Origin of the sequence: Pseudocitrobacter sp. 73 (assembly GCF_008369545.1) — a bacterium.
GTDB lineage: Bacteria > Pseudomonadota > Gammaproteobacteria > Enterobacterales > Enterobacteriaceae > Pseudocitrobacter > Pseudocitrobacter vendiensis.
In genome coordinates this window covers 1-90,117 of sequence record NZ_VTZO01000002.1, presented here as the reverse complement: position 1 = coordinate 90,117, position 90,117 = coordinate 1, and the positions used below count along the sequence as shown (strand labels likewise).

78 protein-coding genes, 2 tRNA genes, 1 rRNA gene, 1 other RNA gene and 1 other annotated feature are annotated in these 90,117 nt (G+C 53.5%); of the genes, 39 read left to right on the top strand and 43 right to left on the bottom strand.

What is annotated here, in order from left to right; all coding sequences use genetic code 11:
• The 4 genes from F0Q32_RS01945 to rluD all read right to left on the bottom strand — a co-directional run.
• Positions 1 to 75: ribosomal RNA gene (locus F0Q32_RS01945) — 16S ribosomal RNA — on the bottom strand; the annotation flags it as partial.
• Between the two features lie 409 nt (positions 76 to 484).
• Positions 485 to 3,058 (bottom strand): ATP-dependent chaperone ClpB, encoded by a 2,574-nt coding sequence (clpB, locus tag F0Q32_RS01940; RefSeq protein ID WP_149461738.1) that lies wholly within the window; start codon positions 3,056 to 3,058, stop codon positions 485 to 487.
• A gap of 128 nt (positions 3,059 to 3,186) precedes the next feature.
• A complete protein-coding gene (yfiH, locus tag F0Q32_RS01935) occupies positions 3,187 to 3,918 on the bottom strand; it encodes a purine nucleoside phosphorylase YfiH (protein WP_149461737.1) in 732 nt (243 codons plus the stop codon).
• Entirely contained in the window at positions 3,915 to 4,895 is a 981-nt protein-coding gene (rluD, locus tag F0Q32_RS01930; RefSeq protein ID WP_149461736.1) for a 23S rRNA pseudouridine(1911/1915/1917) synthase RluD, read from the bottom strand. Before rluD ends, yfiH begins: the two co-directional genes overlap by 4 nt.
• A 131-nt stretch (positions 4,896 to 5,026) precedes the next feature.
• Here rluD and bamD point away from each other — a divergent pair, with 131 nt between their 5' ends.
• The 4 genes from bamD (at position 5,027) to pheA (ending at position 7,802) form a co-directional block, all read left to right on the top strand.
• On the top strand, positions 5,027 to 5,770 hold the full coding sequence (gene bamD / locus F0Q32_RS01925) for an outer membrane protein assembly factor BamD (protein ID WP_149461735.1): 744 nt from the start codon (positions 5,027 to 5,029) through the stop codon (positions 5,768 to 5,770).
• 268 nt (positions 5,771 to 6,038) lie between these two features.
• Positions 6,039 to 6,377 (top strand): ribosome-associated translation inhibitor RaiA, encoded by a 339-nt coding sequence (raiA, locus tag F0Q32_RS01920; RefSeq protein ID WP_015963370.1) that lies wholly within the window; start codon positions 6,039 to 6,041, stop codon positions 6,375 to 6,377.
• Positions 6,378 to 6,484: 107 nt separating this feature from the next.
• Positions 6,485 to 6,610: a sequence feature (Phe leader region), on the top strand.
• The gene (gene pheL, locus F0Q32_RS26305; protein WP_199538682.1) at positions 6,486 to 6,533 is read left to right on the top strand and encodes a pheA operon leader peptide PheL; all 48 of its coding nucleotides are present in this window, start codon (positions 6,486 to 6,488) and stop codon (positions 6,531 to 6,533) included. Its footprint overlaps the feature before it by 48 nt.
• Before the next feature lie 31 nt (positions 6,611 to 6,641).
• Positions 6,642 to 7,802, top strand: coding sequence for a bifunctional chorismate mutase/prephenate dehydratase (gene pheA / locus F0Q32_RS01915; protein ID WP_015963369.1), 1,161 nt, complete (start codon positions 6,642 to 6,644; stop codon positions 7,800 to 7,802).
• Here pheA and F0Q32_RS01910 read toward each other — a convergent pair.
• The 3 genes from F0Q32_RS01910 to aroF all read right to left on the bottom strand — a co-directional run bounded on the left by F0Q32_RS01910 (position 7,799) and on the right by aroF (position 10,963).
• Positions 7,799 to 8,671: an SMP-30/gluconolactonase/LRE family protein gene (locus F0Q32_RS01910; RefSeq protein ID WP_149461734.1), complete on the bottom strand. Its 873-nt coding sequence runs from the start codon at positions 8,669 to 8,671 to the stop codon at positions 7,799 to 7,801. The two genes, pheA and F0Q32_RS01910, sit on opposite strands and share 4 nt — an antisense overlap.
• Positions 8,672 to 8,761: 90 nt before the next feature.
• Positions 8,762 to 9,883, bottom strand: coding sequence for a bifunctional chorismate mutase/prephenate dehydrogenase (tyrA, locus tag F0Q32_RS01905; RefSeq protein WP_149461733.1), 1,122 nt, complete (start codon positions 9,881 to 9,883; stop codon positions 8,762 to 8,764).
• 9 nt (positions 9,884 to 9,892) lie between these two features.
• Positions 9,893 to 10,963 carry a 3-deoxy-7-phosphoheptulonate synthase AroF gene (aroF, locus tag F0Q32_RS01900; protein WP_149461732.1) on the bottom strand — a complete coding sequence of 357 codons (1,071 nt, stop codon included), beginning with the start codon at positions 10,961 to 10,963 and terminating at the stop codon, positions 9,893 to 9,895.
• Positions 10,964 to 11,399: 436 nt separating this feature from the next.
• Between aroF and F0Q32_RS01895 the strand changes: the two genes are divergently transcribed.
• From F0Q32_RS01895 to F0Q32_RS01885, 3 genes are read left to right on the top strand one after another with little or no spacing between them, the layout of a single operon-like run.
• Positions 11,400 to 11,969: a YfiR family protein gene (locus F0Q32_RS01895; protein WP_149461731.1), complete on the top strand. Its 570-nt coding sequence runs from the start codon at positions 11,400 to 11,402 to the stop codon at positions 11,967 to 11,969.
• Positions 11,962 to 13,182 (top strand): diguanylate cyclase DgcN, encoded by a 1,221-nt coding sequence (gene dgcN, locus F0Q32_RS01890; protein WP_015963364.1) that lies wholly within the window; start codon positions 11,962 to 11,964, stop codon positions 13,180 to 13,182. The genes F0Q32_RS01895 and dgcN overlap by 8 nt, the downstream gene beginning before the upstream one ends.
• 16 nt (positions 13,183 to 13,198) lie before the next feature.
• Entirely contained in the window at positions 13,199 to 13,681 is a 483-nt protein-coding gene (locus F0Q32_RS01885) for an OmpA family protein (RefSeq protein ID WP_149461730.1), read from the top strand.
• Positions 13,682 to 13,684: 3 nt separating this feature from the next.
• Here F0Q32_RS01885 and F0Q32_RS01880 read toward each other — a convergent pair whose 3' ends face one another.
• From F0Q32_RS01880 to ffh, 7 genes are all read right to left on the bottom strand, one after another.
• The gene (locus F0Q32_RS01880) at positions 13,685 to 15,055 is read right to left on the bottom strand and encodes a PepSY domain-containing protein (RefSeq protein ID WP_149461729.1); all 1,371 of its coding nucleotides are present in this window, start codon (positions 15,053 to 15,055) and stop codon (positions 13,685 to 13,687) included.
• 57 nt (positions 15,056 to 15,112) lie between these two features.
• Positions 15,113 to 15,511, bottom strand: coding sequence for a DUF2946 domain-containing protein (locus F0Q32_RS01875; protein WP_149461728.1), 399 nt, complete (start codon positions 15,509 to 15,511; stop codon positions 15,113 to 15,115).
• A 132-nt stretch (positions 15,512 to 15,643) separates the two neighbouring features.
• Positions 15,644 to 15,991 carry a 50S ribosomal protein L19 gene (gene rplS / locus F0Q32_RS01870; protein WP_002914145.1) on the bottom strand — a complete coding sequence of 116 codons (348 nt, stop codon included), beginning with the start codon at positions 15,989 to 15,991 and terminating at the stop codon, positions 15,644 to 15,646.
• A gap of 44 nt (positions 15,992 to 16,035) precedes the next feature.
• The gene (gene trmD / locus F0Q32_RS01865; protein WP_015963360.1) at positions 16,036 to 16,803 is read right to left on the bottom strand and encodes a tRNA (guanosine(37)-N1)-methyltransferase TrmD; all 768 of its coding nucleotides are present in this window, start codon (positions 16,801 to 16,803) and stop codon (positions 16,036 to 16,038) included.
• 30 nt (positions 16,804 to 16,833) lie between these two features.
• Positions 16,834 to 17,382, bottom strand: a complete 549-nt coding sequence (gene rimM / locus F0Q32_RS01860) for a ribosome maturation factor RimM (RefSeq protein WP_015963359.1) — start codon at positions 17,380 to 17,382, stop codon at positions 16,834 to 16,836.
• Positions 17,383 to 17,400: 18 nt separating this feature from the next.
• Positions 17,401 to 17,649, bottom strand: coding sequence for a 30S ribosomal protein S16 (gene rpsP, locus F0Q32_RS01855; RefSeq protein WP_041686193.1), 249 nt, complete (start codon positions 17,647 to 17,649; stop codon positions 17,401 to 17,403).
• Positions 17,650 to 17,888: 239 nt separating this feature from the next.
• On the bottom strand, positions 17,889 to 19,250 hold the full coding sequence (gene ffh, locus F0Q32_RS01850) for a signal recognition particle protein (RefSeq protein ID WP_149461727.1): 1,362 nt from the start codon (positions 19,248 to 19,250) through the stop codon (positions 17,889 to 17,891).
• A 213-nt stretch (positions 19,251 to 19,463) separates the two neighbouring features.
• Between ffh and F0Q32_RS01845 the strand changes: the two genes are divergently transcribed.
• Together F0Q32_RS01845 and F0Q32_RS01840 are read left to right on the top strand one after the other, a co-directional pair.
• Complete coding sequence (locus F0Q32_RS01845; RefSeq protein ID WP_149461726.1) at positions 19,464 to 20,255, top strand: inner membrane protein YpjD; 792 nt, start codon at positions 19,464 to 19,466, stop codon at positions 20,253 to 20,255.
• A gap of 20 nt (positions 20,256 to 20,275) precedes the next feature.
• Entirely contained in the window at positions 20,276 to 21,562 is a 1,287-nt protein-coding gene (locus F0Q32_RS01840; RefSeq protein WP_149461725.1) for an HlyC/CorC family transporter, read from the top strand.
• Positions 21,563 to 21,592: 30 nt separating this feature from the next.
• Here F0Q32_RS01840 and F0Q32_RS01835 read toward each other — a convergent pair whose 3' ends face one another.
• Both F0Q32_RS01835 and grpE read right to left on the bottom strand, forming a co-directional pair.
• On the bottom strand, positions 21,593 to 23,362 hold the full coding sequence (locus F0Q32_RS01835) for an EAL domain-containing protein (RefSeq protein WP_149461724.1): 1,770 nt from the start codon (positions 23,360 to 23,362) through the stop codon (positions 21,593 to 21,595).
• Positions 23,363 to 23,668: 306 nt separating this feature from the next.
• Positions 23,669 to 24,262 (bottom strand): nucleotide exchange factor GrpE, encoded by a 594-nt coding sequence (gene grpE, locus F0Q32_RS01830; protein ID WP_149461723.1) that lies wholly within the window; start codon positions 24,260 to 24,262, stop codon positions 23,669 to 23,671.
• 123 nt (positions 24,263 to 24,385) lie between these two features.
• On the opposite strand from grpE, the gene nadK reads away from it, so the two are divergent.
• The 3 genes from nadK (at position 24,386) to bamE (ending at position 27,502) form a co-directional block, all read left to right on the top strand.
• Positions 24,386 to 25,264 (top strand): NAD(+) kinase, encoded by an 879-nt coding sequence (gene nadK / locus F0Q32_RS01825; protein WP_015963352.1) that lies wholly within the window; start codon positions 24,386 to 24,388, stop codon positions 25,262 to 25,264.
• Positions 25,265 to 25,349: 85 nt separating this feature from the next.
• Positions 25,350 to 27,011, top strand: a complete 1,662-nt coding sequence (gene recN / locus F0Q32_RS01820) for a DNA repair protein RecN (protein ID WP_149461722.1) — start codon at positions 25,350 to 25,352, stop codon at positions 27,009 to 27,011.
• Between the two features lie 149 nt (positions 27,012 to 27,160).
• The gene (bamE, locus tag F0Q32_RS01815; protein WP_015963350.1) at positions 27,161 to 27,502 is read left to right on the top strand and encodes an outer membrane protein assembly factor BamE; all 342 of its coding nucleotides are present in this window, start codon (positions 27,161 to 27,163) and stop codon (positions 27,500 to 27,502) included.
• A 63-nt stretch (positions 27,503 to 27,565) separates the two neighbouring features.
• On the opposite strand, the gene F0Q32_RS01810 is transcribed toward bamE, so the two are convergent.
• Together F0Q32_RS01810 and F0Q32_RS01805 are read right to left on the bottom strand one after the other, a co-directional pair.
• Entirely contained in the window at positions 27,566 to 27,859 is a 294-nt protein-coding gene (locus F0Q32_RS01810) for an RnfH family protein (RefSeq protein WP_149461721.1), read from the bottom strand.
• A complete protein-coding gene (locus tag F0Q32_RS01805; protein WP_015963348.1) occupies positions 27,849 to 28,286 on the bottom strand; it encodes a type II toxin-antitoxin system RatA family toxin in 438 nt (145 codons plus the stop codon). Before F0Q32_RS01805 ends, F0Q32_RS01810 begins: the two co-directional genes overlap by 11 nt.
• Positions 28,287 to 28,435: 149 nt before the next feature.
• On the opposite strand from F0Q32_RS01805, the gene smpB reads away from it, so the two are divergent.
• The 6 genes from smpB to ssrA all read left to right on the top strand — a co-directional run bounded on the left by smpB (position 28,436) and on the right by ssrA (position 46,755).
• Positions 28,436 to 28,918 (top strand): SsrA-binding protein SmpB, encoded by a 483-nt coding sequence (gene smpB / locus F0Q32_RS01800; protein WP_015963347.1) that lies wholly within the window; start codon positions 28,436 to 28,438, stop codon positions 28,916 to 28,918.
• Positions 28,919 to 29,746: 828 nt separating this feature from the next.
• Complete coding sequence (locus F0Q32_RS01795) at positions 29,747 to 41,440, top strand: BapA/Bap/LapF family large adhesin (protein ID WP_149461720.1); 11,694 nt, start codon at positions 29,747 to 29,749, stop codon at positions 41,438 to 41,440.
• A 77-nt stretch (positions 41,441 to 41,517) separates the two neighbouring features.
• A complete protein-coding gene (locus F0Q32_RS01790) occupies positions 41,518 to 42,924 on the top strand; it encodes a TolC family outer membrane protein (RefSeq protein WP_149461719.1) in 1,407 nt (468 codons plus the stop codon).
• Positions 42,921 to 45,104: a type I secretion system permease/ATPase gene (locus F0Q32_RS01785; protein WP_149461718.1), complete on the top strand. Its 2,184-nt coding sequence runs from the start codon at positions 42,921 to 42,923 to the stop codon at positions 45,102 to 45,104. Before F0Q32_RS01790 ends, F0Q32_RS01785 begins: the two co-directional genes overlap by 4 nt.
• 7 nt (positions 45,105 to 45,111) lie before the next feature.
• A complete protein-coding gene (locus F0Q32_RS01780) occupies positions 45,112 to 46,275 on the top strand; it encodes an HlyD family type I secretion periplasmic adaptor subunit (RefSeq protein WP_149461742.1) in 1,164 nt (387 codons plus the stop codon).
• 117 nt (positions 46,276 to 46,392) lie between these two features.
• Positions 46,393 to 46,755, top strand: a transfer-messenger RNA (tmRNA) gene (gene ssrA / locus F0Q32_RS01775).
• A gap of 114 nt (positions 46,756 to 46,869) precedes the next feature.
• On the opposite strand, the gene F0Q32_RS01770 is transcribed toward ssrA, so the two are convergent.
• The 5 genes from F0Q32_RS01770 to F0Q32_RS01750 form a co-directional block, all read right to left on the bottom strand.
• Complete coding sequence (locus F0Q32_RS01770; protein WP_188016813.1) at positions 46,870 to 47,559, bottom strand: GNAT family N-acetyltransferase; 690 nt, start codon at positions 47,557 to 47,559, stop codon at positions 46,870 to 46,872.
• A gap of 252 nt (positions 47,560 to 47,811) precedes the next feature.
• Positions 47,812 to 48,804 (bottom strand): DUF4435 domain-containing protein, encoded by a 993-nt coding sequence (locus F0Q32_RS01765; RefSeq protein ID WP_149461717.1) that lies wholly within the window; start codon positions 48,802 to 48,804, stop codon positions 47,812 to 47,814.
• Positions 48,797 to 49,840: an AAA family ATPase gene (locus F0Q32_RS01760; RefSeq protein WP_149461716.1), complete on the bottom strand. Its 1,044-nt coding sequence runs from the start codon at positions 49,838 to 49,840 to the stop codon at positions 48,797 to 48,799. The genes F0Q32_RS01765 and F0Q32_RS01760 overlap by 8 nt, the downstream gene beginning before the upstream one ends.
• Before the next feature lie 369 nt (positions 49,841 to 50,209).
• Positions 50,210 to 50,554, bottom strand: a complete 345-nt coding sequence (locus F0Q32_RS01755) for a DUF1294 domain-containing protein (RefSeq protein WP_188016812.1) — start codon at positions 50,552 to 50,554, stop codon at positions 50,210 to 50,212.
• A gap of 3 nt (positions 50,555 to 50,557) precedes the next feature.
• Positions 50,558 to 50,797, bottom strand: coding sequence for a helix-turn-helix domain-containing protein (locus tag F0Q32_RS01750; protein ID WP_149461715.1), 240 nt, complete (start codon positions 50,795 to 50,797; stop codon positions 50,558 to 50,560).
• Between the two features lie 100 nt (positions 50,798 to 50,897).
• Between F0Q32_RS01750 and F0Q32_RS01745 the strand changes: the two genes are divergently transcribed.
• The 4 genes from F0Q32_RS01745 to F0Q32_RS01730 all read left to right on the top strand — a co-directional run bounded on the left by F0Q32_RS01745 (position 50,898) and on the right by F0Q32_RS01730 (position 54,685).
• On the top strand, positions 50,898 to 51,158 hold the full coding sequence (locus tag F0Q32_RS01745; protein WP_149461714.1) for a helix-turn-helix transcriptional regulator: 261 nt from the start codon (positions 50,898 to 50,900) through the stop codon (positions 51,156 to 51,158).
• 302 nt (positions 51,159 to 51,460) lie between these two features.
• Complete coding sequence (locus F0Q32_RS01740) at positions 51,461 to 52,678, top strand: PLP-dependent aspartate aminotransferase family protein (protein WP_149461713.1); 1,218 nt, start codon at positions 51,461 to 51,463, stop codon at positions 52,676 to 52,678.
• Between the two features lie 4 nt (positions 52,679 to 52,682).
• Complete coding sequence (nhaC, locus tag F0Q32_RS01735; RefSeq protein ID WP_149461712.1) at positions 52,683 to 54,119, top strand: Na+/H+ antiporter NhaC; 1,437 nt, start codon at positions 52,683 to 52,685, stop codon at positions 54,117 to 54,119.
• A gap of 209 nt (positions 54,120 to 54,328) precedes the next feature.
• Complete coding sequence (locus F0Q32_RS01730) at positions 54,329 to 54,685, top strand: hypothetical protein (RefSeq protein WP_149461711.1); 357 nt, start codon at positions 54,329 to 54,331, stop codon at positions 54,683 to 54,685.
• 130 nt (positions 54,686 to 54,815) lie between these two features.
• Here the strand turns inward: F0Q32_RS01730 and F0Q32_RS01725 are convergent, their stop codons facing one another.
• The 4 genes from F0Q32_RS01725 to F0Q32_RS01710 all read right to left on the bottom strand — a co-directional run bounded on the left by F0Q32_RS01725 (position 54,816) and on the right by F0Q32_RS01710 (position 59,770).
• Complete coding sequence (locus F0Q32_RS01725) at positions 54,816 to 55,919, bottom strand: fimbrial protein (RefSeq protein ID WP_149461710.1); 1,104 nt, start codon at positions 55,917 to 55,919, stop codon at positions 54,816 to 54,818.
• Positions 55,920 to 55,930: 11 nt separating this feature from the next.
• Positions 55,931 to 58,450, bottom strand: coding sequence for a fimbria/pilus outer membrane usher protein (locus F0Q32_RS01720; protein WP_149461709.1), 2,520 nt, complete (start codon positions 58,448 to 58,450; stop codon positions 55,931 to 55,933).
• On the bottom strand, positions 58,450 to 59,112 hold the full coding sequence (locus F0Q32_RS01715) for a molecular chaperone (RefSeq protein WP_149461708.1): 663 nt from the start codon (positions 59,110 to 59,112) through the stop codon (positions 58,450 to 58,452). The genes F0Q32_RS01720 and F0Q32_RS01715 overlap by 1 nt, the downstream gene beginning before the upstream one ends.
• 73 nt (positions 59,113 to 59,185) lie before the next feature.
• Positions 59,186 to 59,770: a fimbrial protein gene (locus tag F0Q32_RS01710; protein ID WP_149461707.1), complete on the bottom strand. Its 585-nt coding sequence runs from the start codon at positions 59,768 to 59,770 to the stop codon at positions 59,186 to 59,188.
• A gap of 654 nt (positions 59,771 to 60,424) precedes the next feature.
• On the opposite strand from F0Q32_RS01710, the gene F0Q32_RS01705 reads away from it, so the two are divergent.
• The gene (locus tag F0Q32_RS01705) at positions 60,425 to 60,946 is read left to right on the top strand and encodes a rhodanese family protein (protein ID WP_149461706.1); all 522 of its coding nucleotides are present in this window, start codon (positions 60,425 to 60,427) and stop codon (positions 60,944 to 60,946) included.
• A gap of 74 nt (positions 60,947 to 61,020) precedes the next feature.
• Entirely contained in the window at positions 61,021 to 61,200 is a 180-nt protein-coding gene (locus F0Q32_RS01700; RefSeq protein ID WP_149461705.1) for a hypothetical protein, read from the top strand.
• A 43-nt stretch (positions 61,201 to 61,243) separates the two neighbouring features.
• Here F0Q32_RS01700 and stpA read toward each other — a convergent pair whose 3' ends face one another.
• A complete protein-coding gene (gene stpA / locus F0Q32_RS01695) occupies positions 61,244 to 61,645 on the bottom strand; it encodes a DNA-binding protein StpA (RefSeq protein ID WP_149461704.1) in 402 nt (133 codons plus the stop codon).
• Between the two features lie 637 nt (positions 61,646 to 62,282).
• On the opposite strand from stpA, the gene alaE reads away from it, so the two are divergent.
• On the top strand, positions 62,283 to 62,732 hold the full coding sequence (gene alaE, locus F0Q32_RS01690) for an L-alanine exporter AlaE (RefSeq protein ID WP_149461703.1): 450 nt from the start codon (positions 62,283 to 62,285) through the stop codon (positions 62,730 to 62,732).
• Between the two features lie 32 nt (positions 62,733 to 62,764).
• On the opposite strand, the gene F0Q32_RS01685 is transcribed toward alaE, so the two are convergent.
• The gene (locus F0Q32_RS01685; RefSeq protein WP_149461702.1) at positions 62,765 to 63,109 is read right to left on the bottom strand and encodes a DUF2002 family protein; all 345 of its coding nucleotides are present in this window, start codon (positions 63,107 to 63,109) and stop codon (positions 62,765 to 62,767) included.
• 163 nt (positions 63,110 to 63,272) lie between these two features.
• Here F0Q32_RS01685 and F0Q32_RS01680 point away from each other — a divergent pair, with 163 nt between their 5' ends.
• The gene (locus tag F0Q32_RS01680; RefSeq protein WP_149461701.1) at positions 63,273 to 63,599 is read left to right on the top strand and encodes a DUF883 family protein; all 327 of its coding nucleotides are present in this window, start codon (positions 63,273 to 63,275) and stop codon (positions 63,597 to 63,599) included.
• 103 nt (positions 63,600 to 63,702) lie between these two features.
• Here F0Q32_RS01680 and F0Q32_RS01675 read toward each other — a convergent pair whose 3' ends face one another.
• Positions 63,703 to 65,049, bottom strand: a complete 1,347-nt coding sequence (locus F0Q32_RS01675) for a PLP-dependent aminotransferase family protein (protein WP_149461739.1) — start codon at positions 65,047 to 65,049, stop codon at positions 63,703 to 63,705.
• A 90-nt stretch (positions 65,050 to 65,139) separates the two neighbouring features.
• Between F0Q32_RS01675 and F0Q32_RS01670 the strand changes: the two genes are divergently transcribed.
• From F0Q32_RS01670 to emrB, 12 genes are all read left to right on the top strand, one after another.
• Positions 65,140 to 65,571: a carboxymuconolactone decarboxylase family protein gene (locus F0Q32_RS01670; protein WP_149461700.1), complete on the top strand. Its 432-nt coding sequence runs from the start codon at positions 65,140 to 65,142 to the stop codon at positions 65,569 to 65,571.
• A 182-nt stretch (positions 65,572 to 65,753) separates the two neighbouring features.
• The gene (gene nrdH / locus F0Q32_RS01665) at positions 65,754 to 65,999 is read left to right on the top strand and encodes a glutaredoxin-like protein NrdH (RefSeq protein ID WP_149461699.1); all 246 of its coding nucleotides are present in this window, start codon (positions 65,754 to 65,756) and stop codon (positions 65,997 to 65,999) included.
• Positions 65,996 to 66,406, top strand: coding sequence for a class Ib ribonucleoside-diphosphate reductase assembly flavoprotein NrdI (nrdI, locus tag F0Q32_RS01660; RefSeq protein ID WP_149461698.1), 411 nt, complete (start codon positions 65,996 to 65,998; stop codon positions 66,404 to 66,406). Before nrdH ends, nrdI begins: the two co-directional genes overlap by 4 nt.
• Positions 66,379 to 68,523 carry a class 1b ribonucleoside-diphosphate reductase subunit alpha gene (nrdE, locus tag F0Q32_RS01655; RefSeq protein ID WP_149461697.1) on the top strand — a complete coding sequence of 715 codons (2,145 nt, stop codon included), beginning with the start codon at positions 66,379 to 66,381 and terminating at the stop codon, positions 68,521 to 68,523. The genes nrdI and nrdE overlap by 28 nt, the downstream gene beginning before the upstream one ends.
• A gap of 10 nt (positions 68,524 to 68,533) precedes the next feature.
• The gene (gene nrdF / locus F0Q32_RS01650; RefSeq protein WP_149461696.1) at positions 68,534 to 69,496 is read left to right on the top strand and encodes a class 1b ribonucleoside-diphosphate reductase subunit beta; all 963 of its coding nucleotides are present in this window, start codon (positions 68,534 to 68,536) and stop codon (positions 69,494 to 69,496) included.
• A gap of 354 nt (positions 69,497 to 69,850) precedes the next feature.
• Complete coding sequence (gene proV / locus F0Q32_RS01645) at positions 69,851 to 71,053, top strand: glycine betaine/L-proline ABC transporter ATP-binding protein ProV (RefSeq protein ID WP_149461695.1); 1,203 nt, start codon at positions 69,851 to 69,853, stop codon at positions 71,051 to 71,053.
• The gene (gene proW, locus F0Q32_RS01640; protein ID WP_149461694.1) at positions 71,046 to 72,104 is read left to right on the top strand and encodes a glycine betaine/L-proline ABC transporter permease ProW; all 1,059 of its coding nucleotides are present in this window, start codon (positions 71,046 to 71,048) and stop codon (positions 72,102 to 72,104) included. Before proV ends, proW begins: the two co-directional genes overlap by 8 nt.
• A 69-nt stretch (positions 72,105 to 72,173) precedes the next feature.
• The gene (proX, locus tag F0Q32_RS01635; RefSeq protein ID WP_149461693.1) at positions 72,174 to 73,169 is read left to right on the top strand and encodes a glycine betaine/L-proline ABC transporter substrate-binding protein ProX; all 996 of its coding nucleotides are present in this window, start codon (positions 72,174 to 72,176) and stop codon (positions 73,167 to 73,169) included.
• A gap of 221 nt (positions 73,170 to 73,390) precedes the next feature.
• Entirely contained in the window at positions 73,391 to 74,572 is a 1,182-nt protein-coding gene (locus F0Q32_RS01630; RefSeq protein ID WP_149461692.1) for an MFS transporter, read from the top strand.
• 144 nt (positions 74,573 to 74,716) lie between these two features.
• Positions 74,717 to 75,247 carry a transcriptional repressor MprA gene (mprA, locus tag F0Q32_RS01625; protein ID WP_015963311.1) on the top strand — a complete coding sequence of 177 codons (531 nt, stop codon included), beginning with the start codon at positions 74,717 to 74,719 and terminating at the stop codon, positions 75,245 to 75,247.
• A gap of 129 nt (positions 75,248 to 75,376) precedes the next feature.
• The gene (emrA, locus tag F0Q32_RS01615; RefSeq protein WP_149461690.1) at positions 75,377 to 76,549 is read left to right on the top strand and encodes a multidrug efflux MFS transporter periplasmic adaptor subunit EmrA; all 1,173 of its coding nucleotides are present in this window, start codon (positions 75,377 to 75,379) and stop codon (positions 76,547 to 76,549) included.
• A 16-nt stretch (positions 76,550 to 76,565) separates the two neighbouring features.
• On the top strand, positions 76,566 to 78,104 hold the full coding sequence (emrB, locus tag F0Q32_RS01610) for a multidrug efflux MFS transporter permease subunit EmrB (protein WP_149461689.1): 1,539 nt from the start codon (positions 76,566 to 76,568) through the stop codon (positions 78,102 to 78,104).
• Positions 78,105 to 78,219: 115 nt separating this feature from the next.
• Here the strand turns inward: emrB and luxS are convergent, their stop codons facing one another.
• The 11 genes from luxS to pncC all read right to left on the bottom strand — a co-directional run bounded on the left by luxS (position 78,220) and on the right by pncC (position 87,859).
• A complete protein-coding gene (gene luxS, locus F0Q32_RS01605; protein ID WP_015963308.1) occupies positions 78,220 to 78,735 on the bottom strand; it encodes an S-ribosylhomocysteine lyase in 516 nt (171 codons plus the stop codon).
• A gap of 243 nt (positions 78,736 to 78,978) precedes the next feature.
• Positions 78,979 to 80,535: a glutamate--cysteine ligase gene (gene gshA, locus F0Q32_RS01595; protein ID WP_149461687.1), complete on the bottom strand. Its 1,557-nt coding sequence runs from the start codon at positions 80,533 to 80,535 to the stop codon at positions 78,979 to 78,981.
• Between the two features lie 78 nt (positions 80,536 to 80,613).
• Positions 80,614 to 81,042, bottom strand: a complete 429-nt coding sequence (locus tag F0Q32_RS01590) for a YqaA family protein (RefSeq protein ID WP_108476423.1) — start codon at positions 81,040 to 81,042, stop codon at positions 80,614 to 80,616.
• A complete protein-coding gene (yqaB, locus tag F0Q32_RS01585; protein WP_149461686.1) occupies positions 81,039 to 81,605 on the bottom strand; it encodes a fructose-1-phosphate/6-phosphogluconate phosphatase in 567 nt (188 codons plus the stop codon). Before yqaB ends, F0Q32_RS01590 begins: the two co-directional genes overlap by 4 nt.
• Before the next feature lie 301 nt (positions 81,606 to 81,906).
• Positions 81,907 to 81,983 (bottom strand) — tRNA-Arg (locus F0Q32_RS01580).
• Positions 81,984 to 81,987: 4 nt separating this feature from the next.
• A tRNA-Ser gene (locus F0Q32_RS01575) sits at positions 81,988 to 82,080 on the bottom strand.
• Positions 82,081 to 82,417: 337 nt separating this feature from the next.
• On the bottom strand, positions 82,418 to 82,603 hold the full coding sequence (csrA, locus tag F0Q32_RS01570) for a carbon storage regulator CsrA (RefSeq protein ID WP_000906486.1): 186 nt from the start codon (positions 82,601 to 82,603) through the stop codon (positions 82,418 to 82,420).
• A 286-nt stretch (positions 82,604 to 82,889) separates the two neighbouring features.
• Positions 82,890 to 85,517, bottom strand: coding sequence for an alanine--tRNA ligase (gene alaS / locus F0Q32_RS01565; protein WP_149461685.1), 2,628 nt, complete (start codon positions 85,515 to 85,517; stop codon positions 82,890 to 82,892).
• 130 nt (positions 85,518 to 85,647) lie between these two features.
• Entirely contained in the window at positions 85,648 to 86,148 is a 501-nt protein-coding gene (gene recX / locus F0Q32_RS01560; RefSeq protein WP_149461684.1) for a recombination regulator RecX, read from the bottom strand.
• A gap of 68 nt (positions 86,149 to 86,216) precedes the next feature.
• Positions 86,217 to 87,281: a recombinase RecA gene (gene recA / locus F0Q32_RS01555; protein WP_015963302.1), complete on the bottom strand. Its 1,065-nt coding sequence runs from the start codon at positions 87,279 to 87,281 to the stop codon at positions 86,217 to 86,219.
• 80 nt (positions 87,282 to 87,361) lie between these two features.
• On the bottom strand, positions 87,362 to 87,859 hold the full coding sequence (gene pncC, locus F0Q32_RS01550) for a nicotinamide-nucleotide amidase (protein WP_149461683.1): 498 nt from the start codon (positions 87,857 to 87,859) through the stop codon (positions 87,362 to 87,364).
• 199 nt (positions 87,860 to 88,058) lie between these two features.
• Here pncC and F0Q32_RS01545 point away from each other — a divergent pair, with 199 nt between their 5' ends.
• Entirely contained in the window at positions 88,059 to 88,298 is a 240-nt protein-coding gene (locus tag F0Q32_RS01545; RefSeq protein ID WP_149461682.1) for a hypothetical protein, read from the top strand.
• A 27-nt stretch (positions 88,299 to 88,325) separates the two neighbouring features.
• Here F0Q32_RS01545 and F0Q32_RS01540 read toward each other — a convergent pair whose 3' ends face one another.
• Together F0Q32_RS01540 and F0Q32_RS01535 are read right to left on the bottom strand one after the other, a co-directional pair.
• Positions 88,326 to 89,204, bottom strand: a complete 879-nt coding sequence (locus F0Q32_RS01540) for a metal ABC transporter substrate-binding protein (RefSeq protein ID WP_149461681.1) — start codon at positions 89,202 to 89,204, stop codon at positions 88,326 to 88,328.
• Positions 89,201 to 90,076: a metal ABC transporter permease gene (locus F0Q32_RS01535; RefSeq protein WP_149461680.1), complete on the bottom strand. Its 876-nt coding sequence runs from the start codon at positions 90,074 to 90,076 to the stop codon at positions 89,201 to 89,203. Before F0Q32_RS01535 ends, F0Q32_RS01540 begins: the two co-directional genes overlap by 4 nt.
• Positions 90,077 to 90,117: the final 41 nt, after the last annotated feature.

Sequence of the window (90,117 nt, the reverse complement as noted above, 5' to 3'; positions counted from 1 at the left end):
CTGTTACCGTTCGACTTGCATGTGTTAGGCCTGCCGCCAGCGTTCAATCTGAGCCATGATCAAACTCTTCAATTTAAGTTTGATGCTCGTGAATTAAACTTCGTAATGAATTACGTGTTCACTCAGAGACTTGGTATTCATTTATCGTCTTGCGACGTTAAGAATCCGTATCATTGAGTGCCCACACAGATTGTCTGATAAATTGTTAAAGAGCAGTGCCGCTTCGCTTTTTCTCAGCGGCGCGGGGTGTGCATAATACGCCATCCCGCTACAGAGTCAAGGATTATTTTCACTCTGTTGACCCGGCGGCATGTTGGCCGTTGTTCCGTGTCAGTGGGGGCGCATTATAGGGAGTAATTGAGATCTCGCAAGCATAAAATACAAAAAACTTTTCATTCGCTCACTTTTCATTCAATTCACTTATTCTTGCCTGGTTTATAAACAAAAACGAGCCCCTGAGGGCCCGTTTTTACATTTTTGTGACTTACTGCACTGCCACAATATGATCGTCTTTAACGTCCAGACGTATCGTTTTTCCTGGAACCAGCTCACCGGATAAGATTTGCTGCGCCAGCGGGTTTTCAATTTGCTGCTGAATAGCGCGTTTCAACGGACGCGCGCCATATACCGGGTCATAACCGTTTTTACTCAACAGATGCAGCGCCTCATCGGAGATCTGCGTTTCATAACCGCGCTCTTCCAGACGTTTGTACAGACGTTGCAGCTGAATCTGTGCAATTGAGGCTATGTGTGCTTCACCCAGCGGATGGAACACAACCACTTCATCAATACGGTTGATGAATTCCGGACGGAAGCTCTGACTGACCACGCCCAGCACCAGATCTTTCATATGACCGTAATCCAGCTCACCAAAGCGTTCCTGAATCAGATCGGAACCCAGGTTAGAGGTCATAATCACTACCGTATTACGGAAGTCGACCGTCCTCCCCTGCCCGTCGGTCAGACGGCCATCGTCCAGCACCTGCAGCAGAATGTTAAACACATCCGGGTGCGCTTTCTCTACTTCATCCAGCAGGATGACTGAGTATGGGCGACGGCGTACGGCTTCGGTCAGATAGCCGCCTTCTTCATAACCGACATATCCCGGAGGCGCACCAACCAGACGAGACACGGAGTGTTTCTCCATAAACTCGGACATATCGATACGCACCATCGCGTCATCGCTATCGAACATAAAGTTCGCCAGCGCCTTACACAACTCCGTTTTACCAACACCGGTTGGCCCCAGGAACAGGAACGAACCGATTGGACGGTTAGGATCGGAGAGCCCGGCACGGCTACGGCGAATCGCGTTCGATACCGCTTCCACCGCTTCGTTCTGACCAATCACCCGGCTATGCAGGTCTTGCTCCATCCGCAGCAGTTTTTCGCGCTCGCCTTCCAGCATGCGCGCAACCGGGATCCCGGTCCAGCGTGCCAACACTTCGGCGATTTCCGCATCCGTTACACGGTTACGCAGCAGACGCATAGTTTTACCTTCGGACTGGGTCGCCGCCGCCAGCTGTTTTTCCAGTTCCGGAATTTTACCGTACTGCAGTTCAGACATCCGCCCCAGGTCACCCACGCGGCGCGCCTGCTCGATGGCGATTTTCGCCTGCTCAAGCTCTGCTTTAATCGTCTGCGTACCGGAAAGTGAAGCTTTCTCTGCCTTCCACTCTTCTTCTAATACCGAATACTGGCGTTCTTTGTCTTCCAGCTCTTCATTCAGCATATCGAGACGTTTCAGGCTGGCTTCGTCAGACTCTTTCTTCAGCGCCTGCTGTTCCAGTTTCAACTGAATGATACGGCGATCGAGGCGGTCGAGTTCTTCCGGCTTCGAGTCAATCTGCATACGAATGCTGGACGCCGCTTCATCAATCAGGTCAATCGCTTTATCCGGCAACTGACGGTCGGCAATATAACGATGCGAAAGCGTTGCCGCCGCGACAATAGCCGGGTCGGTGATTTGCACGTGGTGATGCAGCTCATAACGTTCTTTCAGGCCACGCAGGATCGCGATGGTATCTTCAACGGACGGTTCTGCCACAAACACTTTCTGGAAACGACGTTCCAGCGCCGCATCTTTTTCAATGTACTGGCGATATTCATCAAGGGTGGTCGCGCCCACGCAGTGCAGTTCACCACGGGCAAGCGCCGGTTTCAGCATGTTCCCGGCGTCCATTGCGCCATCGGCTTTACCTGCACCCACCATGGTGTGCAGCTCATCGATAAACAGAATGACGTTGCCTTCCTGTTTCGACAGATCGTTCAGCACGCCTTTCAGACGTTCTTCAAACTCACCGCGATATTTCGCCCCGGCCACCAGCGCGCCCATATCCAGCGCCAGTACGCGGCGGCCCTTCAGCCCTTCCGGTACTTCACCGTTCACGATACGCTGCGCCAGCCCTTCGACGATGGCTGTTTTACCAACGCCAGGTTCACCAATCAGCACCGGGTTATTTTTAGTACGACGTTGCAGCACCTGAATGGTGCGGCGAATTTCTTCATCACGACCGATGACCGGGTCAAGCTTGCCCTGCTCGGCACGCTCGGTCAGGTCGACGGTATATTTTTTCAATGCCTGACGTTGGTCTTCGGCATTTTGATCGTTCACGCTCTCCCCTCCGCGCATCTGTTGAATCGCCTGAGTAATGTTGGCGGTCGTCGCCCCTGCAGATTTCAGCAGGTCGGCCAGTGAGCCGCGAGACTCAAGCGCGGCCAGAACAAACAGTTCTGACGAAATAAAGTTGTCGCCCTGTTTTTGCGCCAGTTTGTCGCAAAGATTCAGCACACGCACCAGATCCTGCGAAGGCTGGACGTCGCCGCCGGTGCCTTCCACCTGCGGTAATCGGCTTAATGCTTGATCGATAGCCGTGCGAAGCTGGCCCGCATTAATGCCGGCCGTGGTTAACAAAGGACGAATCGAACCCCCTTCCTGATTCAGTAAGGCGCTCATTAAATGAAGTGGTTCGATAAATTGGTTGTCGTGCCCCAGTGCGAGAGACTGGGCATCGGCGAGAGCAAGCTGGAATTTGTTAGTAAGACGATCCAGACGCATAATTCCTCCCATAACAGGTCAATTTTGCTACTGGAGATTAAATGAGGTCATCCCTCAATTATTCAAGGTTAATGACCTGTTTAATGCGAAAAATAAGTCAGCCTTCTGGATCGTCTTGATTCTTTAGGTTATATCAGCCAAATGAAACTTGCCATACGACCTGTAGTACGGTCACGACGATATGAGAAAAAATCATCGTTTTGGCTGAAGGTACAGCGGTCACCGCCGTAGATGCGCTGCACACCGACATTACCCAGACGCTGACGCGCCAGTAGATAAATATCAGCATAGTACTTTTCGCCCGCCGCGCGAAACGCGGCAGTTGCCTGAAGGTCTTTCACCATAAAGGCGTCACGCACTTCCGGCCCTACTTCAAAGGCCGTTGGGCCAATCGCCGGGCCAAGCCACGCCATGATATTTTCTGGGCGATCGTTAAAGCAGGCAACGGTTTCTTCCAGCACGCCTTCACACAGCCCGCGCCAGCCTGCATGCGCCGCAGCCACTTCTGTTCCGTCGAGATTACAGAACAGTACCGGAAGACAATCGGCGGTCATCACCGCACAAACGGTACCCGGTGTATTACTGTATGACGCATCGGCGCGTTTTGATTCATACGGCCCGCCGCTTAAGCGCAGTACATCTTTACCGTGAACCTGTTCAAGCCAGACGGGATTAGCTGGTAAGCCGCCCGCCGCAAACAAGCGGCGGCGATTCTCTTCTACATCGTCCGGATTATCACCGCAATGCGCGCCCAGATTCAGAGAATCGTAAGGCGCTTGACTCACACCGCCTTTACGGGTGGAACTACAGGATGCCACGCCCTTCGGCTGCGGCCACTGCGGGATAATCAATGACGTCATAACCAGTCCACATCGTCCTTATGTTCTTCAAAATCGGCGCGCATCGCGTCGATAAGATCGACCATATCCTGCGGAATTGGCGCATGCCATTCCATTTCAATACCGGTGATTGGATGATAAAGGCGCAGCATGGTGGCATGCAGTGCCTGACGATCAAATTTACGCAGCGCGGAGATGAACTCATCCGACGCGCCTTTTGGTGGACGCGGACGCCCGCCGTAAACCTGATCGCCCACCAGCGGGTGCGTGATATGGGCCATGTGCACGCGGATCTGGTGCGTACGTCCTGTTTCAAGACGCAGCCGCAGACGCGTGTGCACACGGAAGTGTTCCATGATGCGATAGTGCGTGACCGCGGGTTTACCCATCGGATGCACCGCCATATGCGTACGTTTGGTTGGGTGACGGCTAATCGGCTCTTCAACCGTACCGCCCGCCGTCATGTGACCAATTGCTACGGCTTCATATTCACGGGTGATTTCACGCAGTTGCAGCGATTCCACCAGACGCGTTTGCGCCGGAACGGTTTTCGCCACAACCATCAGGCCCGTGGTGTCTTTATCCAGACGATGGACAATACCCGCACGCGGCACATCGGCAATCGGCGGATAATAATGCAGCAGCGCGTTAAGCACTGTGCCATCCGGATTACCGGCACCAGGGTGCACCACCAGGTCACGCGGTTTGTTGATGACAATAATGTCATCGTCTTCATAGACGATGTTCAGCGGAATATCCTGAGGTTCAAAACGGATATCTTCGTCAATCTCCGCGTTGATGGCGACGGACTCGCCCCCCAACACTTTTTCTTTCGGTTTGTCGCAAATTTGACCATTAACCTGCACGCGCTGGTCAAGAATCCATTCTTTTATGCGAGATCGCGAATAATCAGGGAACAATTCGGCCAAAGCTTGATCTAAGCGTTGACCAAGTTGGTTTTCGGAGACCGTTGCGGTGAGTTCTACTCGTTGTGCCATATACAGCTTCTTCGTTAACGTTGGGTTTTTACGGCTTTGCCGTTTAATATAGTGTGCTATTGTAGCTGGTCTTAACCGGGAGCAGGAACAGAGAATCTCCCGTAAAACATTTTGAGGAAAGTCAAAACGTCATGACGCGCATGAAATATCTGGTGGCAGCCGCCACGTTGAGCCTGTTTTTGGCGGGTTGCTCGGGTTCAAAGGAAGAAGTACCTGATAATCCGCCAAATGAGATTTACGCGACCGCTCAACAAAAGTTGCAGGACGGTAACTGGAAACAAGCGATAACGCAACTGGAAGCGTTGGATAACCGTTATCCGTTTGGTCCGTACTCTCAGCAGGTACAGCTGGATCTGATCTACGCGTACTATAAAAATGCCGATCTTCCACTGGCTCAGGCGGCCATCGACCGTTTTATTCGTCTTAACCCGACGCACCCAAACATTGATTATGTCATGTATATGCGTGGCCTGACCAACATGGCGCTGGATGACAGTGCACTGCAAGGCTTCTTCGGGGTTGACCGGTCTGACCGCGATCCGCAGCACGCGCGTGACGCCTTCAATGACTTCTCTAAACTGGTTCGCGGCTATCCGAACAGCCAGTACGTCACGGATGCGAACAAACGTCTGGTGTTCCTGAAAGATCGCCTGGCCAAGTACGAGCTGTCGGTCGTTGATTACTACACTGACCGTGGCGCATGGGTTGCCGTGGTAAACCGCGTTGAAAACATGCTGCGCGATTTCCCGGATACACAGGCAACTCGCGATGCGCTACCGAAGATGGAAAACGCGTACCGTCAGATGCAAATGACGGCGCAGGCTGACAAAGTCGCGAAAATCATTGCGGCAAACAGCAGCAGCACGCAATCCTGATTTCGAACGCAAGCAAAACGGCAGCCCTCGGGCTGCCGTTTTTTTATCCGTTTAACCTGCACGCTGAACCGCTTTAGCGGCAAGTCATCTCATCAAATATGACCGCCTTTTTCCCTTTCGACAAGGAAAAGATCGCCTGTTCCTGCCCTGCCTCACAAAACAGTTTCCTTGACAAAAAGTGACAAAAAAACGTGATTTAAATCACACATTTTGACATTAGGAAAGGTATGCTGGAATCACCAAGACGGAAAGACAAGAGGTAAAATTTATGACAATGAACATTACCAGCAAACAAATGGAAATTACTCCGGCCATCCGCCAACATGTCGCAGACCGTCTAGCCAAATTAGAAAAATGGCAAACTCATATTATTAACCCGCACATCATCCTGTCCAAGGAGCCGCAGGGTTTTATCGCTGACGCCACCATGAACACGCCGAACGGGCTTCTGGTTGCCAGCGCCAAGCATGAAGATATGTATGCTGCAATCAACGAATTGATCAACAAGCTGGAACGGCAGCTCAATAAGGTGCAACACAAAGGGGAAGCCCGTCGCGCCACAACATCGGTGAAAGACGCAAGCTTCGAAGAAGTTGAAGAAGAGTAAAACTGAACTTTGAGTGTATCGCCAACGCGCCTTCGGGCGCGTTTTTTATTGACAGAAGGAAAACGGAGCAGGTACTGTTACCTGACACACTGTAAGGAATCATCATTCGTGAAATCTGTTCTGTTTTTCTTCGCATTCTTTTTTACCTTCCCCTGAACGGGAGGCGTTTCGTCGTAAGATAAAGAATGCGAAGACGAACAATAAGGCCTCCCACTCCGGGGGGCCTTTTTTATTGGCAAGATTGATAACAATAAAGGCACAACTATGACAGCGGAAAACCCGTTACTGGCTCTGCGCGACAAGATAAGCGCGCTGGATGAAAAATTACTGACGCTGCTGGCCGAGCGTCGTGGTCTGGCAGTGGAAGTCGGCAAAGCGAAGCTGGCCTCCCATCGCCCGGTTCGCGATATTGACCGCGAGCGTGACCTGCTGGAACGTCTGATTGCGCTGGGTAAAACGCACCATCTTGACGCTCACTACATCACCCGCCTGTTCCAGCTTATCATCGAAGATTCCGTCCTCACGCAGCAGGCGTTGCTTCAGCAGCATCTTAATAAAATCAATCCGCACTCTGCGCGTATCGCCTTCCTGGGGCCAAAGGGCTCTTATTCACACCTTGCAGCGCGCCAGTATGCCGCACGCCATTTCGAGCAATTTATTGAAAGCGGCTGCGCGAAATTTGCCGATATCTTTAATCATGTGGAAACGGGCCAGGCTGATTACGCCGTGGTGCCGATTGAAAACACCAGCTCAGGTGCCATTAACGACGTCTACGATCTGCTGCAACACACCAGCCTCTCAATCGTGGGTGAAATGACGATCGTTATCGATCACTGCGTACTGGTATCCGGATCGACGGATCTCGACACTATCGACACGGTCTACAGCCATCCGCAGCCGTTCCAGCAGTGCAGCAAATTCCTTGCCCGCTACCCGCACTGGAAAATTGAGTACACCGAAAGTACCTCGGCAGCGATGGAGAAAGTGGCGCAGGCCAATTCACCGCGCGTGGCTGCGCTGGGCAGCGAAGCCGGCGGCGCACTGCACGGCTTGCAGGTTCTGGAACGTATTGAAGCCAATCAGACGCAAAACATTACCCGCTTCATCGTGCTGGCGCGTAAAGCCATTGATGTCTCAGATCAGGTTCCGGCAAAAACCACATTGCTGATGGCGACTGGTCAACAGGCGGGCGCACTGGTAGAAGCACTGCTGGTGCTGCGTAACCATCACCTGATCATGACCAAACTGGAATCCCGTCCCATTCATGGCAACCCGTGGGAAGAGATGTTTTATCTCGATATTCAGGCCAACCTGGAATCGGAATCGATGCAAAAAGCGCTCAAGGAGCTGGGCAAAATTACCCGCTCCATGAAAGTGCTGGGCTGTTATCCGAGCGAGAACGTCGTTCCGGTTGATCCAGCTTAACGCTCAATAAACGGTAACTTCTTCATTCCTGCCACGCTGACGGGCAGGGTGAAGATGGCACCGGAAAGGGGATACTGCGCCACTTCTTCCGCCGACATGTTTTCCCGCGTGGTGGTAATAAAAAGCGTGCGCATATCTGGCCCGCCAAAACAGACCATGGTTGGGCAGCGCACCGGCATCCGGTACTCCTCCAGCTGTTCACCCTGCGGGGAAAAACGCGCAATACGCCAGCCATCAAACAGCGCACTCCAGTAACAGCCTTCTTCATCGACCGCCGCGCCGTCCGGAATCCCCTCCCCGTCCGCAAACAGATGAAAGATTTCACGCCTACCCGGTTCGCCGTCGTCATCAAGCGGCGTCCGATATATCACCGCGTTCGGCGTATCCGAGGTGTACATCCAGCGTTTATCGGCGCTGAACGCCAGGCCATTGGCACCGTGGATATCACACTGCACCACTTTTGGCGTCAAATCATTTGCGATTCGTACCAGCAACGCGCCGTTGTAATCGCCCGGCCCCCAGAATGTCCCGGCGTAGAAACGGCCATCCCGGTCCGTACCGCCGTCATTGAAGCGGGCCAGCGCCGGGTTGCTGGGGTTATCGCAAATTTTGCGCACCAGCAGACCATGTTTATCCGCCAGCCAGATGGCGCTGCGTAGCGCCACAATGAACCCACCCTTTTCGCGCAATGCGAAACAGCCGACCTCTTCAGGAAACTGCAAAACCTGATGCTCGCCGCTTTGCGGATGATAGCGATGGATTTCGTATTCCAGGATATCGGCCCAGTACAGCGCCTGTTCCGACTCACTCCAGGTGGGGCATTCCGGCAGGTGTCCGGCATAATCAAATAACGGTTGTGGCTCAGTCATGCGTCTCATCCCTATAAAAAAAGCCAGCGGGTTCCCCCTCTGGCTTTTAAGTATATACAGAATTTATTGCCGCTATGTGTGACGACGCTCTTAGGCGCGACTGTCGTTGGCCTGGCGCAGCAGGGTGCGACTTTCACTCTGGAAGCGCTGTGCGTAATCACCAAACCAGTGCTCCACTTTGCGGAAGCTGTCGATAAATGCCTGTTTATCACCCTGCTCCAGCAGGCTGATGGCCTCACCAAAACGTTGGTAGTAACGCTTAATCAGCGCCAGATTATTGCCGGAAGACATAATAATGTCGGCGTAAAGCTGCGGATCCTGGGCAAACAGTCGGCCAACCATCGCCAGTTCCAGGCGATAGATAGGCGAAGAGAGTGCCAGCAACTGTTCCAGTTGCACATTCTCTTCCGCCAGATGCAGGCCGTAAGCAAAGGTCGCGAAGTGGCGCAGCGCCTGAATAAAGGCCATGTTCTGATCATGCTCGACAGCGCTGATGCGATGCAGACGCGCCCCCCAAACCTGAATTTGCTCAAGGAACCACTGGTACGCTTCCGGCTGACGCCCGTCACAGTACACCACAACCTGTTTCGCCAGGCTGCCGCTGTCTGGCCCGAACATCGGGTGTAGACCGACAACCGGTCCCGGATGCGCTTCCAGCATCGCCTGTAACGGCCCGGCTTTCACCGACGCCAGGTCAACCAGAATGCAGTCGGCAGGCAACGGCGGCAGCTTCGCGATGATCTGCTCGGTGACATGAATCGGCACGCTGACGATCACCATGCCCGCACCGGCAACAATCTCCTGCGCGCGCGACCAGTCGTCGCGTTCGAGAATGCGAACCTGGTAGCCGGACAGATTAAGCATTTTTTCGAACAACCGCCCCATCTGCCCGCCACCGCCGACGATAACGACAGGGCGCAGCTCAGGATGCAGCGTTTTGAAGCCTTTGTCGTTTTCGCTGGAGTACGACTCACGCATCACGCGACGCAGGACATCTTCAATCAAATCGGGCGGAACGCCAATCGATGCGGCCTCTTCCCGACGCGAGGCAAGCATCGTCGCTTCACGCTCGGGAACATAAATCGGCAGGCCATATTTGCTTTTGACCTCGCCAACTTCAGCCACCAGTTCAAGGCGACGTGCCAGTAAACCCAGCAACGCCTTATCCACTTCATCAATTTGATCGCGCAGCGCGGTCAGTTCAGCAACCATACAATCCTCTTACGCCAGTCGTGCTGCCAGATGGCCACGTAAATCCTTGTCTAACTCACGCAGCAGCGCATCGGTGGTTTCCCAACTGATGCAGGCATCGGTCACCGAAACGCCGTACTTCATATCACCGCGCGGCTGTTCAGAAGACTGATTGCCTTCGTGAATGTTGCTTTCAATCATCAGGCCGATAATCGAACGGTTACCGTCTTTGATCTGAGCGACAACGGATTCCGCCACCGCAGGCTGACGGCGGTAGTCTTTATTGGAATTACCATGGCTGCAATCTACCATCAGCGACGGTTTCAGTCCCGCCTGTTCCATCTCTTTTTCGCACTGGGCAACATCTTCTGGCCCGTAGTTCGGCGATTTACCGCCGCGCAGAATCACATGACCATCCGGGTTACCCTGCGTTTGCAGTAAGCAAACCTGGCCGGCCTGATTGATCCCCACAAAACGGTGCGGCATGGCAGCCGCGCGCATGGCGTTAATCGCGGTCGCCAGTGAGCCATCGGTGCCGTTTTTAAAGCCTACCGGCATAGAAAGACCCGAGGCCATTTCACGGTGAGTTTGTGATTCGGTGGTACGCGCACCGATTGCAGACCAGCTAAACAGATCGCCCAGGTATTGCGGGCTGTTCGGGTCCAGCGCTTCTGTTGCCAGCGGCAGGCCCATGTTAACCAGTTCCACCAACAGACGACGCGCAATTTTCAGGCCGCCTTCCACATCAAACGAGCCGTCCATGTGCGGATCGTTGATCAGACCTTTCCAGCCAACGGTCGTACGTGGTTTTTCAAAATAGACGCGCATCACCAGGTAGAGGCTATCGCTGACCTCCTCGGCAAGGCTTTTAAATCGACGAGCATATTCGATGGCCGTTTCAGGGCAGTGAATCGAGCACGGGCCACAGACAACCAGCAGACGAGGATCGCGCCCGGCGATGATGTCAGAGATGGTTTTACGTGACTGCGCGATTTGCGCTTCCTGTTCAGCACTCAGCGGGAATTCCGCTTTCAGTTGTTCTGGGGTGATCAGAATTTGTTCATCGGTAATATGTACGTTATTCAGCGCGTCTTTTTGCATGGTGGCTTACCTGTATAGCTCGTTTGCGATAGTGGTTTCCTCGGTGAGGTGAAATAACAATATCATAAAAAGTAAAGATTTCAATCCAAATTCCGTAAATATTACTTTACACACACCTATATCAGGCAATTTTAACCATTTCATGCTGTAAACATATCATTACAACCAACACCTACTGATGTTAACCCTCTGATAACCGCGATCGTGGCGATAACTGGCTCACCCGCATGCCATGTCTGCTTAACATCTCTGTAATTGCAAACTGAGTGCCTGAAAAATCAATTAACTAAGAGATATCCTTACTTTTAATATATTTATTTCCAGGCATGTGATCGCCACCAAATCATTCATCTGAGATTTAACTTAACTAATACGTAATCCATTTCACGATCTAATGACGGGTCAGGTGAAAAATGATAGTCTGCACTGAGAAATTATGGACGCAGAAATCAAAGCTTTACGGCGGATTCCGATGAGCAACCCGGTCTTAAAACTTTTATACCCGCTTTTGCTGGTATTGATATTTTTTTCTCTTAGTAGATCTCTTTTTGCCACTGCACTAACTGATAGAGAGAAATCGGTGCGTTCAATGGTTTCCGGTATTATTAGTTACACCCGCTGGCCGCAGCCTCATCAACCGCCAACGCTCTGCATTTTTAGCACCGCGCGTTATCGCGATGCGTTGCGCGCAGCCGAGGAGCCGCCCGTTACCTATCACCCGGTAATGGTGCATTCCCGCCAGGATGTTCTTAGCGCTGGCTGTGCTGCTGTCTATTTTGGCTCGGAATCACCTGAACAACAGGTGGAATTACAAAATATGCTTAACGCGAGGCCAACATTATTAATTTCCGAACAAAACGCCGAATGTCGTATTGGCAGTTCCTTCTGTCTGCTATTCAATACCGATAAAGTGACATTCGCTGTAAACCTCGATTCCCTTTCTCGTAGCGGTGTCAGGGTCAATCCGGATGTTTTGATGCTCGCACGGAATAAGAATCATGAATAAGGACTATTCAACCCCACCGCGCCCAACGTTTAAGCGCACGCTCCGGCGTATTAGCGTCACCAGCGTATTTATTACCATGACGCTGATTTGGCTGCTATTGTGCGGCGCATCCATTGTGACGTTGAAGCAGTACGCGCAGAAAAATCTTGAGCTGACCGGTTCGACCATGAGTCATAGCCTGGAAGCTGCACTGGTCTTTAAGGACAATACCGCCGCCAATGAAACACTGGCGATGCTGGGCAAGCAGGGTCATTTCGCCACCGCAGAAGTGGTGAGCACCGGCAATAAGCGTTTTGCGTACTGGCATTACAATGCGTCTGCCGAGCGGGACACGCTGAACAGATTAGTCAGCCAATGGTTATTTCCTTTACCTGTCACGCAGCCCATCACTTACAACGGCCAGACCATTGGTGAGTTACGCTTAACGGCCCGCGACAGTTTGATCAGCCATTTTATCTGGTTATCACTTGGCGTCCTGACCGCCTGTATCGTCTTTGCATCAGCGGTTGCTCTGCTTATTACGCGCCATCTGCACGAAGGCGTGGTCACCGCCCTGCAAAGCATTACCGATGTGGTGCATGATGTGCGCACGAATCGTAACTTCTCTCGCCGCGTCAGCGCCGAACGCATTGATGAATTTCACCGTTTCGCCCTCGATTTCAACAGCCTGCTGGACGAAATGGAGGAGTGGCAGCTCAAGCTACAGGCCAAAAATGCCCAGCTCCTGCGCACCGCGCTGCATGATGCGCTGACCGGTCTGCCCAACCGCGCAGCGTTTCGTAGCCGCATTGCCTCGCTGATGGATAACCCGCAGATGAAAGCCAGCTCGGCGCTACTGTTCCTCGATGGCGACAACTTTAAACGCATCAATGATACCTGGGGCCACGCCGCAGGCGATTGCGTGTTGATCGACGCGGCGAAGCGGTTGATGGAGTTCAGCGGGAATCGCCATGCGGCGTATCGTCTGGGCGGCGATGAGTTTGCGGTTATTTTATCGGGTGTGAACAGCGAAGATGAAGTCCAGCGGATCTGCGCCGCGCTGTCGCAGCAGTTCATTCGCCCCTTTGATTTACGCAATGGGCATTATGTGCCGCTGTCACTGAGCGTCGGCTATGCCTTAACGTGGGAACATAATTCCGTCGAAGATTTACAGGAACTTGCCGATAAGAACATGTATGTCATGAAAAATCAGCGTTCCAAAAACTCATTATGAGAAGCAAGGAAAGAGAATGTTAAAGCGTTACATCGCCGCCGCGTTGCTATCGACCACTCTGCTGGCAGGCTGTCAGGCCCCGCAGGGGAAATTTACGCCAGAGCAGGTTGCCGCCATGAAATCATACGGTTTTAGCGAAACCAATGGAGACTGGTCACTCGGCCTCTCTGATACCATTCTGTTCGACAAAAACGATTTCCACCTGCGTGCTGATAGCCAGCAGCAAATCCACACCATGGCCGCACGCCTGGCATCAACCGGGATCACGCATTTGCGCATGGACGGACACACGGATAACTACGGGGAAGCGAGCTATAACGAAGCCCTTTCCCTGAAACGCGCCAACGCCGTAGCCGATAGCTGGGCAGAAGGCGCGCGCATCCCGCGCAGCAATCTGACCACTCAGGGGCTGGGGCAGAAATACCCGGTTGCCAGCAATAAAACCTCGCAAGGGCGCGCCGAAAACCGCCGCGTCGCGGTGGTGATCAGCGCCCCTTAAGGCTTATTGTACTGGCTGCGTTTGAGTCGCTCCCTGATGACTCCTCCAGCGCAGCCAGTCAATGACCACAAACAGCAACAGACTGACGCCCATCACCGGTAGCGCGAACCCAAACAGGACAGCAACCCCCAACGTCATAAGGCGACCGGCCCAGGATAACGCCAGCCAGCTCTGAGACAAGGTCTGAAGCGGATCTGCTACTGCCTGCGCCGGACGCTTGATCCACCAGAGTCGATATCCCATCAGGATCGCCACGCACAGCGCCAACCCGAAAGCGATCAACAGCAGTTGGTTAGGCAAACCCAATAAAATCCCCATATGGAAATCGACACCCCAGCGGGTCAGCTTCGCCATCAGTGGGAAATCAGCAAAACGCGTGCGGTCGAGGATCGCAAGCGATGTGCCATCTACCGCAACGGCATCCACCTGGGTCGGCCAACGACGGTCAATTTCCGTTACCGTCCAGGCGCGATCCTCACTGCGCGGCGGGCGAATCTCCAGTAAAGACGCATCAATACCCGCTCGCTGTGCCGCAGCCAGTACGGAATCAAACTTTTCTCCGGCGATAACCGGCAACGACATGCCAGGCATGGCCGCCATATGGCCTTTATGCTCCGCATGCGGGTCTGCCATTTCCATTTTGCCGTGCAGCTGCGTATTCACCTGCGGCGTCATCCAGCCGAATGCCGCGCGCATTTTATCGACGTTGCCACCCGCCCACTGTGACCAGGTCAGCCCGGTTGCGGAGAAGAGCAGCATCCCCGCCAGCAGTAGCCAGCCAAGCGTGACATGCACACGACGCGTGTTCTGGAAGCGGTTATTAACACGGCGTTTTGGTCGGGTAACGGCCCACAGCGCAATACCGCCCAGCGCCGCCACCCACATCCATGATGCCGCCAGCTCGCTGTAGAGTCGCCCCACATCACCCAACAGTAATGAACGGTGGGCGTAATCAATCCACTGACGCAGCGGCAATATACCGCTGGTGCCGTAGACGGTCATATCGCCCGTGACGGCCAGCGTCACCGGGTCGATAAAAATGGCACGGCTTTCAGACTCGCCGAGCGAAGGATCGGCGAACATCACGCGGGTGGTTTCCCCGGCAGTCAACGCCGGACGAACCGCATGCAGACGAAGTTCACCACCGGAGGCCTGCTGCGCAACCGCGATTTGATCGGCAAGCGGAAGGCGCCCGGCGCTCATCGTGCCGTGCAGTGCGTGCTGGTAGAGCCTATTTTCCAGCTGTGGCGTGGCGACATACAGCGTGCCGGTTAACGCCGCCACGAAGATAAACGGCCCAACAAACAGACCAATAAAAAAATGCAGGCGACGCAGCAGGTGTACCCATGCCGCCCGTGAGGTGCAGGTTGTCATACTTTTCCTTAATGCAGACGAAAAGAGTCGCGGCGCATTGACGCCATTTATTATTTTTTAACAGGAAAAAGCAGACAGGCCTGGCGGCGCGCGGGTATCAGGAAAGAGCCAGGGGAAATAGTGCCAGTGTTTAACCGCAGGCCGCGCCAGCCTGACACGGCAGCGCAACAGCAGCCCACACAGCAAAATAACCAGCGCCAGAATCAGCCCCGGCACATGCGCCAGTAAAACGCAGTAGCCGCAGGCTTCGGCATGGTCGACTGGCATACTCTGGGAAGAGGAGTGATGCTCTGCATCCATACTCATTGCATGGTGCATTCCAGGCATCGCGCTCATCGGATCTTTTTGCAGCGACACGGAGATAAGCGGGGCCACGATAATCAACGCAATAGCGAACAACGCGAACCAGGCCGCGTGCCGTTTTAGCGCTACACCATGAAACCGATTGCTGCTCACAATACCCTCCGATAAGGAGCGTGTATTGTAAATGAATTATCTCAAAACAGTTAACACGGAGTGCCAGGCGCGAAAAAAAAGGGCCAGCCTTTCGGCCAGCCCTTTTCTAACAGGATGTCGCTTACGCGAATCTTAGTTAAGACGCTCTTTGATACGAGCAGACTTACCAGTACGTTCACGCAGGTAGTACAGTTTAGCTTTACGCACAGCACCACGACGTTTAACAGCAATGCTGTCAACAACCGGAGAGTGAGTCTGGAAGACACGCTCAACGCCTTCGCCGTTGGAAATTTTGCGAACAGTGAATGCAGAGTGCAGACCGCGGTTACGAATAGCGATAACCACGCCCTCGAATGCCTGCAGACGTTTTTTGGAACCTTCAACAACCCATACTTTCACTTCCACGGTATCACCCGGACGGAAGGAAGGTACGTCCTGCTTCATCTGTTCTTGTTCAAGTTGCTTAATAATGTTGCTCATAATTTAATCTCTTATCCTGGGTAAACTGATATATCGGGCGCGTATTACGCTTGCCCATCATGTTTATGTTGCTGTTGTGCGTGCTCCTTTTGGAACTCCGCCAGCAACCTTGCTTGCTCTTCAGTCAGAGCCAGGTTTTCCAGAAGTTCAGGTCTTCTAAGCCAGGAGCGGCCCAGCGACTGTTTCAAACGCCAGCGACGTATCTCGGCATGGTTCCCCGACAGCAATACTGGCGGTACTTCCATTCCTTCTAACACTTCAGGACGCGTATAGTGGGGGCAATCCAGCAACCCGTCAGCAAAGGAATCTTCCGTTGCCGATGCTTCGTGACCCAGTACACCCGGAATGAACCGGGAAACAGAGTCAATCAGCGTCATTGCCGGTAACTCACCACCGCTGAGAACGTAATCGCCGATTGACCATTCTTCATCAATTTCGGTCTGAATCACGCGCTCATCAATACCTTCGTAGCGACCACACACCAGAATCAGTTTCTGATTCGTTGCCAGTTCGCTGACGCCTGCTTGATCAAGCTTGCGTCCCTGAGGTGACAGATAAATCACCTTTGCGCCTTCACCTGCCGCGGCTTTTGCTGCATTGATGGCATCCCGTAAAGGTTGCACCATCATTAACATCCCCGGTCCGCCGCCGTAAGGACGATCGTCCACGGTACGGTGCCGGTCATGCGTGAAGTCACGAGGACTCCAGCTCTGGATGCTCAGCAGGCCATTTTTTACTGCCCGGCCAGTTACCCCGTAATCGGTAATTGCGCGGAACATTTCAGGAAACAGGCTAATTATGCCAATCCACATAGCGCCGTCTTTTACCGTTTATCCGGTGGTTTAAAAACCAGGATCCCAATCTACTTCGATTGAACGAGTAGCGAGATCGACTTTCTTGATAACCTGCCCATCGAGGAACGGAACCAACCGCTCCTTGATACCAAATGCATCTTTCAGGTTTGCCTTAATGACGAGAACGTCATTCGAACCGGTTTCCATCATATCGATGACTTTACCGAGATCGTAACCTTCGGTTGTGACTACCTGGCAGCCCATCAGGTCTTTCCAGTAGTAATCACCCTCTTCCAGTTTCGGCAACTGCGATGAATCGACGATAATTTCGCAATTAGTCAGCAGATTCGCAGTATCGCGATCATCAACGCCTTTCAGCTTAATGATGATGTCCTGATTGTGGTGGCGCCAGCTTTCCAGCTCAACAACCTGCCACTGACCCGCCTTCTGGATTAACCAGGGCTGATAGTCAAAAATGCTTTCGGCGTCTTCGGTGGAGGAAAACACTCTGAGCCAACCACGGATACCGTAGGAAGAACCCATTTTGCCCAATACGATGGGATCAACAGGTGCCTGTGCGGTGAGTTGCTTGCTCATCATGACCACCGTGACAGATTAAGCTGCTTTTTTAGCTTCTTTGATCAGCGCAGATACGCGATCAGAGATAGTTGCGCCCTGGCCAACCCAGTGCTCGATGCGATCCAGATCCAGGCGAGTGCCTTCTTCTTTTTCGCTAGCGATCGGGTTGAAGAAACCAACGCGCTCGATGAAGCGACCGTTACGTGCATTACGGCTGTCAGTCACAACAACCTGGTAGAACGGACGCTTTTTAGCGCCGTGACGAGCTAAACGAATAGTTACCATAACATCCTCTTGTGTGAATAGAACAACCGGGCCCCATCGAGGGAAGGGGCCCGGTGTCATATTAAAAGCCCGAAAATTTTACTCATTTTTGGGCAAAAATCAATTCAAAACTACAATACGCTAGATAATTCGAGTTGCAGGAAGGCGGCAAGTTAGCAAATCCCCGGGAGCGTACATTAGTACGTGACCGGGGTGAGCGAACGCAGCCAACGCATCTGCGGCTCGAATTATGACGCGTATTAGCGGCCTGGGAAGCCTGGGGGCATCATCCCTTTCATCCCGCGCATCATCTTCGCCATGCCGCCTTTCTTCATTTTCTTCATCATGCGCTGCATGTCGTCGAACTGTTTCAGAAGGCGGTTGACGTCCTGAACCTGCATACCGCAACCGGCAGCAATACGGCGTTTACGGGAACCTTTAATGATTTCCGGCTTCGCGCGCTCTTTCAGGGTCATGGAGTTGATGATGGCTTCCATACGCACCAGCACTTTGTCATCCATCTGCGCTTTTACGTTGTCAGGGATCTGGCCCATGCCCGGCAGTTTGCCCATCAGGCTGGCCATGCCGCCCATGTTTTTCATCTGGCGCAGCTGTTCCAGGAAGTCGGTCAGGTCGAAGCCGTCGCCTTTTTTCAGTTTGGAGGCCAGTTTCTCAGCCTGCGCGCGGTCAACCTTGCTTTCGATATCTTCGATAAGCGACAGCACGTCGCCCATGCCGAGGATACGGGAAGCGATACGATCCGGGTGGAACGGCTCCAGCGCTTCGGTTTTCTCGCCGACACCGAGGAATTTAATCGGTTTGCCGGTGATGTGACGAATAGAGAGCGCCGCACCGCCACGAGCGTCACCGTCGACTTTGGTCAGCACCACGCCGGTCAGCGGCAGCGCTTCGTTGAAGGCCTTCGCGGTATTTGCGGCATCCTGACCGGTCATGGCATCGACAACAAACAGGGTTTCAACCGGATTAATCGCGGCATGCACCTGTTTGATTTCGTCCATCATCGCTTCGTCTACGTGCAGACGACCGGCGGTATCCACCAGCAGCACGTCGTAGAATTTCAGCTTCGCTTCTTTCAGTGCGCCATTAACAATGTCGATAGGTTTCTGGCCGACATCAGACGGGAAGAAATCCACACCAACCTGTTCAGCAAGTGTTTCAAGCTGTTTGATCGCCGCCGGGCGATAAACGTCGGCGGACACCACCAGCACTTTCTTTTTGTGCTTCTCGCGCAGGAATTTACCGAGCTTACCGACGCTGGTTGTTTTACCGGCACCCTGCAAACCCGCCATCAGCACTACAGCTGGCGGCTGTGCGGCCAGATTCAGCGTCTGGTTCTCTTCACCCATCGCCGAAACCAGTTCGTTACGGACGATTTTGACGAACTCCTGACCCGGCGTCAGGCTTTTGTTAACTTCATGACCAACCGCTTTCTCTTTTACGCGGTTGATAAACTCACGCACCACCGGCAACGCGACGTCAGCTTCCAGCAGCGCCATGCGCACTTCGCGCAGCGTCTCTTTAACGTTGTCTTCGGTGAGGCGGCCACGGCCGCTGATGTTACGCAGCGTCTGTGACAAACGATCGGTTAAATTATCAAACATTGTCTCTCGCCTAAGGTGGAAACGGTTGGTCGCTGTGCGACACAAAATTAGAAATTTGCCGGAGTATAACACGACAGCGCCCGAGTTGTGATGCCGCGGTTTAGCGCAAAGCGCCCGATGTTTTGCCCAACGCCCCGCGCCTTGATACAACTCGAATGATTTTGCGTATATACTGCCCTTCTTACACTCTATTGACGATTGCCGACACACTCTATGCCCGTTTTTGCCCTGCTCGCGCTTGTCGCCTACTCCATCAGCCTGGCGCTGATCATCCCCGGTTTGCTGCAAAAAAACAGCGGCTGGCGGCGTATGGCTATTCTTTCTGCCGTTATCGCGCTGATCTGCCACGCTTTCGCGCTGGAAGCACGCATTTTACCCGGCGGCGAGAATGGTCAAAATCTGAGCCTGCTCAATGTGGGGTCGCTGGTCAGTTTGATGATTTGTACGGTGATGACAATTGTCGCCTCACGCAATCGCGGCTGGCTGCTGCTGCCGATTGTGTACGCTTTTGCGTTAATTAATCTGGCGTTTGCGACCTTTGTCCCAAATGAATACATCACCCATCTGGAGGCCACGCCGGGCATGATGGTGCATATCGGCCTGTCGTTGTTCGCCTATGCGACGCTGATTATCGCCGCGCTATACGCCCTTCAACTCGCGTGGATTGACTACCAGTTGAAAAACAAAAAGCTGGCCTTCAGCCACGAAATGCCGCCGCTGATGAGCATTGAACGTAAAATGTTTCATATCACGCAGGTAGGCGTGGTGTTGCTTACACTGACCCTGTGCACCGGCCTGTTTTACATGCATAACCTCTTTAGCATGGAAAACATCGACAAAGCCGTGCTCTCTATCGTGGCCTGGTTTGTCTACATCGTGCTGCTGTGGGGCCACTATCATGAAGGATGGCGTGGACGCCGCGTCGTGTGGTTTAACGTCGCTGGCGCGGGCATTCTGACCATGGCCTATTTCGGTAGCCGGGTCATTCAACAGCTTGTCGGCTAGACACAACTAAGGAACACCTTTTGGAACATATCTCCACCACCACACTGATCGTCACACTGATCATTATGGTGGTCATCTCCGCCTATTTCTCCGGTTCGGAGACAGGCATGATGACGCTCAACCGCTATCGTCTGCGCCATCTTGCCAAGCAAGGCAATCGCCAGGCGAAGCGCGTTGAAAAACTGCTGCGTAAGCCAGATCGCTTAATTAGCCTGGTGCTGATTGGCAATAACCTGGTCAACATTCTGGCCTCCGCGCTGGGCACCATTGTCGGGATGCGTCTTTATGGCGATGCGGGCGTGGCGATTGCCACCGGTGTCCTGACTTTTGTGGTACTGGTATTTGCTGAAGTATTGCCAAAAACCATTGCCGCGCTCTACCCGGAGAAAGTGGCCTACCCCAGCAGTGTCCTGCTCGCCCCGTTACAAATTCTGATGATGCCGCTGGTGTGGCTGCTCAATATGATCACCCGCCTGCTGATGCGCATGATGGGGATAAAAACCGACACCGTGATGAGCAGCTCGTTGAGCAAAGATGAACTGCGTACTCTGGTGAATGAATCACGATCGCAAATCTCGCGCCGCAATCAGGACATGTTGCTGTCGGTACTGGATCTCGAAAAAGTGAGCGTCGATGACATTATGGTGCCGCGCAATGAAATCGTCGGTATCGACATCAACGATGACTGGAAGTCGATTGTTCGTCAGCTCACCCATTCTCCACACGGACGCATCGTGCTGTATCGCGACTCGCTGGACGATGCCATCAGCATGCTGCGCGTGCGCGAAGCCTGGCGCTTAATGCAGGAGAAAAAAGAGTTCACTAAAGAGGTGATGCTGCGCGCCGCCGATGAAATTTACTATGTGCCGGAAGGCACGCCGCTCAGCGTTCAACTGGTAAAATTCCAGCGTAATAAAAAGAAAGTCGGCCTGGTGGTTGATGAATATGGCGATATTCAGGGGCTGGTAACGGTCGAAGATATTCTCGAAGAGATTGTCGGCGACTTCACCACATCGATGTCCCCCACCCTGGCGGAAGAAGTGACGCCGCAGAATGACGGCTCGGTCATCATTGAAGGCAGCGCCAACGTCCGTGAACTCAACAAAGCCTTTAACTGGCATATGCCGGAAGACGAAGCGCGTACCATTAACGGCATGATCCTCGAAGCGCTGGAAGAGATCCCGGCGGCCGGTACTCGCGTGCGCATTGACCAGTACGATATTGATATTCTCGACGTACAGGACAACATGATCAAACAGGTCAAGGTAATGCCAGTGAAGCCCCTGCGAGAGAGCGTCCAGTCCTGATAACATTATAACGGCCCCTCGGGGCCGTTGTTACATCCACTTCTCCAGCCACGCTTCCAGTTGTGCCGCCGTTTTAGGACGCGCAAAGAAATAGCCCTGCGCTTCATCGCAGGCATAGTCACTGATAATCCGCGCGGTAGATTCATCTTCCACCCCTTCCGCCAGCACCCGGTAACCCAGCTCTTTCAGCATGCGAATAACGTTACGCACAATGACGCGTCGCGAAGGCTCTTTGAGTAGATCGTCAATCAGTGATTTATCCAGCTTGATCGTATCGAGCGGAATACGCAGCAGATAATTGAGGTTGCTGTAACCCGCGCCAAAATCATCCAGTGAGACCGTAAAACCATACTTACGCAGCAAACGTAACTCTTCCAGCACCTGAGAACTGGCCAACAGTTTTTCCGTTTCCAGACATTCAACACCCAGCATGCTGTTCATCAACCCAGCCTGTGTCATTTTCTCCAGCAAGCGCCGGGTAAAGTTTTCGCGCTTGAGATCCAGCACGCTGATGTTAATCGAGGCAGGTAATGTAATATCTTTCCTTTTCCACTCAGCCAGTTGGCTAATAGCGTGATCAATGACCCAATCGGTGAGCTCAACCATCAGGCTGGTGTTCTCAATTAGCGGCAGAAAACTTCCTGGGGGAATAATCCCGCGCTCCGAGTGATTCCAGCGGATCAGAGCCTCAAGCGCGACGGGGTGCCCGGAAGGAAGCGACACCTTCGGTTGCCAGACCAGATAGAGCCCGCGATCTTTACGAATAGCCTCGGTCAGGTCGTTGAGCAGATAAAAGTCTTCGTTACGACGGCAATCGTCGTCCTGATTATAAATACCCCAACGTAGCCGGTTGTGCCGGGCTTCATACAGCGCGCTCTCAGCCTGGCGCAGAATTTCATGTCCGGAACAGATAGGCAATGTAATCGCCGTTTCGCCGACATAAATCTTTAAATCAATAGTGACAGCATCAGAGAGATGCGCCTGCAGGGCCATTAACTGCTGTTCACGACGCTGGCGATCGGACGGTGTGAGTGGTTTTGAATAGAGTGCAAAGCGCCCGGCACTCAGCATATACAGCTTTTCGCACCGCGAAAGTTGCAACACCCGCAGCAGCGCCTGACTAATATCCCTCACCAGCGTGTTAAGCCGACTGGTGCCCATCACCCGGGCGATATCATCAGATTGCGTCACACCAATGCACTCAATCACCATCAACGAATTGCCGGGGCACTCTTCCGCAAACGATTCATCCTGCAAATCATTGATCAACTGATGCATGTTTGGCAGGCCACTATTGAGATCGGTCAACGCGACATCCAGCCATGACTCAATAAAGCTGGAAACCAGTTCTGCAATGAAGGTCAATGAGGTCAACTCTTCGCAGGTTAAATCGCGAGGAACCGTATCGACCACGCAATAGGTTCCCATTGTGCAGCCATTTTTAAAGGTCAGCGGCATCCCCGCGTAAAAGCGTAACCCAGGGTCGCCCACCACCATTGGGTGCTCACAAAAACGTGCATCCTGCAGCGTATCGGGGACAATGACCGGCTTTTGGGTATCTACAACATACTGGCAGAATGTGAACTGTCTTGGCTTCGGTGCCATCGAAATCTGATGCGATACAATCACATTGCGCGTCTTGTCATCCAGCACAGAAATGTAACCCGCTGGCATATGGAAAAGTGATGTGGTGAGTTGCAAGAAATGACGAAGAACATCGTCGCGCGTTTTATCCTGACGTACTAAAACCCCCACCTCATCGGGGGGAAGTGCTCGGGTCTTTACATCCGACTCCAGCATAAATGTCCCTCTTCATGTGAGCCTGTGAAGAGGCAGTATAAAACGCCCGCAACGGCGGACAAATATCAGGCCTAAGCCTTCGAAAGTAAAAAGCCCTCACGAGGAGGGCTTGAGACTGGCGACAAACGCAACATTGCCTGATGCGCTACGCTTATCAGGCCTACCTGGTTTCTGCAATATATTGAATTTGCATTATTTTGTAGGCTGGATAAGGCGTTTACGCCGCATCTGGCAAGAACAAATCGCACTTTGTCATCAATCTGAAGCCCTCATGAAGAGGGCTTCTGGAACAGGGCAACTGGGCGGTTACGCTTTCGCTTTCGCGACGGAAACCATCGCTGCGCGGATGGTACGTCCGTTCAGCGTATAGCCTTTCTGCATTACCATCAGTACGTTACCCGGCGCGATGTCTTCAGATTCCACCATCGCAATCGCCTGGTGTACGTTCGGGTCCATCGGCACGTCGATCGCATCAACGACCTGAACGCCGAATTTACCCACCACGTCGAGCATGGATTTACGGGTCAATTCGATACCTTCGATCATCGCCGCCATATCGGTATTGTCTTTGTTCGCTACTTCCAGCGCGCGGTCCAGGCTATCCAGTACCGGCAGCAGTTCGTTGACGAATTTTTCCAGCGCAAATTTGTGCGCCTTTTCGATGTCGAGTTCAGTACGGCGACGCAGGTTTTCCATTTCCGCTTTGATACGCAACACACCGTCACGCTCACGTGTCTGGGATTCCGCTAACTGTGCTTCCAGATTCGCAATTTTTTCATCGCGCGGATCCACCTGCTCAGCAGACGCGTCAGACTCTACAGCTTCAACGTCATCATGCTGTTCCGTGATAATTTCTTCCGGGGCTTGCCCCTCAGGCGTTTTCTGTTCTTTACTGCTCATGAATTTCTCCGCGTTTTTTTTCGCAATCATCTCGCTAACTTGGCTTATTATGGGGATAAGATTCCGCGTTTCAAGGGAAGCTCTCACATTGTCATCAATCTTCGGCACAAGGACCTTCAGAAAATGAACAATCATTTCAAGTGCATCGGTATCGTAGGGCACCCTCGCCATCCGACCGCCCTGACCACTCATGAAATGCTCTATCGCTGGCTGAGCACCAAAGGCTACGAAGTGATTGTTGAACGCCAGATTGCTAAAGAGCTGAAGCTAGAGAACGTACAAACCGGCACGCTGGCAGAAATTGGCCAGAAGGCCTGTCTTGCGGTGGTCGTGGGCGGCGATGGCAATATGCTGGGCGCGGCGCGCACCCTGGCACGCTACGATATTAAAGTGATCGGTATTAACCGTGGCAACCTCGGCTTCCTGACCGACCTCGACCCGGACAACGCCCATCAACAATTAGCCGACGTACTGGAAGGCAATTACATCACCGAGAAACGTTTCCTGCTGGAAGCGCAGGTATGCCAGCAGGATTGCCAGAAGCGCATCAGCACCGCCATTAATGAAGTGGTTCTGCATCCGGGCAAAGTGGCGCATATGATTGAGTTCGAGGTGTATATTGATGAAACCTTTGCCTTCTCGCAGCGCTCCGATGGCCTGATTATCTCGACGCCGACCGGTTCTACCGCCTACTCCCTTTCGGCAGGCGGCCCAATTCTGACGCCATCGCTGGATGCCATCACCCTGGTGCCCATGTTCCCGCACACGCTCTCGGCGCGTCCGCTGGTGATTAACAGCAGCAGCACCATCCGACTGCGTTTCTCGCATCGCCGTAATGACCTGGAGATCAGCTGTGACAGCCAGATTGCCTTGCCGATTCAGGAAGGGGAAGATGTATTGATTCGTCGCAGTGATTATCACCTGAATCTGATACACCCGAAAGATTACAGCTATTTCAATACATTAAGCACCAAGCTCGGCTGGTCAAAAAAATTGTTTTAAATTTGCCAACAGCACTTTACTGTATAAAAAACCAGTTTATACTGTATGAAAACACAGTTATGGTTTTTCATACAGGAAAGCAGCTATGTTGGCACAACTGACCATCAGCAACTTTGCAATCGTTCGTGAACTTGAAATCGACTTTAACGGCGGCATGACGGCCATCACCGGTGAAACCGGGGCCGGTAAATCTATTGCTATCGATGCCCTCGGTCTGTGCCTGGGTGGCCGCGCGGAAGGCGACATGGTGCGTGCGGGTGCCAGCCGTGCCGACCTCTGTGCTCGCTTTGCCCTGAAAGACACGCCCGCCGCGTTGCGCTGGCTTGAAGAAAACCAGCTTGAAGATGGCCGCGAATGTCTGCTACGCCGCGTCATCAGCAGCGACGGGCGCTCACGTGGCTTTATCAATGGCACCGCCGTTCCGCTGTCGCAGCTTCGCGAACTGGGCCAGTTGCTGATTCAAATCCATGGTCAGCACGCGCACCAGCTTCTGGTCAAACCCGAACATCAGAAAACCCTGCTCGACGGCTATGCCGGCGAATCCACCCTTACGCGCCAGATGGCTGAGCATTATCATCTGTGGCATCAAAGCTGCCGCGATTTAGCGCAGCATCAGCAGCAAAGTCAGGAACGCGCCGCGCGCGCCGAACTGCTGCATTATCAGCTTAAAGAACTTATCGAGTTCAACCCGCAGCCGGGCGAATACGAGCAAATCGACGAAGAGTACAAGCGTCTGGCGAACAGTGGGCAACTGCTCTCCACCAGCCAGCATGCGCTGGCGCTGCTGGCTGACGGTGAAGACGCCAACCTGCTAAGCCAGCTCTACACTGCAAAACAGCTCACCACTGAGCTGGTCGGCATGGACAACAAACTCGCCAGCGTACTCGATATGCTGGAAGAAGCGTCCATTCAGCTAAGCGAAGCCAGCGATGAGCTGCGTCACTACTGTGACCGCCTCGATCTCGACCCGAATCGCCTGTATGAACTGGAACAACGCCTGTCGCGGCAAATCGCGCTGGCGCGTAAACACCATATTTCACCCGAAGCGCTGCCCGACTTCTATCAGTCGCTGCTTGATGAGCAGCAGCAGCTTGACGATCAAAGCGACTCGCTGGAAACCCTGAAACACGCGGTATCACGCCACCACGAACTGGCGCTGGAAACCGCGCGTCAGCTTCATACTTTGCGCCTCAACAGCGCACAGGAACTGGCGGGGCTTATTACCGACAGCATGCATGCGCTCTCTATGCCGCACGGCATCTTTACCATCGACGTCAGCTTTGAAGAACAGCACCTCACGGCCGACGGCGCAGACCGCATTGAGTTTCGCGTCACCACCAACCCGGGCCAGCCGCTCCAGCCTATTGCTAAAGTGGCCTCCGGCGGTGAGTTGTCGCGTATCGCGCTGGCTATTCAGGTGATTACCGCGCGTAAAATGGAAACCCCGGCGCTCATCTTCGATGAAGTGGACGTGGGTATCAGCGGCCCGACCGCCGCCGTTGTCGGGCGCTTGCTGCGTCAGCTTGGCGAATCCACGCAGGTCATGTGTGTCACTCACTTGCCGCAGGTGGCCGGTTGTGGTCATCACCACTTCTTTGTCAGCAAAGAAACCGACGGTGAAATGACTGAAACGCACATGCAGCCGCTGGATAAACGCGCGCGGTTGCAGGAGCTGGCACGCCTGCTCGGCGGCAGCGAAGTCACGCGAAACACGCTGGCAAACGCGAAAGAGTTGCTGGCAGCGTAAACTTTTTCGTATCCCAGGAGTCTGAGTTCAAAATAAAAACGCCGTGTGACCTGGCAGCAAAAGGTTTTAAACTGACGTCAGGTCTATTATCATCGGCATATTACATATGAGCCGCGTACTGCTCGGGCCCGAAAAGGAATGAAATCACTATGCGCTGTAAAACGCTGACTGCTGCCGCAGCGGTTCTTCTGATGTTGACCGCAGGCTGTTCCACTCTGGAGCGAGTGGTATACCGTCCTGACATCAATCAGGGAAACTATCTGGCACCTAACGATATTTCAAAAATCCGCATCGGCATGACCCAACAACAGGTCGCTTATGCATTAGGTACGCCTATGATGTCCGATCCATTCGGCACTAATACCTGGTTCTACGTGTTCCGCCAGCAGCCTGGTCATGAAAAAGTGACGCAGCAGACGCTGACACTCACCTTCAATAGCAGCGGTGTGCTGACCAACATTGATAACAAACCTGCGCTGACCGGCGAGTAAGTTCAGGCAATAAAAAAGCGCTCACTGAGCGCTTTTTTTGTTTCTGGCGGCTGAAGTGTGGCATCAGGCTTTGCCGGCTGACTTCTCCGCTCGCTGGCGACGCAGTTCTTTCGGATCGGCAATCAGCGGGCGATAAATCTCAACCCTGTCGCCATCCTGCACCACGTCCTGTAATTTCACCGGGCGGCTATAGATACCCACTTTGTTCTTCGCAAGATCGATATCGTCACGCAGCGTCAGAATGCCGCTCGCCAGAATCGCCTGCTTGACAGTGGCGCCCTCTTCCAGCGTCACACGTTGCAAATACTGTTTTTGCGGCAGCGCGTAGGCCACTTCAACCACAATCTTACCCGGCACTGTAAACCTCTCTGGCGCGCATCGTGAATGCCTGAACCATATTCAGCGCCAGCTCTTTGAAGATGCGGCCAAAGGCCATCTCAATCAGCTTATTGGTAAATTCGAAATCAAGGTGGAACTCGATTTTACAGGCATCCTGACTGAGCGGGATAAACTTCCAGCCACCAATCAGTTTTTTAAATGGCCCATCCACCAGTTGCATCAAAATGCTCTGGTTGCTGGTAAGGATATTCCGCGTCGTGAACGTCTTGCTGATACCGGCCTTCGACACGTCCACCGCCGCCGTCATTTGCGTCGGGCCCGACTCCAGCACGCGACTTCCGGTGCAGCCGGGTAAGAAATCAGGATAAGCATTAACGTCGTTGACGAGGGTATACATTTGCTCCGCGCTATAGGGCACCAGCGCAGTACGGCTAATCTGAGGCATAGCAATTTCCATGTTCGAACACGGGCTAAATAGTATCATTTATCTACGGTTAAAAAAAACGTTCCGCGGCAACTCGTGCTAAGATAGCGCATTGCGCCTCGCGGGAGCTTGAGGCAGATGTGTACGAACTGCGATGACTTCAGGATATTATGACTAAGAAAAAAGCACACAAACCTGGATCGGCCACCATTGCGCTGAACAAACGCGCCCGCCACGATTACTTTATCGAAGAAGAGTACGAAGCGGGCCTCGCGCTGCAGGGCTGGGAAGTAAAATCCCTGCGAGCCGGTAAAGCCAACATTGGCGATAGCTACGTGATCCTGAAAGATGGCGAAGCCTACCTCTTTGGCGCAAACTTCACGCCGCTGACGGTCGCGTCATCCCATTACGTTTGCGATCCAACGCGTACCCGTAAACTGTTACTGAATCAGCGTGAACTGGATACCCTTATCGGCCAGATCAACCGCGACGGGTACACGGTCGTTGCCCTGTCACTGTACTGGAAGAATGCCTGGTGCAAAGTCAAAATCGGCGTGGCAAAAGGTAAGCAGCAACACGATAAGCGTAACGATGTGAAAGATCGCGAGTGGAAGCTGGACAAAGCTCGCATCATGAAAAACGCCGGGCGCTAAAAACGTTATACACCCGTAGCCTGAAAAGGTACGGGTGTTTGTCATAAAACTTTCCCCACCAATGTACCTTCCTGAATCACAACAGTTAATTTTCCCACTTCAAAGAATATATTCTCCTCAGCAACTTCTCTGTTCTGATTAATTCATGACGTAATTTCATAATATATTTTATATTGTTGAATCCCTTAACCATCAATAAAAAACAATCCCGTTAATGTATCAATTACGCGCGCGATCACGGATATATCATATTTTCCATTCATGATTTTCATCAAATTAATAATGAAAAAGCTCTGAAATATGAATTCAGACATTTCCTAAAAACGGCTTTTTGTCGCTTTTTTTGCACCAGTTTCCGGTGACTTACCTAAAATCACAAACTGTTACTCTGCGACAGAGAAAATATAAAAACATACAAATTCATGGTGTTAAAAAATGGTGAACCTGCTTTTCACGCTAAAAACCACACGAACAAAAGCACTATTAACCTTTCATAAAATGCTGGTTTAACTGATAGTTAGCAAGCTTGCTGTTCATCGGTCGTTTGCGAATTATCTTATATCTGGCTATATCAACAACAGTACATCAACATTTAAAAGACCCTTTAGAACAAGGAATTAAATTTCATATAGAAATTATTTAATTTTTCGCCTGTTCATATTTTAAGAATATTCCTAATCACTATTTCGATAGTGAGCGCTACCGCTTTGCCTTTATTTCTGGCGAGTTGAATATCACTACAAATATGCCGGCATGAAAGTCCTGAGCTGCTGAATAACCGAATATCGCCATTGCGATCAACCTGTTCACCTCGAATGGAGTGACACCATGCGTTCTGTATCGATTATTTCAAAAATGACTACCGTCGCCACCACGGCTGAAACCGACAGTGTGACATTGACCGCCCCATCGATTGTTAAAATTAAGGTCGATCGCGCCGATATTGCTTCGATGCAGCGTACCAATCAGGATTTGGTTATCACCCTGAAAGACGGTGAAACCGTGACGGTAAAAAACTTCTACGTCACCTCAGATTTAGGGCAGAGCCAGCTTGTCCTGGAAGATGCCAACGGCGCGTTGTGGTGGGTGCAGGATACGGATGGCGCATTCCACTTCCAGCAAATCAGCAGCATTGATGAACTGCTGGTTGCCGGAGAAGGCGGCAACGAAAGCGGTGGAGCCGCCTGGGCGTGGATTCTGGGCGGGGCTGCGGCGGCTGCCGGGATTGGCATCGCCGCATCCAACAGTAACGGCAGTGGCAGTCATCATCATGATGATGGCGGCAATGGCGGAACCGACCCGGGCAATCCGCAACCGCCCGTTGATACCACCCCGCCCGATGCGCCAGCGAATCTTGCGATTTCCCCGGACGGCAAAACGGTCACCGGCAACGCCGAACCGGGCAGCACCATTATCATTCGCGATCCGAACGGTAACATCATCGGTACCGGCAAAACCGGTGATGACGGCAAGTTCACCGTGGGCCTGGATAAGCCGCAGTCTAACGGTGAACACCTGACGGTTGAGGCGAAAGATCCGTCGAATAACACCGGGCCATCCACCCCAATCACCGCGCCGGATACCACACCGCCCAATGCGCCAACCGACGTTGCCGTTTCAAACGATGGTAAAACCGTCACCGGGAATGCAGAGCCCGGTAGCACCGTCACCATCCGCGACCCCAATGGCAACGTTATTGGCACTGGCACCGCCGGCAGTGATGGGAAATTTACCGTTGACCTGAACAAACCGCAGACCAACGGCGAGCATCTTACGGCGGAAGCGAAAGATCCCGCCGGAAATACCAGCCCCACCACCAGCGTCACCGCGCACGATACCACCGCACCGGGCGCACCGAGTGACCTGAACATAAACGCCGAAGGTACGACGCTTACCGGGAAAGCGGAAGCCGGAAGCACAGTAAAAATCACCGACAGCGAAGGCAATGTGCTGGGGACCGGGAAAGCCGACAGTAACGGCAACTTCACGATAACCCTGACCTCGCCGCAAACCGATGGCGAGCGTCTCTCCGTAACCGCAACCGATGCCGCAGGTAACCAAAGTTCGCCGTCGAATATCACCGCCCCCAACGTGATTGAAGAACCCGTTAACCTGCTGCGCAGCGTGGTTGATGACGTGGGTTCCATCACCGGTGCGCTCACTTCCGGGCAGAGTACCGATGATTCACGGCCGACCTTCAGCGGACGCGGTACAGCCGGAACCACCATCAATATTTTCGATAACGGTGTAAAAATCGGATCCGTTCAGGTCGGCAGCGACGGCAACTGGAGCTACACCCCAACAACGCCGCTGAAGGATGGCAACCATTCCATCGTGGCGACGGGCGCGTCTGCGCCGGATAGCGCCGTAACCGGATTTGGGTTTACCGTCGATACCATCAAGCCTGCCGCCCCAACCGATCTGGTCACCGCTGCCGATGGCGCATCCATTAGCGGCAAAGCGGAAGCGGGAAGTACAGTCGTCATTAAAGATGCCGATGGAACGATTATCGGTACGGGTACCGCAGGCAGCAACGGCAGCTTTACGATTAAGCTCAGCCCCGCGCAAATCACCGGCGAACAACTTAGCGCCACAGCGGCAGACAAAGCGGGTAACGTCAGTGACCCGGCAACCGCGCTTTCGCCAGATAAAACCGCGCCGAACGCCCCCGCTATCGCTGAAGTTCTGGACGATCATCCGACCATTACCGGCAAAATCACCAGTGGTCAATCGACTGATGACACCACGCCGACTTTCCGGGGCAGCGCGGAGCCCAACAGCACCATCACTATTTATGGCAATAATACCGTTCTTGGCACCGTCAAGGCGGATGAGTCGGGCAACTGGAGTTTCACGCCTTCTACGCCGTTAACGGATGGCAACTGGGTCATCAATACCACAGCAAAAGATGCCGCAGGCAACATCAGCGGCAAATCACCTGATTTCATCCTCAAAGTGGATACCACGCCGCCCGACGCCCCGACATACTCTTCGGTTACGGGCAATGACGTCAACGTCGCGAACGGTGGGATCACTAACGACTCGACGCCGACGATTAGCGGACGAGCGGAAGCCGGAAGCACGGTGACATTGTGGGCGACGCTCAATGGCGAACGCATTGAACTCGGCACCGTGAAGGCCGATGCACAGGGTAACTGGACTCTGACAGTGAGTACGCCGCTGACCGATGGCGTCTACACATTGACGGCCACTGCAACCGATAGCGCAGGCAACGTGAGCCTCGAAGCCGGGCAACAAACCTTCACCGTCGATTTAAGCGCACCCGATGCGCCAACCGGGTTAATCATTTCTGAGGATGGCAGCACGGTAACCGGCAGCGCAGAAGCCAACAGCACCGTCACCATCAAAGATGCAAACGGGAATATTCTCGGTTCAGATACCGCAGATGGCGATGGCAATTTCAGTATCACGCTGACGCCCGTGCAGGATAACAACCAGATTCTTTCCGTCACCGCCACCGACAGCGCCGGTAATACCAGTCCGCCGAGCGGCATTCAGGCCCCTGACCTGATTGCACCGGATGCACCCGATAACTTGCTGGTTTCCGAGGACGGCACAAAAGTGACCGGTACGGCAGAGCCTGGCAGCACCGTCGCCATTACTGATGCTGGCGGCAACCCGTTGGGCAACGCCACCGCAGGCAGCGATGGTAAATTCGAAGTAGTACTGACTACCCCGCAAAAAAATGGCGAGCAACTGACGGCAATCGCCACGGATAACGCCGGGAACGACAGTGATAGCGCGACGGTCGATGCGCCAGACATCACTGCACCGTCGATTCCCGTCTTCGGCGATGTTATTGATGATGTGCCAGAAGGCGAAGGCGCACTCACCAGCGGGAATACCACGAACGATCCGCGTCCGACCTTCAGCGGCGAAACGGAAGCGAACGCGACGATCACCATTTACGACAATGGCGTCAAAATTGGCGAAGCCGTGGCTGACGATCAGGGCATGTGGACCTTCACGCCAGAAAGCGATCTGAGCCCCGGTAGCCATACTTTCACCCTGACGTCCACCGATGAAAGCGGCAACACCAGCGATAAATCGGACGCCTTCAACATCATCGTCGATACCGCCACACCGACGCTGCCGGTTATCACGCACCTGACGGACGATCAAGACCCGAGCACTGGCTTTGTGAACAACGGACAGTCCACCAACGATGATTTGCCGCAAATTAACGGCACAGGCGCGGTCGGCTCGACTATCTCTGTTTTCGAAGGCGAAAATCTGCTGGGCACTGCTGTTGTCGATACCAACGGCACCTGGACTTTACAGCTGACTGAACCTCTGGGAGAAGGCCCGCATAACCTGACCCTGAGCGCAGAAAATGCTGCCGGGAATACGATTGCAAACGACACCCCCTTCACCTTCACCGTTGATACTGAGGCACCGGATGCGCCGAGTATTATTCTGGTCACCGACGATGTTGGAACCTATCAGGGAGTACTGAATAGCGGTGACACCACCGATGACCGTCGCCCAACTTTCTCCGGCACGGCGGAACCTAATACGCAGGTCAAAATTTATGATGGACAGACGCTGCTCGGCACGGCAACAGTTGGCAGTAACGGTGAATGGTCTCTGACGCCAACCCTCCCGCTGGCAGAAGGTGAGCATGATCTGCGTTTTGTTACCGTCGATGGCGCAGGCAACGTTGGGGTGGAAACACCGTTTAATTTAACGGTCGATACCAGCGCCTCCGTGGCCCCGGCCATTACCTCCATTGCCGATGATGTCGGTCTGTATAAGGGCAACCTGGCCAATAATCAGGTGACTGATGACACTCAACCGACGCTGAACGGCACCGGGCCTGAAGGGGCGACAATCACCATCTACGACAATGGCGAAGAGATTGGCACCGCTACGGTAGAAGGCGGCGTCTGGAACTTTACCCCTGAAACGGCGCTGGAAGGCGGGGAGCATATCTTCACCGTGACCTCCACCAACGCCGCCGATAACGTCAGCCCGGCCTCCCCGCCGTTCACCATCAACATTGATGTGGACGCGCCAGTCAAACCGGAGATTGGCGAAGTCACGGACAGCGTTGATGAATACACCGGTCCGCTGACTTCTGGCGACGAGACCAACGATCCCCTGCCTACAGTTAGCGGCACCGGCAACGAAGGCGACATCATCACCCTTTACAATGGCGACACGGTGCTGGGCACCACAGTTGTGGGCGAAGATGGCCGCTGGAGCCTGACGCCGGATAACCCGTTGACGGAGGGAACCTACCAACTGCACGTGACGGCAACCGATCCGGCAGGCAACGTCAGCGATCCGTCGGATGAGTTTGAAATCCGGGTCGATCTCTCCGCACCTGCAGATCCTGTACTGGTCAGCGTGGAAGATAACACCAATACAACTACCGTTCCGCTAGATAGCGGCGATCGCACCGTGGATTCCACGCCGCTGCTGACCGGCACCGCCGATGGCAATACGTTGATTACCATTCTGGTGGACGGCGTGGCGGTGGGCACCACCACGTCCGATGTCAACGGCGACTGGACCTTTACGCCGCCGACGGCGCTCACCGATGGGCCACATACGATCACGCTCACTGCGACAGACTCTGCGGGTAACACCACCCAGCCCGGCGGTAACTTCACATTAACGGTTGATACTACCGGCCCGGACCTGCCGGTTATTAACAGCATTACCGATAACGTTGGCGGCATTACCGATCCATTAGAAGACGGTAGCCTGACGGATGATAACCAGCCGACCTTCACCGGCACCGCTGAAGCGAATGGCGTAGTAATTATTTTCGCCAACGGCGTTGAGATTGGCCGCGCGGACGTTAACGGCACCGGGCAGTGGACCTTTACGCCGGACGTAAACAATGCGCTCGAAGACGGCGATAACGTCATCACCTTCCAGGCCGTCGACGACCTGGGCAATGTCGGGCCGGAATCCGATGGCATCACCCTGCGCGTGGACACCGATGCGCCGGATGCGCCAACCAATATTCAGCTTGGCAACGATGGCGAAACCATTACCGGGCAGGCCGAGCCGAACAGCACAGTCACCATTCGCGATGCAGGCGGAACCGTGATCGGTACAGCGGATACTACCGGGCTGGGCTACTTCCAGGCCACGCTCAATCCGCCTCCGGCAGGCGGCAGCCTGATCAGCGTCACCGCTCAGGATGAGGCGGGGAATAACAGTCCACCGGCGCAAATTAGCGTCCTACCGCCGACCGAGCCGGCTGTGCCAATCATCATCAACATTGAAGATAACGTTGGCCCGCAACAAGGTTCGCTCAGTAGTGGTGACAGCACCGATGACCCGTCTCCGGTGATTACCGGTACTGCCGCGGTGGGTTCAATTGTTTATGTCACCATTGATGGGCAATTGTCAGACCCCATTGAGACGGATGAGAATGGCGCATGGACCTATACGCCTAATCCGCCACTGACTGAAGGCCCACATACCCTTTCCGCCCACGCGGAAATCGGCGGTCAATTCAGCGCGGAATCCTCAGTGATCAATCTGATTGTTGATGTCACCCCACCTGCGGCCGCCACCATCACCAGCATTACTGACGATGTCGGCACCGTCACCGGGCCGATACAGAACGGCGGCGCAACGGATGATACCCAACCAACGCTGCGCGGTACGGCAACGGGCAGCGCCCGTGTCGATATCTATAATGGCGATGATTTAATCGGTTCTGCCACCGTTAACGCCCAGGGTAACTGGGTGTTCACGCCGGGCACCGCCCTGCAACCGGGTAACTACACCTTTACCGCCGTCGCTGTCGATGCGGCAGGTAACGCCGCCGCGGAGTCCAACACCTGGACCGTCACCATTGATACCGCTACGCCAACAGCGCCTACGCTGGATACCGTGCTGGATAACGTTGGCACGGTTACTGGTGAACTCAACAACAACGACCGCACCGACGACACGCTGCCTGCCCTGAGTGGCTCGGCGGCAACGGGATCGGTCATTATCATTTATGATAATAACGTCGAAATTGGCCGTACAACCGCAGTAGATGGCGCATGGAGTTTCACGCCAACGACACCGCTGGCTGAAGGCAACCACAGCCTGACGCTGACTGCCACCAATGGGGCAGGCAACACCAGCGCGCCAAGCGCTCCGTTTGTGCTGGTGGTCGATACCGTCGCACCAAACCGCCCGGTGCTGACGGGTGTGACCGATGATGAGGGTCCGGTAACGGGACCTCTGCTGAACAACCAGGCCACCAATGATACCCAGCCCACCTTCAGCGGCACTGCTGAAGCGGGCTCTACGGTGACGATCTTTGACAATGGCGTCGAGGTAGACACCGTTCTGGTCCCGCCATCCGGAAACTGGACCTGGACGCCGACAGATCCGCTGTCGGAAGGCCCACACGCCATTACGCTGACCACCACCGATGTCGCCGGGAACAGCAGCACCGCCACCGCGCCGTTTAACGTCGTGGTCGATACGGCGGCACCGGATGCGCCATCGGCCATCACCGCTCAGGACAGCGTTGCGCCGACAACCGGGCCAATCACCGAAGGCCAGCAAACCAATGAGAACCGCCCTGCCCTGAGCGGCACCGTAGAGCCCAATGCTACGGTACAGATTCTGGACAACGGCAACGTCATCGGCAGCGTGAAAGCCAACGCCTCCGGCAACTGGACATTTACCCCCACCGCCGACCTGGCGGATGGTAATCATCAGCTCACCGTCACCGCCACCGACAGCGCCGGGAACGTGAGCGCCCCGTCGCCGGCGCTTAACTTCGTCGTCGATACCGCAGGCCCTGCTGCACCGATTATCGTTAATGCAACGGACAACGTTGGCAGTATTACCGCCCCACTGGTCAGCGGCAATACTACCGATGACAACACCCCGACGCTGAACGGGACAACGGAAGCCTTTGCCAGCGTCGCAGTAATCGATAACGGCGTGCAAATTGGCACCGCTATCGCCGACGAAAACGGCAACTGGTCCTTCACGCCGCAGACGGCATTAGGCAACGGTAGCCACGCCTTCACCACCATCGCCACCGATCCGGCGGGCAACGTTGGTGTAACATCTCCCGCCTTTACGCTGATTGTCGATACTGCGCCGCCTGCCGCGCCGGTTATTATTCAGGCCGCGGACAACGTCGGCACCGTTCAGTCGCCGCTGGTGACCAATCAGTCAACCGATGACACCACGCCAACCCTGAGCGGTACCGGTGAAGCGGGTGCGACCATTACCATTCGCGACAACGGCAATATCATTGGCACCGCCGTGGTGGGCAGCAACAATAGCTGGACCTTTACGCCGAATCCGGCGCTGGCGGAAGGCAGCCATATCTTCACCGCCACGGCGACAGACGCCGCAGGCAACACCGGCCCGGCGTCGGGGAACTTTGTGCTGAATGTCGATCTTACGCCGCCTGCTGCGCCAGCCATTACCGCAGCGGCGGATGATGTCGGCACGGTAACCGGGCCATTAACCAACGGCCAGGTCACCGATGACGCGCGTCCGACCTTAAGCGGAACCGGTGAAGCAGGTGCGACCATCACCGTTTATGACAACGGCACGCTGCTGGGTACCACTACGGTTGGGACGGGCGGCACCTGGACCTTCACGCCGCCGCGGGATTTGACCACTGGCTCACACGATCTCACCGCAACGGCAACCGATCCGGCAGGGAATACCGGAGCCGTCTCTGGCGCGTGGAATGTGAAGGTCGATACCACCGCGCCAAACGCGCCGGTTATCTCTACCGTTACGGATAACCAGGGCAGCGTTACGGGGACTGTCGGAATCGGGCAGCCTACCGATGACACCACACCGACGCTCACCGGTACCGCAGAAGCCAACTCGACCATTAGCATCTTCGATAATGGCGTGGTGATTGGTACCGCTCAGGCCGACGGCGCGGGCAACTGGAGCTTTACCACGCCGACGCTGACGGAAGGCGCGCATACCTTCACCGCCAGAGCGACCGATGTGGCAGGCAATACCAGCGCCGCCTCGACGGTCACCACCGTGAATGTCGACCTTACGCCGCCTGCGGCACCGACAGACCTGGTCGTGAATGCTACCGGTACTCAGGTAACGGGCCATGCGGAAGCGGGCAGCACCGTCACCATTCTGAGTTCCACCGGCACCGTACTGGGCACCGGCGTCGCCGACGGACTTGGCAACTTTACCGCCATCCTGACCCCAAGCCAGACCAGCGGCCAGACGTTGCAGGCTTACGCAACTGACGTCGCGGGTAACCCTGGCCAACCGGCAAACGTCACCGCGCCGTTCACCGGTTTACCTGCCACGCCAGTCATCACCACGATTTATGATGACGTCGGCACGATCCAGGGGAACGTGGGGAATAACCAGAGCACGAACGATAGCCGACCGGATATCAGCGGCACCGCGCAGGCGCGGGCGACCGTTAACATCTACAACAACGGCGTACTGCTGGCGACCGTGGTTGCCAATGACGCTGGTGTATGGAGCTACACGCCAACCACGCCGCTGACGGAGGGGCTGCACGCCATCACCGCCACGGCAACCAATCCGAACGGCACCAGTAGCCCGTCGACCGCCATCAACATTACAGTAGATACACTCGCGCCGAGTGCGCCAACGGCGACCGTCAGCGCTGATGGCTTTACGGTCAGCGGCACGGCGGAAGCCAACAGCACCGTAAGCGTTACCGTACCGGGCCAGGCGACACCGCTAACCGTCACAACCGATGCGAACGGCAACTGGACGCTTGGCCTGCCAACGCGCTTGATCAACGGCGAGCAGGTATCGGCAATTGCCACCGATGCCGCAGGCAACAGCTCGACGCAGGGTCTGGCGACCGCGCCTACGCTGCCTGTCGCCGCCAGCGATAACGTGGTGAACCTGGAACTGAATACCACCGCGACGGTGACCAGCGAAGAACACAGCGATTACGGCTTCCTGCTGGTGGGCGCGCTGGGGAACGTGGCGTCTGTTCTGGGTGATGACACCGCGCAGGTGACATTTAATATTGATGCTGGCGGCAGCGGTAGCGCCGTGATTGAAGCGGCGGCGACCGGGGCCGTACTGTCGCTGTTGAACTCGCTTGAAATTGCCGTTCAGAAATATGACACCAACCTGCAGGCCTGGGTTACCGTCATCGATACCTCTCTGCCGCAGTTCGCCAACCTGCTGACGCTGGGTGCCTCCGGGGTACGTCTGGCGCTGGATAATCTTGATGGCGGCCAGTATCGCGTTATCCGCTTCAACACCAGCCTGCTGGCAGTGGGTTCTTACACCAGCCTGGATGTGTCACTGGTGAAAACCAGCGCGGGGACGGTGACTGCCGGTGCCACTGAAAACGGTAACGTCATCACTGATGTCGACCCGAATAACGGTGGCGATGTGGCCCCGGCGGGCACACAGGTCACTTCCATCACCAACGCCAATAATGTGACGACAGTTGTGGGCGCGGGCGGCGCGGATATCGCCGGTAAATACGGCACCCTGCATATCAACCAGGACGGTAGCTACACCTATACGCTGACCAACAACAGCGTTTCCGTGGTCGGACGTTCAGAAAGCTTCGTCTATACCATCACCCAGGGGGCGAACAGCTCCTCGGCCAACCTGGTTATCACGCTGGGCTCCACCGTACCGCCAAGTTCAGTCACCGCCGCCGATGACAGCGCCAGCCTGCAATTTGATACCTCGGTTGCCGCAATCAATAACGGCCCGAGTTCCACCACCGGCTTTACGCTCGTCGGGCTGAACCTGGGGAACGTGATTGACGTCGGCCTGCTGAACAACATGCAGAACCCGATTATCTATAACGTGGATGCTGGTACTACGCGCACGCTCTCACTGGGCGCCAGCGTCGGTGGCGTAGCGGTTGGCGCGGTCTTTGACCTGTATGTCTATCGCTATAACCCGGCAACCGGTAATTACGAGCAGTATCGTCACGTCCCGAGCTGGCTCCAGGCGGCGCTGCTGGGCGGCTCCACGGCGCAGGATCTGGTCATCACCCTGCCAGATGGTAAATATCTGTTCACGCTGAATGCGGTTTCCGGCCTGACCGTGGCAACCGGCTTTACGCTGAGCGTTAACGCCGACCACACCTACAGCGTGAAGAGCGCGGGCGCCAGCACCACGGGCGACGTGCTGGATAACGATGCCGGTGCGGCAAACGGTCATGTTACCGAAGTGAATGGCGTGGCGGTGGCGGCAAATGGCACCACCACCATTAACGGCCTGTACGGTACGCTGACCATTGATGCACAGGGGCATTACACCTACACCCTGAAATCTGGCCTTGGCGCCGACAGCATCAAAACACCGGACACCTTCGTTTATACGGTCACCGCGGCCAATGGCGATACCAGCACAGCCTCGCTGAACGTGCAGCCGACCGCGAAACCGGTCGATGCGGTAAATGACACCAGTAGCGCGATGGTCCTGGATACGGCGCAGTACTCTTCAGTATCTCCGGCGATTAGCGCGGGCTCGGCAACCATTGCCGCACGCACCACCGACGCCTCCAGCAGTGCGACTTTTGACGTTGCAGAAGGCACGGCGCTGAAGAGCATCTCGGTAACTTTCGCCATCAATCAGTTGACCAACATCAACCTGAGTGTGAACAGTTGGGCAATTTACGAAGGATCAACGCTTATCTACCAGGGCACGCCGATTGCTCAGGGCCAGTACACCCTGACCAACTCCAGAACGCTGACGCTTGGCGGGCTGGAACTGGATGCGGGACGCTACACACTGGTATTTAACGCCCACCTCAGCTCCGCTGCACTGCTGGGTTCGGTAACGGTAACGCCAACGATCAACGCCAACGTCTGGGATCTGGATAACTTCCTGATCAACAACAATACGCACACGGTGACCGGCAACATCTACAACGGCCACGACTCCGCAGGTGCGGTCGATCAGATAGCGTCCGCGCAAACCGTGCTGACCGTCAGCGGGAATAACAGCACGCAAACGCTCAACCCTACCGTTGACAGCAACGGTGCAGCGACGGTTCAGGGTACCTACGGCTCACTGCGCATCGCCATCGACGGTTCGTACACTTACACCCTGAAAGCGGGGCTGCATCCGGGCGATATCACCACGAAGGAGACCTTCACCTACACGCTGAACGATCAAAAAGGCCATTCAGACAGCGCAACCTTAACGATCAACATGAACCCGCAGTTCACCAGCACGTCGCAGTCAGATGTGATCCACGGCTCGGCCTACGGTGACACTTTAATTTATGACTTGCTGAATAATGCCGATAACAGAGGAGGTAACGGGGCCGATCGCTGGGACAACTTCTCGCTCGCTCAGGGCGACAAAATCGATATTGGCGACCTGCTGGTTGGCTGGAACGGTCAGGAATCGTCACTCGGTAACTACCTGAGCGTGACCACCAGCGGCAATAACACGGTTATCTCGATTGACCGTGATGGTACGGGGACGGCCCATAGTTCAACCACCTTAATCACCCTGGAGAACGTACAAACCACCCTGAATGAGCTGATCGAACAGAACCACATTGTGACCTGATAGTTAACAAAACCCCGGGCGCGAAGACGCCCGGGGTAATAACAAATACACCTGCGCTATTTTAAAAGGGATCGACAATGGGAAAGTTAACACCTATCGCATGGGGGCTGGCGAGCTGCCTCTGTTCAGCCTCCCTTTATGCCGAAGAGACGCCACGGTTTATCTCTTCGCAAACCTTGCACGAACAACAGGAGCTACCGTCGTTATCCGGCAAAGTGGATCTGCCGCTCGACCCTGCCGCACCGGGAACTCTAACGTTGAATAACGCCGTCGATCGCGCGGTGAGCTGGCATCCGTCCATTCAGGAAGCCGTGGGCAAACTGCTCGCGCAGAATGAGCAGGTCGATGTCGCGAAAGCGAAATACTATCCGCAGATAAGCGCGGGCATGAACAACGGCTACGCCAATAACTATGTTGACCACGGCTTCAGCCCGTCGCTGGTGGTGTCGCTGTCCCAGATGCTCTATGACTTCGGCAAAGTGGCAAGCCAGGTGCGCGCCGAAAGCGCGGGCGTCGCGCAGGAGCAGGCGAACGTGCTGGTCAGTATTGATAACGTGGGCTACAGCACCGCCGTCGCCATGGTGCAGGTGCAAACCTGGCAACAAATGGTGGATGTCGCCGAAGAGCAGCTCACCGCGCTCAACCACATCGGCGGGCTGATTCGCCAGCGCAGCGATGAAGGTGCGGCGTCGCAGTCTGATGCCGTGCAAACGGACGCACGTATTGAGTCCGCACGCTCGCAGCTGATTCAGTATCAGGCAACGCGCGACAGCGCCCAGGCCACGCTGATGAGCTGGCTCGGCTGGAATACCCTCAACGGTATCAGCAACGACTTCCCCGAGAAACTGGCGCAAAGCTGCAATATCGCGCAACCGGACGACCGCCTGGTGCCGTCGGTGCTGGCGGCGTGGGCGCAGTCGAACGTCGCGCAAGCCAATGTCGATTATGCCAATGCGCAAATGACGCCAACCATCTCACTGGAACCACAGGTTCAACACTATCTGAACGACAAATACCCCAGCCATGAAGTGCTGGACCGCACGCAGTATTCGGCGTGGGTAAAGGTGGAAATGCCTATCTACCAGGGCGGCGCAATGACCGCCCGACGCAATGCCGCCAACTATGCGCTGAGCGCGGCGCAATCGACCATCCAGCGCGTGCGTCTGGAAGTGCGGCAAAAACTACTGGAGTCACAAAGTCAGGTGATGAGCCTGGTGAACTCTCTGCAAGTGCAGCGCCGCCAGCAAGCGTACAGTGCGCGCACCCGCGAACTCTATCAACAACAGTACCTTGAGCTGGGCTCGCGCCCGCTGCTGGACGTACTAAACGCCGAGCAGGAAGTGTATCAGGCACGCTTTTCCGAGCTGCAAACCCTGAATCAGCTTCATCAGCTTGAGCTGAACTGCCTCTACAACACCGGACGCCTTCGCAACGCGTTCAGCCTGGAAAATCGCAGCATTCAGTCAGTGGAGATCCAGCCATGAACAACGCCGATACCGCCGACACCTTTTTAACCGAACAGACGCTGCAACGCTGGGCGCTGGCGATAAGCCATATCGCCAACCACTACCGCATCGCCTGCTCGCCGGGCACCATTCAGGCCAATGCCCCGTGGTTTCACGATAAAAGCCTGCTGCCCGCGCTGACCCAACTCTCTCGTCAGGGTGGGCTGTCATTTCGCCTGCTGGAAGCCAACACGCAAACCCTCAACAGCTGGCGTCTTCCGGTTGTCGCTGCGCTGAATAACGGCGAGCTGGTGATCGTCGAGCGCTTCGATGGCGACAGCACCGTCGAGGTGCGGTTTGTCGATGACACCTCGCACATCAACCGCCTGTCGATGGAAGAGTTGCTTGGGAAAATTGATTACCTTGCCGCCCTGCGTCCGCTATCCGCAATGCGTGATAGTCGGGTCGATAACTATATTTCCCGCTTCAGCCCCGACTGGCTGAAATCGCTGGTCTTACAGGACATCCGCCCCTACGGCCCGGTGATGTTCGCCGCCTTTCTGGTGAACGTGCTGTCGCTCGGCGGCATTGTGTTCTCGATGCAGGTCTATGATCGGGTGATCCCCGCGCAGTCTTACCCGACGCTTTACGTACTGGCATTCGGCGTGCTGCTGTCGGTGATTTTCGGCTTCCTGCTGCGCGTGGCGCGCGGACACATCATGGACGTGCTCGGCAAACGCGCCGACATGCGCGTCTCTGACCGCGTGTTCAGCCACGCGCTGCGCCTGCGTAACAGCGCCATCCCCCGTTCGACCGGCAGCTTTATTTCGCAGTTGCGCGAGCTGGAGCAGATCCGCGAGATGATCACCTCCTCGACGATCTCGACGATCGTCGATCTCCCCTTCTTTTTCCTGTTCGTGATCGTACTGGCGATCATCTCGCCGCAACTGGCGTGGATCGCACCCGTCGCCGCCGTGATGATGGTGCTGCCCGGTATTCTGTTGCAGAAAAAGCTGGCGGTGCTCGCCAACCAGGCCGCGCATGAATCAACGCTGCGCAACGCGGTGCTGGTCGAGAGCGTTCAGGGGCTGGAAGATATCAAACTGATGCAGGCCGAGAACCGCTTCCTGCAACAGTGGAACAGCTATATTCGCATTACCGCCGAATCCGGCCTGCGCACCCGCCAGATCTCCCAGGGGCTGATCAGTTGGGGGATCACCGTACAAAGTCTGGTTTACAGCGCGGTGATCCTGTTCGGCGCGCCGATGGTTATCGAGGGCGAAATGACTACCGGTGCGGTGGTTGCCGCGTCGATGCTGGCTTCACGCATGATCGCCCCGATGGCGAACCTATGCGGCGTGCTGGCGCGCTGGCAGCAGGTCAAAGCCGCCAAATCGGGCCTCGACAGCATTATGCAGCTCCCCACCGAAACCCAGCGCGAAGACAGCGTGGTCCATCGAGATATTTTCCACGGCCACTATCTTTTTGAAAATGCACAGTTTCGTTATCACAACGACGACCAGAACGTGCCGCTTAAAATCGGCCGCCTTGAGATTCAACAAGGCGAACGCATCGCCCTGCTCGGGCGTAACGGCGCAGGGAAATCAACCCTGCTTCAGGCAATGGCGGGCGGCGTGGAACTGATTAGCGGCGAAGCGCGGCTCGACTCCCTGAGCATCGCGCAGATTGATATGGCCGATTTGCGCCGCAACGTCGGCATGCTCAGCCAGAACGCGCGCCTGTTCTTCGGCACCCTGCGCGAGAACCTGATGCTTGGCGCACCGCGCGCCAGCGATGACGACATTTTTGCCACCCTGGAAGTATGCGGCGCGGCAGGCTTTGTGCGTCAGCTGGCGAAAGGTCTCGACCACCCGATTATGGAAGGCGGCGCGGGCCTGTCCGGCGGCCAGCGGCAGTCGATTCTGCTGGCGCGAATGCTGCTGCGCTCGCCCAATATCGTCCTGCTCGATGAACCCACCGCCTCCCTCGACGACCACACCGAACGCGAGTTCATTCAACGACTGAATCAGTGGCTGGGCAACCGCACGCTGATAGTCGCCACTCACCGCGTACCGGTGCTGGAGCTGGTGGAGCGCGTGGTAGTGCTGAAAGATGGGCAAGTGGTGATGGATGCGCCAAAAACGCAGGCGCTGGGCGGCAACCGTATTGGCACACCGGCAACCGGACGGGAGTGGAAAAATGAAAACCAATCAGCATGATGTGGTGATGGATGACCCGGACATCAGCCGCGAACGGGAGTTCTCCGGGGCCAGCCGCATCATTATTATCAGCACCGTGTTATTCGTGCTGCTCGGCATCTGGGCGTGGTTTGGCACGCTCGATGAAGTCTCGACCGGTACCGGAAAAGTGGTGCCCAGCTCGCGCGAGCAGGTTTTACAGTCGCTCGACGGCGGCATTCTGGCGGAACTTTCCGTGCGTGAAGGCGACAAAGTGCAGGCCGGGCAAATCGTCGCCCGCATGGACCCAACGCGTTCAGAGTCCAACGTGGGTGAAAGCGCCGCACGCTATCGCGCATCGCTGGCCTCCAGCGTTCGCCTTTACGCCGAGGTAAACGACCAGCCTCTCGTCTTCCCCGACTCACTGAAAGCCTGGCCCGATCTGCTCGCCAGTGAAACCCGGCTCTACCGCTCGCGTCGCGCTCAACTGGCGGACTCCGAAGCAGAGATTAAAGACGCGATGGTCTCGGTTAACAAAGAGCTGGCGATCACCCAGCGGCTGGAAAAAAGCGGTGCGGCAAGCCACGTGGAAGTGCTGCGACTACAGCGCCAGCGCAGCGACCTCAGCCTGAAACTCACCGATTTGCGCTCGCAGTATTACGTGCAGGCCCGAGAAGCACTCTCCAAAGCGAACGCCGAAGTCGACATGCTGCTAGCCATCATCAAAGGCCGCGAAGACTCCGTCACCCGCCTGACCATCCGCTCGCCGGTGCGCGGCATCGTAAAAAACATCCAGGTCACGACCCTGAACGGCGTCATCCCGCCCAACGGCGATCTGATGGAGATTGTCCCGGTCGACGACCGCCTGCTGATTGAAGCGCGTCTCTCGCCGCGCGACATCGCCTTTATCCACCCCGGCCAGCGCGCGCTGGTGAAAATCACCGCCTATGATTACGCCATCTACGGCGGGCTGGAAGGCGAAGTGGAGACCATCTCCCCGGACACCATCCAGGACAAAGCCAAGCCGGAAGTTTTCTACTACCGCGTATTCATCCGCACCCACCAGGATTATCTGGTGAACAAAGTCGGGCACCATTTCTCCATCGTGCCGGGGATGATCGCCACCGTGGATATCAAAACCGGTGAAAAAACCATCCTCGACTACCTGATCAAACCGTTTAACCGGGCGAAAGAGGCGCTGCGTGAGCGATAAATGAACGACTATCTGCCTGTTGGCAATGGATTTTTGTCTGAAATGCAGGCAGAGAGTATTTATGCAGGGGGGTGGCAGAGCGCATAGCAACTCTGTTATACTTGCTGCAACACTATTGGGGCTGATTCTGGATTCGACGGGATTTGCGAAACCCAAGGTGCATGCCGAGGGGCGGTTTGCCTCGTAAAAAGCCGCAAAAAAATAGTCGCAAACGACGAAAACTACGCTTTAGCAGCTTAATAACCTGCTCTGAGCCCTCTCTCCCTAGCTTCCGCTCTTAAGACGGGGATAAAGAGAGGTCAAACCCAAAAGAGATCGCGTGGAAGCCCTGCCTGGGGTTGAAGCGTTAAAACTAATCAGGCTAGTTCGTTAGTGGCGTGTCTGTCCGCAGCTGGCGTGCGAATGTAAAGACTGACTAAGCATGTAGTGCCGAGGATGTAGGAATTTCGGACGCGGGTTCAACTCCCGCCAGCTCCACCAAAATCTTTAGCGGCGATTCCAGAGTCGACCGCAGAAGTCGAAAGCCCGCAAGGCGTAAGTCTTGCGGGCTTTTTTGTTGGGTTTTGTTTATAGATATCTTTATAAATCAATCATCTAGAAGATAAGCATCATCGCCACCCGGCGCGCTGGGTCGAAACCCTTTGCGATTTCATCCTCGATTATCACTGCCAGATGCGGCGGTCGCGCTTCCCCTTCCACCATCTCAAAACCTAACGTAGCGTAAAACCTGGCATTGAATGCGGCCATTTTATCGGTGGTTAGCGTGGCACCTGTCAGGCCGCGTTTTTTCCCATTACGGAGCATCGCCTGCATAAGCTGTTTGCCAATCCCGCGGCGTTGCCAATTCGGATGCACATCCATTTCTGCGATATGCAACCATTCGCCAGCGATTTGTCCTGCTATGAATCCGACGGGAACGGAGTAAGGTGTATACGCCGCAAGCAGTGATCCGTTACGGCTGAAATCGCTGAGTTCTTGAATGCTGCTGGCGCTTGCGGGACCGGTCATCGCTCCTGCGTGGCGCAGCGTTTCAAAGGCGGCCAGCTCGATAGCGCGGAGAGTGGCAAAGTGCTCGGGGTGTGCGGGGGTGATGGTGACGTTTATGTTCGGACTCTCCGTGAGGGCTATGGGGGTGATTTTTCTTGGGCTGAAGGTTGGGGGGAACTGTTCGGCTATAAGGTAGCATATGTTTGCGAAGTCTGTTGCTAATTGGGGGCGAGCTGTTGGGAAGATGATAGGGCTGCTTTGAGCGAGGAGCGGAAGTTCGTAATTTGATAAAAGCATTACTTAAATCGTGGCGTGTTTAGCAACAGGGAGCATGTCAGGTAACTGTCAGATCAGATCTAATACTTATTATTCAGCAACAGTAACGGACGTTATTGATGATAAGCCGGTATTACCAATTTTTAATATAGCTGATAAAAACATGTTCCCACGAATCGTAAGCAAGGCCAATTTAATTTCAGGAAGCCTGATTAACGACTGACACAACTTCGGCAGCACTGCTGCTAAAGTTGTGCAAGAAAGGATAAAAAGCTAATCGGTGGTACTCGCTTGAAGCAATTTGTCCGCTATACGTTGCCAGAATATTGATACGTGGAAAGATTCGCAATGATGGATCAAAGTAGCTGACTTACATCTATCTTTATAATGATTACGGACCTGATGCTGACGATCCCTTATCTGAGCAGCAGGGTAGTTCTCTGAAACCCAAGCAATATCATTTCTCTGACTATTTCTTATAAATAATTCATAAATGGGTAGAAAAACCCTATCGAGCAAATCATGTCCATTTATAAAAAGCATCGCATTTTCTGCATTAATTCCTCGCTCACTGAGTTTTCCACGATGACTCTCAAAGCTTTCGTCATCATCTATGTATTGCGTGTGGTGACTAATGTATTGGCCAACTGACTCACTTAATCCCTCAAAAGCAGTCTCATTGAGACTGAGATCAGAGTTAAGTATATTCACTCCTGATGGTAGTTGAATGCTTTCGTTGAAAGCTCTTTCGTCAAATTGTTGCTGATCACGATTATGAAGCCATGAAAATACCAACATAGCTTCATAGATAATACTGGAGTATCTATTTAAAGCAGGGATGATATTGCTTTCGATATTATCATGAAAATGAATGCATCCTGTCAAATCCTCAATAGCTTCAGAGGTATGTAGGTAACTCTCCCTTGAATAAAAAAAGGTATGTAGCACAAAAGGACTGTTGTTTAGCACATCTGAATACTCATTGCGTTCTGGACACAAATAATCATAATCGCTATCTACACCAACTAATCGATCTTTATGAAGATGTTGATATTCTTTTTCAAGCTTTCGTTTTCCCTCAGATCCAGCTCCTGAAAAGGGTTTAACCGAATATCTTCCGGGGCATACTCCATTAACAATTCTCTCCCAAAATAGGCGATCTGAAGCATCTTCTATATAGATAACTCCCATAGGCTGTCCTGACTGGATTCCAGTATACCCTCTTAAAAAAGAACCAGTTCTTAAAATATCCGTGAAATCAGCCATGAGAAACACTCTTCATCACATCTTTCATCTCTATGTAAGCGTCCATGTGGCCATTCATTATGATGCCTGGGCTATGAGTTACAGCAATAATCTGTATTTTATTGTTAACATTTTTAATGGCATTAAGAATTTTCTCTTGCCAGTCGAGGTGAAGGGAAACCTCAGGTTCATCCATGAGTAAAAGTGTTTTCTTTCCTACGGTATTAGCAACTGTCGCCAATATATAGATAAGTTGGCGTTCTCCGGAAGAAAGCTGTCGAATCGTTATTTGTTTACCTAACACAGTTCTGAAATATAAATCATGATTATTAAATACTGCAATTTTACCCGAGTCGCTAAAAAGCGCATTAATATTATTTAAGAGTGTGTTAAGTAATTTTTCATTTCCATTTTTTATCAACGACCTTATTTCTTCATGTATAGCAAGATCTATAAGGTTAAGTTCAACACCATTACCAAGATCCTTCCTTGAACTCGAGTTTGCAGAAATATTAACCGTTGACAAGTATCTCACATTAACTGTTTTTATTAACTCTTCAGTATGCCATTTATTTGAAAACATCTGCTTCTTGTTCTTCTGCAAGATTTCACTATAGCCATTTTTAAGCATATTAACAAATGACTCTGAATTTAATGCGTTTTCTATTAATTTTTTAGCAAAGTTTTCTTTTTCTTTTTCGCTTAACTGTGAATTTAATCCTTTAACTTCTTCGAAAATTGAATCAATCCCGTCTTTATCATACATAAGATGATGATAGAGTCCTTTACTAGCTGAGGCTATTCCCATTTCATCACTTATCTTTCCAAAAGAAATGATATTCCCATCTTCGTAAAAAACCTCAATGCTCTCGCAGATTTCACTGTAATTTAACTCGTGTTTCCCTGTAGTAAATCCCTGCAAAATTTTGAGGATTGTTGATTTGCCTAGTCCATTTTTCCCCACAATTACAGTCAGATCATTGAAAGTAATGTTGACATCATGCTGTCCAAAAAGACCTTCGATTTTTAGTGCGCTGATGATACGTGTATTTTTCATAATCCTACCCCGTTTTGCTTTCAAACATTGTACCCGACTATCTTGCTCTAAGAAGTGTTGATTTAATGTTTGCCAACAATTTGCTACCGTTTATGAGAGACCTCGTTTCCGGTTTCTATTTTTTCAGGAAGAGCCGCCTCACCGTGGATGGTTTGTCGCAGAACACACCATATGTACCCTCCCGCCACCAGTCACTACATCATCCAGGGCAAAAGGATCATTTTACGGTCACCCAGCCAGACTTTCTCATTCTTTTTTTGGGTATAATTCCAGAAAGTGGAAATTCAGCGTGGGCCGCTTTGCTGGTTTTTTCCGCAGCAATAGGACAGTGGATCTGTAAATTACATCCGCTCCTGGCACAAACCCGCCCTACCCCCACCAATACCCCATCCCATAAACCACGCCCACCAGCACCGCTACATTCACCACCACGCTCCCCACAAACCACCGTTTAAACGGCTGTTTCTGCGTTTTATGCCTGAACAACTGCTGAGCGGCTAACCCGCCGGGCCATCCACCCACAAGGCCAAATGCCAGCAATGTCTTTTCCGGTACGCGCTGCCAACTTCTTCGTGCAGCAAATTTATCCGCACCATAGATGAAAAAGGTCAAAACATTGACCATCAAAAACCACGCCCAAACGGGATGCAAAAACCAGAAGCTAGCAACGAATGACAAAGCCAGTAAGCCATAACAAATTTTATTGATCATCACGTATTAATCACTCAGATCCATAACTTTTTTGATCACACTAGCCGGATCAATCGAAAGCAATTTTGCCAAATGAATGAATTCGACCACATCCAGCCTGCGTTCTCCATTTTCAACCTTCGCAATAAATGACTGAGGCTTGCCAAAAGCTTTCGCCAGAGTCGTCTGTGTTACTCCTTGCTCCAGGCGCGAATTCCGCAAAGTACTTATAACAAGCTGATATTCCTGAGAATAGATGGATGACATTTTTTCTTTCTCGATTTTTATCCCAAAATCGAATATCAGCGATTTACTCTTTTATCCCAAAACAGGATAATCATATTTTCAAAGTATCAAGGATGAACAAATGCCCCCAAAAAACTGGCATCCCGCCGACATCATCGCCGCCTTACGAAAGCGCGGTACTTCTATGGCGCGCGTCTCACGCGAGGCGGGGCTATCTCCCGCCACACTGGCAAACGCCCTGAGCCGCCCCTGGCCGAAAGGCGAATGGCTGATTGCTAACGCATTAAATATCCATCCGTCAGCCATCTGGCCTGCTCGTTACCAGAACTGTCGCGATACGCGCTTACCCAGGGAAAAGTTGCCCCTGAAACCAAAACCGTAACTCCAGGGCCTCGCCCTGCGCCGTGAGTGACAGAACGCATTAACGCAACACCCGACATGGAGAGTTGTTTATGCCCACTGATCCACATCCGTTACCGTACAAGCCGGGCCACGCACCCGTCGCTTGTACCTTCACGTTATCTCCCCTGCGTTCGCTCATAACCGGGCCGCCGCACCTTCGTCGCGCCCGCCCATAGCGGCGTAATTACTCGATTTATCACTAAAACCAAAGTGAGTCTTTCGGCTCGCGCGGGCTTCCGCGCGCGTTGTGGGCTCCCCTGTACCTCAATAAGGAACATTAAAATGGAAATCAGTCACTTTTTTACCGACACGGATCGTTATGCCAAAGAGGATCACATCGCCTGCTCCGGGCAGGATGAAGATCATGAGCGCTATTTTGGTGCCGTCAGCGCGCCCATCATCCAGACCAGCCTGTTCGTGCAGAAAAACTATCAGGCTTATTGTGATGATATGCAGCATGAGGCGGAACGCTTTATCTACTCTCGCGGGCTAAACCCCACGGTACAGATGGTTGAACAAAAGCTGGCGAAGCTTGAGCGCGGTGAGGCTTGCCGCTGTTTTGCTTCAGGGATGGGGGCCATCAGCGCGGTGTTGATGGCAAACCTCAACAGTGGCGATCACATCATTCTGGTCAATAACGTTTATGGCCCGGCGATGGCGTTAATCAAACAGATGACGCGGAAGTTTGGTATCCATTATGACGTTGTGCTTGATGGCACCACAGAGAGCATCCGCGCCAAAATTCGCACGACTACGCGCGTTATCTATACGGAATCGCCCGGCACCATGACGATGAACATCGTTGATTTATCGGCGATTGCGGAGCTTGCGAAAGCGCATAACATTACCACGGTGATTGATAATACCTGGGCGACACCGCTGTTCCAGAAACCGCTTACCCTGGGCTTCGATATCGTCATTCATTCCTGCACAAAATATCTCGGCGGCCACAGCGATCTTATCGCGGGTGCGGTTATCACCTCACAGGCGCGGATGGCGGAAATCCGCGACTTCTCCCATCAACTGCTTGGGGCCGTATTGTCGCCGTTTGCCGCCTGGCTGCTGCTGCGCGGCCTTCGCACATTGCCCGTGCGCATGCGCGCGCATCAGGAAAATGTGATGCAGGTTATCGACTACCTGAAAACCCGCCCTGATGTCGAGAACATCCGTCATCCCTGTATGGCGGTCGATGCACAGCAAGCCATTATCCGCAAACAGATGATGGGCTTTTCCGGGCTGTTCTCTTTTGAAATCCGTGACGGGCATTTCGCAGCGGTGAAGCGCTTTATCGATAGCTGTCGCCTGTTCAAAGTGGGGTGCAGCTGGGGCGGTTATGAAAGCCTGATTATCTCTCCCAACCGGGGCTACAACGAGCCTTCACTGGCGGCAGACAATATTGCGCCGGGGCTGATTCGCCTTTCAATTGGTCAGGAAAGCCCGTCGTTACTGATTGCCGATCTTGATGCGGCCTTTGCGGCTATCACCGGAATGAGAGGATGATGCAATGACTGCACAACAAGAGCCTTCGTTTGCCTCAGCACTCTCGCTGCTGGCGGTGATATTCCTCATCTTCGCCGTTGGGATTGGCCTGCTGAATTATCCGGTCGAGTTCACGCTTATCTGCATTACGCTTGTCACCAGCTTCTACGCCCGCTACTACGGCGGGAGCTGGAACGCGGTAATGGGCGTGTTCATCGGCAAAATCAAAGATGCGGTGCCCGCGATTTTACTGCTGCTGTCTATCGGGATGCTGATTGGCTGCTGGATGGTTTCCGGCACCATTCCGCAGATGGTTTATTATGGCCTGGCAGTGATAAACCCGGCGTATCTCTACCTGACCGCGTTTCTGGTCACCGTCTGTATCTCGACTTTTACCGGTACGTCATGGGGCACGGCGGGTACCATCGGCGTTGCGTTAATGGCGGTGGCATCGGCGATGGATGTTTCCCTGGCGATTACCGCCGGGGCGGTGATTTCTGGTGCCTATTTTGGCGACAAACTTTCACCGCTCTCCGATACCACTAATATGGCGGCCATTGCCGCGGGTGCGGATCTCTATCAGAGCATCCGCAATATGCTCTATACCTCTCTGCCTGCGTTTGTTATTGCCTGCATTGGCTTTTATCTGCTGGGCAATCATCTTAATAGCGGGTCCGACGCGCAAATGGCCGCCATCGGTTTGATGAAAACCTCGCTATCGTCGCTGTTCTGGCTAAACCCGATACTGCTGGCACCTGCATTGTTGGTGTTTGTCGGGGCGATCAAAAAGTGGGATTCAGTGATCGTTCTGATCGCCTCTGCCTTCTCAGGCATTTTGCTGGCGATTATCTGTCAGTCAGTCCATATGGCGGATATCGTGGGCGCGGCAATTAACGGCTTCAAATCGGAAATGCTACCGGGGTTGCAGGGGCTGGCGATGGATGAGGCCACGGCGAAGAATATCAACGTGCTGCTTAATCGTGGCGGGATGTATTCGATGGTCGGGCCGATTATCGTGATGCTGTGCGCGTTTATTTTCGCGTCGGCGTTAGATGTTTCCGGCGCGCTGGCGGTGATTCTGAGAAGCCTGGTGAAAAAGCTCAATACCATCACGCGCACCATTCTGGCGACGATGTTCACCAGCTCACTGCTGGTCGCCTGTACCGGGAACGCGGTGATTAGCTTTTTCCTTGTCAAAAGCATGTATGACCCGTGCTTTCGCGAGAAAAAGCTTCACATGGTGAATATGTCTCGCGCGATGGAATCTGGGGCGACCTTGCTGGAAGGCCTGTTCCCCTGGACCATCTCCGGCATGTTTATGGCCAAAACACTCGGCGTCGCGACGCTCGATTACGCGCCATTTGTTCTGTTTAATCTCTCCTGCCTGGGGATGGCGGTTATCTACGCCATCCTTCCGCGCTGGACAAACTTCGGTACGCGCTATGTAAGCGAAAATAATTAGAAATACCTTATTGATGAGGGGGAGAATCCCCCCTCATCAACCACCGAATGAAAGGTATCTACTGACTTCTTTTCCAGTTATTTTCCACTATCAAAATCACTCAATGCAGAACATCCTGATCCAAATACAGTTTTTTCCTAATGCATCTGCCGCTTCGCTCTGCCATGCTGAATACATCGCATACAGCCATAACGATAGATGAGGATATTATGAAAAAAACAATGATCGCATTATCTGCCCTGCTGCTGGCTTCTCCTGTTTTTGCTGCCACCACCCACGCAACGGACGATACCGTTGCCGCGGCGCATGAGAATGCGAATACCGCTAAAGAAAAGCTGCATCAGGCGCAGCATGAAGGCGAAGAGCTGAAGCTGAAATCCAAACATGCTGCTGAAGGTAAAGCAGAAAGCACCGGGAGCAAAGTGAGCGAAGGCTCGCAGAAAGCCTGGAATAAAACCAAAGAGGGTACTGAAAAAGGCTGGAACGCCACCAAAGAAGGTACCGAGAAAGGTTGGAATAAAACCAAAGAAGGTGCTGAGTCGCTGAAAAATAAAGTGACTGAGTAATTTCTCAGAGTGATAAAAAGGCCGCTTCGCGGCCTTTTTGCTTTGGTGCTTATGCCGGATGCGCTGCGCTTATCCGGCCTACAGGTTATTTGCAATGTGTTGAACTTGCGGTATTTTGCTGGCTAACAACTCAATTATACACCAGCGCAAACGTCACAATACTGTTCGCTTCCCCTGCCGTTACGCTGCCTTCCGTCTGAACATACTGCGCCGAAAAATTCACGTTCTCCGCATTACCCGCATTTGCCGCCGTCACATGCTTCAGAATAGGCAGGTTAGACGCTTCATTAATTTTTACCGACGTGCCTGCTGAAGGTGCAGAGGCATCATTGTTGCCATAAGTCAGCTTAACGCCCACGCCCGTTGCCGCATCGCCGCTTTTCGTCAGCGCCAGCGTATCCGGGGAATCGCTGGCGGCAAGAACGCCGAAGAAGCCCACTCTGACATCGCTTGGCGCCGAACAATAAACCGGAATATCAAAGGAACGGGCGGAGCCTGCCGTCAGCCCTTTGCCCTTAAATTCGGCGCGATTCACAGATCCCAGGTTTACCTGAATGCTGGAGGCGCTGACCTGACAACTGCCGCTGGCGCCGATATCAACATTAAGCGCCGCCAGGTCAATCGACACCGGATTGCTTTTCACACTGGTCGCGCTGTCGGTACGATCCTCAATATAGAGTTCACCTAAATGCGGCTGAGATTCCACGTTGGTGTGGTTGCCGCCGCTCATCGTCACCTCACCGGTTTTATAGAAAGTGATATACATTTTGACGATGGGCTCGCGCTCACTAAGAAGGTCCGGCAGTTCATCACTGTCACATACCGTCACCGACTCACCGCCCACCGGAGCCGTGCTGTCGCCGATATAGCGAATCGGCCCACCATTGCACTGAAATCCTGCCGAGTAGCTCACGCCATCCAGTTTTGAGGCAAACACGTGATGCCCGTTGATCACTGTCCCGGAACCGGTGGTGTCCTTTTGTTGGTAAACAATGCGTTTCCAGTTCGCCAGTGGTGTTTGCAAATCACAGGAAAAGTGAATCCCGTTGCCGTTATCCGCCATCTGGTTGGCCATTTGCGTGTTCACGGGCAGCGTGGGTAAGTAGGTCAAATTCTGCGTATTCAGCGTCATCTGCCCGACGCTCGCCATGCAGGTTTCCGCATGCGAAGCGTGGCTATAAAAACCCGCAATCAGCAGGAAAAAGAAAAACAGCGCGCCGTCACGATGTCGCATATCGCTCTCTCTTATAAGCAAAGGCCAGTGACTATTTTCACCGGATTTTGCTGTGGGTTACTGGAAATATGGAAGTGAAGCGTGCAGTGGTGCGAGATGTTATCGGTTTCCCATTGAGCCACCAGCGTACCTTCTTCGGGCACGCCGCTCAGATACACCTGCCCCTGTTCAGCGACAATACCGCTGGCAGGCGTCGCGTCGTCATCGCTGTTTTTACGTATCTGCGCGCTGGCACCGAAGGGCAATGGCCCGTGGTTATCATGGAGAGTAAACAGAACGCGATTACCGATGTGCGTTTGATAATTCGCCATCACTACCGCACCGCCGCCGGGGATCACCGTCTGCCCCTGAAGATCGACGTCGGTGTCATCTTTGAGCGACTCGGTGTCGAGAGTAATGTAGTTTTTGCGATATGGCGTTAAGGTCGGCACCACTGCGTAGCCGCGCCAGTCCGTATGCACGTTTGTCCCATTCTGGATGGCCACGTCCGAGGCTCCCGGTGCGCGAACAATTGCGAAGCTATCGCCCGTACTCTGCCCAAGCGTAATCCCGTGAGGATGGGCGACAATCGAGCCCGATGCGCCCCATGTTAGCTGGTTACTCTGCTTATCATGGCGATAACCAAGCTGAGTGCTGCCATAACCCCCACGATAATCAAGCGCAACGCTGCTGTTCGCGCCCTGGCCGTTGTTGCCGTAGCCCTGCTGGACGGTGTAGTAGAGATTTTGATTATCCGGCACCGAGCCGTACAACGAAACCTGCTGCGAGGTATAACCATTGTTATCTGACGTGGTGTTATAGCTCACCGAGCTGTTTGGTAACCACTGGCCGAGCGGGATCGTGACGTTAAATGACAATGAACGATCCGATTTATTCTCTGCGGAAGATTTGGTGTAGTAGTAGCCCACCCCCCACGACACGCCCTGCCAGGTGTTGTAAAACCCGAAATGGACCGTCTCATCGTGACGCCCGGTGCGCCAGTATCGTTGCGAATAGGCGGATGCCGTCAGGCTGGTGCTGCCGCCAAGGGGTTGCGAAATCGAAATCTCTTCGCGACTACGTTTGTTATCCACCAGGCCGTTTTCACTCTCCAGCGCATTGGCTTCACTGAAGTCATAAAACCCGCTGGATGAGTAGCGATAGCTGGCAAGGTTAAAAGTTGTACCGGTCAGATTCACATCTTTTTGGTACTGCACACGGACAGAGTGACCTGAATAGCGCTTACCGGAAGGCGTACGCGTATCGGCCCACGTGACATCCGCCCCCAGCGAGCCAAAATCGCCAAACCCGTGCCCCACGCCGCCCGCCCAGGATTGATAATCTTGCGCCAACTGGCTGCCGCCGTAGAGCGTAAAACTCGCCGGTAACCCGTAAAACAGCGTTGACTGAATAAACTGCGGGGAACGATTACCGTCCAGGCCTGAATGATAGTGGCCTGCGCTGACGCTGTATTTCAGCCGCCCCTCGCGCAGCATAAAGGGGATCGCGGAATAGGGCTGGGTAAACTTGCGCTCGGAACCGTCGCTCTCTTTTACCGTGACCTCCAGATCGCCGCTTTGCGCAGTCGGATAGAGATCTTTCAGAGCAAATGCCCCCGGCGCGACATAGGTTTCATAAATCACATAACCATGCTGCGAGACGGTGACTTTGGCATTGCTGTGGGCCATCCCGCGGATCACCGGCGCAAAGCCGCGCATGCTGTCCGGCAGCATCTCGTCATCAGAAGAGAGCTGCGCCCCTCGAAACTGCACGCTATCGAAAACGTCGCCTGAGGTATAAGTATCCCCCACGCGCAGCAGGCTTTTTAAAGACTTCACGTCGCGCTGCAAATAGGTGCTTTGTGAACGCCAGTGGCTGGTTTTGTCGTACTGCATCGACGAGACGTTGCGCAGCCGCCACGCGCCAATGTTCATGCCGCTGCGTAAGCTTAAATAGTTTGAGTTATGCTCGCCGTCGCGATATCGCGATTGCGCGCCGGTGAGATTGTAATTTACAAAGGCGGCCGGTACGCCATCATCCCAGCGCGCCGGGTCAACATAGCCACGGCTTTGCAGGTTCATTGCCGCCTGCGGAATACTGAGATTCAGCCGCTGTTCGCTAAAATCGAAAGTACTGCTGGCATCAGGAATATAGCGGCTAATCCGGGCAAATGTTTCGCCATCATGCAGCTGATTAAAAGCAGAAAAAGCGCTGACGTTGACACCAAACTCCGCCAATTGCGCCGCCGTCAACTGGGGTTGCAGAGTGCCATTGTCCTCGACAAAGGTCACATTCCCCTGCCCGACCTGCTGGTTGTTCACCCAGATAGCCACCGGGTACGTACCGGGTTGCTGGCCGTCATGCTTTTCAAAATAGTGGAGATCGGCGGTTTTCTGCTGCGGATCGGTCACCTCCAGCGCAGCCGGGTCGAAATAGTCGTCGGCCAGCGCCAGACGATGATGGCACAGCAGAAACAGTGCGGTTGGCACCGTTGCCAGCAGCAGTACCGTGCCCGTCGGCTTATGCGAATGGCTACGTGGGAACTGGCGCATTACTGCTGCGCAACGTCAGTGATGCCGCCGAAATCATTAATTGCACGCCATTTCACCGTCCCCGAGCCACTCATCGGCCAGGTTAACGATGACATTGGCGCAACCATTCCCGGTTCATCAACCTCTTTTCCGGCAACGGATACAGAAAATAAAGACACAAAATAGGGCGTAGGGTTATTTACCACTAACTGATTACCCGCCGTGTGAAATTGCAGCTGCTGCCATGCTTTAGCCGGGTCACCCGCCAAATTATCTGGGCGATAAAAAATCTTAAATTTAGATTTAATGTTTACCTGTAACTTATTCACATCCCCTTTCTGGGATGGCGAAATAGTCTTCACATTCAACCAGAATACGGACTCCCGATCGTGCGGCAACTCCATACCGGTAAAGCTGATGCGCAGCATATTTCTTTTTTCAGGATCAAGGCGGAACAGCGGCGGCGTAACAATAAAGGGCACCGGGCGTTTGTCATTTTCGTTAAAATTCTCAGCCCAGGATTGCACCAGATACGGCGTGTGGGTATCAGCATTCGTCACCGAAATAGAGGCCTCACGCTTCCCTTCCTCATATATTACGCGGGTTCCCCCCACGACCACGCCCGCCTTAGCAGCAGTAACCAATAAGAATGAGAGAGCAACGCCTGCGATAATACGTTTCATAAATAGCAATCATTTGTCAGGGGAAACGAGAAAGGGATGAATGAGCAGGAGAAATCCCCTGCTCAGATTCGACTTAGTTGTAAATCATTTCGAAGTTGGTCACGCCGTCAGCGTTACCTGCCGTGACTTTATCGGCGGTGGCGCGATAATCGGCATAGAACAACAGATCGGCGGTACCGGCCTCGCCATTCTCACCTGCATCAATTGGATATTTTTGGGAAATCGTCCCCAGTTTAACCTGCGTGGTTTCATCCGCTTCAATCAGCTTAATGCCGACGCCAGTGGCATCACCGTCAATCGCCAGCAGATCGGCTTCATTGGCATCATGCGTACCGTCGAACAACACAGCAACTTTGCTTACTGAAGACGGGCAATCTTTCACATTGATATGGAAAGGCGTTTTGGTGGTTTCCGTACCGGTTGCTTTAAAGTAGCTGCTTGCCCACTTGCCCAAATCGACCACCTGATTGGTACTATTGGTATCGATATCGCACGCGGCGTCAGTAATTTCCCCGGTAAATTTCACCTGGCCGCCAGCGCCCTGAGCACCATCAGCGGCGGGCACGGTAGTGGTCATGTCGTTGGCAATAGCGGAAAGCGTGGTACCTGATGCCAGAGCTGCGATAACCACGGCCATAATACGGAACTGCGATTTCATTGTTATTTCTCTCTTCTTTGACGGCTATCCAATGCGATATATGCAGGGCAAAAAAATGCCAGGCGATATCGCCAGTTCTTCCGTGTTGAAGTTTATCGTCGTTCCATCGGTAGGATATTATGCACAGTCTTTATCTCAGTGTTCTCAACCGAAAAATATCGACTTTAGTGAGTGTCAGACCCGATGAACATATTAGGTCTGCGAATAAATAATATCGGCAATAGCACGAATTGCAACAACAAATTATGTGACTTATGCGTTGCGGAATTTAAACATTTCCAGGTTAATCGTTAAATAAGAATGATATGTTGGACCGAGGATATCAATGAATGCATTATAAATTACAATATATGTCATTATGATTAACACAGTAGTTAATAAGCGCTGATAGTTAACATAAAATTGATCTTTAGAGTGAATAATATTCATCCACAAGCTTTCAATATTTACATTAAGTAAGAATATTCCTATTAGGGATATTAACCATAGCCATCACGTGGCTAAACCATGATCTTACTAAGCGTTAAAATTCGAACCATGATTATTTTACTATTTTTATTAATCATTAATGCCGAATAGTGCACAGTTCTCATACTCGTTATTTACCTGCATATACATTAAGATAGGAACAACCCTGCACAAGGTACCAGGATAATGACAACAGAGATGATTTCCCCCCAGTTGGCGCTAACGCAACTTCAAGAAGGCGCAAAGCTGGTTGATATCCGCGACGCAGATGAATTTGCCCGCGAGCATATTGCCCAGGCTCAACTGTTCCCGTTAAGCGCCATTGAGCAGGGTTCGACGCTGCCTGTGAACACCAATGACGTGGTTATTTTTCATTGCCAGTCCGGAAACCGCACCCGCAACAATCTCACCCGGCTGGTTGCCGCCGCTGCGCCCGCTAAGGTAATGGTGCTGGAAGGTGGCATTCAGGCATGGAAAGCCGCCGGGCTGGAAACAATCGAAGATAAAAAGCAGCCATTACCGCTTATGCGGCAGGTACAAATTGCGGCCGGTGGATTAATTCTTCTGGGCTGCGTTTTGGGTTACACGGTTTCAGAGGCATTCTTCCTGCTGAGCGCCTTTGTCGGTGCCGGTCTCACCTTCGCGGGTATCAGCGGATTTTGTGGCATGGCCAGGCTGTTGGCCGTCATGCCGTGGAATCGTCGTTAAGGATGCTGCATTTACTATTTCGTTACACCAGCTTAATCTTAGATAACGTTAACAAATAGAGCAGGAGTATTGCGATGTATTCACCAGGTGATTTTGTACAACCGAAAATGGGTGGGCCAAAACTTAAAGTTGTGGAAACGCACAACGATCATATTGTTGCTGTACAGGCAAGTAATGAGCAGGGAGAGAAATACACCCTGAAGCTGGAAGAGGTTACGCCATATACCGAAGAAGGCGATTTCGGCGTTTGCTGATAAATTGTGCGGTGAGACACTTCTCACCGCTTTATTTGGGCACTTAGATCAGAAAATCATCCAGTGATTTACCGTTAGCCAGCGCCTGCGCGATAGGTTTTGGCGTACGGCCCTGGCCAGTCCAGGTTTTTACTTCACCGTTGAAATCGGTAAAGCGATATTTTGCCGGACGCGATGCGCGTTTTTTCGGCGCACCGGCGATAGCGGCTTTCATATCCGCCAGCTCTTCCGGCGAAATACCATCAGCCTGCATTAACTCGAGCCAGGTATTAATTTTTTCTTGCTGCTCAGCGCGTTGCTGTATCGCTAACTGCTCTTCATTTCTCTTTTCTTCAGTGACGATCCTGACTTTTTCCAGCATTTCTTCAAGAACGTCAATGGAGAAATCTCGCGCCATTGCACGCAAAGAACGGATGTTATTCAATTTTTGTAACATAACAGACATAGGGCTATAAAATTCCTTATTCAAAACAAAATACATTACTACAGCGGCTAATTATATTGTATTTACGAATATATTACCACCGCCGAAATATTAATGAATATATCCTCACGGTGTTTCGATATTATATTTAAATACAGCCCGCAGATACTAAATTAATATTCCCGCAACCGATGCGCATTTGCCGGATGTTGCAACGTCTTGTTAACAAAACAACAGGATGAATAATAACCCATACTAAGTGCATAACTACAGAATAATGACATCAGAACTAACTGCTGCAAAACACCGTTAACTGACATAAAAAACACCAAAAATGACAAATATCACACTTATAAACCGTATCCCAAGCTTACTGGCCTCAATAGCACATCTCAGTTATCTGCAACACAGTGCACATAAACACATAACTTATTGATTTTAAAACAATAAAAACAACACATAACTAAAAATAATGCTAACAGTTAAAATCACCCATCGACAGAGTATTTTATTGACAAAAAGCGTTTAAATAAAAATATTTCACTAGTTGTTAGTTTCAACCCAGACAGATAATCTATACGCAGCAACAAAGGCAACCCAAAACGCCTTTAGAACCCCCTTCATTGACGGTTTTCGTTACTTTTCGAGGAGCATACCGATGTTCTCTGCGCAGTCACGCCTGCGTCACGCAGCAGCAGACACTTTCGCCATGGTGGTCTACTGTTCCGTCGTGAACATGATGATTGAAATTTTTCTCTCCGGAATGACCTTTGAGCAGTCGCTTTCTTCTCGTCTGTTAGCGGTACCGGTAAACATTATTATTGCATGGCCGTACGGTATTTATCGTGATGCGATTATGCGCCTGGCACGTCGCATTAGCCCGGCAGGCTGGGTGAAAAACCTCGCGGATACGCTGGCGTATGTTACGTTTCAGTCGCCAGTGTATGTGATTATTCTGCTGACTATCGGCGCAGACTGGCATCAGATTGCCGCCGCCGTAAGCTCGAATATTGTGGTTTCAATGGTGATGGGCGCGGTATACGGTTATTTTCTCGATTTCTGTCGCCGACTTTTCCGTGTCAGCCAGTACAGTCAGGCAAAGGCATAATGCACTGCGACTGGCCAATGCCAGTCGCTCGCTTAATGAAACTCGCCAAATAAACCGTTCAAATAACGCTCCAGCGCAATACGCGAACTGAAGCCATGCGGAATACCGTAATGTTGCTGTTCATCCCCGCCTAAATAGAGGGGAAATTGCTGATAGTGATCGCAGGTTTTGATTTCAGAAGCCGGTTCTGCTAACGAATTACTACGCTCTTTTAACGCCGGATGGATAATCAACGCCGTGCGTCCCATCCGCGCTTCACGATTCACGTAAACATAATTCTCGCCACGGCGATAGCCGTAAGCTTTTTGGGTTACCACATCCACAGTGAAGCCCACTTTTTCAAGAACGCGCGCCACCTCATCAGGTCGTAAATACATTATTTTTTCCTCGTCATCTCTTACTGCATCGCCACCTTACAGTAATCAGCATTAACCCCGCCTTCAGAAAAATCCACAAACGCGTCGATTCGCTGTGATTCGCTCCAAAGGATAAAAATTTTGCCTACACTTAATTCCGTCCCCACATAAAAAGGAGAAGCACATGCCTAATCGATTTGGCCGCAATGAGGTTGTTGATGAGACTCAGGATATCCAGGATCAAGTTAATCAGTTAGCTGATAGCCTTGAGGATGTACTAAAAAGCTGGGGTAGCGATGCAAAAGGTGAGGCTGACGCCGCACGTCGTAAAGCACAGGCGCTGTTGAAAGAGTCCCGCGCCAGACTGCATGGCCGCAGCCGTTCCCAGCAGGCCGCCTGCGATTACCTGAACTGCGCCAGTACCTACGTCCGTGAGAAGCCCTGGCAGAGCTTAGGCGCGGTTGCCGCCGTTGGGATATTTGTTGGCGCATTATTAAGTTTGCGTCGATAATTGAAGTGAAACAGTGAAGATAATAAATGCGCCGTATCGGGAAAATTTAAGATCAGTTTCTGAACGGCTACGCGTCTGCACCCCGGCGTTTACGCCGGGGTTTTTATTTTAAAGCCCGCTTCAACGCCAAAACCTGCTCGTTTGCCATCGCCTGCGACGTAATATTGGTAAAGCTCATGATGAGCCCTGGCACTCCGCTTCCGTTAATCCGCCAGTCATTCACCGCCTGCACAGCCAGCCCGGCATCGCGCGCGCGCCGCGCCCATGACCTATCGTCACCGGAAATCATCACCACCAGTTGAATGCCCCCTTGCTGCGCCACCACGTCACAACCGTGTGCCTGTAACGCCTCCTCCAGCCAGCGCCGCCGCTCGGCGTAATGCACGCGCATCCTCTTCAGATGCCGCCAGAAGTGACCTTCATGGATAAAATCCGCCAACGTTTGCTGCCACAACAGCGGTACCGGGCAGGCGATTTTTTGTACCTGGCGACGAAACTGCGCCACCAGCGGCACAGGAATCACCAGCCAGGCGGTGCGCAGCGCCGGAAACATCGCCTTGCTGAAGGTACCGGCGTAAATGACGCGCTGCGGCGCATCCAGGCTTTTAAGCGGCGGGAGCGGCTTACCCTGATAGCGAAACTCACTGTCGTAATCGTCTTCAATAATCCACGCCTGCTGGCGCATTGCCCAGTCCAGAAGCTGGCGGCGACGCGGCAGAGAGAGCGCCACACCCAGCGGGCTTTGATGTGCCGGGGTGAGCAATGCAAAGCGGGCTTCAGGTGCATTAGTGAGTGCCCACTCCACTTCCATCCCTTCACTATCCACCGGAATCGGGTGCATGTTCACCCCTTCTTGCGTAATCACCGGACGAATTAACGGGAAACCGGGATCTTCCACCCACATTCCCTGCCCGCGTCCATCAAGCGCACGTAATATCAGACTCATCGACGCTGCATAACCAGAAGTGATGAACACCTGTTCTGGCTGACACTCAATACTGCGCGACAGTCGCAGATACTCGACAATCGCCTGACGTAGCGCCATCTCGCCACATACATCACCCAGCGCAAGGTCAAAACGCGTCTGAGTTCGCAACCGCCGCCCCATCACTTTCGCCCATAATGCCCGGGGGAAGAGATCCAACGCAGGCAGCCCAAGCTGAAAAGGTTGCGGATGCGGCTCCTCGCCGCCAAACCAGGTTGGCTCTGCCACCGCCGGTTTGAGCGTGAGATGTTCACTGACAAACGTCCCGGCCTGGCCGCGCCGTTCAAGCCATCCCTGCGCCACCAGCTCGCCGTAGGCATTTTCTACCGTCACGCGTGACACGCCCAGCTCCTGCGCATAAACCCGGCTGGACGGTAGCCGTCTGCCTGCCGTTAACTTGCCTTCCTCTATTGCGGTTTTCAACTGCCTGGCAATCTGCCGATAACGTGGGCCATCGCTTTGCATCATGGTCTGCTTTTTTACTCATAATATGGCTATCTGATGCAGACCATTATAGTGCTACTTTTATGCATATCGATAATGAGGAGAGACAATATGACCCTGCTGCGCCAACCCTATAACGAATTAAGCCCTGACGTGTACAAAGGTATGGTTCAGGCAAGCCTTGCCCTGGAAAAGAGTTCGCTGGATCGCACCCTGCTGGAACTCGTCTACCTGCGCGTTTCACAGATTAACGGCTGCGCCTTCTGCCTGGAGATGCACAGTAAAGCGCTGCGCAAAGCGGGTGTGGATCAGACCAAACTGGACGCACTGGCTGGCTGGAAAGTGAGTAATCACTTCACTGAAGCGGAAGCCGCTGCACTGGCCTGGGCAGAAGATGTGACGCACATCGCCGAGCATCATGCGGAAGATAGCGTCTATCAACCCCTGCTGGCGCACTTTAGCGCCGAGCAAATCAGCGACCTGACCTTCGCCATCAGCCTGATGAACGCCTTTAACCGTCTGGCCATCGCTATGCGTATGTAATTTTTACGCAAACATCCCCGGCCCCCGCCGCATTTCGCGCTGGGGGCTTTTTTTGTTCAAACATCTATATATTGTATGGTTGAAGTTTTCAAAAACTACATCTAGTATTCCTTTCAGGTAACCACTCCCGGACCGACGCTCTTAACTGCGCCCTATTGTCATTTTAAATGGAAATACGAATCATGCGCATTACTATTTACACTCGTAATAACTGCATCCAGTGCCACGCCACCAAACGGGCAATGGAAAGACACGGTTTTGATTTCGAGATGGTCAATCTCGACCAGCATCCTGAGATGGCCGATACCCTTCGTGAACAGGGCTTTCGCCAGCTTCCGGTGGTGATCGCGGGGGAAACCCGCTGGTCCGGCTTCCGCCCGGATATGATTAATCGCCTGCGCCCCGATGCCATTGCCGCTCACGCATGAGCCGTCTCGTCTACTTCTCCAGCAGCTCTGAGAACACACACCGCTTTATGGTGCGCCTCGGGCTGCCTGCGATACGTATTCCGCTAAATGAGCGGGAGCGTATCCAGGTCGAGGAACCGTACATTCTGGTCGTCCCCAGCTATGGCGGCGGCGGTACGGCAGGAGCGGTTCCGCGTCAGGTGATCCGCTTCCTGAACGACCCGCAAAACCGGGCGTTAATCCGTGGCGTGATTGCAGCGGGAAACCGAAACTTTGGCGACGCCTATGGCCGCGCGGGCGCGGTGATCGCAGAAAAATGCCACGTTCCCTGGCTCTACCGCTTTGAGCTGATGGGCACGCAACACGATATTGATACAGTGCGAAAAGGAGTGAGCGAATTTTGGCAACGACAACCGCAGAACGTGTAACCCAGGCCATGCCCGACTATCATGCGCTTAACGCGATGCTGAATCTTTACGACCGGAACGGGCAGATTCAGTTTGAAAAAGACAGTGAGGCCGTAGATGCCTTTATGACCGCTCATGTTCAGCCGAACAGCGTCACGTTTAATGATGCAGAGGCGCGCCTGCGCTGGTTGGTCGCGGAAGGCTACTACGATGACGCTGTGCTTAAATGTTATCCCCCCGCGTTCGTCACTGCGCTGATTAAACACGCGCATGCCAGCGGTTTTCGTTTCCAGACCTTCCTCGGCGCATGGAAGTTTTACACCAGCTACGCGCTGAAGACCTTCGACGGCAAACGCTATCTGGAACACTTCGCCGACCGCGTTTGTATGGTGGCGCTAACCCTCGCCCAGGGCGACGAAGCCCTGGCCTGCCAGCTTACCGATGAGATGCTTTCCGGTCGTTTCCAGCCCGCGACGCCGACCTTCCTCAACTGTGGTAAACAGCAGCGCGGCGAGCTGGTTTCCTGCTTTCTGCTACGTATAGAAGACAATATGGAGTCTATCGGTCGTGCGGTGAACTCAGCGCTTCAGCTCTCAAAACGCGGCGGTGGCGTGGCCTTTCTATTGTCGAATCTGCGTGAATCCGGTGCGCCGATTAAGCGCATTGAAAATCAGTCTTCCGGCGTGATTCCGGTAATGAAGATGCTGGAGGATGCCTTTTCCTACGCCAACCAGCTCGGCGCGCGTCAGGGCGCGGGGGCCGTGTATTTACACGCGCATCACCCGGACATTTTGCGTTTCCTTGATACTAAGCGGGAAAATGCCGACGAGAAAATTCGCATCAAAACGCTCTCGCTTGGCGTGGTGATCCCCGATATCACCTTCCAGTTAGCAAAAGAGAATGCCGACATGGCGCTCTTCTCGCCCTATGATGTCGAACGTCTGTACGGCAAACCGTTTGGCGATATCGCCATCAGCGAAAGGTATGCCGAGCTGGAAGCGGACACCCGCGTGCGCAAAAAATATATTAATGCGCGTGATTTCTTCCAGACGCTGGCCGAGATCCAGTTTGAATCCGGTTATCCGTACATCATGTACGAAGATACGGTGAACCGCGCGAACCCGATTGCCGGTCGCATCAACATGAGCAACCTGTGCTCGGAGATTTTGCAGGTTAACAGCGCTTCAACCTACGATGAGAATCTCGATTATGCCGCCACCGGACATGATATCTCCTGTAATCTCGGCTCGCTGAACATCGCGCACACCATGGATTCGCCCAACTTTGGCCTGACCATCGCCACCGCAATACGCGGGCTGACGGCGGTATCCGATATGAGTCATATCCGTTCAGTGCCATCGATTGAAGCAGGTAACGCCGCCTCACACGCCATCGGGCTTGGGCAGATGAATCTGCACGGTTATCTGGCGCGGGAAGGCATCGCCTACGGTAGCCCGGAAGCGCTGGAATTTACCAACCTCTACTTCTACACCGTCACCTGGCATGCCCTGCATACGTCAATGCTGCTGGCGCGCGAGCGCGGGCAACGCTTCGCCGGGTTTGAGCAATCACGCTATGCCAGCGGCGAGTACTTTACGCAATATCTGGAAGGTGACTGGCAACCAAAACACGACCGTGTTCGCGCCCTCTTCCAGCGCTCAGGCATTACCTTACCGAGCCACGAAAACTGGCGACAACTGCGCGAAGCGGTGATGTGCTACGGCATCTATAACCAGAATTTACAGGCGGTCCCGCCGACGGGATCGATTTCCTATATCAACCACGCCACGTCAAGCATTCACCCGATAGTTTCGAAGGTGGAGATTCGCAAAGAGGGGAAAACCGGGCGCGTGTACTACCCCGCACCGTTTATGAATAACGATAATCTGGCGCTTTATCAGGATGCCTATGAGATTGGCCCACAAGCGATTATCGACACCTACGCAGAAGCGACGCGTCATGTCGATCAGGGGCTGTCATTGACGCTGTTCTTCCCCGATACCGCCACCACGCGCGATATCAATAAAGCGCAAATATACGCCTGGAAGAAAGGCATCAAAACCCTCTACTACATTCGCCTGCGCCAGCTTGCGCTGGAAGGCACCGAAATTGAAGGCTGCGTGTCCTGCGCGCTGTAAGGAGAAAAGGATGAACCGTTTATCGCACGTCAGCGCCGTCAACTGGAATAAAATTCAGGACGATAAAGATCTGGAGGTGTGGAATCGCCTGACCAGCAACTTCTGGCTACCGGAAAAAGTCCCGCTATCCAATGATATCCCTGCCTGGCAGGGCCTTACGCCCGCCCAGCAGCAGCTTACTATTCGCGTGTTCACCGGTCTGACGCTGCTGGATACGATTCAGAATACGGTAGGCGCGCCATCGCTGATGCCTGATTCGCTAACGCCACACGAAGAAGCGGTGATGTCGAATATCAGTTTTATGGAAGCGGTGCACGCCCGCTCCTACAGTTCGATTTTCTCCACGCTGTGTCAGACAAAAGATGTCGATGCCGCCTATGCGTGGAGCGAAGAAAACGCGCCGTTGCAGAAAAAAGCGCACCTGATGCTGGAACGTTATCAGGCCGATGAACCGCTGAAGAAGAAAATTGCCAGCGTATTTCTGGAGTCGTTCCTCTTCTATTCTGGCTTCTGGTTGCCTATGTACTGGTCGAGCCGGGGCAAGCTCACCAATACCGCCGATCTTATCCGCCTGATTATTCGTGATGAAGCCGTCCACGGTTACTATATTGGCTATAAGTATCAGAAAGGGCTGGAGAAAGTAAGCGAAGCAGAGCGTGAAGCGCTGAAAGATTTTGCCTTCGATTTGCTGATGGATCTCTATGACAATGAACTGGCCTACACCGAAGCGCTTTATGCTGACAGTGGTTGGATCGACGAGGTAAAAGCGTTTCTCTGCTACAACGCCAATAAGGCACTGATGAATCTGGGCTACGAAGCGTTATTCCCGGCAGAAATGGCCGAAGTGAACCCGGCAATCCTCGCGGCACTCTCCCCTAACGCCGATGAAAACCACGACTTTTTCTCCGGCTCAGGTTCCTCTTATGTGATGGGAAAAGCCGTCGAAACCACCGACGACGATTGGAATTTCTAATAACGTTTTCCGGCAAAAATAGCCCTCACTTTTTGCCGGATTATTTCCATAATAACACAATTAATCACACAAATATTCTTAGAGCTACTACACTGTTATTTGTCTCTTCATTTCACCTGAATTTATCGCTTTCAGGTGAAATTTACGGTGGAAGAACGTAAAAATATCAGAAAAATTCGAATTGCCCTCAGCCCTTATATCATGGGAAGCCCCGGCAATTCGCCCTTCAAATTTCGGCAAGCAGAATCCTCCCAAGGGTTGTCACAGAATCTCAGTATGTTAGGGTATACCCGTGTAATTATTTCCATCAGGAATCATATTGATATAAATAAATAACGGGAATTCTATTATTGCATGGCAATTAAATTAGAAGTGAAGAATCTTTATAAAGTATTTGGCGAGCATCCACAGCGCGCATTCAAATACATTGAAAAAGGCCTCAGCAAAGAACATATTCTGGAGAAAACAGGATTATCGCTTGGCGTTAAAGACGCCAGTCTGGCCATTGAAGAAGGCGAGATATTTGTCATCATGGGATTATCCGGTTCCGGTAAATCAACCATGGTACGCCTTCTCAATCGCCTGATTGAACCAACCCGCGGGCAGGTGCTGATTGACGGCGTAGATATCGCCAAAATCTCTGATGCCGAGCTTCGCGAGGTGCGCAGAAAGAAAATTGCGATGGTCTTTCAGTCGTTCGCTCTGATGCCCCATATGACCGTGGTCGACAACGCCGCCTTCGGCATGGAGCTGGCGGGCGTTCCAACCGCTGAACGTCAGGAGAAAGCCCTGGACGCGCTGCGTCAGGTCGGGCTGGAAAATTATGCCCACTCTTACCCGGACGAGCTCTCTGGCGGTATGCGTCAACGTGTTGGTTTAGCCCGTGCGCTGGCCATCAACCCCGATATCTTATTAATGGATGAAGCCTTCTCGGCACTCGACCCATTAATTCGAACGGAAATGCAGGACGAACTGGTAAAATTACAGGCCAAACATCAGCGCACCATCGTCTTTATTTCCCACGATCTCGACGAAGCCATGCGAATTGGCGATCGCATTGCCATTATGCAAAATGGTGAAGTGGTACAGGTTGGCACACCGGATGAAATTCTCAATAATCCGGCGAATGATTATGTGCGCACCTTCTTCCGTGGCGTCGATATCAGCCAGGTGTTTAGCGCGAAAGATATTGCCCGTCGAAGCCCGGCAGGCATTATCCGAAAAACACCCGGATTCGGCCCGCGATCTGCCCTGAAATTATTGCAGGATGATGACCGTGAATATGGTTATGTCATCGAACGCGGGAATAAGTTTGTTGGGATTGTCTCCATTGATACGCTGAAAGCTGCCCTGAGTGCAGGCCAGGGAATTGAAAGCGCCTTGTTGGATCCGCCATTAGTGGTTGACGCAGAAACACCGCTCAGCGAATTGCTCTCTCACGTCGGCCAGGCACCGTGCGCGGTCCCGGTTGTTGGGGAAGAACAGCAGTACGTTGGCGTTATTTCTAAACGCATGCTTCTTCAGGCTTTAGATCGCGAGGTGACAAACAATGGCTGATCAATCCAATCCGTGGGATACCGCACCGGCGGCCGATAACGCCGCACAATCCGCCGACGCCTGGGGCAGCGCGCCTGCCGATGGCGGTGGCGGCGCAGACTGGCTGACCAGCGCCCCCGCGCCGCAGCCAGAGCATTTCAATATCATGGACCCTTTCCATAAGACGCTGATCCCGCTGGATAGCTGGGTGACGCAAGGGATCGACTGGGTTGTTCTGCATTTCCGCCCGGTATTCCAGGGGATCCGCGTACCGATCGATTACATCCTCAGTGCTTTTCAACAGTTGCTGTTGGGGATGCCGGCGCCGGTGGCAATTATCGTTTTCGCCCTGATTGCCTGGCAGATGTCGAGCCTGAGCATGGGTGTCGCCACACTGGTGTCGCTGATTGCCATTGGCGCAATTGGTGCCTGGTCGCAGGCGATGATTACCCTCGCGCTGGTTCTGACCGCACTGCTGTTCTGTATCATCATCGGGCTACCGTTGGGGATATGGCTGGCGCGCAGTCCACGGGCGTCAAAAATTATTCGCCCGCTGCTGGATGCCATGCAGACCACGCCAGCGTTCGTTTACCTGGTGCCCATCGTGATGCTGTTCGGTATCGGTAACGTACCGGGCGTGGTGGTCACCATTATCTTTGCCCTGCCGCCGATTGTGCGTCTGACCATTTTGGGGATTAACCAGGTGCCAGCGGATCTGATTGAAGCTTCGCGCTCATTCGGTGCCAGCCCGCGTCAAATGCTGTTCAAAGTACAGCTCCCTCTGGCGATGCCGACCATTATGGCAGGGGTGAACCAGACGCTGATGCTGGCGCTCTCTATGGTGGTTATCGCCTCGATGATTGCGGTTGGCGGCCTGGGGCAGATGGTTCTGCGCGGTATTGGCCGTCTTGATATGGGCCTTGCAACCGTGGGTGGCGTCGGGATCGTTATTCTGGCAATCATCCTCGACCGCCTGACGCAAGCCGTTGGCCGCGATTCCCGCAGCCGTGGCAACCGCCGCTGGTACACCACGGGTCCTCTGGGTCTGCTGACCCGTCCTTTCAGCAAGTAATCCTGTTTTCACCCGGCGCATCGCGCGCCGGGCTCTGCAAACCATACTCATCATAAAAAAGGAACAACGATGCGACATAGCGTAATGTTAGCCACAGCCTTCGCCACCCTTGTTTCCACCAGCACCTTTGCGGCGGATTTACCGGGCAAAGGCGTTACCGTACAGCCCATTCAGAGCACCATTACGGAAGAAACCTTCCAGACCCTGCTGGTCAGCCGCGCGCTGGAAAAGCTGGGCTATACCGTCAACAAGCCCGATGAAGTTGACTACAACGTTGCTTACACCTCACTGGCATCTGGCGATTCCACCTTTACCGCCGTCAACTGGCAGCCGCTGCATGACGATATGTATGCCGCAGCCGGGGGCGATAAGAAATTCTACCGTGAAGGTGTCTTCGTGAACGGTGCGGCTCAGGGTTATCTGATCGACAAGAAAACCGCTGACCAGTATCACATCACCAATATTGAGCAGCTTAAAGATCCGAAAATCGCCAAACTGTTCGACAGCAATGGCGACGGCAAAGCCGATTTAACCGGCTGTAACCCAGGCTGGGGCTGTGAAGCGGCGATTAACCACCAACTGGACGCCTATGGCCTGACCAACACCGTCACCCACAACCAGGGTAACTATGCGGCGATGATGGCCGATACCATCACCCGTTATAAAGAAGGCAAACCGGTGCTTTATTACACCTGGACGCCGTACTGGGTGAGTGATGTGATGAAGCCAGGTAAAGATGTGGTATGGCTGCAGGTGCCGTTCTCATCCCTGCCAGGCGTGCAGAAAGACATCGATACCAAGCTGCCGAATGGCGCGAACTATGGCTTCCCGGTTAGCACCATGCACATTGTTGCCAACAAAGTCTGGGCCGAGAAAAATCCGGCGGCGGCGAAGCTGTTCTCTATCATGAAACTGCCAGTTGCTGACATTAACGCCCAGAACTCGATGATGCATGAAGGTAAAGCATCGGAAGGGGATATTCAGGGTCACGTTGATGGCTGGATCAAAGCGCACCAGGCGCAGTTTGATGGCTGGGTGAAAGAAGCGCTGGCGGCGCAGAAATAACCCCCTCACCCCTGCCCTCTCCCACAGGGAGAGGGAGAAAACCGGTGCAGGACGGGCAGATATGCACTCTCAGTCCCCTCTCCCTGTGGGAGAGGGTTAGGGTGAGGGGCCCCTCCCCACAGAAACCGCACGTCTCGCCACTATTCATTTCACTTAATTCCCCCTGCATCCGTTATTATTGGTAACATCAATAATAATCACCACAAAAATAATTTACCCCAATGACCAAAACCTCACACGGGCTGAGTCCCGCGCTGATTGCCCTGATGTCTGTCGCCACCGGGCTTGCCGTTGCCAGCAACTATTATGCACAACCGCTGCTCGAAGCCATTGCGCGTGCATTTTCCCTGAGTGCGAGCCAGGCTGGCTTTATCGTCACCGCAGCGCAGCTTGGCTATGCTGCCGGGTTGCTTTTCCTGGTGCCGCTGGGCGATATGTTTGAGCGTCGACGGCTGATTGTGGTGATGACGCTACTCGCCGCTGGCGGGATGCTGATCACCGCCAGCAGCACATCGTTGGGAATGATGATTCTGGGTACCGCGCTGACCGGCCTCTTTTCGGTGGTTGCGCAGCTGTTAGTGCCGATGGCGGCCACGCTCGCCGCACCGGAAAAACGTGGCAGAGTGGTCGGTACGGTGATGAGTGGCCTGCTGCTTGGGATCCTGCTGGCGCGCACCGTCGCCGGGCTGCTGGCAAGCCTTGGCGGCTGGCGCACCGTGTTCTGGGTTGCCAGCGTATTAATGGCGATTCTGGCGCTCGCGCTGTGGCGGGGTTTACCGAAGCTCAAACAGGAAAATCACCTGAGCTACCCGCGCATTCTTGGCTCAATCTACCATCTGTTTGCCCATAACAAACTGCTGCGCACCCGTGCGCTGCTGGGCTGCCTGACCTTCGCCAGCTTCAGCATTCTCTGGACGTCCATGGCATTCCTGCTCGCTGGCGCACCCTATCACTTCTCCGAAGGTACCATTGGTCTGTTTGGCTTAGTGGGTGCGGCTGGCGCGTTAGGCGCACGTCCGGTGGGTACACTTGCTGATAAAGGTAAAGCGCATCTTACCACCACGATAAGCCTGCTGGCGCTGCTGCTCTCCTGGCTGGCTATCTGGTACGGGCAGGTCTCCGTGGCGGCGCTCATCGTCGGTATTCTGGTACTCGATCTGATGGTTCAGGGTGTACATATCACTAACCAGACGGTGATTTATCGCGTGCATCCCGATGCGCGTAACCGTCTGACCGCGGGTTACATGACCTGCTATTTCATCGGCGGCGCGGCCGGGTCGCTGATTTCCGCTTCGGCCTGGCAACACGCAGGCTGGAACGGGGTTTGTCTGGTTGGCGCATGCATTACGCTGCTCAATCTGTTGGTGTGGTGGCGCGGCTACCGGCACCAACCGCAGGCGTAATTCCCTGCACGGCTTGCTCCGGGCTGGGGAACGGCCCGGCCTTCACTTTGATAGATTCGTCATATAAATTCGAATCAATAATTCATTTACTTTATTTGTCACCGTCGTTACTATATCGGCTGAAATTAATGAGGTTATGCCCAAATGGATAGTTCGTTTACGCCCATTGAACAAATGCTAAAATTTCGCGCCAGCCGCCATGAAGATTTTCCGTTTCAGGAAATTCTTCTGACCCGTCTTTGCATGCACATGCAGGGCAAGCTGCTGGATAACCGCAATAAAATGCTGAAAGCTCAGGGGATTAACGAGACATTGTTTATGGCGTTAATTACGCTGGAGTCTCAGGAAAATCACAGTATTCAGCCTTCTGAGCTGAGCTGCGCGCTGGGCTCGTCTCGTACCAATGCAACCCGTATCGCCGATGAGCTGGAAAAGCGCGGCTGGATCGAGCGTCGTGAAAGCGACAACGATCGTCGTTGCCTGCATTTGCAGTTAACCGATAAAGGTCATCAATTCCTGCGTGAGGTTTTGCCTCCGCAACATCATTGCTTACACCAACTCTGGTCTTCTTTAAGCGCGGCTGAAAAAGACCAGCTTGAGCATATCACCCGGAAACTTCTCACCCGTCTGGATCAGATGGATGAAGATGGCGTTGTCCTTGAGGCACTGCGCTAAGTCCGGATATCGCTCAATTATCCTGATTGATAACAGAAAACTGACAGGCCAGCAGATCTCCCTCTGCTGGCCTTTCTGATAAACAGGTCGGCTCAGCCGATGTGAAATAATAAGATCGTGGAGAATAACATGAGCGCAAATGCGGAGACTCAAACCCCGCAGCAACCGGCCAACAAAAAAGGCACGCGTAAACGTGCCCTGATGCTGTTGACCTTGCTCTTTGTCATTATTGCTGTGGCATATGGGATTTACTGGTTTTTAGTACTGCGTCATTTTGAAGAAACCGATGACGCGTACGTGGCAGGGAACCAGGTACAAATTATGGCGCAGGTGTCCGGCAGCGTGACGAAAGTCTGGGCCGATAACACCGACTTCGTGCAAAAAGGCGATGTGCTGGTCACGCTCGATCAGACCGATGCGCAGCAGGCCTTTGAAAAAGCGCAAACCGCGTTGGCCTCTACCGTACGTCAGATGCGTCAAACGATGATCAACAGCAAGCAATTGCAGGCGAGCATCGACGTGAAAAAAACCGCCCTGGCACAGGCGCAAACGGACTTAAATCGCCGTATTCCACTGGGCAGCGCCAACCTGATTGGCCGCGAAGAGCTGCAACACGCGCGTGATGCCGTTGCCAGCGCACAGGCGGAACTCGATGTCGCTATCCAGCAATATAATGCTAACCAGGCGATTATTCTGGGGACGAAGCTGGAAGACCAGCCGACCGTTAAACAAGCGGCAACCGAAGTACGTAACGCATGGCTGGCCCTGCAACGTACCAAAATTGTCAGCCCGATGACCGGTTACGTGTCACGTCGTGCCGTACAGCCTGGTGCGCAAATCAGCCCAACCACCGCGTTGATGGCGGTTGTTCCGGCGAACAATTTGTGGGTTGATGCGAACTTCAAAGAAACGCAGCTGGCACACATGCGCATTGGCCAGCCGGTCACCGTTATCTCTGATATTTACGGCGACGACGTGGAATACCATGGCAAAGTGGTCGGTCTCGATATGGGGACCGGTAGCGCCTTCTCGCTGCTGCCCGCGCAAAACGCCACCGGGAACTGGATCAAAGTGGTTCAGCGTCTGCCGGTTCGTGTTGAGCTGGATGAAAAACAGCTGGCGGAACATCCGCTGCGTATTGGCCTCTCCACGCTGGTGAAAGTGGATACGTCGAATCGTGACGGTCAGATCCTGGCAAGCCAGGTCCGCACCAGCCCGGCTTACGAAAGTAACGCACGCGAAATCAGTCTCGATCCGGTCAACAAGCTGATCAACGACATCGTGCAGGCCAACGCCAACTGATCCCGGGGTGAGTGTAATGCAACAGCAAAAACCGCTGGAAGGCGCGCAACTGGTCATCATGACCATTGCGTTGTCGCTTGCGACTTTCATGCAGGTGCTGGACTCCACCATCGCAAACGTAGCGATCCCGACGATCGCCGGTAACCTTGGCTCCTCATTGAGCCAGGGCACCTGGGTTATCACCTCATTCGGCGTGGCAAACGCCATCTCCATTCCGATTACCGGGTGGCTGGCGAAGCGCGTCGGTGAGGTGAAACTGTTCCTGTGGTCCACCGTAGCTTTTGCTATCGCGTCGTGGGCCTGCGGCGTCTCCAACAGCCTGGGCATGCTGATCTTCTTCCGCGTGATTCAGGGGATTGTTGCCGGGCCGCTTATCCCGCTGTCGCAAAGCTTGCTGCTCAGCAACTATCCGCCTGCCAAACGCTCTATTGCGCTGGCGCTGTGGTCGATGACCGTTATCGTTGCGCCGATTTGCGGGCCTATCCTCGGCGGCTATATCAGCGATAACTATCACTGGGGCTGGATTTTCTTCATCAACGTGCCGATTGGTATCGTGGTCGTGCTGATGAGTATTCAGGCGTTGCGTGGGCGTGAAACGCGTACTGAACAGCGTCGTATCGACGGTATTGGCCTGGCGCTGTTGGTTTTGGGGATCGGTAGCCTGCAGGTGATGCTCGACCAGGGGAAAGAACTCGACTGGTTCAACTCCACCGAAATCATCGTGCTGACCATTGTGGCGGTGGTGTCGCTAAGCTTCCTGATTGTCTGGGAGCTGACGGACGATAACCCGATAGTCGATCTCTCGCTCTTTAAGTCGCGAAACTTTACCATCGGCTGTTTGTGTATCAGCCTGGCCTATATGCTTTACTTCGGCGCAATCGTTCTGCTGCCGCAGCTATTGCAGGAGGTGTACGGCTACACCGCGACATGGGCGGGGCTGGCCTCTGCACCGGTTGGGGTGATACCGGTAATTCTGTCGCCGATTATCGGTCGCTTTGCGCATAAGCTCGATATGCGTCGTCTGGTCACCTTCAGCTTTATTATGTATGCGGTCTGCTTCTACTGGCGAGCATATACGTTCGAGCCGGGGATGGATTTCGGTGCGTCGGCCTGGCCGCAGTTTATCCAGGGCTTCGCGGTGGCATGTTTCTTTATGCCGCTGACGACCATTACGCTCTCCGGTTTACCGCCTGAGCGTCTGGCAGCGGCGTCGAGCCTGTCGAACTTCACACGTACGCTGGCGGGCTCTATCGGGACGTCTATCACTACAACATTGTGGACCAACCGGGAATCGCTGCACCATGCACAGTTAACGGAGTATGTCACGCCGTACAATCCAGATGCTCAGGCAATGTACAATCAGCTTGAGGGGATGGGTATGTCGCAACAGCAGGCTTCCGGCTGGCTGGCGCAGCAGATAACCAATCAGGGGCTGATTATCTCGGCAAACGAGATATTCTGGGTGTCGGCGGGGATATTCCTCGTCCTGCTGGGCCTGGTGTGGTTTGCCAGACCACCATTCGGTGCCGGCGGCGGCGGCGGTGGCGCGCATTAATATGTTGATATAAAAAAAGGGCCGATGGCCCTTTTTTGTTGCCCGGTGGCGCCTGGCTTACCGGGCCTACGATGTTCATACGATCATGTTTGCCGGATTAACCGGCACAACCAAACTAAATGTGCAGTTCCTGTAATTTCTCTTTCGGCAGCGCCAGCTCATCGTTGCTGTTCACACGCACGTCGCGATCGAGAATATGGCGCGCGATATCCTGCGCTTCTGCCAGGGAGTGCATCTGATACGTACCACACTGGTAAACGTTCAGTTCTGGGATCTGGTTCTGATCCTGAACTTTCAGGACGTCTGCCATCGCCGCTTTCCACGCATCCGCTACGCGCTGCTCATCTGGCGTGCCAATCAGGCTCATATAAAAACCGGTGCGGCAGCCCATCGGGGAGATGTCGATGATCTCAACACCGTTACCGTTCAGGTGATTACGCATGAACCCGGCGAACAGGTGCTCCAGCGTGTGAATACCCTTTTCCGGCATCACTTCTTTGTTTGGCACACAAAAACGCAGGTCAAAAACGGTAATCGCGTCACCATGCGGCGTGTTCATCGTTTTGGCTACACGGACGGCTGGTGCTTCCATACGGGTGTGATCGACAGTGAAGCTATCTAACAACGGCATTTCGTAACCTCCGGTGTATCCCTCATCCTCGGTATTTTATTTTTTCATCATAACAGATTGAAAAATAATACCTTTAAGCCATTTTGGTCAGGACTTTTTGGGATAAAGTGATTTTTTTTAAAAAAAACTGAACTCTTCATTCCAGTGCGAGTCTGAGTATATGAAAGACGCGCATTTGTTATCATCATCCCTGAATTCAGAGATGTATATTTGGCCACAGTGATGTGGCCTTTTTCTTTTCTGTCAGGCGTGTTTTGCCAGTAACGCTTCAAATGATTCCGTATCCGCCGCTTCCAGCTTACGCTGACGTTCAACGGATGCATCACGTTCCACAGCAAACTCCTCTTCTGTGAGGATCTCCAGCGGCTCTTCACGCAGCATATTTCGATACAGCTCCGCCAGCGCCTTACCCGTACCGCCAATCCCTTCATCAAGCATAGAACGCAGAATGCGGGCTGAGAAAGTTAATTCCGGATTATCAAAGCAGGCGACCAATTCATCGCACACTTTCTGGTAAGCCTCACCGCCTTCAATGCTGTCCATCGTCTGCGCCACGCGTTTTAGATCGCGGAACAGATCTTTACCCACTTTCGGCAGCGGGAACTGCGCGGTTTCGCAACCAATGCCCAGCGTCAGACCCGGTTTACGCCCTTCCAGAATCACACGATTCCAGTTAGTACGTGTACATTGCAGCTCCTGGCTGCTCATTTCTGGCGCATCGGCCAGCACGCACCAGACCATAAACAGGTCAAGGAAGCGAATCTGCTGCTCATCCACGCCAATTGGCGAGAACGGGTTGATATCCAGCGAGCGCACTTCAATGTACTCAATCCCGCCACGCAACAGCGCATCGGACGGATTTTCGCCGCTGCGAGTAACACGTTTCGGGCGAATCGGCGCATAGAGCTCATTCTCAATCTGCAAAATATTGCTATTGATTTGCAGACGCTTACCGTCTTTCTCAACGCCAATACGCGCATATTCTTCCGACGGCGTTTTGATAGCCCGCTTTAATCCTGCCACGTATTCGTGCAATTCGTTAAACGTAATTCCGAGATTGCTTTGCGATTTATTGGTATAGCCAAGATCGCTCAGGCGCAGAGACGTGGCGTAAGGTAAGTAGTACATGCCGCACTCGGTTTTCTCAAACGGCAGCGCGCTCTCTTTCCCTTGCAGGAATGAAGAACAAATCGCCGGAGACGCACCAAACAGATACGGGATCACCCAACCAAAGCGGTAGTAGTTGCGGATCGCGCGGAAATAACCGGCAGAGATCGCCTCTTTACCGCTCTCAGCATCCGTCACGCCGCATTTCGCCTGCCAGAATGCCATCGGCAGAGAGAAGTTGTAATGCACACCAGAAATGGTTTGCATCAGCGCGCCATAGCGGTTCTTCAGCCCTTCGCGATACAGCGTTTTCAGACGGCCGACGTTAGACGTACCGTACTGTGCCAGTTCGATATCCTGGCCCGGCGCGATATAGCACGGCATACTTAGCGGCCACATCCGTTCATCGCCAAGATGACGCGCCGTATAACGGTGAATGTCACGCAGGAAAGTGAGCATATGGTTGACGTCGCCATCAACCGGAGTGATAAATTCCAGCAGCGCTTCGGCAAAATCGGTGGTGATCCATTTATGGGTCAACGTCGAGCCCAGCGATGCCGGGTGCCCAGTCGTTGCCAGTGAGCCATCAGCGTTAACGCGCAGCGTCTCACGCTCCAGACCACGATTTATCCCTTTCAGTGCTTCAGGGTGTTTTTCCAGCCAGGTCAGTGCCTGTGATACATCCGGGATCAAATTGACCTCCCGCCTGTCGATATCATTTTATTAAGCATAATTGTAATGGTTGACGATTAAAGGTCACAAGCAATCCAATTAGTGCCACCACGTCATACCCTGGAGTGTCGCCGCCGCTACAGCGATGTAGCGTAACGCTTTTCCAAGACATAAAAAAAAGAGCACCGGTCCCCAGGAGATGCGCATCCATCCCGCCAGCAGACACAGTAAATCACCGATAACGGGCATCCAGCTCAGTAACAGTGTGGCTGCGCCGTAACGTTTTAACCAGGATGTCGCTTTTTCCTGCCAGCGCGATTGCTTACGCACGGGAAACAACCGTCCAAGGATAACGTTTGTTGCCCCACCAAGGCTATTACCCATTGTTGCTATTAATACTAAAAGCCAGGGGTGGCTGAGGCCAGAGACGAGAAGCGCCACGAGTACCGCTTCCGAGTTGCCCGGCAGCAGCGTGGCGCTCAGAAAACTGCTGGCGAATAACGATGCCAGCGCCAGCCCGTCACTCACAGCAGACGGACATCCACAGCGTCCATACCGGCGCTTCTGGCCGCCTGCAGACCAAAATCAGCATCTTCAAACACGACGCATTTTTCCGGCGCAACGCCTAAACGTTCCGCGCAAAGAAGGAAGGTATCCGGTGCAGGTTTGTGATTCTTAACGTGATCGGCGGCGACAACCGCAGAAAAGTAGTGTCGCAGGCCCAGATGCGCCAGCAATGCTTCAGCAATAGCGCTCTCGCTGCCTGTACCGACCGCCATTGGCCGACGACCATGCCAGGCCTTCACTACATCGATAAGTGGCAACGGCGTCACAGAGTCCAGCAGCATCGCTTTAACAGCGGCTGTTTTTTCCTGTGCCAGAAGATGAGGGTCAAGATCGGCCTGATGAAGTTCGATAATTGCCTGGGCGATACGCCAGGTTGGAGAACCGTTAAGGGCAACCATCGCCTGCTCGTCGAAACGCATACCATAACGCCCCAGCACCTCGTGCCACGCTTTACGGTGCGTAGGTTCGGTGTCCAGGATGGTGCCATCCATATCAAAGATTAATCCCGCGTAGCGTTCGTACATCCCGTTCTCACAGACAAGATAAAGTGAGATGTTACTTTAACGTAAAAGGCGGTTTTTGTCGCTGACAGACGCGTTGGAAATAGGCAGAGAGGAAGGGTTTAGAAAAAATTAGGATTTTGTAAGTGTATCAAGGGAGGAAATAAGAGACTTGCTGTTGTTCTTGAGAAGATGGTGCATCCGGGAGGATTACTCGGCTGCGCCTCGCCCTACAGGTCGTTGCTAAAGCAACGCTATCCTCCCTGGTGCTCGCGATAATTTCGCGGAACATGAAACAACAAACCCACTGCTATTTCGGAGAATATGGTGCATCCGGGAGGATTCGAACCTCCGACCGCTCGGTTCGTAGCCGAGTACTCTATCCAGCTGAGCTACGGATGCAAAATGGCGGTGAGGCGGGGATTCGAACCCCGGATGCAGCTTTTGACCGCATACTCCCTTAGCAGGGGAGCGCCTTCAGCCTCTCGGCCACCTCACCACACGCCTCTTTCGAGTGCTTCGGAGAACTCGTTAAAAGCTCTTCGTCGCTGCGTGGCGCACATATTACTTTCTGGGCTTTATAAGTCAAACAATTTTTCGAGACCTTTTATCGTTTGCACACTTCGCGCACAATTAGACGTTAAAAACGGCAAAAAGACTGTTTTCTCAACAATAAAATCGCTAACTCACGGTAAAACAAAACAGAAAGAATGTGGCGCAACAGAGGCGACAAAATCACGACAGGATGAAAAAGAGAAGAAAGCGAGAAGAAAACGAAGAGGTTAAACGGGAAATCTGGGAAGGATGCGTCTCACCGGAAGGTGAGACGCGAGAACTTAGTAACTGGACTGCTGGGATTTTTCAGCCTGGATACGCTGGTAGATCTCTTCACGGTGAACGGATACTTCTTTCGGAGCGTTAACGCCGATACGCACCTGGTTACCCTTCACCCCTAAAACTGTCACAGTGACCTCATCTCCAATCATGAGGGTCTCACCAACTCGACGAGTCAGAATCAGCATTCTTTGCTCCTTGAAAGATTAAAAGAGTCGGGTCTCTCTGTATCCCGGCATATCCATCATATACACACTCACCCTCAGGCTTCCTTGATTTGACCTGAACGCTTCGTGCATAACGCCAAACGTACGCTGTGACAAACATCTGGTGTAACCGTCACTGCATCACATTCTGTTAAATGTAAGTTTAGCCGATATACATGACTTCAACCTGACTTTATCGTTATCAGTACTCCATATGCAAGGCGTCTTAACAATTAACGTTAAGACGCCCACACAGGATTTATTTTTGTTACAGCTTAGCGCTTACCCAATCTTTCACACTGGCCAACGCGGCTGGAAGCGCCGTCGCATCGGTACCACCGGCTTGCGCCATGTCCGGGCGACCACCGCCTTTACCACCAACCTGCTGAGCCACCATGCCGATGAGCTCCCCTGCTTTTACGCGGTCAGTGACATCCTTAGACACACCCGCAATCAGAGAAACCTTATCGTCAGCAACGGTCGCCAGCACAATAATGGCGGAACCCAGCTGGTTCTTCAGATCGTCAACCATCGTACGCAGCATTTTCGGCTCAACGCCCGAAAGCTCGCTCACCAGCAGCTTAACGCCGTTGATGTTTTCTGCTTTGCTGGAAAGGTTTGCACTCTCCTGCGCTGCCGCCTGCTCTTTCAGTTGCTGCAGCTCTTTCTCCAGTTGACGGGTACGTTCCAGAACGGTGCGCACTTTCTCCGTCAGGTTATGGCTATCGCCTTTCAGCAACTGGGCGATATCACCCAAACGATCGCTTTCTGCATGCAGGCTGGCAATCGCGCCTTCACCGGTTACTGCTTCGATACGGCGAACACCTGCCGCCGTTCCGGATTCGGACACAATACGGAACAGACCGATATCACCCGTGCGTGAAGCGTGAGTACCGCCGCACAGCTCAGTAGAGAAATCGCCCATGCTCAGCACGCGAACGCGGTCATCATATTTTTCGCCGAACAGCGCCATCGCGCCCTTCGCTTTTGCCGCGTCGAGATCCATTACGTTGGTTTCAACCGGCAGGTTACGACGAATCTGGGCATTAACCAGATCCTCGACCGCGCGAATCTCTTCCGGTTTCATCGCTTCGAAATGCGAGAAATCGAAACGTAGAACTTTATCATTCACCAGAGAACCTTTCTGCGCCACGTGCGTGCCCAGAATCTGGCGCAGCGCCGCGTGCATCAGGTGCGTGGCGGAGTGGTTCAGACGAATACGCGCACGACGCGCTTCATCAACGTCGGCCTGCACTGCGTCACCCACTTTCAGGGAACCCGCCGTCAGTTTGCCGAGATGACCAATCGCCTGACCGTATTTCTGCGTGTCGTTCACGCTGAAGCTAAAGCCCGCGCCTTTCAACTCGCCTTTATCGCCAACCTGACCGCCAGATTCCGCATAGAACGGGGTCTGGTCCAGAATGACAACCGCTTCCTGACCGGCCGCCACGCTATCAACCGCTTTACCGTCGATAAACAACGCGGTGACTTTGCCGTTCAGTTCAAGATGATCGTAGCCTTTGAATTCTGATGCACCATCAACGCGGATCATCGCGTTATAGTCTGCGCCGAAACCGCTGGATTCACGCGCACGACGGCGCTGTTCTTCCATCGCGGCTTCAAAGCCCTCTTCGTCCACTTTCAGGCCGCGTTCACGGCAAACGTCCGCCGTCAGGTCAACCGGGAAGCCGTAGGTGTCATACAGGCGGAAAGCGGTTTCACCATCCAGCGTGTCGCCAGTCAGCTTAGACAACTCTTCGTCCAGCAGCGCCAGGCCGCGTTCCAGCGTACGGGCAAACTGCTCTTCTTCAGTTTTCAGAACCTGTTCAACCTGCGCCTGCTGGCGTTTCAGTTCTTCACCGGCAGAACCCATCACTTCGATCAGCGGGCCAACCAGCTTATAGAAGAAGGTGTCTTTCGCGCCCAGCATGTTGCCGTGACGGATGGCACGACGAATGATACGGCGCAGCACATAGCCACGGTTTTCATTCGACGGCGTAACGCCATCAGCAATCAGGAACGCACAGGAACGAATGTGGTCCGCAATAACGCGCAGTGACTTGTTCGTCAGGTCAGTCGCGCCAGTGACTTTAGCCACGGAATCAATCAGCTTACGGAACAGGTCAATTTCATAGTTAGAGTTGACGTGTTGCAGTACCGCAGTGATACGTTCCAGGCCCATACCGGTGTCGACGGACGGCTTCGGCAGCGGCTCCATTGTACCGTCAGCCTGACGGTTGAACTGCATGAAGACGATGTTCCAGATCTCGATGTAACGGTCGCCGTCTTCTTCAGGCGTTCCCGGAGGGCCACCCCAGATGTGGTCGCCGTGATCGTAGAAGATCTCGGTGCACGGGCCGCATGGGCCGGTATCGCCCATCTGCCAGAAGTTATCGGAAGCATACGGCGCGCCTTTATTGTCGCCGATGCGGATGATGCGCTCACGCGGGATACCGACTTCTTTCTCCCAGATTTCGTAAGCTTCGTCATCGGTTTCATAAACGGTCACCCACAGACGCTCTTTCGGCAGGGCGAACCAGTTTTCACCGGTCAGCAATTCCCACGCGTACTGAATAGCATCGTGTTTGAAGTAGTCGCCGAAGCTGAAGTTACCCAGCATTTCGAAGAAAGTGTGGTGACGCGCGGTGTAACCGACGTTTTCCAGATCGTTATGTTTACCACCCGCACGAACGCAACGCTGCGCAGTCGTTGCGCGAGAATAATTACGTTTGTCGAGACCAAGGAAAACATCCTTGAACTGGTTCATCCCGGCGTTGGTAAACAGGAGGGTCGGATCGTTATTCGGCACCAGGGAGCTGCTGGCAACTACCTGATGTCCCTTGCTATGGAAAAAGTCGAGAAACGCCTGACGGATCTCAGCGGTGCTCTTGCTCATAATTATCCTGAAATCAAGCTAACGAATGGTCGCCGTCGTAGCAGGTCATTTGTTGTTCAACTTGCTACCAGACGGAAAAAGTGGGAATAAGATAAGTTTTCTTTAAAGGGAAGTAAAATCCCCCGTGCGCTCAATCGTCAAAATTTCGCCATATTTCCTGGATATCTTCCATCAGATAGCCGCGATTGAGCAAAAAGCGCTGGATTTTTACTTTTTCGGCAAATGTGATCGGTAATGGATCGCCATATTTACGCTCCGCCTGGTTACGCGCCAGCGTTCCCCAATCGATATCGCACTCGCGCATAGCCTGTTCAATATCATTACGCTGAATACCTTTCTGACCAAGTTCCTGCCGAATACGTGCGGGACCATAACCCTTGCGGCTGCGGCTGGCGATAAACTGTCCGACAAATCGCAAATCATCGAGATAGCGGTTTTCATGGCACCAGGCAATGACCTTTTCCACATCTTCTTCTGGTGCATCAACAGGTTCAGGGCCATTCTTCGTCATCACCGGCGCAATAAGCTTGCGACGCAGTTCCTGCTCACTGTGGTCGCGCATTGCCAGAATGCGAATCGCGCGATCCAGCAAGCGGGCATACGCCGAGCGGCGTGGTGTATTCTCGTTCATCTTTCTCCCGCTCCTTCAAATGCAAAAAGGGCTGCATCGGCAGCCCTTCTGTTTCTGATGAGAGGTTATCAGAAATCTTCGTTAGTTTCTTTCGCGTGCGTGTCGTTTTCATCGACCACGAAATCCGGCGAAGAATCTTGATTGCTGAGCAGCAGCTCACGCACTTTCTTCTCGATTTCTTTCGCCGCCGCCGGGTTCTCTTTCAGCCAGGAGATAGCGTTCGCTTTACCCTGACCAATTTTGTCGCCGTTGTAGCTATACCAGGCACCCGCTTTTTCGATCAGCTTCTCTTTCACGCCCAGGTCTACCAACTCGCCCAGGAAGTTAATACCTTCACCGTAGAGGATCTGGAATTCTGCCTGTTTGAACGGTGCAGCGATTTTGTTTTTCACCACTTTCACGCGGGTTTCGCTACCGATGACGTTATCACCCTCTTTCACCGCGCCGATACGACGGATGTCCAGACGAACGGACGCATAGAATTTCAGCGCGTTACCACCGGTCGTGGTTTCCGGGTTACCGAACATGACGCCAATTTTCATACGGATCTGGTTGATGAAGATAAGCAGCGTGTTGGACTGTTTCAGGTTACCAGCCAGCTTACGCATCGCCTGGCTCATCATACGCGCCGCAAGGCCCATATGAGAGTCACCGATTTCGCCTTCAATTTCCGCTTTCGGCGTCAGTGCCGCAACGGAGTCAACAACCAGCACGTCAACCGCACCAGAGCGCGCCAGCGCATCACAGATTTCCAGCGCTTGTTCACCGGTATCTGGCTGGGAGCACAACAGGTTGTCGATATCAACGCCTAACTTACGTGCATAGACAGGGTCCAGCGCGTGCTCTGCATCGATGAAGGCACAAGTTTTACCTTCACGCTGTGCTGCGGCGATGACCTGCAGGGTCAGCGTCGTTTTACCGGAAGATTCAGGCCCGTAGATTTCGACGATACGCCCCATCGGCAGACCGCCTGCACCCAGTGCGATATCCAGTGAAAGCGAACCAGTGGAGATGGTTTCCACGTCCATGGTACGGTCTTCACCCAGGCGCATGATGGAGCCTTTGCCGAATTGCTTCTCAATTTGGCCCAGTGCTGCCGCCAACGCTTTCTGTTTGTTTTCGTCGATAGCCATTTTTACTCCTGTCATGCCGAGCAAGCCCGGGGAATGAATTCTGTTCTGTTGAAGCAATTATACTGTATGGTCATACAGTATCAAGTATTTTGTAGAAATTGTTGCCAGAGCAGTTGTAAGGCAAATGCCGTGGCCTGTCGGCGTACCGATTCCCGGTCGCCCGCAAAGCATTCACGCTGGGTTACACCTTGTCCGGCGGCACTTGCCACGCCAAACCACACGGTGCCGACAGGCTTCTCATCGCTGCCGCCATCCGGCCCGGCAATGCCGCTAACCGATACCGCATAAGAGGCACGCGCTGCCCGTAACGCGCCCACGGCCATTTCGACCACGACCGGTTCGCTCACCGCGCCGTACTGTTCCAGCGTCACCGCACTGACGCCAATCATTTGTGATTTAGCTTCATTACTGTAGGTAACAAAGCCGCGCTCAAACCACGCGGAACTTCCCGCGACATCGGTCAGGGTTTTGGCAATCCAGCCACCGGTGCAGGATTCAGCCGCGGTTACCGTTGCGCCCTGCGCCTTCAGCGCCTGCCCGACCTTTTCACTCAGTTGAAATAATTCGCTGTCAGTCATCACCCCTCCTGTCAGGTAGATATCTGTCGGACAAGATAGCACTTTCCCAACACAGATGGGGGCGAGGTGTCGAATTTACGAGGGGGGTTCAGAAAATGGATCTCAAGCATAACCCTGGTGCTTTTCGGATAGCAGCCTGAAAAACGTGGTGAGATAATTTTACCGGGACCCACCACGGAAAAATGGAAAGGATAGGGATATGGCGAAACCACGAACTGCAGCTGAAAAAAAGCTCAAGCAAACTGAGCAATTGCGCTTAATTATGATTATTTGCGGCCTCTTTACATTACTGAATGTGGTGTTACGTGTCAGTACAGGCCCGTTTGATTTATTGTTTATGGCAGTTGAAGTGTTGCTTGGTCTGGGGTGTCTGATTTATGGCCTGCACTTGGGTAAAACAGTGAAATCATTAAAAGCCGGGCAAGACAGCGTGAAATAAGCGTCGGCCCGCAAGGGCCGGCCGCTATTACTGCATACTGGCAACAATAGTCTCCACGTTATGCCGCACCATATTCACATAGCTATCCGCCACGCCGCCCGGTTTCGATAACGCTTCCGGATAAAGCTCGCCGCCTGCCTGCGCACCGGTCGCGGATGCAATTTGTTTGACCAGGCGCGGATCGAGTTGGTTTTCCATAAACCAGGTATGCACACCATCGGCCTTGATTTGTTTGATCAACGCGCCGACATCTGCCGCGTTCGCTTCGCTTTCCGATGACAGCCCCTGTGGCGAAAGGAAGTCCACCTGATACGCTTTGGCGAAATAGCCGAACGCATCGTGGCTGGTCAGTACCTTACGTTTCTCGCGCGGAATAGGGCTGAAACGCTGCTTCACCCAGCTATCGAGCGCCCTGAGCTCAGCCGCATATTTCGCACCGCGGGCTTTAATGACGCTGGCGTCCTGCGGGTCAGCTTTGGCGAGCCCCTCGGTAATGTTCTGCGCATAAATAACGCCGTTCGCCACGTTATTCCAGGCGTGCGGGTCCGTCACCGTTTGTCCATCCTCTTCCAGCGTTTGCGTGGCAATGCCCTGAGAGGCAACGACCAGTTGGCCGTTAAATCCAGACGCTTTGACTAAACGGTCAATCCACCCTTCCAGCCCCAGACCGTTCACCACCACCACATCCGCTTTACTCAGCAATGCGCTCTCTTTCGGCGACGGCTCAAAAGTATGCGGATCGCCGTCCGGCCCCACCAGCGTCGTCACCTTCACCGCATCGCCCCCAACCTGCTGCGTGATATCGCCCAGCACCGAAAAACTGGTGACCACATTGAGCGTTTTCGCCATCGCACCCTGCGCGATTAACCCCAGCACCAGCGCCAGAATTACCTTCTTCATTTTCATACCATCCCCTCAGTTAAAAGCGCTCGCAAGCGATAAGCCAGCCTGCTGCGCGTGCCAAAAATCAGCGAAAAAAGAAAAATCAGACTGGCGGTCAGCACAATAGTCGGCCCGGCCGGGAGGCTCGCCGCCCACGAGAAGCTCAGCCCAATCCAGGCACAAAGCACGCCGCAAAGCCCCGCCAGCCCGAGCATAGCGGGCAGAGTCTGTGCCCAGCAGCGGGCCGCTATTGCGGGCAGCATCATCACGCCCACCGCCATCAATGTACCGAGCACCTGAAACCCGGCCACCAGGTTCAGCACCAGCAGAGCGAGGAATAAACCGTGTAACGCTGATGGCAGCCAGCCGGCATTCACCTGCAACCAACTGCTGTCGAACGCTTCAACCACCAGGCCGCGATAACACACCGCCAGCGCGATCAGCGTGATGCAGGCCACCAGCGCGACAAACAGTGCCGAAGGTCCGTCTACTGCCAGAATTGAGCCAAACAACAAATGCAGAAGATCGACGTTTGAGCCGCGCAGTGACACCAGCGTGACGCCCAGCGCCAGAGAGCCCAGGTAGAATCCGGCAAAGCTGGCATCCTCTTTCAGAAGCGTGCGGCGACTCACCCAGCCCGCCCCCAGCGCCACGGCGATCCCTGCCACGAAACCGCCGATCGTCATTGCCAGCAATGACATTCCATTCATTAAATAGCCCACAGCAACGCCGGGCAGAATGGCATGCGACAAGGCATCGCCCATTAAGCTCATTCGCCGCAACAGGAGAAATACGCCCAGTAGCGTGGTGCTCAGTGAGAGCGCGAGGCACACCATCAGCGCCCGACGCATAAAGCCAAACTCGATAAACGGCTGAAAAAAGGTATGCCAGATCATGCTGACCTCGCGGGTAACATCGTGATTAGACATGAGATAAA

Bases quoted from the DNA above. Each gene is read 5' to 3' on its own strand.
- clpB (WP_149461738.1), bottom strand. From the start codon at position 3,058: ATGCGTCTGGATCGTCTTACTAACAAATTCCAGCTTGCTCTCGCCGAT.
- yfiH (WP_149461737.1), bottom strand. From the start codon at position 3,918: ATGACGTCATTGATTATCCCGCAGTGGCCGCAGCCGAAGGGCGTGGCA.
- rluD (WP_149461736.1), bottom strand. From the start codon at position 4,895: ATGGCACAACGAGTAGAACTCACCGCAACGGTCTCCGAAAACCAACTT.
- bamD (WP_149461735.1), top strand. From the start codon at position 5,027: ATGACGCGCATGAAATATCTGGTGGCAGCCGCCACGTTGAGCCTGTTT.
- raiA (WP_015963370.1), top strand. From the start codon at position 6,039: ATGACAATGAACATTACCAGCAAACAAATGGAAATTACTCCGGCCATC.
- pheA (WP_015963369.1), top strand. From the start codon at position 6,642: ATGACAGCGGAAAACCCGTTACTGGCTCTGCGCGACAAGATAAGCGCG.
- F0Q32_RS01910 (WP_149461734.1), bottom strand. From the start codon at position 8,671: ATGACTGAGCCACAACCGTTATTTGATTATGCCGGACACCTGCCGGAA.
- tyrA (WP_149461733.1), bottom strand. From the start codon at position 9,883: ATGGTTGCTGAACTGACCGCGCTGCGCGATCAAATTGATGAAGTGGAT.
- aroF (WP_149461732.1), bottom strand. From the start codon at position 10,963: ATGCAAAAAGACGCGCTGAATAACGTACATATTACCGATGAACAAATT.
- F0Q32_RS01895 (WP_149461731.1), top strand. From the start codon at position 11,400: ATGGACGCAGAAATCAAAGCTTTACGGCGGATTCCGATGAGCAACCCG.
- dgcN (WP_015963364.1), top strand. From the start codon at position 11,962: ATGAATAAGGACTATTCAACCCCACCGCGCCCAACGTTTAAGCGCACG.
- F0Q32_RS01885 (WP_149461730.1), top strand. From the start codon at position 13,199: ATGTTAAAGCGTTACATCGCCGCCGCGTTGCTATCGACCACTCTGCTG.
- F0Q32_RS01880 (WP_149461729.1), bottom strand. From the start codon at position 15,055: ATGACAACCTGCACCTCACGGGCGGCATGGGTACACCTGCTGCGTCGC.
- rplS (WP_002914145.1), bottom strand. From the start codon at position 15,991: ATGAGCAACATTATTAAGCAACTTGAACAAGAACAGATGAAGCAGGAC.
- trmD (WP_015963360.1), bottom strand. From the start codon at position 16,803: ATGTGGATTGGCATAATTAGCCTGTTTCCTGAAATGTTCCGCGCAATT.
- rimM (WP_015963359.1), bottom strand. From the start codon at position 17,382: ATGAGCAAGCAACTCACCGCACAGGCACCTGTTGATCCCATCGTATTG.
- rpsP (WP_041686193.1), bottom strand. From the start codon at position 17,649: ATGGTAACTATTCGTTTAGCTCGTCACGGCGCTAAAAAGCGTCCGTTC.
- ffh (WP_149461727.1), bottom strand. From the start codon at position 19,250: ATGTTTGATAATTTAACCGATCGTTTGTCACAGACGCTGCGTAACATC.
- F0Q32_RS01845 (WP_149461726.1), top strand. From the start codon at position 19,464: ATGCCCGTTTTTGCCCTGCTCGCGCTTGTCGCCTACTCCATCAGCCTG.
- F0Q32_RS01835 (WP_149461724.1), bottom strand. From the start codon at position 23,362: ATGCTGGAGTCGGATGTAAAGACCCGAGCACTTCCCCCCGATGAGGTG.
- grpE (WP_149461723.1), bottom strand. From the start codon at position 24,262: ATGAGCAGTAAAGAACAGAAAACGCCTGAGGGGCAAGCCCCGGAAGAA.
- nadK (WP_015963352.1), top strand. From the start codon at position 24,386: ATGAACAATCATTTCAAGTGCATCGGTATCGTAGGGCACCCTCGCCAT.
- recN (WP_149461722.1), top strand. From the start codon at position 25,350: ATGTTGGCACAACTGACCATCAGCAACTTTGCAATCGTTCGTGAACTT.
- bamE (WP_015963350.1), top strand. From the start codon at position 27,161: ATGCGCTGTAAAACGCTGACTGCTGCCGCAGCGGTTCTTCTGATGTTG.
- F0Q32_RS01805 (WP_015963348.1), bottom strand. From the start codon at position 28,286: ATGCCTCAGATTAGCCGTACTGCGCTGGTGCCCTATAGCGCGGAGCAA.
- smpB (WP_015963347.1), top strand. From the start codon at position 28,436: ATGACTAAGAAAAAAGCACACAAACCTGGATCGGCCACCATTGCGCTG.
- F0Q32_RS01795 (WP_149461720.1), top strand. From the start codon at position 29,747: ATGCGTTCTGTATCGATTATTTCAAAAATGACTACCGTCGCCACCACG.
- F0Q32_RS01790 (WP_149461719.1), top strand. From the start codon at position 41,518: ATGGGAAAGTTAACACCTATCGCATGGGGGCTGGCGAGCTGCCTCTGT.
- F0Q32_RS01785 (WP_149461718.1), top strand. From the start codon at position 42,921: ATGAACAACGCCGATACCGCCGACACCTTTTTAACCGAACAGACGCTG.
- F0Q32_RS01780 (WP_149461742.1), top strand. From the start codon at position 45,112: ATGGATGACCCGGACATCAGCCGCGAACGGGAGTTCTCCGGGGCCAGC.
- F0Q32_RS01770 (WP_188016813.1), bottom strand. From the start codon at position 47,559: ATGCTTTTATCAAATTACGAACTTCCGCTCCTCGCTCAAAGCAGCCCT.
- F0Q32_RS01765 (WP_149461717.1), bottom strand. From the start codon at position 48,804: ATGGCTGATTTCACGGATATTTTAAGAACTGGTTCTTTTTTAAGAGGG.
- F0Q32_RS01760 (WP_149461716.1), bottom strand. From the start codon at position 49,840: ATGAAAAATACACGTATCATCAGCGCACTAAAAATCGAAGGTCTTTTT.
- F0Q32_RS01750 (WP_149461715.1), bottom strand. From the start codon at position 50,797: ATGTCATCCATCTATTCTCAGGAATATCAGCTTGTTATAAGTACTTTG.
- F0Q32_RS01745 (WP_149461714.1), top strand. From the start codon at position 50,898: ATGCCCCCAAAAAACTGGCATCCCGCCGACATCATCGCCGCCTTACGA.
- F0Q32_RS01740 (WP_149461713.1), top strand. From the start codon at position 51,461: ATGGAAATCAGTCACTTTTTTACCGACACGGATCGTTATGCCAAAGAG.
- nhaC (WP_149461712.1), top strand. From the start codon at position 52,683: ATGACTGCACAACAAGAGCCTTCGTTTGCCTCAGCACTCTCGCTGCTG.
- F0Q32_RS01730 (WP_149461711.1), top strand. From the start codon at position 54,329: ATGAAAAAAACAATGATCGCATTATCTGCCCTGCTGCTGGCTTCTCCT.
- F0Q32_RS01725 (WP_149461710.1), bottom strand. From the start codon at position 55,919: ATGCGACATCGTGACGGCGCGCTGTTTTTCTTTTTCCTGCTGATTGCG.
- F0Q32_RS01720 (WP_149461709.1), bottom strand. From the start codon at position 58,450: ATGCGCCAGTTCCCACGTAGCCATTCGCATAAGCCGACGGGCACGGTA.
- F0Q32_RS01715 (WP_149461708.1), bottom strand. From the start codon at position 59,112: ATGAAACGTATTATCGCAGGCGTTGCTCTCTCATTCTTATTGGTTACT.
- F0Q32_RS01710 (WP_149461707.1), bottom strand. From the start codon at position 59,770: ATGAAATCGCAGTTCCGTATTATGGCCGTGGTTATCGCAGCTCTGGCA.
- F0Q32_RS01705 (WP_149461706.1), top strand. From the start codon at position 60,425: ATGACAACAGAGATGATTTCCCCCCAGTTGGCGCTAACGCAACTTCAA.
- F0Q32_RS01700 (WP_149461705.1), top strand. From the start codon at position 61,021: ATGTATTCACCAGGTGATTTTGTACAACCGAAAATGGGTGGGCCAAAA.
- stpA (WP_149461704.1), bottom strand. From the start codon at position 61,645: ATGTCTGTTATGTTACAAAAATTGAATAACATCCGTTCTTTGCGTGCA.
- alaE (WP_149461703.1), top strand. From the start codon at position 62,283: ATGTTCTCTGCGCAGTCACGCCTGCGTCACGCAGCAGCAGACACTTTC.
- F0Q32_RS01685 (WP_149461702.1), bottom strand. From the start codon at position 63,109: ATGTATTTACGACCTGATGAGGTGGCGCGCGTTCTTGAAAAAGTGGGC.
- F0Q32_RS01680 (WP_149461701.1), top strand. From the start codon at position 63,273: ATGCCTAATCGATTTGGCCGCAATGAGGTTGTTGATGAGACTCAGGAT.
- F0Q32_RS01675 (WP_149461739.1), bottom strand. From the start codon at position 65,049: ATGCAAAGCGATGGCCCACGTTATCGGCAGATTGCCAGGCAGTTGAAA.
- F0Q32_RS01670 (WP_149461700.1), top strand. From the start codon at position 65,140: ATGACCCTGCTGCGCCAACCCTATAACGAATTAAGCCCTGACGTGTAC.
- nrdH (WP_149461699.1), top strand. From the start codon at position 65,754: ATGCGCATTACTATTTACACTCGTAATAACTGCATCCAGTGCCACGCC.
- nrdI (WP_149461698.1), top strand. From the start codon at position 65,996: ATGAGCCGTCTCGTCTACTTCTCCAGCAGCTCTGAGAACACACACCGC.
- nrdF (WP_149461696.1), top strand. From the start codon at position 68,534: ATGAACCGTTTATCGCACGTCAGCGCCGTCAACTGGAATAAAATTCAG.
- proV (WP_149461695.1), top strand. From the start codon at position 69,851: ATGGCAATTAAATTAGAAGTGAAGAATCTTTATAAAGTATTTGGCGAG.
- proW (WP_149461694.1), top strand. From the start codon at position 71,046: ATGGCTGATCAATCCAATCCGTGGGATACCGCACCGGCGGCCGATAAC.
- proX (WP_149461693.1), top strand. From the start codon at position 72,174: ATGCGACATAGCGTAATGTTAGCCACAGCCTTCGCCACCCTTGTTTCC.
- F0Q32_RS01630 (WP_149461692.1), top strand. From the start codon at position 73,391: ATGACCAAAACCTCACACGGGCTGAGTCCCGCGCTGATTGCCCTGATG.
- mprA (WP_015963311.1), top strand. From the start codon at position 74,717: ATGGATAGTTCGTTTACGCCCATTGAACAAATGCTAAAATTTCGCGCC.
- emrA (WP_149461690.1), top strand. From the start codon at position 75,377: ATGAGCGCAAATGCGGAGACTCAAACCCCGCAGCAACCGGCCAACAAA.
- emrB (WP_149461689.1), top strand. From the start codon at position 76,566: ATGCAACAGCAAAAACCGCTGGAAGGCGCGCAACTGGTCATCATGACC.
- luxS (WP_015963308.1), bottom strand. From the start codon at position 78,735: ATGCCGTTGTTAGATAGCTTCACTGTCGATCACACCCGTATGGAAGCA.
- yqaB (WP_149461686.1), bottom strand. From the start codon at position 81,605: ATGTACGAACGCTACGCGGGATTAATCTTTGATATGGATGGCACCATC.
- csrA (WP_000906486.1), bottom strand. From the start codon at position 82,603: ATGCTGATTCTGACTCGTCGAGTTGGTGAGACCCTCATGATTGGAGAT.
- alaS (WP_149461685.1), bottom strand. From the start codon at position 85,517: ATGAGCAAGAGCACCGCTGAGATCCGTCAGGCGTTTCTCGACTTTTTC.
- recX (WP_149461684.1), bottom strand. From the start codon at position 86,148: ATGAACGAGAATACACCACGCCGCTCGGCGTATGCCCGCTTGCTGGAT.
- recA (WP_015963302.1), bottom strand. From the start codon at position 87,281: ATGGCTATCGACGAAAACAAACAGAAAGCGTTGGCGGCAGCACTGGGC.
- pncC (WP_149461683.1), bottom strand. From the start codon at position 87,859: ATGACTGACAGCGAATTATTTCAACTGAGTGAAAAGGTCGGGCAGGCG.
- F0Q32_RS01545 (WP_149461682.1), top strand. From the start codon at position 88,059: ATGGCGAAACCACGAACTGCAGCTGAAAAAAAGCTCAAGCAAACTGAG.
- F0Q32_RS01540 (WP_149461681.1), bottom strand. From the start codon at position 89,204: ATGAAAATGAAGAAGGTAATTCTGGCGCTGGTGCTGGGGTTAATCGCG.
- F0Q32_RS01535 (WP_149461680.1), bottom strand. From the start codon at position 90,076: ATGATCTGGCATACCTTTTTTCAGCCGTTTATCGAGTTTGGCTTTATG.